The sequence below is a fragment of the Streptomyces sp. FXJ1.172 genome, assembly GCF_001636945.3.
Classification (GTDB): domain Bacteria; phylum Actinomycetota; class Actinomycetes; order Streptomycetales; family Streptomycetaceae; genus Streptomyces.
Map to the genome: position 1 here is coordinate 2,746,826 of NZ_CP119133.2, position 115,343 is coordinate 2,862,168.

A 115,343-nucleotide genomic window follows, 5' to 3' on the forward strand; every position below is an offset into this window, starting at 1 on the left:
CGCCCAGGCACCGGATGTGCCCGCGCTCACCCATCCGGGCCGCCATCCGCAGCAGCGCGAGGCGCTGGGCCGGGTCGAGCGAGCGGTCGAAGCCGTCGGCGAGGACGGTGAGGGTGCGCAGCGCGTCGGGCACCTCGCCGGGCGCGTCCACCGCCAGCACACCGGGTCCGGTCAGCAGCACCAACATCAGTGCCAGATAGCGCAGTTCGCCGTCGCCGAGCCGGGCCAGACCGGTGCGCAAGCCGTCACCGCGCTCCAGCAGCGCCCGTACCGTGCCGTCGGCCAGCGGTTCGGCGATCAGATCGGTCACCGGCCCGGCGCAGCCCTCGCGCAGCGCCTCGACCAGCAGGCCGTGCCGGCGGCCGCACTCGGCGCGGGTGCGCCACAGCACATCGGCGAGGTTGTCGCAGCCGGGCAGCAGCCGGCCGGAGCCCCTGGGGACGGGCGCGCGCATGCGCTCGGGGCGGGGATCGCAGGGGAAGGCGGAGCGCAGGGCGACCACCATCTGCTCGGCGGCGGCGAGCACTTGGCGCTGCCCGTCCGTCTTGCCGGCCACGCGCAGCGGCAGCAGGGCGGTGCCGAGGCGGTCGTCGGGCAGCGGGGCACGGGTCACCGGGGCGGCGCCCGCGGTGTGCCAGGCGGCCTGCACGGTCCGGCGGCCCGGGTCGCGCAGCGCGGTCTGCAGCAGGACGACCCCGCCCGCGGTCAGCCGCTCCCCCGCGATCCTGAGGGCCGGCTCGGTCTGTACGGCGACGTCGAGCCGGACCGGTCCCTCGGCGCCGTCCGCCGTACAGCCGATCCGGAAGCCCCGCCGGCCCCCGGCGTCCGGGCGCGCCCGCTCCGGCACACAGGCGAGCGGGTCGGGGAAGGCCTCGGCGAGTGGGGCTCCGCCACCGAGCCGGGCGAGCGCCTCGTACGCCATGAGGGCGGTCGTCTTGCCGGCTCCGCTGGGCCCGGCGAACAGCGTGACGGGCCCGAGCGGAAACGCGGCCCTCCGGTGTCCGGCGAAGGCCGACAGCCGCAACTCGGTGATCCGGCAACGCACATCGAGAGGGCCCCCGGGGTCATGGGACGCACGCGAGCGCCCGGGGACGGTCCGCACGTCGTGGGACTCACCCGTCGACCCGGGGACGGTCCGCACGTCGTGGGGCTCGCGGGGCTCGCCGGACTGCGCGGAGGCGGTCCGCACATCGCGGGACTCACGGGACTCGCCCGCCGGCCCGGGGGCGGTCCGCACGTCGCGGGACTCGCGGGGCTCGCCGGACTGTGCGGGGGTGGTCCCGCCGGGCGGGGCGGCCGCCGGGGGCTCGGCGGACACGGAAGACACGGCCATGCCCGGACGGTAGAACCCCTCCGCACCGGCGAACCGTTTTGCCCCGCGGACCTTCCTACGATCGGGGGACGGCCCGCAAGGACGCCGGCCGGGCGGACGACGCCGGGGACGCTCAGCCCCCGGAGACCCCCGCGCCCTCCATCAGCCCGCTGACCTCGGTCCCCGGCGGGGTGAGGAGGAACACATTGCGGTCGACGCGGTGCATTCCGCTGCCCAGGCCGAAGACGACCCCCGTACTGAAGTCGAGGACGCGCTTGGCGACCTCGGTCTCCGCGCCGGACAGGTCGAGCAGGACCGGCGCGCCGGCCATCACCGTCTCGGCGACTTCCCGGGCGTCCGCGAAGACGTTGACGCGCAGGACCACGAACCGGCGCCGGGTCTCGGTCTCCGCGTCCGGCAGCGCGCGGTGGTTCACCGCGGACGGCCAGGCGTCCCGGCCCCGCAGCGGCACGACCTGGGCGAGCCCCTCCCACTGTTCATCGGTGACGTCGTAACGGCTCACCGGCTCCCCCCGACCTGACTCGCACTCAATGCCTGCACCGGCCAATTCTTACGCCAAGTCACCCGTTCGGCCCAACAACGACACGGTGTGCGACCGATCCGGTGCCCCGCGGCCGCGACCAGCCCTGAGGGCACACGTACGATTACACCCGCCCCTTACATTCCCCTTACCAAAATCTTGACATGCGGCCATGTGGTGCTCATTTCCCGTCAGTAGCGTCCCGTGCCGTGCACTTGGCAGAAACAACGCAGGTGACACCCGGCCGGCGGATGCAGTCGGCGGTGTCCGCCGCTCCGGGACCACGCGCTGAGGCCGCCCCCGGGGCGCCCGCGCAGTGGCATCGCGTCCTGACCCTGCTCGCCGACGTCAGCCTGTTCATCGGCACCCGCTCGGTGTGGACGCAGGCGGCCACGCACCGCCTGGTCCTCGCGGCCGTCATCTCCGTCTGCTACGCCGCGATCCTGGTGACCGGCGTACTCGCGCTCACGGTGCGCCGGGCGCGCTCGCTGGCCCGGCTGGACCTCGTCGTGCTGGTGACCGCGATCGCGCTCACCCTGTGCACCTGGGCGCTGAACCACACGGGCGGCGACGAGGCGGTCCTGACCACGCAGGCCGCGCGGGAGATCATGGGCGGGCACCAGGTCTACGACCACCCGTGGCCGTGGCTGTTCCACCTCCCGGGCGTCGCCCTGACGGCGACGACGACCGGCGGTTACGACTTCACGTACGGCTACCCGCCGCTGGCGCCGCTGCTCACGGTGCCCTTCCTGTGGCTCGGGCACAACGGGGCACCGGCGACCCTGGCCGCGACGGTCGTGCTGATCGTGGGCGCGGTCGTGCTGTGGCGGCTGCTGCCGGCGCCGTGGCGCTCGGCGGCCACGATGGTCTGCCTGGGCTTCAGCTTCCTGCCGATGTACGCCCGCCAGGGCTATCCGGCGATCATCGGCCTGGTCCTGCTGATGCCGGTGGTGGTGAACTGGCCGCGGCTGGGTGCCGGGGGCCGGCTGGGCGCGGCCGGGATCGCGCGGGCCGCGTGCCTGGGCGCCGCGTGCGCGGCACAGCAGCTGCCGTGGTTCCTCACACCGTTCCTGCTGGCCGGGATCTACGCCGTGCGGCGCGGCGAGCTGGGCGGGCGTGCGGCGGGGCGCCTGGTGCTGCGGATCACGGGGATCGCGGTTCTCACCTGGCTGCTGGTCAACGCGTACTTCATCGTGTCCGAGGCCGGCCCGTGGATCCGGGGCATCGCGCTGCCGCTGACCCAGGGCGCGGTCCTGCACGGTCAGGGCCTGGTGGACATCTCGCTGTACTTCACCAACGGAAGCGACCGGCTCGACTGGTACGGCCACGCGAGCATGCTGCTCGCCGCGGCCCTGCTGGCACTGTTCGTGCTGTTCGTCCGGCGGCTCGGCCCGGCCGCGACCGTGCTGCCCTGGTGCGCCTTCTACCTGGCGACCCGCTCGCAGGACGGCTACTACCTGATGATGACGCCGCTGTGGCTCGCGGCGGCGATCACCACGCCCCTGTCGGACTTCTCGCGCGCGTGGCAGCCGCGGCCGCAGTGGCTCACGGCCCGGCGCCGCAAGCCCGTTCTGGCCGGGGCCGTCGTGCTGCTGGTGCTGCCCGCGCTGGTCAGCGCGACCCTGGCGGCGACGGGCAGGCCGCCGCTCAGGATGGACGTCAAGGCGGCCCGGCACGCCTCGGCGGACTCGTTGTCCGCGCTGACGCTGAAGGTCACCAACACCAGCGGCGCCGCGCTCACCCCGCACTACATGCTCACCACCGGCCAGGGCATGAGCAAGTACTGGTCGCTCGCGCACGGCCCGGCCACGATCCCCGCGCACAGCACGGCGACGGTCGTCCTGCGGGCGCCCGAGGGCCGCTACCCGCTGCCCACACAGAAGAGCACCCGCTTCCGGCTGCGCGCCTTCACGGCGACCCCGCAGACGCTCTCCACCTGGGATGTGCCGCGGGCGGAGCTGGGCCTGAAGGGCTGAGTCCGCGCGGGCGGTCCCTCAGGCCGCCGTACGCGTGAAGCGCAGCCTGGCCGTCACCGTGGTCAGGCCGCGCATCATGCCCAGCTGGTTCCAGCCCATGCCGAACTGGCCGCGGTCCACGGTGAACTCGGCCTCCAGGGTGAGCCCGCCCGCGTCCGCGGAGGCCAGGCGTGCCGTGAAGGTCTGCGGCCGGCTGACGCCCCGTACCGTGAGCCGGCCGGTGACCCGTACACCGTCCGCTTCGAGGCGGTCGGCCCCGCTGACGGCGAAGGTGATCTCCGGGTGCTGGTCGGTGTCGAAGAAGTCCGCCGAGCGCAGGTGCTTGTCCCGTTTGGCGTGCTTGGTGTCCAGGGAGGCGGCGTCCAGGGTGACGGTGCCGGTGGCCGAGCCGTCGGGCCGCACCTCGCCCCCGCCGCTGATCGCGGTGAACGCGCCCTTCACGGTGACCAGGCCCCACATGGTCCTGTGCCGCAACGCCACGGCGGACGCGCTGGGGTCGAGCTGCCAGGTACCTGTTTCCACGGCGACGGTCATGGTCGTACTCCCGACTGGTGATTCAAATTTGGATAACTGACGCCCACGCTAGCGGCTCATCCAATTTTGAACAACCCAGTCGTCCAAATTTGCACAACGGGTAGACTTCACGTATGCGCGCCGCCGACACGCCCCCCGCCGACCTGCCCGAATGCCCCGTGGCCGAGAGCGGCGACCGACTGCTGCCGGACGAGCTGCGTGCGTGGATGCTGCTGCTGGCCGCGACCGGGGCGGTGGAGCAGCGGCTGCGGTCGGCCGTGAAGGAGACCCTCGACGTCTCCCACGACGAGTTCCTGATCCTGTGCCTGCTGGCCGAACGGCCGCGCACCGGACTGCGCATGACCCAGGTCGCCGACCTCCTCGGCCGCCCCAAGACCCGCCTGACCTACCAGATCGCCTGCCTCCAGCGGGCCGGCCTGGTCAGCCGCAGGTCCGTGTGCGGCGACAAGCGGGGCGTGGAGGTCGCCCTCACCGACAAGGCCCGCGAGCAGCTGCGCGAAACCTCCGCCCTGCTCGCCGGCGCGGTCCGCGAGGCCCTCACCGACTCCATGGGGGCGGAGCAGCGCGCGGCCCTGTGCGCCCTCGTTCCGGATCTCCCGGACCGGCACGAGGAGCCTTCCGCGGGGTGAGCGGTGCAGGTCACACGTGCAAGGGGAGAAACCTCACAGCCGCTGCTCTGCACTCGCTTGAGCACACTGCCCTAGCATCCGAGCATGACGGTCCTGCCTGACGACGGGCTCTCACTGGCCGCCGAGTTCCCTGACGCGACGCATGAGCAGTGGCAACGCCTGGTCGAGGGTGTACTGCGCAAGTCGGGCAAGGAAGTCTCGGGCACGGCAGCTGAGGACGCCCTGTCCACGACGCTGGAGGACGGGCTGCGCACCCGGCCCCTCTACACCGCGCGCGATGCCGCGCCCGACGCCGGCCTGCCCGGCTTCGCCCCGTATCTGCGCGGCGGCCGCCCCGAGGGCAACATCGCCGGCGGCTGGGACGTGCGGCAGCGGCACACCGCCCTCGCGGACGACGCCGTCCTGGCCGACCTGGAGAACGGCGGCACCTCCCTGTGGCTGGTGCTGGGCGAGGGCGGCCTCCCGGTCGCCGGGCTGCCCCGCGCCCTCGACGGCGTCTACCTCGACCTGGCACCGGTCGTCCTCGACGCGGGCCGCGACACCGAGGCCGCCGCCGGGGCACTGCTGCGGCTCTACGCCGAGAGGGGCGTGGCCGCCGAGGCGGTACGCGGCAATCTGGGCGGCGACCCGCTCGGGTACGAGGCCCGGACCGGCACCGCCCTGGACACCGCGCCGTACGCCGCCCTGGCCGCGCGGTGCGCCGAGACGTACCCGGGCCTGCGTGCCCTCACCGTCGACGCGCTGCCGTACCACGAGGCGGGCGGCTCGGCCGCGCAGGAGCTGGGCGCCTCCCTCGCCACCGGCGTCGCGTACCTGCGCGAGCTGACCGGGGCGGGACTGAGCGTGGAACAGGCCGCCGGACAGCTGGAGTTCCGCTACGCGGCCACCGCCGACCAGTTCCTGACCATCGCCAAGCTGCGCGCCGCGCGCCGGCTGTGGGCGCGGGTCGCCGAGGTCTGCGCGGCCCCGGGCGCGCAGGTGCAGCACGTGGTGACCTCGCCGGTGATGATGAGCCGCCGCGACCCGTGGGTGAACATGCTCCGTACGACGGTCGCGACGCTCGCGGCCGGCGTGGGCGGCGCCGACGCCGTCACCGTGCTGCCGTTCGACCACGCGCTCGGCCTGCCCGACGCGTTCGCCCGCCGCATCGCCCGCAACACCTCCACGATCCTCATCGAGGAGTCCCACCTGGCCCGGGTCATCGACCCGGCGGGCGGCTCCTGGTACGTCGAGCACCTCACCGACGAACTCGCCCGGGCCGCCTGGGAGTTCTTCCGGTCCATCGAGCGCGACGGCGGCCAGGCGGCCGTCCTGCGCTCCGGCCGGCTGCGCACCGACCTGGCGACGACCTGGGCCGAGCGGAGCAAGAAGCTCGCCAAGCGGCGCGAACCCGTCACCGGTGTCAGCGAGTTCCCACTGCTCGCCGAGAAGCCGGTGGAGCGCGAGCCCGCGCCCGAGCCGCCGTCCGGCGGGCTGCCCCGCGTGCGCCGCGACGAGGCGTACGAGGAACTGCGCGCCCGCTCCGACGCCCACCTCGCGGCGACCGGCGCCCGCCCCCGGGTCTTCCTCGCCACACTGGGCCCGGCCGCCGCGTACACCGCGCGCGCCACCTTCGCCGCCAACCTCTTCCAGGCGGGCGGCATCGAGCCGGTGACCGAGGGGGGCTTCGAGGACAGCGGCGCCACCGAGGCCGTGCTGTGCTCCAGCGACGCCCTGTACGCCGAACAGGCCGAGCAGGCAGCCGAGTCGCTGCGTGCGGCGGGCGCCCGTCATGTGTTCCTCGCGGGCCGGGGCGAGTACGCCGGCATCGACTCGTACGTCTTCGCGGGCTGCGACGCCATCGACGTCCTGTCCGCGACCCTCGACCGCATGGGAGTGTCCTGATGGGAATCCCCGACTTCTCCGGCATCGAGCTGGGGACGCCGGCCGTCGACGGCAGTGCCGATCAGTGGCGTGCGGCCGTGGCGCGGGCGACCGGGAGCGAAGAGCCGCTGTGGGAGACCCCGGAGGGCATCGGGGTCAAGCCGCTGTACACCGGCCGTGACCTGGAGGGCCTGGACTTCCTGGGCACCTACCCGGGCATGGCCCCGTACCTGCGCGGCCCGTACCCGACGATGTACGTCAACCAGCCCTGGACCATCCGCCAGTACGCGGGCTTCTCCACCGCCGAGGAGTCCAACGCGTTCTACCGGCGCAACCTGGCGGCCGGCCAGAAGGGCCTGTCGGTCGCCTTCGACCTGCCCACGCACCGGGGTTACGACAGTGACCACCCGCGCGTGACCGGCGACGTCGGCATGGCGGGCGTGGCCATCGACTCGATCTACGACATGCGGCAGCTGTTCGACGGGATCCCGCTGGACAGGATGACCGTGTCGATGACGATGAACGGCGCCGTGCTGCCCGTGCTCGCGCTGTACATCGTGGCGGCGGAGGAACAGGGCGTACCGCCCGAGAAGCTGGCCGGAACCATTCAGAACGACATTCTGAAGGAGTTCATGGTCCGCAACACCTACATCTACCCGCCGAAGCCGTCGATGCGGATCATCTCCGACATCTTCGCCTACACCTCGCAGCGGATGCCCCGTTACAACTCGATCTCCATCTCCGGCTACCACATCCAGGAGGCCGGCGCGACGGCCGACCTGGAGCTGGCGTACACGCTCGCGGACGGCGTCGAGTACATCCGCGCGGGGCGTGAAGCGGGTCTGGACGTGGACGCGTTCGCCCCGCGTCTGTCGTTCTTCTGGGCGATCGGCATGAACTTCTTCATGGAGGTCGCGAAGCTCAGGGCGGCCCGGCTGCTGTGGGCCAAGCTGGTCTCCCAGTTCGAGCCGCAGAACACCAAGTCCCTTTCCCTGCGCACCCATTCGCAGACCTCGGGCTGGTCGCTGACCGCGCAGGACGTGTTCAACAACGTCACGCGTACGGCCGTGGAGGCGATGGCGGCGACCCAGGGCCACACCCAGTCGCTGCACACCAACGCCCTCGACGAGGCCCTCGCCCTGCCCACCGACTTCTCCGCGCGCATCGCCCGCAACACCCAGCTGCTCATCCAGCAGGAGTCGGGCACGACGCGGGTCATCGACCCGTGGGGCGGCAGCGCGTACGTGGAGAAGCTGACCTACGACCTCGCGCGCAAGGCCTGGCAGCACATCCAGGAGGTCGAGCAGGCGGGCGGCATGGCGCAGGCCATCGACGCGGGCATCCCGAAGCTGCGCGTGGAGGAGGCCGCGGCCCGCACCCAGGCCCGTATCGACTCCGGCCGGCAGCCGGTGATCGGCGTCAACAAGTACCGGGTGGAGAACGACGAGGCGATCGACGTCCTCAAGGTCGACAACTCCTCCGTGCGCGCCCAGCAGATCGAGAAGCTGCGCCGGCTGCGGGCGGAACGGGACGAGCGCGAGTGCCGGGACGCCCTCGACGCGCTCACCCGGGCCGCCGACGGCAAGGAGAACCTGCTGGAGCTGGCCGTGCGCGCGGCCCGCGCCAAGGCGACCGTCGGCGAGATCTCGGACGCCCTGGAGAAGGTGTACGGCCGGCACGCGAGCCAGATCCGTACGATCTCCGGCGTGTACCGCAACGAAGCAGGCGAGTCCCCGAACGTGGACCGCACCCGCGCCCTGGTGGACGCCTTCGAGGAGGCCGAGGGGCGCCGGCCGCGCATCCTGGTCGCCAAGATGGGCCAGGACGGCCACGACCGCGGCCAGAAGGTGATCGCGACCGCCTTCGCCGACCTCGGCTTCGACGTCGACGTCGGCCCGCTGTTCCAGACGCCGGAGGAGGTCGCCCGGCAGGCGGTCGAGGCGGACGTCCACGTGGTCGGGGTGTCCTCGCTGGCCGCCGGTCACCTCACGCTCGTACCGGCGCTGCGCGAGAAGCTCGCCGAGGAGGGCCGCGAGGACATCATGATCACGGTCGGCGGGGTGATCCCGCCGCAGGACGTGCCGACGCTGCTCGAGATGGGCGCCGCGGCCGTGTTCGGGCCGGGAACGGTGATCCCGGACGCGGCGTACGACCTGGTGCAGCGGCTGTCGGCCGACCTCGGCCACGAGCTGTAGAGCCGCGATGGCTGCGCTCGATCTCGACACCTATGTGAAGGGTGTGCTCGACGGGAGGCGGGCCCTGGTGGCCCGCGCCATCACCCTCGTCGAGTCCACCCGGCCCCAGCACCGGTCGCTGGCACAGGAGTTGCTCACCGAGCTGCTTCCGCACAGCGGCCGGGCGCGGCGGATCGGTGTGAGCGGGGTGCCGGGGGTCGGCAAGTCGACGTTCATCGACGCGTTCGGCACCCTGCTGACCTCGCTGGGCCACCGGGTCGCGGTCCTGGCCGTGGACCCCTCCTCCACCCGCACCGGCGGGTCGATCCTCGGCGACAAGACACGGATGGAACGCCTGGCGGCCGACCCGAACGCCTTCGTACGGCCCTCCCCCAGCGCGGGCACCCTGGGCGGGGTCGCGAAGGCCACCCGGGAGTCGATGGTGGTGATGGAGGCGGCGGGCTACGACGTGATCCTCGTGGAGACCGTCGGCGTGGGCCAGTCGGAGACGGCCGTCGCGGGCATGGTCGACACGTTCCTCCTGCTGACCCTGGCCCGCACCGGCGACCAGTTGCAGGGCATCAAGAAGGGCGTCCTGGAGCTGGCCGACGTCATCGCCGTCAACAAGGCGGACGGTCCGCACGAACGCGACGCGCGCGCGGCGGCCCGTGAACTGGCGGGCGCCCTGCGCCTGATGCACGGCAGGGACGCCGTGTGGACTCCGCCGGTACTGCACTGCAGCGCCCGCGAGCCGAGCGGCCTGGACACCGTGTGGGAACGCCTGGAACAGCACCGGACGCTGCTCGACTCCACCGGCCGTCTCACCGCCAAGCGCCGCGAGCAGCAGGTCGAGTGGACCTGGTCGATGGTCCGCGACGAGCTGCTGGGCCGCCTGCACGCGGCCCCGGCGGTCCGCCAGGTGGCGCCGGGCCTCGAACAGCGGGTCAGGGACGGCGAGTTGACGGCGACGCGGGCCGCGGAACACATTCTGGCGGCGTTCGAGGGACACCCGGCTGCGCGGACGGATTCTTCGGCGGACGACTGAGCCGATCATGCGCGGCTCGTCGGCACCCGGTGCCGGCGCACGACCGCTAAGGGACAGCGTGCAGGAGAGCGGGACCGCACCGGCGGTCCCGCTCTCGTATGCATGTCAGGAACCTGTCACCGGGCAGGCCGACAGATCACTCGGTACCCCACAATCGGCGGACGTCTCGCCACAGCACAGCCAACTGCCTCCCTGCCTTCGCCGAGGCACGGGCCTTCCCGAGGCGGTCACCACAACGGTGGGCCTCGCCGCGTCACCGCGAGGAGCACGCCGCGGCTGAATGGGCGTGCTGTCATCACCGTACCGAAGGAGCGTTATGTTCGGACGCATAGGACGGTTCTCCGTGAACCGTCCAGTGCTGGTCCTCGCAGCGTGGATCGTCGGGGCGATCGCCCTGATCGCGCTGGCACCCTCGATGGGCAGCAGCAGGGACCAGGAGGACTTCCTGCCCTCCCACTACGAGTCGGTGCGCGCCGACCGGATCCAGCAGAATTCCTTCCCGCAGCACGAGAGCGCGGCCGCGATCCTGGTCTTCCAGCGGTCGGACGGCGGCGCGCTGACGAGCGGTGACAAGGCCGCCGTGGCCCGGGTGACCAAGGCCCTGGACGGCAAGCACTACAACACCTTCAAGAACGTCGTCACCGCGCCCGGCGCGGTGTCGAGGAACGGCAGGGTCGCGCTCGCCAGCGCCTACTCCACCGAGAAGGACCTCGGCGCCGATCCCGTGCTGGACTCGGTGAAGAAGCTGCGCAAGGACGCCGGACCGCTGCTCGGGGGCACCGGTCTCAAGCTGGGCGTCACGGGGACGGCGGCCCAGAACGTGGACGCCAACCAGGCCACCGGCGACACGGACGCCATGATCATGATGGCCACGCTGCTGCTGATCGTCGTCCTGCTCGGCATCATCTTCCGCAGCCCGCTGATCGCGATCCTGCCGGTGGTGCTGATCTTCCTGGTGTTCATGATGGCGCAGGGGCTGATCGCCACGGCGAGCCATCTGTTCGGCCTGAAGGCCGACAGCGGCAACGGGGCGATCCTCATCGTGGTGCTGTTCGGTGTCGGCACCGACTACATCCTCTTCCTGCTCTTCCGTTACCGGGAGCACCTGCGGTCCGGCCAGGCCCCCAAGGAGGCGCTGACCCAGGGGGTGTCGCGGGTCGGCGAGACCATCGCCTCGGCGGCCGGAGCGGTGATCGTGGCCTTCCTCGCCCTGCTGCTGTCGACCATGAGCAGCATGCGCGCCCTCGGCCCCTCCCTCGCCATCTGCGTCGCGCTGGCGCTCGCCGCCGCCCTCACGCTGGTGCCCGCCGCCTTCTCGCTGCTGGGCACCAAGGCCTTCTGGCCGTCCAAGGCGTGGCAGCGCAGCCCGAAGAACCGGCTGGGCCGCAAGCTCGGCGCGGCCACCTCGCGGCGCCCGAAGCTCGTCGCGGCGATCTCGGGCGCGGCGCTGGTGGTGCTCGCCCTGTGCTCCCTCGGCTTCCGGGCGAACTACGACGCCGGCAGCTCGCTGCCGGGCAACCTGGAATCCGTCCGGGCCATGAAGGACATGGAGAAGGCGTTCGCCGCCGGCGAGTCCGACCCCAGCCAGGTGTACGTCAAGGCCGAGGGCGCGGGCGCTCTGGACCCGTCCGCGCTGGCGGAGTTCCGCAGGGACATGGCCGCCGTGCACGGCGTCGACCAGGTCTCCCAGGCGGTGCTGAACCCGGCCGGGAACGTGGCCAGGTACGACGTGGTGCTCTCCTACCGGCCCGCGTCGAGCCAGGCCATCGACCTGGTCTCCGGCACCCTGCGCGACACCGTGCACACCAAGGCGCCGAAGGGCACCGAGGCGGTGCTCGGCGGCACCACGGCGGTGTTCGCCGACATCAAGAACGCGGTCAACCGGGACTACCAGGTCGTCTTCCCCGCGGCGGGCGTGGCCATCGCCCTCATCCTGGGGCTGCTGCTGCGCGGCGCCGTGGCACCGCTCTACCTGATCGTCTCGGTCGGCCTGGGCTTCGGTGCGACCCTCGGCTCCACCGTCCTGGTCTTCCAGCAACTGCGGGACTCCAGCGGGCTGTTGTTCATGCTGCCGATCATCGTCTACCTCTTCGTGGTGGCGATCGGGACCGACTACAACATCCTCCTGGTGGCCCGCCTGCGCGAGGAGATACGCAGAGGCCGGACCCCCGCGGAGGCCACGCGGCTCGCGGTGTCGCAGTCCGCGCCGACGATCAGCGCCGCCGCCGTGATCCTCGCCGGCACGTTCGGCGTGCTGATGCTGGCCGACAACTCGATGCTGCAGCAGATGGGTTTCGCCGTGGCGTTCGGCATCCTGCTGACCGCGTTCGTCATGGCCCTGCTGCTGGTGCCGACGATCACCACCCTGCTGGGCGCCCGTGCCTGGTGGCCGAGCGGGAAGGCCGGTGCGCGGCCCCGCCTCCCGGTGGCGGACACGGACGAGGACCCCGACCCCACGGCGGAGCCGGTGCGCGTCTGACGCCCCGTCCGCACCAGATCACGGGACGGTCCCCCGCGGTGGTTCGCGGGGGACCGTCCCGTTCGCCGTTGCGGGCCGGGGGCCCGATCAGGCCCCGCCCGGCTCCACCGGCCAGAACACCTCGGCTCTGCCATCGGCGCCGTGGGCGCCCGCCCGGCCGGCGGCGTGGGTGTCGAACAGCTCCCGGACGTCGGTGCCGGGGGGCCAGAGCATGCTGTGCTGGGAGCGGTAGCACCCGATGGCGGCGTACTTGGCCGACCAGGCCCGCTCGCTCGCCGTCTCGGCCACGGGCGGCCCGAATCCCGCGCCGGCCGGCAGCGGGGGCGGGTCCGGCTCGCGCATGCCGTAGGGCAGGTCCTCCCAGCAGTACAGCGGCACCTTCCCGGCGGCGGCCGCCGCCACCGCGTCCCGGGCGCGGCGGTGGTCGAGGTGGTTGCCCACGGCGGCGCAGGTGAGGACCAGGTCCGGCTGGAGCGTGCCCAGCAGCGAGGCGACGGCGGTCTCCAGCTCCGGCCCCAGGGCGGGTTCGGGCACGTCATGGCCCTGGACCGCCGGCTGGTCCATGTCGACCAGCCAACTGCCGTCGGGGCGGCGCCGGTAGACGGCGTCGAGGAAGGAGCCGTACGAGGGCGTGGCACCCAGCAGCGCCACAGCGGCCTGGTCCTCCCGGCGCCGGTGCTCGACCGGGTCGGTGTCGAGGCCCCAGACGTAGTGGAAGTACTCGGCGATCGGCGAGTACGGCGGCTCGGGGATGCCGGCGAACACGGTGAACACGGTGACGTGGGCGCCCTCGGAGACGAGCCGGTGGATCCGGCCGCCCGCGGAGAGCACGGCGTCGTCCAGGTGCGGTGAGACGACGAGGACGGTGCTTGCCATCTGCCCCTATCCCTCGCGCTCGGTGGCGTCCGCGCCGGCCTGCGCCGCCGCCTCGCCGTCGTCCGGTGCCTCGGGGATGCCGCCCTGCGCGAGCGCGGCGGCGAGCGCGGAGGCGGAACCCGGGCGGTTGCGCTGGACCCAGCCGGGGATGTTCCGCTGCTTGATGGAGCCCTCGGCTATCACCAGGGCGCCGGGCGGAACGTCCTGGGAGATGAGCGCGCGGGCCCCGGAGTAGGCGCCGTCGCCGACGGTCACCGGCGCGATCAGACCGTTCTGGCCGCCGATGCGGACGTCACGGCCCACCACGGTCCGGTACTTCTTGCGGCCGTCGTAGTTGGCGAACCCGGACAGACCGCCGATGTTGCTGCCGTCGCCGATGTCCGCATCCCCCACGTAGGACAGATGGGGCACCTTGGCGCCGACACCGAGCGTGGAGTTCTTGATCTCCACGAAGGTGCCGACCTTGGACCGGTCGGCCAGGCGGGTGTCGGGCCGTACCAGGGCGTAGGGGCCGACCTCGGCCTGGTCGCCCACTTCGGCCTCGCGGACCACGGAGCACGACACCAGCGAGCCGGCGCCGACGGTGCTGCCCTCGACCGAGGTGTAGGGGCCCACCACGGCGCCCTCCCCGACGGTGGTGGCGACGGCGCTGGAGCGGACCACCACGGCCCCGGCCCGTACGACGCAGTCCCGCAGCTCGGTGTCGGGCCCCACCGTCGCGCCCTCGTGCACGGTGGTGCCGCCGTACAGCCGGGTGTTGGCCTCGACGACGACATCCCGCTCCAGGGCGACGCGTACGTCGATCCAGGTGCTGTCGGGGTCGACGATGTCCACGCCGGCGGCCATCCACCAGGAGTTGATGCGGTCCCTCAGCGCCCTGCGGGCGATCGAGAGCTGCCGCTGGTCGTTGACGCCGAGGACGTCCCGGCTGTCCTCGGCGACGGTGATGCCGATGCGGTGCGAGCGCTGCGTCAGCCAGTCGACGACGGTGGCGAGGTACTCGCCCGCGGTGTCACCGCTCTCCAGCAGATGACGGAAGGCGGCCCGCAGGATCTGCGCGTCGAAGGCGTACACGCCGGCGCCCACCTCGCGGAGCCTGCCGTCGTCCTCCAGCCGGTGGCCGCGGTCGGGCGGCAACAGGGAGGCGTACTCGCCCACTTCCGAGCGCAGGACCAGGCTGTACCCGGCGGTGTCCGGCAGCCGGCCGGACAGCAGGGTCATGGCGTTGCCCGACTTCTCGTGATCGGCGATCAGCCGGCGGATCGTGGGCGCCGTGAGCAGCGGCGCGTCGCCGGCGGTCACCACGACAGTGCCGGTGAAGCCCTTGAGCGCCTCGAAGCCGGCGAGGAGGGCGTGGCCGTAGCCGCGCTGCTCCTGCTGCACAGCCGTGCGCCAGGCGGCGGCACGGTCGCCGAACTCCTTGGCCAGGTAGGCGCTCACCTGCTCGCGGTACCGGCCGGTGACGACCACCGTGTGCCGCGGGCGCACCTCCTCCACCGCGTCCAGCACATGCCCGAGCAGGGCTCGCCCGCCCATCTCCCGCAGTACCTTCTGGGTGCCGCCCCCCATCCGCTCGCCGTTGCCGGCCGCGAGGACCACGACGGCCAGTTCGCGCGCGTCGGGGTCGTCGGGCGGCCGCGTTCCGGCTGCCGAAGGGTCAAGTTTTCTCTGGGAAATCATCTCGATCAGCTCCCCCGCAGGAGAAAGCCCCCCGTTCAAGGGCGGGCGGACTGTTTTTCCACAGAGAATGCGATGTGACCGAGGGCACGCAAGGGATCACGCCATTCTGACAGCAAGCTGACTCGCCTCTCGCCCCCCACTGCGCGACTCTCTAGGGTCGGCACGGGAAATGGCCCGAACCGGCCACTCGGCTCATCAGTTCAGCGAATGTGGAGGCACCCATGAACACCCTTCGACGCCCCGCACACATCGCCTTCTTCAACATTCCTGCCGACGGGCACCTGAATCCGAACCTGGCCTTCGCGGCCGAACTGGTCAGGCGCGGCCACCGGGTCAGCTTCTCCATCGACGAGGGGCACGCGCCACAGGTGCGCGCGACCGGCGCGACCCCCGTGGTCTACGACACCACCTTCCCGCGCCCCGAGCGTGGCGAGCGCTATCCGATCCGCGACGTCGTCGCGATGTCGTCGCTCTTCCTGGAGGAGGCGATCGCCGTCCTGCCCCAGCAGCGCGCGGCTTTCGGCGCCGACCGGCCGGACCTCGTCCTGCACGACTACGCCGCGCTCTCCGCCCAGGTGCTGGCCCACGAGTGGGGCGTGCCCGCCGTCCGGCTGTCGCCGACCCGCGTGTCGAGCCGGACCTACGAGCGGGACCTCGCCCCCTTCTACGCCTCGGTGGCCGGGGACGAGCGGTGGCTGGCGTACCGGCGCCGGTTCCGCCGGTGGCTCGACGACGCCGGGATCGGGATGTCCGTCGACGAGTTCCTCTACGTCGGGCTCGCCGCCCACTGTGTGGTCACCATCCCGCAGCAGTTCCAGGCCGACGCCGCCGAGTTGAGGGCCGATCACACCTTCGTCGGGCCGGTGCTGCGCGAGCAGGACCACCAGGGCGCCTGGACCCCGCCGGCCGACGGCCGGCCCGTACTGCTCATCGCCTTCGGCACCATCGCGCCGGAGGTGCCGGCGGTGCAGCAGGTCTACTTCGAGTGCCTGGAGGCGTTCGCCGGCTCGCCCTGGCACGTGGTGATGGGCGTCGGCCGCGGGCTCGGCCCGGAGGTCTTCGGCGAGGTGCCCGGGAACGTCGAACTGCTCGCGGAAGTACCGCAGTTGCAGGTGCTGGCCCGCGCCGACGCGTTCGTCACGCACGCCGGCATGGGCTCGGTGATGGAGGCGATCCACCACGCCGTGCCGATGGTCGCCGTGCCCATGGGGTTCGACCAGATGGAGAACGCCCGGGTGATCGAGCGGCTCGGCATCGGCTCCCGGGTGCCCTTCGAGGGGGTCACGGGCGAGGAGATCCGCGAAGCGGCGGACCGGGTGGGCAAGGACCCGGAGATCCGGCGGAGCCTGCTGGCGCTGCGCGAGGACGTACGGCGGGCGGGCGGGGCGCGCACCGCGGCGGACACGGTGGAGCGCCTGCTGGCGGGCACTGCCGCCGGGCGGCCTCAGCCGGCCGGTGGAGCCGAGGATCATCCCACGGCCTGACGCCGGGCGTCCGAACCCACGGAGAGAATAACGGCCATGACCAATGCACCCGGGCAACGGGCAACGGGGGCCGGCATCCGCGCGGATGAAAGGGAAATCTTCTTCCGGCGGGCTGCCATGGCCACGTTCTTATGGGCCGTCGTGTTCACGGCATTTCATTTCTACTGGTTCGCCGGCGGGCGGTTCGGCCTCGGCGACGGCTCGCAGATGATTCCGCGGACGAGAACCACGGCGGACTGGATATGGGCCATCGGGATCGGCGTGATGTTCGCGGTGGGAATTTCCCTCCCGGTGGCGCTGACCCGTCCCTGGGGGCACCGCATTCCGCGCTGGACGGTGCTGAGCTGCCTGTGGATCGGGGCCGTCCTGCTGATGGTGCGGGGAGGCGCGGGACTGCTCGACACCTCGCTGCGGGAAACGGGTCTCGCACACCGGGGGCTGACGGGCCTGACGTACCAGCAGATCACCGGAGACGCGCACCCCTCACTGAACACCAAGGTCTCGGGCAGCTGCATCGACGGCTACTTCGTCCTGGGCGGCCTGCTCTACGGCCGGCTGCTGCTGCGGCACCGGCGCCTGTTCCGCGGCGCCGGTGCGGCCTGATCCGGCCCGGCTACTCGGAACTCCCGCGCGTGATGAGGAAGAGCACCCGCAGTCCGATGACCCCGGACACCACCAGCAGGTGGTAGCCGAGCAGTTCGAAGAAGCGGATGCCCGGTACGACGACGGGGCCGCCGCGGATGCTGAGCAGGACCGCGGACATCACACCGCAGGTCGCCGCGATGAAGGTGAGCAGCACCTCGTGCACCAGGGACCGGATGTAGCGCCGGTCCCGGGCGTCGGCGAAGAGCCTGACCCCGACGCCCAGCCGGCCCTGCTCCAGAGCGCTCGTGACGCGTTCCAGGCGGCGCGGCAGCCGCCTGACCAGTTCCCATACGGAGGCCAGCTCGGCCAGGCTGACCGGGTGGCCGCCGGCCGGCACGGCCGAGGCCGTGCCGACGCCGCCGAGGCGGACGTCGACGAGGCGCCTGGCCTCCTCGACCAGTGAGAAGCCGGGGACGACGGTCATCAGCGTGCCCTCCAGCGTGCCCAGGGCCCGGAAGACCGCGGCGACCTCGGGCGGCACCGCGAGACCGTGCTGGGAAACCAGGCGGAACAGGTCACCGAACACCTCGACGTTGGGTGTGCCGCCGCCGGCGAAGTGCCGGGACAGGAAGCGGCCGAGGGCCCGCTCGAGCCGGGGCTCGTCCACCTCGTCGGGACGGGTGACGATGATGAGCAGCGCGTCGCACAGCGCGGCCGCGTCCCCGGCGTGCAGGGCCAGCAGGAAGGCCCGCAGACCGGAGCGGACCGTGGTGTCGATGCGGCCCACGGAGCCGAAGTCCACCAGGCCCAGCCCGCCGTCGTCCAGCAGCAGGACGTTGCCCGGATGAGGGTCGGCGTGGAACAGGCCGTCGGTCATGACCTGCTCGAACAGCTCGGCCAGCAGATCGCGGGCCAGCGCCAGCCGTTGTTCGTGGCCCAGTTGGCGCAGGGGCGCGGTGCCGGCGGGCTTGCCGTGCAGCCGCTCCAGCACCAGCACCTCTTCGCCGGACAGCTCCGGGTGGACGGCGGGCACCCGGATGGCGGGGGGCCGGCCACGCCGGTCACGGGCGGCGGCCGTGGCGGCGAGGTTCGCGGCCTCCACGCGGAAGTCGAGTTCCTCCCGGACCGACTGCGCGAACCCTTCGGCCAGCTCCCGCGCACCGAGGGAACGGGCCCAACGGGTGCGCCGTTCCAGCGACTTCGCCAGGCCCTGGACGATGTCCAGATCACGGCGGACCAGTTCCTCGATGCCGGGCCTGCGGACCTTCACCACCACCTCGTCCCCGCAGTGCATGCGCGCCGTGTGCACCTGGGCGATGGAGGCGGCCGCCACGGGCACCGGGTCGAACCGGGCGAAGGCCTGCTCCACGGGGACGCCGAGGGCCCGCCCGAGTGCCTCGCGCACCGGGGGCCAGGGCTCGGCGGGCACCTGGTGGTGCAGGCGGGCCAGTTCACGCACGAACTCGGGCGGCAGCAGGTCCTGGCGGGTGGCGAGCACCTGACCGAGCTTGATGAAGGTGGCTCCGCCCTGCTCCAGGGCGAGGCGCAGCGAGTGCGCCAGTGCGGCCCCTCCTTCCCGCACCGGCCCGCCGCCGAGGTAGGGGCGCAGCCCGTGCCGGACCGCGATGGACGCGATCTGCGCGGATCTGCGGGCACAGGCGAGCCGTGAGCGCACCGCCCGCGCCCAGTCCGTCGGCCAGCCCACCGTGCCGCTGGGGGCGATCACTTCGAGCAGGGCGAGGAAGCCGGTGGTGACCACCAGCGTGGAGCCGAACTGCACTCCCGTGAGCACGCCGTGCTGCTCGGGCCGCTGCATCAGCAGACTGAACACGGCGAGCCCGGCGAAGCTGACGAGCCCCGCCAGCAGCGACCGTACGGTGCCGATCCGCAGGCCGAGCAGTCTGCGGGCGCTGAGCACGAAGGCCGCGATGAAAGCGGTCATCACCAGCAGGGCGAGGAGGAACTGGGCCACCTTCATCACCGCGAAAGCCCTCCTGCCCTCAGCGCGCGGCTGCCCGGTTGTAGGCGCGTGAGGCCAGCGGCGCCACGACCGCGAGCAGGATCCCGCAGGTCAGCACCGCGGCGATAACCGGATGCTGGGCGGGCAGCGCGTCGCTGACCCGGGTGGAGGGGTTGCCCCACAGCTCCCGGCAGCCGCTGACCACGGCACTGATCGGGTTCCACTCCGCGAGGACCTGCATCCAGCGCGGCAGCCCGTCCAGCGGTACGAAGGAGTTGGACAGGAACGCGAACGGCATCACGACCAGCTGGGCGATGGTGTTGACCGCTTCCGGGCTGCGCACGACGAGTCCGATCAGCGCCCCGAGCCAGCACATCGTGAACCCGAGCAGCAGCAACAGGCCGAAGCCGGCGAGGGTCCTGGGCACACCGTGGTGGGCCCGCCAGCCGATGAGCAGGCCGACGACGGCCATGACCAGGCAGCTGAGGGCGGTCATGGCCAGGTCCGAGAAGGTACGGCCGAGCAGCACGGCGTACCGGGACATCGGCAGCGACCGGAAGCGGTCGACCAGGCCGTTGTTGAGGTCGTCGGCCACACCGGCGGCGCTGGTGCCCACGGCGGAGAACATCACCATCGTGAAGATGCCGGCCATGATGTACTCGCGGTAGTTGCCGTGGCCCGGCACGGTCATCGCGCTGCCGAAGAGGTAACCGAAGATCAGCACCATGACGACCGGCGCGACCGTCACCCCGAGCAGTTTCTCCGGCACCCTGATGATGTGCCGCATGTGCCGGCCCGTCAGGGCCATCACGTCGCTCGCCAGTTCCCCCATCACGCCTTCACTTCCTGCTCGTCGGCCGCCTCGGCGCTTTTGGTCTGTCCGGTGAGCGAGAGGAAGACGTCGTCCATGGACGGTCTGCGCATGGCGAAGTCCGTGACCTCCACGCCCCGCTCCCGCAGGGCCGTGGCGGCCTCGGCGATCGCTTCGATGCCCGAGGCCACCGGCACCGTCAGGGTGCGCCCGTCGTCCGCGACGACCGGGGCGCCCACCGATATCCGCTCCAGCAGCCGCTGCGCCTGGGCCGTGCCGGAGGCGTCGGCCAGGGCGATCTCCAGGCGTTCGCCGCCGACCTTCCGCTTGAGTTCGTCGGGGGTGCCGTCCGCGATCACCTGCCCCTTGTCGATGACCGCGATCCGGTCGGCGAGGTGGTCGGCCTCTTCCAGGTACTGCGTGGTGAGCAGGACGGTGACCCCCGCGTCGACCTGCTCGCGCACCATGCTCCACAGCGTCATCCGGCTGGTCAGGTCCAGCCCTGTGGTGGGCTCGTCCAGGAAGAGCACGGTCGGTTCGGCGAGCAGGCTGGCGGCCAGGTCGAGCCGGCGGCGCATACCGCCGGAGTACGTCTTGGTCTCCCGGTCGGCGGCCTGGGTGAGGTCGAACCGCTCGAGCAGTTCGTCGGCGCGGCGCCGGGCACCGGCCCGCCCCAGCCGGTACAGCCGCCCGATCAGGGTGAGGTTCTCCCTGCCGGTGAGCCGCTCGTCGACCGCCGCGTACTGTCCGGCGAGCCCGATGCGTCTGCGGACCTCCATGGGCTCGCGGGCGACGTCGTGGCCGGCCACCGTGGCGCGGCCGCCGTCGGGCGGGAGCAGGGTGGCCAGAATGCGCACCGATGTCGTCTTTCCCGCCCCGTTGGGCCCCAGGAGGCCGAGCACCGTGCCCTCGGGGACGCTGAGGTCCACCCCTTTGAGGACCTCGGTGTCCCCGTACCGTTTGCGGATCCCCTCCGCCTCGATCGCCACTTCGTGATCCCTCCTCGGAAAGTCGCCGATACCGTGCTGTCGGGCCGGCTCAGGGCCGGCCGATGCGGGCCAGTCCCCTGGCGCCGCGTCGTCCGGCGCCCCGCGAGACGGCAAGGGGGTCCCAGCCCGGCCCGCGCTCGGGCAGCAGCTGCGGATCGCCGAGCACCGTGCCGGAGTGGACCTCGTGCATCAGCCGGCGCCCGGTCAGCTGGGCCGCGCAGGCGATGCCGCCGACGGCGACGCCCGTGATGCCGCTGCCGTACCGGGTGCTGGCGCCGACCACGTACAGTCCGGCCACCGGGGTCCTGGTGTCCGGACGTCCTCCGGGGCCGCCCCATTCGGCGAGGCCGAAGGGTGTTCCGCCGGTGGACAGGGTGTAGCGCTCGTGGGTGAGCGGTGTCGCCGCCTCCAGGTGCACCACATGGTCGCGGAACGGGCCGAGCACCTTCTCGGCGGCGGTCAGCATCGCCTCGGTGAACCGCTCCTTGTGCTGACGGTAGTGCGGGTCACGGCGGTAGCGGGTGCCGTCGGCCGGGCCCGAGGTCACACCCCAGCGGTCGTACTGCGGCGGACACAGCGTCATGAGCTGGAAGTTGGTGTGTCCGGGCGGGCAGACCTGGGGCGAGCCGGGGTCCTTGCGGGAGGCGAACGACGCGAACAGGAACGGCACCGGGTCGATGTCGCCGGCGGCGAGCCGCTCGTAGTAGGTGTCGATGTCGTCGGCGTACCACCACAGGTTGGCGTTGGGCTGCCGCGGCAGCTCGGTGTCGGTGGCGACGTACACGGTGGCGAACGGCAGGCCCATGGTCGCCTCGCGGGTCTTGGTGACCAGCCGGCGCGGGAAGTGCTCGGGGCCGACGAGGTCGAGCACGGTCCTTCGGTAGTCGGCGTTGGAGACCACGCAGGGGGCCGTGAAGTGCCGTCCGTCGCGGAGTCCGACGCCGGTGACCCGGCCGTCGTCGACCAGGATGCGTTCGACCGGGGCGCGGGTGAGCAGCCGGCCGCCGTGCGCCTCGAGCACCTCCACGAGGCCGGCCGCCAGCATCTGTCCGCCGCCCTCGGGGTAGTAGGCGCCGCGCACGTAGTGGTCGGTGACGGTGGCGTGCAGGGAGACCGTCGCCTGGGCGGGGCCCATGCCGTAGTTGGGTGACTGGGCGGCGAGCACCGTGCGGGCCCTGGCCGACAGCCCGCACTCGTCGAACAGCTCGTTCAGGGTGCGCCGCCCCCACCGGACGGTCAGGGGTGCGCGGGCGACCAGCTCGGTGACCGACAGGTCGCGGTCGGACAGCATCGCCTGGCGGGTCTCCTCGCCCAGGCCCTGGCACACGTCGGCGAAGGCGTCGATGCCGGCGGCGTCGGCCGGCAGGACCTCCTTCAGCCGCCTGCGGTACTCCGGCCAGCCGGCCGGCATGAACATGGACGCGCCCGGCGTGACGATCTCGTCGAAGCCGTCCTGGTCCATCGGCAGGTACGTGATCCGGTCCCGCAGCCCGAGGCCGCCGAACACGGCCGGAAGCACTCCGTCGGGCCCGCAGTCGCCGAGGTAGTGCACGCCCACGTCGAACTCGTAGGCCCTGCGGCGGCGGAAGACATGGCTGTTTCCGCCGGCGACGTCGTGTTGCTCCAGCACCAGCACCCGCCGGCCGGAGACCGCCAGATAGGCGGCGCACACCAGGCCGCCGATGCCGGAACCGACCACGATCACGTCCCACGCATCGGTCTTCGTCATGCTGGGCCACCCCATCCCGTTCTCATGGATCCACACCGTCACACCAACCGGCGCCCCGCCACAGCCGGGCTGACCAGAACCTGCCACCGGTTCTTCAGCGCAGCCGGAGCAGCACGACCGCGACCGCTCCGTCGCGGTCCACCGACGTGATCGCGGCCACCCGCCCGGACGCCGCCGGGCTGTCCTGGGCAAGGGCGAGCACCGAGACGATCTGGAACGCGGCGGACGCCGCCGAGGTGTCGCCGATCAGCTCGCCCTGCGACAGCCACCGCGGGTCGTCGGGGAACAGCCGCGCGAGGGCCTCCCGTTCGGCCGGTCCGGCCGGGCCGACGGGCTCGGAGGGAGCCACGGCCCAGACCTCGGCCGGGTCCACCCGGGTGCGTTCCAGTGCCCGCCGTACACACCGGGTGAGCGTGCCGGTCACGTCCTGGGCGCCGGTCACGGCACTCTCGACGCAGAGCAGGTCGGCCAGTGCCTCGCCGTCGGCCACCGCGTCGCCGGGCTGCAGCCGCACCATCGCGCAGCCCTCGCCGAGCACCGCCGCGGGTTCGTCCGCACGGCGGGTGCGGTGCTCCAGCCAGGACCTGGCCTCGGAGTACTCCTCGACGGCGCCGCACAGCACGCTGCGGGCGCGGGCCGACATGAGCAGCCGGCGTCCGTAGCCGAGTGCCTTCAGGCCGGACGCACGGCCCGCGGCGACGGTGGCGTTGGGGCCCTTCAGCCCGTACCGGATCGCGCACTGGCCCGCCGCGCAGTTCATCACCGTGTTCGGGAACCGGGACGGGTCGACGTGGTAGGGCTTCTCCTCGGTGAAGGTGTCCCGGGTGAAGTCCATCATGCTCTGCGCACTGCCGGTGTTGGTGCCCAGCACCAGCCCGACGTGCGACCCGTCCGGCACGGGCCCGGCGCCTGGCCCGGCCCCTTCGCCGAGGAGCCGTCCCACCGCGGTCACCGCGAGGCCCGTCACCCGGTCCATGGAGCGGGTGCCCTTGCGGCCGAGCGCGTCGCGGACGGTGAAACCGGGGACCAGGCAGGCCCGTTCGTCGGGCCCGTTCCACTCCGTGTCCGTCAGGGCCGTCGCCGTGGGCCGGCCGGCGCGGACACCCTCGGTGAACGCGTCCCGGCCGATGCCGTACGGCGACACGGCCGACCAGCCCGAGATGACAGGGCGGGACCCTTCTACAGCCAGCGCCGTCACAGCCGATCCACTCCTTCGTCGCTTGTCCCGGGCCCGTCGGCAGCCGCCGGGGCCTGTGGGAAGGGTTCACAGATAGAAGACCGACCGGTAGGCGGGCCAGCGGGCGGCCATCGCGCCGCCGGGCACCGTCCGCACGTTCGGCAGCAGCGCGCCGGGGCCCAGCCCGTGCGCGAGCAGGTCCGGTTCCTCGGCCCAGACGCCCACCTCGCTCTCCAGCAGGACGGCGAGGTTCTCGCGCGGGTCGTTGACCGTGTCCAGGGGCTGTCCGCCGAGCCGCGGTGCGGGCGTCGCGCCTGCGCGCACCGCATAGGTGACGGCGGGGCCGCGCAGCAGCACGTCGAGGCCGCCGAGGTGGCGGTGGAAGAGGTAGGCGCAGTAGAGGGCGTCGGAGAACTGGGTCTCCACGGCTCCCCGGTAGGCCCGCTCCACGATCGCCAGCGCGCGGCCGCCCTCGGACACGACGGTGTTCTGGGACATCGTCACATCACTCCCGCGTGGAGCGTCTTGGCGGCGGCCGCGACGTGTTCGGCGTACCGCGCCGGCGCCCGCACCGGCACCTCGGGGATGTGCGCGAACGCACCGCGGTCGTCGCTGCAGAAGCGGCAGGCGTACCAGTACAGGGCGCCGGGATGGGCCGCGAGCATCCGCCGCACGACACGGCCGGCGGAGGGGTAGTCGGTGGACCACGCGGCGAGGTTGCGGGGCTTGCTGTCGCCCAGGGCCCGCTGGGTGAGCAGGGTCGCGTAGCCGCAGGCCCAGATCTGCACCGAGGCTCCGCGGTCGAGTACGGCCTGGGTCAGCCGGAGGGTGCTGGTGAGCAGGTCGCTCTCGTGCGGTGCGCCCATCAACGTGATGAGCACGTCGGTGCGCGGAACGGTGCGGGCCATGTCAGTGCCACACCACCCGGACGTCGGGCTCCAGCAGCCGGGCCGCCGTGTGCGCCATGTCCACCACGCGGGCGCCGGGCTCCAGGGCGACGCCGGTCATGCCGCGCTGGGCGAGCGAGAAGTCGTCCACCCACAGCTCTCCGCCCGCCTCGAGCAGGGCCCTGGTGTGCGGTGAGGCGTCCCGCACCGCCGCCGCGACCGCGTCCTGCAGGCACAGCAGCTGCACGTGGTGTCCGCCCCGCGCGAGGGTGCACGCGTCCTCGAGGAAGGCACCACGCGGATCCGCCCAGGGCCCCTTGCTCTCCACGAGCAAGTGGGGTGCCGGTCGGGTGGCGATGTTCGGGTCCATGACTGTTCCTGCCCTCAGTCGGCGCTCGTGCCGTGTACGGCGCGCTCAGCTTCACGGTGGTCCCCGGCGAACTCCAGGCGTCTGGCAAGCTCCTGCCACCGGCCCGCGCCGCCGGGGAGCTGCGACTCGATCAGGCCGGCCGCGGCGGCCGCGCCGCCCAGCCGGCGCATCCGCGCCCGGATCCCGGCCGTGCGCCGGGCGACGTGGGGATCGGCGGCGAGCGAGAAGACCGCGTCCCGCAGCGCGTGCACGGTCGCCTCTTCCTGGGCGAGGTAAATGCCGAGCCCCAGCTCGGCGATCCTGGCCGCGTTGACCGGCTGGTCGTTCACCTGCGGTACGGCGACCATGGGGACGCCGTGGTGCATCGCCTCCAGTACGGATCCCATGCCGGCGTGGGTGATGAAGGCGTCCGCCCGTGCCAGTACCCGCAGTTGGGGGACGCTGGCGTGGGTCTCCACGTTGTCCGGGAGCGGGCCGATGTGTGCCGGGTCGAGCCGGCCGGTGGCCATGACGACGTGCCAGGGCGTCCCGGTGAACGCGCGCACGCACCGCCGGTAGAACTCCGGCCGGTCGCTGCCCGCGGTGCCGAGCGCGACCAGCAGCACCGGGGTGCCCTCGGCGGGCTCCCGCCAGTGCCCCTGGTGGGACCGCCCGCCCAGGCAGGGCCCGACGAACGCGTACCGTTCGTCGACCCGTTCCCCGTCCTGCTGGAAGAACCGGGGAATCGGCACCAGGCAGCGCTCGGGCTGTCCGGTGTAGTCGTCGACGGACATCCCGATGCCGGCGTCGTCGAGGAGCTTGCGGAATCCCCGCTGGTACTCATGCCAGCGGGGGTCGTCGTGGAACAGCTCCTCGAACAGCTCTCGGCGCGCCTGCCGTTCCGCGGGGTCCGCGGCCGAGACGTGGGTCGAGGACACGCACACGGCCCGCACGCCGTGGCGGTGGGCGAGCAGGCGGCCGGTGAGCGCGCCGAAGTCGTGCAGGACCAGGTCCGGTGGGTCGGCGGCGAAGGCGCGCAGCTGCCCCGGCAGGACGGAGACGGCCTCGTGCAGGGCGAGCCCGAGCATGGCGACCGGATCGTCCGACGGCCAGTCCTCGACCCGGTCCGAGGCCGGGAGCGTGGTCTCGTACGGTACGAGGCCGGCGCCGGCCGCCCGCACCTGCGGACCGAACTCCTCGGGCACCGCGTAGCTGACGCGGTGCCCCCGCCGGACCAGTTCGGCGACGATGCCCAGGGTCGGGTTCACATGTCCGTGGGCGGGGATGTTGAGGACGGCGATGTGCGCGGGGCGCGCCGAAGCGGTGTCGGTCATCGCGCGGCTCATGCCCGCTTGACGATGACGGGCAGCCGGGAGGCACCGATCATGTCCGAGGTGTCGAGGAACTCGATGTCTCCCGCGGGGTCCACGGCGATGCGCGCGTACCGGTCGAGCAGCAGGTTGAAGGCGATCCTGCTCTCCAGCCTGGCCAGCGGTGCGCCGATGCAGTAGTGGATGCCCTGGCCGAAGCCGACGTGCCGGTTGGGGTCGCGGTGGATGTCGAAGCGGTCCGGGTCGGGGAAGGCGTTCGCGTCGCGGTTCGCCGACGAGATCCAGACGTGCACCAGCTCGCCGGCGGGGATCAGCTCCCCGCCGATCTCGACGTCCTCGCTGGTCATCCGCACGAAGTTGCTGAAGGACGGCCGGATGCGCACGACCTCCTCGATCGTCTGCGGGACGAGTGCGCGATCGGCGCGGACCTCGTCGTACACATGAGGGAAGCGGTCGAGGGTGAGGACGATGTTGCTGATCAGTGCCGCGGTGGTGGTGATGCCGCCCATGAGCAGCACTCCGGCGAACCCGACGATCTCCTCGTCCTCGAGCCTGCGCCCGTCCAGTTCGGCCTGTACCAGGGCGGTGATGAGGTCGTCGCGGGGCGCGGCCCGGCGCTTGCGGATCTGCTCGAACATGTAGCTGTTGAGGGACTTCAGCCGCATCGCGGTGGCACGGTGTCCCTCCACGCCGGTGTTGCTGGCGTGCAGCAGGTTCGCCCACTCGGCGAACAGGGGGGCGTCCTCGCGGGGAGCGCCGAGGATGGTGGCGATCACCGCGACCGGGAACGGGAAGGCGAAGTCCTCCGCGATGTCGAACCGTTCCCTGTCGGCGATCCTGTCGAGCAGGTCCCGCGCCAGTTCGGTGATCCAGGGCTCCTGGGCGCCTATGTACTTGGCGCTGAACGCCTTGCTGACGAGCATCTTGAACTTGCGGTGCCTGGGCTCGTCCATCGCGGCGATGTTCCCGCGGAAGAAGACGTCGTAGTCCTCCTGGGGAGGCGTGATGTCGGCCATGTCGTTGACGAAGGTCCCGGCTTCGGCCATGACCCGGGTCACGTCGGCGTGCCGGAAGACCGACCACTGGAACGTCTGCGGGTTGTAGCTGACCGGCTCGTCCTTGCGCATCTTCTCCAGCCAGCGGAAGAAGTGGGCGTTCGCCTCGGTCCGGCCCGGTTCGGGGGCGGGGGCGCTGGTGGTCATGGGTCAGTTCTCCTTCGGGGTCGTGTGCGCCTGCTCGCCGTCGCCGGTGCCGTCGACCCGGCGGAGTTCGGCGGCCAGGATCCGGCCGATCTCGGCGAGCGGCCCCGGCTTCATCAGGTCGGTGTGCTGCCGGTCGATCTCCACGGTCTTGATCGCGCCGCCGACGTAGGGCTGCCAGGTGTCGGGCTTCGGGGATATGTCGATCTTGTCCAGGGTGGCGACCACGAGGAGGAGGTCACCGCTGAACTTGCCGGCGTCATGCGTGTTGAACAGCTCGCTGTTGTTGGCGTAGATCCGCGTGATGGCGGCGATGTGGCGCTGCCCCAGGGAGGCCATCGCGCTGCCGAGCCGCTGCAGCACCTCGGTCACCCGCTCGTGGGTGAGCGGTCCGGGGCCCAGGTACCTGCGGTCGTAGCCGACCCAGCGCAGCAGGTCGGCCAGTACGCCCTGCTCGTCGATCGGTGGCATCCGCTGGCCGGGGTAGGTGTCGAGCACGCCCAGCAGATCGACGGTTTCCCCGAGTTCCTCCAGCCGGACGGCCATGGCGTGGGCGATCACACCACCCGCCGAGTAGCCCACCAGGCGGTAGGGACCGGCTGGTTGCACGGTGCGGATCTGCCGTACGTAGTCGTCGGCCATCTCGCCCAGGGACGAGGGCATCGGCTCGTCCTTGTCCAGCCCGCGGGCCTGCAGACCGTACACCGGGTAGTCGTGGTCGATGTGCTTGATCAGCCCGGAGTAGCACCAGCTCAGGCCGCCCGCCGGATGGACGCAGAAGACCGGGGGCCGGGTGCCGAACGGCCGCAGCGGAAGCAGCACGTCGAGGGCGCCGCCCTCCGCGCCGCCCTCGTCGAGCCGGGCGCCGAGCGCGGCGGGGGTGGGGGCCTCGAACAGGGTGCGGATCGACAGGTCGACGCCGAACTCCGCGTTCACCCGGGCCGTCAGCCGGGTGGCCAGCACGGAGTGGCCGCCCAGGTCGAAGAAGCTGTCGTCCGCGCCGACCCGCCGCGCCCCGAGCACCTCGGCGAACAGGCCGCACAGGATCTCCTCGCGCGGAGTACGCGGGGCGCGCGCACCTTCCGTGCCGGCCGCCTCGGGGGCCGGCAGCGCCCTGCGGTCCAGCTTGCCGTTGGCGGTCAGCGGGAAGGCGTCGAGGACGACCACGGCGGACGGGATCATGTGCTGCGGGAGACTGCGCGCCAGGTGATCGCGCAGCCCCGGCACCTCCACGTCCGCACCCGGCGCCGCGACCACGTACGCCACCAGCCGCTGGTCCCCCGGCCGGTCCTCCCGCACCACCACCAAGGCCTGCGCGACATCCGCACACACAGCCACGGCCGCCTCCACCTCACCCAACTCGATACGGAAACCACGCAGCTTCACCTGGTCGTCCGCACGCCCCTCGAACACCAGCCGGCCCTGGGAGTCCCAACGGGCCACATCCCCCGTCCGGTACAACCTGCCGCCCGCCGCACCGAACGGATCCGCCACAAAACGCTCCGCCGTCAGACCAGGCCGCCCCAGATAACCCCGGGCAACCCCCCCACCCCCCACATACAACTCACCCGCCACACCCACCGGAACCGGCCGCAACGCCTCGTCCAGCACAAACACCCGAAGATCAGGAATCGCCTCACCGATCACACTGCCCGCACCCGAACCCGCCAGCACCCCCGACAAACGCATAAAACTCACATGCACCGTCGTCTCAGTGATCCCATACATATTCACCAACACCGGCGCCACATCACCATGCCGCGCAAACCACGGCCCCAGACGCCGCAGATCCAACGCCTCACCACCGAACACCACCCACCTCAACACCAGACCGCCGCCCACCCCACCACCAGCCGCTTCAGCCGCTTCAGCCGCCTCAACCACCGGCATCAACTGATAAAACGCCGACGGCGTCTGATTCAGCACCGTCACCCCCTCATCCACCAACAACCGCCGGAAATCAACAGGCGAACGACTCACCGAGAACGGCACCACCACCAACCGCCCCCCATGCAACAACGCCCCCCACAACTCCCACACCGAAAAATCGAACGCAAAAGAATGGAACAACGTCCACACATCATCCGGACCGAACGAGAACCACCCCCGCGTCGCCGAGAACAACCGCACCACATTCCCGTGCGACACCACCACACCCTTCGGCCGCCCCGTCGAACCCGACGTATAAATCACATACGCAGCCGACCCCCCACCCACCACACCCCGCCGCTCCCCCGCCACCACATCCCCCGCCGGCAACCCCTCCGCAGCCACCAGCACCCCCGCATCCACCACACACACCGGCGCCGCATCCGCCAGCAGAAACTCCCGCCGCTCCACCGGATAATCCGGATCCACCGGCACATACGCCGCCCCCGCCTTCAACACACCCAACAACCCCACCACCAGATCCACCGACCGCGGCAACGACACCGCCACCAGATCCTCGACACCCACCCCACGACCCAACAACCACCGCGCCACCCGATTCGCCCGCGCATTCAACTCCGCATACGAAACCGACTCCCCACCACAGGACACCGCCACCCGGTCCCCACCCCGCACCACCTGCTCCTCGAACAACTCCACCAGCGTGCGGTCGTCCTGCGGGACGGGGCTGTCTGCGGCGCCGCGCTCCAGCAGCCGGGCACGCTCGCCGGGGAGCATCGCGTCGAGGGCACCGAGCGGCAGCTCGCCGCCGCCCGCGGTCAGCCGGTCGACGAAGGCGAGGAACCGCCGCTGGTGGAGGGCGAGTTCGTCCTCGGAGTACAGGTCGGGGTTGGCCTCGAAGTCGATGCGCACGGGCGCGTTCTCGCCCTGGTCCTGGAAGACCGCCGACAGGTCCTGGACCGGGCCCAGGCTGAGGGTGTGGGCGGTGGCAGGGAGCCCGCCGAAGGTGGGCCTGTCACCGAACAGCATGATGTTGACCTGCGGTCCGACGAGTTGCTCCTCCTCGCCCACCAGGCCGAGGTCGCGCCGCATGTCCTCGTAGCGGTACCGCTGGTGCTTCAGCGCCGCCCGCATCCGCGCGGACACCTGGGTGAGCAGTTCGGTGAAGGTGGTGCCCGCGTCCACGTGCAGACGCACCGGGAGCACGTTGGAGAGCATGCCGGGCACGGCCCGGGCGGCCTGTCCGACCCGGGCGGTGACGGGCAGGCCCACGACGACGTCCTCGCCGCCGGTGAGGTTCTGCAGGTAGGCGGCGAAGACCGCGGTGAGCACGGGCGGCCACGGCACCGCGGCACGGCCGGCCATCTCCCGCAGCCGGGCGGCGATCTCGGGCGCCAGATGTCCGGTGGCGCGCACGAGACGGCGCGGCATCGCGGTGGTGCGCCCGGCCAGTGGGCGCACCGTGGGGCGGTCGTCGAGCTGCGCCCGCCAGTACTCACGGTCCTGCGCGTGGCGTGCGGAGGCACGGTACTCCTCGTCGCCCCGCACCAGTTCGTGCAGCGGACGCCAGTCGTTCGGGGCGGCCTCGGTGCCGCCGGCCAGGGCCGTGTAGACCTCGGCGACCCGGCGGCTGACGAGCGCGCTGCCGTACCCGTCGAGCACGATGTGGTGGCAGCGGTGGTACCAGAGGAAGTGGTCGGGCCGGGTCTCGATCAGGGCGAAGGCGGACAGGTCGGCGGGGGCGGCCGTGGCCAGGTCGACCGGCCGGGCGAGGTCGGCCCGCATCCACTCCTCGGCGGCGGCCCGCGGATCGCCCTCGCGGCTGACGTCGAGGTAGTGCACCACCCGGGGCGGGTCCGCCTCGACGATCTGTCCGACGCCGTCCTGGTCCTCCACGAAGCGCGTGCGCAGGGCGTCGGTCTCGTGTATCACCTGGCGCAGGGCCTGTTCGAAGAGGTCGGGGTCCAGCTGGCCCTCGATCTCCCAGTACTGGCCGCCGTTGTAGATCGGGTTGTCCGGGTCGAGCCGCTGGGCGTACCACATGCCCGACTGGGCAGCGGTCAGCGGCAGCCGAGTGGCGCGGGAGTCAGGCATGGCTGTCCGTCCTCGGGTGGTGAAGTGACGACTGTCGTGGCACGGGGAACGGGGCCGGGCCGCCCGGTCGGCGGCCCGGCCCCGGCGGGGCGCGGCGCGGGGGAAGATCCGGCCCCGGGGAGCGCGGCACGGTGCCGCGCGCTCAGGACGCCGGGTTCAGGAGGCCGCGGCGTCCATCGCCTGGACCAGGCTCTTGGGCCGCATGTCGGTCCAGTGCGCCTCGACGTAGTCCAGGCAGGCCTGGCGGGTGTCCTCACCGTGGGCGACGGTCCATCCGGCCGGCACCTCGGCGAAGGAAGGCCACAGGGAGTACTGGGCTTCGTCGTTGACGAGCACCAGGAAGCGGCCGTCCTCGTTCTCGAAGGGGTTGCTCATGGCGGATCTCTCTCCTTGGTTCGTCCGTGCGTGGGATCGCACGCACGGTGGTTCGGACGGGTCGTGCTCAGGAGGGGTCGTTCAGCCGCGCCCGGAGCACCGGGGCGATGACGGCCATGGCCTCGGGCCGGGTGATGGAGCCGTGGTCGCAGTCGACGTCGTGGACCTCGACGGTGCCGTCCACGTACGGCTCCCAGGAGCGCGGGGACAGGCCGAGTTCGTCCGCGGTCCTGGTGGCGCGGAAGAGGAGGATGTCGCCGGTGAACCGGTCCGGGGTGAATCCGTCGCCGATGCCGGCGAAGTTCCTGACGACCCGGAACATGCTTTCCACCCGCTCCAGCGGCAGGGCGCCGACGGGCGAGCCGGCGGCACGCAGCCGCGCCATCACGTCCTCGCCGTCCAGCGGGCCGTCGTGCGGCGCCTCGAGGCCCGCCGTCTGGAGCAGTTCGGCCAGGAAGCGCTGCCTGCTGTGCGGCTCGGTGTTCACCGGGACCGCGTCCACCGGGTAGCCGTCGAGGCTGCACAGCAGTGCCACGTGCTCGCCCTGCCGCTCCAGCCGCGCGGCCATCGCCTGGGCGAGGGCCCCGCCGAGCGACCAGCCGAGGAGGTGGTACGGGCCGTGCGGCTGGATCTCGCGCACGCGGCGCAGGTAGTCGTCGACGACCTCGTCGATGCTCCCGGGCAGTGCGTCGCCGTCGCGCAGACCGGCCGCCTGGAAGGCGTAGATGGGCCGGTCGCGGTCGACGACGGGGATGAGCGCGGAGTACGGCCAGCTCAGGCCGGTTCCGGGGTGGACGCAGAACAGCGGCGGCCGGGCACCGTGGGGCCACACGGGCAGCAGCACGTCCAGGTCGTCGCCCTCGTCCAGCTCGAAGAGCCGCTCGGCGAGCGCCGCGGCGGTGGGGGCGCGCAGCACCGTACGGAACCCGATGTCCGCGCCGAACTCCCGCCGGACCCGCTCGGCGACCTGCGCGATCAGCAGCGAGTGACCGCCGAGGTCGAAGAAGTTGTCGTCCGCCGCCACCGAGGACAGTCCCAGGACGTCCGCGAAGATGCCGCACAGGATCTCCTCGCGGGGCGTCTGGGCGGGCCGGCCGCGGCCGGGTGCGGCCGGGTGCTCCGGGGCGGGCAGGGCCCTGCGATCGAGTTTGCCGTTCGGGGTGAGCGGCAGCGCCGGAAGGATCACGAAGGCCGACGGGATCATGTGGTCCGGGACGGACTCGGCGAGCCGGGCACGCAGCCCGGCGGCCTCCGGCCGGGCGCCGGGCGCGGGTACCACGTAGGCGACGAGCCAGGGGTCGCCCGGCCGGTCCTCGCGAAGCACCACGGCGCACCGCGCCACGTGTTCGTCCCGGTCGAGCACGGTCTCGATCTCGCCGGGTTCGATGCGCAGGCCGCGCAGCTTGACCTGGTCGTCGGACCGGCCCAGGTACTCGAGCACCCCGTCCCGGCGCCGGCGTGCGACGTCACCGGTGCGGTACATACGGGTGCCGTCGGCGGCGAAGGGGTCCGCGACGAAGGAGCCCGCGGTCAGTCCCGGCCGGCCGAGGTATCCCCGGGCGAGCTGGACGCCGGCGAGGTACAGGTCGCCCGGGACGCCCGGCGGCACCGGCTGCAGGGTGTCGTCCAGCACATACAGGCGGGTGTTCCACACCGGCCGCCCGATGGGCACCGGCCGGTCCGTACCGTCGTCGGCGCAACTCCAGTGGGTGACGTCCACCGACGCCTCGGTCGGGCCGTAGAGGTTGTGCAGTTCGGCGTCGCACAGGCGCAGGAAGCGGTCCTGCAGTTCGCGCGGCAGCGCCTCGCCGCTGCACATCACATGGCGCAGCGGGGTGCCGAGCAGGTTCGTCTCGTCGCGCAGGAAGACGCGCAGCATCGAGGGGACGAAGTGGGCGGTGGTGATGCGCTCGGCACGGATCAGTGCGGCCAGGTAAGCGGGGTCCTTGTGCCCGTCCGGCCGGGCGACGACCAGGGTCGCGCCCTCGGTCAGCGGCCAGAAGAACTCCCACACGGACACGTCGAATCCCGCCGGGGTCTTCTGCAGGACGCGGTCCTCTGCCGTGAGGCGGTACCGGTCCTGCATCCACAGCAGGCGGTTGACGATGCCCGCGTGCTCCACCACCACGCCCTTGGGGCGGCCGGTGGATCCGGAGGTGTAGATGACGTACGCGGGCGAGGCCGGGGTGAGCACCGCACCCCGCTCGGCCGCCGTGACGTCACCGTCCGGCAGGGCCGCCAGCGCCTCCCGCACGGCGGGGTCGTCCAGCGCCACGACCGGGCATGCCCCGGGGCGCGGGAGGTTGCCGGCGGCGTCCGCGCCGGTCAGCACCAGGACGGGCCGGGCGTCGTCCATCATGTGGGCCAGCCGGTCGGCCGGGTGGCCGGTGTCCAGCGGCACATAGGCGGAACCCGCCTTCAGCACGGCCAGCAGGGCGACGACCAGTTCGAACGACCGGGGCAGCGCCACGGCCACGAGCCGCTCCGGTGCCGCGCCGTGCGCGATGAGCAGCCGGGCCAGCCGGTTGGCCCGCGCGTTCAGCTCCGCATACGTGAGGCTCTCGCCCTCGAAGACCAGCGCGGTCCGCCCGGGGTCGAGTGCCGCCCGCCGCTCGAAGAGGCCGACGAGGGTGGTTTCCGGTACGTCATGGGCGGTGTCGTTCCACTCGGTCAGGATCCGGTGCCGTTCGGCCGGGTCCAGCACCGGCAACGCGCTCAGGCACCGGTCGGGCTCGGCGACGGTGCCGTGCAGGACGCGGACCAGGCGGTCCACCAGCGACTGTGCCGTGTCCGCGTCGAACAGGTCGGCGTTGTAGCGCAGCACGCCGTCGATGCCGTCCGGGCCGCCGTCCGCCGTGAGTTCCTCGCTCAGCTCGAAGCCCAGGTCGAACTTGCTGACGTCCAGCGCCACCGGCTGCGGGGAGACGGTCAGGCCCGGCAGCCGCAGTTCGGTGTCGCCGGTGTTCTGCAGGGTGAGCATCACCTGGAAGAGCGGGTGCCGGGACAGCGACCGCTCCGGGTTCAGCACCTCCACCAGGCGTTCGAAGGGCACGTTCTGGTGTGCGTACGCCTCCAGGTCCTGTTCGCGCACGCGGCCGAGCAGTTCCCGGAAGGAGGGGTCGCCGGAGAGGTCGGTGCGCAGCACCAGCGTGTTCACGAACAGGCCGATCAGCTCGTCGAGCAGGTCGTCGGTGCGGCCGGCGATCGGTGTGCCGACCGGGATGTCCGGGCCGGAGCCGAGCCGGTGCAGCAGCGTCGCGACCGCGGCCTGGAGGACCATGAACAGCGTGGTGCGGGTCTCCCGGGCGAGCGCGGCCAGGCTCCGGTGGGTGGCGGCGTCCAGGGTGAAGACGACGGTGCCGCCACGGCCGGAGAGTTCCGCGGGCCTCGGCCGGTCCGACGGCAGCGGGATCTCCTCCGGCAGGCCGGCCAGTGCGCCGCGCCAGTAGTCCAGCTGGCGGGCGGCCACGCTGTCCGGGTCGCTCTCCTCGCCCAGCATCTCGCGCTGCCACAGGGCGAAGTCGGCGTACTGCAGCGGCAGTTCGGGCCAGTCGGGGGCCGTTCCCGCACAGCGGGCGGTGTAGGCCAGGGAGAAGTCCCGGGCGAGGGGGCCGAGCGACCAGCCGTCCGCGGCCAGGTGGTGCGCGGTCAGGACGAGCACGTGCTCGGCGGCGCCGAGCGAGAACAGATGGGCGCGCACGGGGACGTCGTGCACCAGGTCGAACGGGCGCATCACCTCCCGCGCCAGCCGCTCCTGCAGCTCCGGCGGCGTCGTCTCGGTGTGCGCCAGCGGCATCGGGGCGTCGGGCAGGATCACCTGGCGTGGCCGGCCGGCCGACTCCGGGAAGACGGTGCGCAGGCTCTCGTGCCGGGCCACCAGGTCGTCCAGCGCCGCCTGGAGCGCCGCCCGGTCCACCGTCCCGTCGATCTTCATGGCCGTGGGGATGTGGTAGGCGCCGTGGTCACCCATCCGGTAGAGGAACCACAGGCGCAACTGGGCGAAGGAGAGCGGCAGTTCGGCGGGGCGCTTCCGCGCCTGCGGGCGCTCGCGGACGGCACCCGCGGCGGACAGCAGGCCGGCGAGGGCGGCGGGGGTCGGCCGTTCGAACAGGGCGCGGATGGCCAGTTCCACGCCGAGTGCGGCACGCACCCGGGACACCAGCCGGGTGGCGAGCAGGGAGTGGCCGCCGAGGTCGAAGAAACTGTCGTCCGGACCGACCCGGTCGACCCCCAGCACGTCGGCGAACAGTCCGCAGAGGATCTCCTCGTGGGGCGTGCGCGGGGCGCGGGCGGGACCGGTCGCGGTGTCGGGGGCGGGCAGGGCCTTGCGATCGAGCTTGCCGTTGGCGGTCATCGGCAGCGCGTCCAGCACGACGAGGAGCGAGGGCACCATGTGCTCGGGCAGCCGGCCGGCCGCGTGCGCCCGGATCCGTGCGGGGTCAAGTCCCTTGCCGGGCGCGGCGACCACGTACCCCACCAGGCGCCGGTCGCCGTCCTGGTACTCGCGTACGGCGGCTGCGGCCTGGGCCACGGCCGGGCTGTCGGCCAGGGCGGCCTCCACCTCGCCCAGCTCGATGCGGAAGCCGCGCAGCTTCACCTGGTCGTCGGTGCGGCCCACGTAGTCGAGGTCGCCCTCCTCGCGCCGACGGACCAGGTCGCCCGTGCGGTACATCCTGCTGCCGGGCGGGCCGTAGGGGTCGGCGAGGAAGCGCTCGGCGGTGAGTCCCGGGCGTCCCAGGTAGCCGCGGGCCACGCCCGCCCCGGCCAGGTACAGCTCGCCCTCCTCGCCGTTCGCCACCGGCCGCAGAAGGCGGTCGAGCACCAGGGCACGGTAGTTGGTCAGCGGGCGGCCGATCGGCGGGGCCGTGCCGTCGACCGGCTCCCCGGTGGACCACTTGGTGGCGTAGACGGTCGCCTCGGTCGGGCCGTAGACGTTCGCCAGGAGTGCGGGGGCCAGCGCCCGCTGGATGTCGGCCGCGGCCTGGGCGCCCAGTCGCTCGCCGCACAGCACGACCGTGTCGGGCCTGACGTGCACATCGCCCTGGGTGACGAGCTGGGCGAGCGCCGAGGGGACGGCGCTCACCAGCGTTCCGGGCGGGTCGTCGGCCGCGCGGGAGGACAGGGCGAGCAGGTCCTCCAGTACCTCCAGGGTGCCGCCGGACAGCAGGGGGCCGAACAGCTCGAACACCGACACGTCGAAGTTGAGCGATGTCGTCAGCAGCACGCGGCGCATCCGGTCGGCGCCGATCTCGTCCCGGGCCCAGGCCGCCAGGTTCGTCACGTTCCCGTGCGTGACCATCACGCCCTTGGGACGGCCGGTGGAGCCGGAGGTGTAGATGACGTACGCCAGATGGGCGGGCAGGAGCGCGGTGGTGCGGTCGGTGTCACGGACGTCCCGGCCGGGGCCGGCGGCGCAGGCCTCGACGGTGGCCGGGTCGTCCAGCCGGATCAGTTCTCCGGCGCCGTCCGGCAGCCTCCCGGCCACGGACGACTCGGTGAGCACCAGCGCCGGTGCGGCGTCCTCGAGGATGTAACGGAGCCGGTCCGCTGGGTACTTGGGGTCGATGGGGAGATAGCCCGCGCCGGCCTTGAGCACGGCGAGCACGGCGACGATCATCCGCTCGGAGCGGGGCAGGGCCAGAGCCACGAGCCGGCCGGGGCCGGCGCCGCGCCGCAGCAGCAGGTGCGCGAGCCCGTTCGCGCGCGCGTCGAGTTCCCCGTACGTCAGCCGGCGTTCGCCGTGGATCACGGCGACGTCCTGCGGGGTACGGGCCGCCTGCTCCTCGAACATCGCGGGCACGGTGGTGGCGGGCAGCTCGCGCTCGGTGGCGTCCGGCTGTGCGGCCCTGTGCCGCCGGACGTCGGCAGGCAGGTCGTCGACGCGGCCCACCAGCTGCCCGGGGTCGGCGGCGACCGACTCGAAGAGCCGGGTGAGCCGCGCGGTGATGTCCCGTACTGCGGCCTCGTCGAACAGGTCGGGGCGGTAGCCGAGTTTGAGCATCATCCGGGGGCCGGGGGCCAGGGTCAAGGTGAGCGGGTAGTGCGTGGCGTCGCGCCCGGAGCCCGCCGTCACGCTGGCGCCGGCGAGGGCGGACTCGACCCCGGCGGTGTCCACCGCGTAGTTCTCGAACAGCAGGAGCGTGTCGAACAGCGGTCCGTGGCCGGCCTGGGCCTGAATGTCCGTCAGCCCCAGGTGCTGGTGGTCCATCAGCCGGATCTGCTGCTCGTGCAGCCGGTCGAACAGGCCGGTGAGCGGCTCGGCCGGGTCGAGGGCGACCCGCACGGGCAGGGTGTTGATGAAGAGCCCGACCATCTGCTCGACCCCCGGTATCTCGGGGGGCCGGCCGGAGACGGTGGTGCCGAAGACCACGTCGTCCCGGCCGGTCAGGGACGAGAGCAGCAGTCCCCACACGCCCTGCACCAGGGTGTTGAGGGTCCAGCCGTGTCCGCGTGCCAGGGCGGTCAGCGCGGTGGTCAGTTCCTCGGAGAACGTCGCCTCGAAGCTCTCCGGGACACCGGTGAGGGCACCGGGGTCGCGCGGCGCCAGCAGCGTCGGCCCGGCCAGGCCCGCCAGTTCCTCGCGCCAGGCCGCCTCGGCGGCGGGGCGGTCCTGCTTGCCCAGCCAGGCGAGGTAGTCCCGGTAGGGGGTGGCGGGCGGCAGGCCGGAGGCGTCGCCCTTACGGTGATACAGCTCGAACAGGTCACGGATCACGATGGGCGACGACCAGCCGTCCATCAGGATGTGGTGCTTGGTGACCAGCAGCCGGTACTCCCCGGCGCCGCAGGTGACGAACGTGAAGCGCATCAGGGGCGGGCGGGCCATGTCGAACCGCCTGACCCGGTCCTCGTCGACCAGGCGCCGCAGCTCCGCCTCGCGCTCGGCGGCACCGAGCGCGCTCAGGTCGTGCTCCGTCCAGCGCAGGGGCACCTCGCGCCGGACGATCTGCACGGGGCGCTCGCCGCCCCGGTCCCGGAACCCGGCGCGCAGCACCCCGTGCCGGCGCAGCAGCGCCCGGGCGGCGTCGCGCAGCGCGCCGGCGTCGATGTCGCCGCGCAGGTGGAAGAGGCTCTGCACGGTGTACGGGTCCACACCGTCCTCGTCGTACAGCGCGTGGAAGAACAGCCCTTCCTGGAGCGGCCCCAGAGGCAGTACGTCCTCGATCGCGGACTTCTTCACCGGCTCATTCCCCACTCGTCGTCGAACTCGTCGAACTCGTCGTCCATCTCGTGCTCGAGTTCGTCGATCTCCTGCTGGCTGAGCGCCACCAGCGGCAGGTCGGACGGTGTGTGCCCGCCGACCGCGCCGCCGCCCTGCACATGGGCGACCATGGCCGTGAGCGCCCGCTCCCAGCACTCGGACAGCTGCCTGACCTCGTCCTGCCTGAACAGCGCCCCCGGCCAGGCCCAGGCGATGCGCAGACGGGGGCCGTCCGCGTGGTCCTCGGTGATCGCGTTGAGCGACAGCGCGTACAGCATGGGGGCGTCCGGGTCCATGAAGCCCGGCGCCTTCTCCGGCGCGGGCCCCCAGTCCGCGGCCCGGACCGCGTCGGCCATGTCGAAGCGGCCCAGGTAGTTGAATCCGATCTGCCGGGACGGATGGGCGGCCAGGGCCTCCCTGGTGTCCAGGTTGAGGTAGCGCAGCATGCCGAAGCCCAGCCCGTTGTCGGGGATGCCGCGCAGCTGCTCCTTGACCCGCTTGATCGCTTCGCCGACCGCGGCTCCGCCGTGCTCCAGCTGGTGCCGGTCCAGACGTCCGGGGTCGAGCCGGACCGGGTGGATGCTGGAGAACCAGCCCACGGTCCGGGACAGGTCCACGCCGTCGGTGAACTCCTCGCGCCCGTGGCCCTCGAGGTCCACCAGTACGGCCGTGTCCTCGCCCGCGCCACGCTGCCGGCGCCAGTCGGCGACGGCCAGGGCGAGCGCGGTCAGCAGGACGTCGTTGACGCCCGCGTTGAACGCGCCGGGCACGGTGGTGAGCAGCGGCTCGGTGGTCTCCTTGGGCACCACCTGCCACAGGCCGCCCATCGTGCGGCTGGTGTCCTGCGTCGGGTCCAGGGGGCGGTCGCTCAGCAGCGGTTCCGGGGAGCTGAGGATGCCCGACCACAGCTCGGCCTCCCCGGTCCGCTTCGCCTCGTGCGCCGAGGCGGACAGGTGGTCGGCCCAGCGGCGGAAGGAGGTCCCGACGGGTTCGAGTCCGGCGTCGCGTCCGTCGCGGGCCGCCTCCCAGGCCGCGGCGAGGTCCGCCTCGAGGATGCGCCAGGACACGCCGTCGACCACGAGGTGGTGGATGACGAGCAGAAGTCGTCCGGAGACGTCCGGTCCGGCGTCGAACCACACGGCCTGCACCATCCGGCCGTCCTCGGGGGAGACCCGGCCCCACGCGGACTCGCCCTCCGCCTCGATGGCGGCCTGCAGCGCCTGGTCCTCCAGGCCGCGGACATCGACCCGGGTCACGCAGTCGGCGGCCCGTACCGTGCCGCGCGGCGGCACGTCGAGCGACCAGTCCCCGCCCCCTTCGGGACGTGTCAGCCGCATCCGCAGGGCGTCGTGGTGGTCGAGCAGGCTCTGCAGCGCTCGCTCCAGCGGCTCCGCGCCCAGGTCCGCGGGCACCTGGAGCAGGACGGACTGCGAGAACTTCCCGATCGGGCCGCCGCGTTCGCGCAGCCGGTGGATGATCGGCGTGAGCGGCACCGAGCCGACGCCGGTGTCCGTACCGGTGCTGACCCGCCTGCCGACGGTGCTCGCGTGGGCGGCCAGCGCTTCGACGGTCTTGTGCTGGAAGACCGCCCTCGGGGTGATGACGAGACCGGCCTTGCGGGCCCGGCTGACGAGCTGGATGGAGATGATGCTGTCGCCGCCGAGGTCGAAGAAGCTGTCGTGGATGCCGACTTCGGGCAGGTCGAGCAGGTCGGCGAACAGGTCGCAGAGCACCTTCTCGCGCGGGGTGCGCGGGCCCTGCCGGGTCACCACGGCCGCGAAGTCGGGGGCGGGCAGGGCGGCACGGTCGAGCTTGCCGTGGGCGTTGAGCGGCAGCGCGTCCAGCAGTACGACCGCGGCCGGGACCATGTAGTCGGGCACCTGCTCGGCGAGGTGGGCCCGCAGGGCGGCCGGGTCCGGGCGGCGGCCGGCGGCCGGTACCGCGTAGCCGGCCAGGCGGCGCTCGCCGGGCTGGTCCTCGCGTACGACGACGGCGGCGCCGCAGACGTCCGGGTGACGCGTCAGGGCGGCCTCGATCTCACCCGGCTCGATCCGGAAACCACGCAGCTTCACCTGGTCGTCGGCCCGGCCCGCGTACTCCAGCGTGCCCTGCGCACGCCACCTGGCCAGGTCACCCGTGCGGTACATCCGCTCCCCCGGCCTGCCGTGGACGGCGGCCACGAAACGGTCCGCGGTCAGCCCCGGACGGCCCAGGTACCCCCGCGCCAGACCCGGACCCGCGATGTACAACTCGCCCACCACACCCGGCGGCACCGGCCGCAACGCCTCGTCCAGGACGTAGAGGCGGACGTTGCCCTGCGGCCGGCCGATCGGCACCGGTCCCGGGGGCAGCTCCGTGCCCGGTTCGATGCGGTACTCGGCGCAGTTGACGGTCGCTTCGGTGGGGCCGTAGACGTTGAGCACCGCCACGTCGGGGTGCTCGGCGCGCCACTGTCCGAGCATCTCGCCGGACAGGGCCTCTCCGCCGAGCAGCAGCTCCGAGCCGGGCGAGTACGCGGCGGGCAGGGCGTTGAGCAGCGGCAGGTGGCTGGGCGTCGCCTTGAGGAAGGTGACCGGCCGCTCGGCGAGCCGCGCCGTGACGGCGGGCTCCTCCTCGAGGGCGGCCAGGTGGACGCAGCCGCCGCTCACGAGCGTGGTGTACAGCGTGGTGACCGTGAGGTCGAAGGAGACCGGGGAGTGCACCAGGGCGGCTCCGCGCGCGCTGGGGTACGCCTCGGCGCTCCAGGCCAGGTAGTCCACCACCGAGCGGTGCTCCACCACGACGCCCTTGGGCCGGCCGGTGGAGCCGGAGGTGTAGATGACGTAGGCCGGGTGCGAGGGACGCAGCGCGGCGGTGCGCTCGGCGTCGGTCAGGTCGCCGTCGGCCCGGTCGCGGGTGTCCGCCTCGGCCCCGTCGAGGACGAGCGTGGGGATGTCCACGTCCCGCGGCAGCCCCGGCGCGGTCGCGGCGGTGGTCAGCAGGAGTGCGGGGGCCGCGTCGCGGAGCATGTACGCGATGCGCTCGGCCGGATAGTCCGGGTCGACGGGCAGGTACGCCGCGCCCGCCTTGAGGACCGCCAGCAGCGCCACGACCTGCTCGGCACACCGGGGCATCACCAGCGCCACGACCCGCTCCGGCCCGATCCCCCGCCCGGCGAGCAGCCGGGCCAGCCGGTTGGCCCGGCCGTGCAGCTCCCGGTAGGAGACGACGCCCCCGTCACAGACCAGCGCGTCAGCGCCCGGCGTACGGGCCGCCTGGGCCTGCAACAACTCCGGCAGGGTTACCTCGGCGACCTCCTGGGCGGTGTCGTTCCACTCGCCCAGCACCCGCGCGCGCTCGTCCTGCGACAACAGCTCCACGGAGCCGATCCGCCGGCCCGGGTCGGCGGCCACCGCCTCCAGCAGCCGTACGAAACGCTCACCGATCGACTCCGCCGTCGCCCGGTCGAACAGGTCGCTGTTGTAACGGAGTTCGCCATGGATGCCGTCGGCGGTCCGGCCGGTGGTGAGGCGCTCGGCGAGGTCGAAGCTGAGGTCGAACTTGCTGACCGCCACCTCGACGGGCTGTGGTGCGACCGTCGCGCCGTCGATGCACAGTTCGGGCTCGGGGTTGTTCTGGAGGGCGAGCATGACCTGGAACAACGGATGCCGCGCCGCGGTCCGCTCGGGCCGCAGCACCTCCACCAGACGCTGGAACGGCACATCCTGGTTCTCGAACGCCGCCAGGTCACCCTCACGCACCCGCGCCACCAGATCACGAAACTCCGGATCCCCCGACACATCGGTCCGCAACACCAACGTGTTCACGAAATACCCGACCAGATCGTCCAACGCCTCATCCGTACGACCCGCCACCGGCGTACCCACCACAATGTCCGTCCCCGCACCCAGACGCGACAACAACGCCACCAACCCCGCCTGCAACACCATGAACACACTCGCCCCCGCCGCCCGCGCCACACCCACCAAAGCCCGGTGCACCCCAGCAGGAACACTCACCCGCACCACCCCACCGCCACCACCCAGCACCGCCGGACGCACACGATCCACCGGCAGCACCAACTCCTGCGGCAACCCCTCCAACACCCCACGCCAGAACTCCAGCTGACGCCCCAGCACACTCCCCGCAACACCCTCCTCGCCCAGCACCTCCGCCTGCCACAGCGCGTAATCCGCATACTGCACCGGCAACTGAGGCCACACCGGAACACGACCCTCCAGCCGCGCCCCATAAGCAGCCGACACATCCCGCGCCAACGGCACCAACGACCACCCGTCCGCCGCAATGTGATGCACCACCAACAGCAACACGAACTCATCCACCGCACCCGCAACCGCGAACAACCCAGCCCGCAACGGCAGATCCGACGACAGATCGAACGGACGCGCCACCTCCGCCGACAACACCCCCGCCAGATCCGCCTCCGCCACCTCGCGGAACGGCAACTCCACCACCGCCGACGGCAACACCACCTGCCGCGGCACACCCCCCACCTCCGCGAACACCGTCCGCAAGGACTCGTGCCGCGCCACCACATCACCCAACGCCGCCCGCAGCACCCCACGATCCACCCCACCGGAAATCCGGACCGCGTAGGGCACGTTGTAGGCGGCGCCGCCCTCGATGCGGTTGAGGGTCCACTGGCCGTGCTGGCCGTGCGACAGCGGAAGCCGCTCCGGGCGCGGATAGGGGCGGACGCCCGGCCGGGCGCCGTCCGCGCGGGTCAGCTCGGCGGCCAGCCGGGCCGCGGTGGGGGCTTCGAACAGGGCGCCGACGGACAGCTCGGCACCGGTGACCGTGCGCACCCGGCTCACCAGACGGGTCGCAAGCAGGGAATGCCCGCCCAGGTCGAAGAAGTCGTCGTCCGGGCCGACCCGGTCGACCCCGAGCACCTCGGCGAACAGCCCGCACAGGATCTCCTCCTGAGCCGACCGCGGCACACGCCCCGCACCCCCGGCCGCCACCTCCGGCGCCGGCAACGCCCTGCGGTCCAGCTTCCCGTTGACCGTCAACGGGAACGCGCCCAGCACCACGAACGCCGACGGCACCATGTACTCCGGCAGCTTCGCGGCCACCTCGGCACGCAGCCCCGGCACCTCCACGTCCGCACCCGGCGCCGCGACCACGTACGCCACCAGCCGCTGGTCCCCCGGCCGGTCCTCCCGCAGCACCACCACCGCATCCGCCACCCGGGCGTTCCCCAGCAACACCGTCTCGATCTCGCCGAGTTCGATACGGAAACCACGCAGCTTCACCTGGTCGTCCGCACGCCCGAGGAAGACCAGCCGGCCCTGGGCGTCCCAGCGGGCCACGTCTCCGGTCCGGTACAGCCTGCTGCCCGCCGGGCCGAAGGGGTCCGCCACGAAGCGTTCCGCGGTCAGCCCCGGCCGCCCCAGATAGCCGCGGGCCAGCTGGACGCCCGCGAGGTACAGCTCGCCCGCGGTGCCCGGCGGGACCGGGCGCAGCGCGTCGTCCAGCACATGGGCCCGGGTGTTCCAGACGGGGCGGCCGATGGGCACGGGGCCGGCCGGGTCGTCCGTCCGGCAGGCCCAGGCGGTGACGTCCACCGAGGCCTCGGTGGGGCCGTAGAGGTTGTGCAACTCGGCGCCGAGGAGCGACTGGAAGCGGTCCCGGGTGTCGCCGGCCAGGGCCTCGCCACTGCAGATGACCCTGCGCAGGCCGGTGCACCGGGCGGCGGCCGGGTCGCGCAGGAACTCCTGGAGCATCGACGGCACGAAGTGCACGGTGGTCACCGCGTGTTCGGCGATCACCTCGGCGAGATAGGCCGGGTCGCGGTGCCCCTCGGGCCGGGCGACCACGAGCGTGGCGCCCTCGGTCAGCGGCCAGAACACCTCCCACACCGACACGTCGAAGCCGAGGGGGGTCTTCTGCAGCACGCGGTCGGCCGCCGTCAGACCGTACTCGCCCTGCATCCACGCCAGGCGGTTGACGATGCCGCGGTGCGGTACGACCACGCCCTTGGGCCGGCCGGTGGAGCCGGAGGTGTAGATGACGTAGGCCGGGTGCGAGGCGCGCAGCGGCGTGGTGCGCTCGTCGTCGCGGACGTCGTCGGTGCGGTGCGCGGCCAGGGCCCGGACCGTCTCGGGGGCGTCGAGGACGAGCGTGGGCACCCTGTCCGCGTGCGGTACGACGGCGTCGGCGGCCCGGCCCGTCGTGACCAGCAGGCCGGGCGCCGCGTCGCCGAGGACGTGGGCGATACGGTCCGCCGGGTAGTCCGGGTCGACGGGCAGGTAGGCGGCGCCCGCCTTGATCACGGCGAGGACGGCGACGACCATCTCGGCGGAGCGCGGTACGGCGAGTGCGACGGCCGATTCCGGGCCGACGCCCTTCTCGGTCATCAGCCGGGCCAGCCGGTTGGCGCGGGCGTTGAGTTCGCCGTAGGAGAGCGACTCGTCCTCGAAGAGGAGGGCGGTGCGGTCGGGGGTGCGGGCGGCCCGCTGCTCGAACAGCTCGGGCAGCGTCCCCCCGGGGACGGGGTGCGCCGTGTCGTTGAAGTCGGTGAGGACCTGCTGTCGTTCCCGCGGTGTGAGGGTGTCCACCGATCCCGTGCGCCGGTCGGGGTCGGCCGCCACGGCGGCGAGGATCCGCTGGAACCGGCCGGTGAGCGTCGCGACGGTGTCCGGCTCCAGCACGTCGGGGCGGTAGCCCACCCGCAGCCGGATCCGGGTGCCCGGATAGGCGATCAGGCTCAGCGGGTAGTGGGTGGCGTCCTGGCCGGTGAAGCCGGACACGCGTACTCCGTCCATCTCCCGGTCCAGGGCGGCGGGGTCCAGCGGGTAGTTCTCGAAGACGGCGAGGGTGTCGAACAGCGGGCCACCGCCGGCCTGGCGCTGGATCTGGGCGAGCCCGAGGTGCTGGTGCTCCATCAGGTCGGCCTGGGTGTCCTGCAGCCGGGTGAGCAGCGCGGCGAGCGGTTCGGACCAGTCGAGCCGTACCCGCACGGGCAGCGTGTTGATGAACAGGCCCACCATGGACTGCACGTCCGGCACCTGCGGGGGGCGGCCGGAGACGGTCGCGCCGAACAGGACGTCGTCGCGGCCGGTGACCGCGGCGAGCAGCAGGGCCCAGGCGCCCTGCACCACCGTGTTGAGGGTCCAGCCGCGGGCCCGCGCGAGCTGGGTGAGCGAGGCGGAGAGGTCCTCGGGCAGTTCGACCAGCTGCTCCTCGGGCACCACCGTCAGCCGCTGGGGCGCTCCGGGCGCCACCAGGGTCGGCTCCTCGAGCCCGTCGAGCGCGGCCCGCCAGGCCTTGGCCGCCGCGTCCTTGTCCTGCCGGGCGAGCCAGGTGAGGTACTCCTTGTACGGGGTGACCCTGGGCATGCCGGTGGCGTCGGCGTGTCGCTCGTACAGCTCGAAGAGGTCGCCGACCAGCAGCGGGAAGGACCAGCCGTCGAGCAGGATGTGGTGCAGGCGGATGATCAGGCGGTAGGTGTCCTCGGCCAGCCGCACCAGGGTGAAGCGCACCAGCGGCGGGCGGGTGAGGTCGAAGCGCCGGGCGTCCTCCTGCGCGACCAGGTGCTCGAGCGCCGCCTCGCGGTCAGCGGCGGGCAGGGCCGAGAGGTCCTCCTGCCGCCAGGGCAGCTCCACGGATGCGGGTATCAGCTGGACGGGGGTGCTCAGCTTCTCGTGCCGGAACGCGGCCCGCAGGTTGGCGTGACGGTCCAGCAGCGCTTCGGCGGCGGCCTTCAGCCGCGGCGTGTCCAGGGGGCCGCGCAGGTCGAAGGAGAGCCGGACGGTGTAGGCGTCCACCGCCGTCTCGTCGTACAGCGCGAGGAAGAGCATGCCCTCCTGCAAGGGAGACAGCGGCAGAACGTCGGTGAGACCCTGCATGGTCATGAGTTCCTCCAGTCGGATTCCAGAAGGTCGATCTCCGCCTGCGACAGCGACACCAAGGAAAGATCCGATGGAGTCCAGCCTCCGGTGTCGGTCCGGCGGACCAGGGCCGACAGGGTGTCCAGGGCGGTGAACCAGGTTTCGGCGAGATCGCGGACCCGCGACTCGGGCAGCACGCCGGCCGCCCAGGACCAGGTGGCGACGAGCCGGGGCCCCTGCGGGCCGTCCTGTGTCAGCACATTGAGTTCCAGGGAGTGGGCCAGCGGCAGGGCCTCGTCCGCCCCGGCGGTGAGCACCTCCGCCAGCGGATCGGCCGTCCACGCGGCGGCGGCTTCCTCGGTGTCCTGTCCCGGGGCGGCGAAACGGCCGAGGTAGTTGTAGGAGATCTGGGGCGTGCGGCCGGCCGCGAGTTGCGGACCGGTGTCCGGGTTGAGCCAGCGCAGCAGGCCGTAGCCGAGGCCGTGGTCCGGCAGCCGCCTCAGCTGCTCCTTGACGCGTTTGAGTGCCTCGCCCGCCACGTCCCCGAGCCGCCACAGTCCGCCGGCGCCCCGTCCCGCGTCCAGCCGGACGGGGTAGACGGTGGTGAACCAGCCCAGGGTGCGGGACAGGTCGATGTCCGGGGCGAACTCCTCGCGCCCGTGGCCCTCGAGGTCCAGCAGGACCGCCGTGTCCTCGCCGCCGCCGAGGCGCCGTCGCCAGTCGGACACGGCGAGCGTCAGCGCGGTCAGCAGGACGTCGTCGACCGTGGCGTGGAACGCCGCGGGCACCGTGGTCAGCAGCGGCTCGGTCTGCTCCGGCGCGAGCGTCCGGGTGAGCGAGCGGGCCGTGGCGGTGGTGTCGCGGGCCGGGTCGAGCGGGCGGGTGCCGATGGGCCGGTCGGGCGCCTGGGTCATCTCCTGCCACAGCGGCAGCTCGGCCAGCCGTTCGGCCGAACGCGCCGCCGTGTGCAGGCGTTCGCTCCAGGTGCGCAGCGAGGTGCCGACGGGCTCCAGTCGTGCGGGGCCGTCCGAGCCTGCCTGCCAGGCGGCCTTGAGGTCGGGCAGCAGGATCCGCCAGGACACACCGTCCACCACGAAGTGGTGCAGGACCAGCAGCAGCCGGCCCGGCCGGTCGTCTCCCGAATCCAGCCAGACGGCCCGCACCATACGGCCCTCGGCCGGCGAGAGTCCGGCCAGGGCCTGCTCCCGCTGTTCCTCGTACACCCGGCGCAGTGCGTCGTCGTCGCCCGGCGTCAGGTGGCCGATGTCCACCCGGGTGACGGCCCGCGCGGCGTCCACGGCGCCCGGCTCCGCGATGTCGAGGGACCAGCCGCCGCCCCCGGCGCCGGGCGTCCACCGCATGCGCAGGGCGTCGTGGTGGTCCAGCACCTGTTGCAGGGCACCGGTGAGCCGGTCGAGGCCGAGCCGGGGCGGCACCCGGACAAGCATGACCTGGCTGAACCGCTCCACCGGGCCGCCGCGGGCCCGCTGCCATTCCATGACGGGCGTCGTCGGCAGGGGACCCGCACCGTCGCCGGGGGCCGGGGCAGGCTCGCCGGTGGTGTCGTCCGGGACGGTGGCGACGGCGGCCAGCGCCTCGACCGTGCGGTGCCGGAAGACGTCCCGGGGAGTGAGGACCAGCCCGGCCCGGCGGGCGGCGCCGACCAGCTGGATGGAGACGATGCTGTCGCCGCCCAGTTCGAAGAACCCCTCGTCCAGGCCGACTTCGTCCAGGCCCAGGACGTCCGCGAACAGGTCGCGCAGGATCTCCTCGCGGGCGTTGGCCGGTGCGCGGCCCGGTCCGCCGGTGCGCCGCGGCGCGGGCAGGGCCTTGGTGTCCAGCTTGCCGTTGGGGGACAGCGGGAGCCGCTCGAGCCGTACGTACACGGACGGGACCATGTAGTCGGGCAGGGATGCCGCGACATGCGTGCGCAGCACCGCGAGGTCGGGCAGGGCCGTGTCCTTGCACACCACGTATCCGACGAGCTGCCGGCGCCCGGGCTGGTCCTCGCGTACGACGACGGCGGCGCCGCAGACGTCCGGGTGACGGGTCAGGGCGGCCTCGATCTCACCCGGCTCGATCCGGAAACCACGCAGCTTCACCTGGTCGTCGGCCCGGCCCGCGTACTCCAGCGTGCCCTGCGCACGCCACCTGGCCAGGTCACCCGTGCGGTACATCCGCTCCCCCGGCCTGCCGTGGACGGCGGCCACGAAACGGTCCGCGGTCAGCCCCGGACGGCCCAGGTACCCCCGCGCCAGACCCGGACCCGCGATGTACAACTCGCCCACCACACCCGGCGGCACCGGCCGCAACGCCTCGTCCAGGACGTACACCGCGGTGTTGGTGACGGGGTGTCCGATCGGCGGGGCGCCGGTGCCCGGGGCGAGCGGGGCGCTGGTGGTCGCCATCACCGTGGACTCCGTCGGCCCGTAGGCGTTGACCATCCGGCGGCCGGGGGCCCACTGGGCGACCAGCTCGGCGGAGCAGGCCTCGCCTCCCACCACCAGGGTGCGCAGGTCCGGCAGCCGCGCGGCAGGGACTCCGGCCAGGGCCGCGGGCGGGATGAGGGCGTGGCTGACCTGGTACGCGCGCAGCACGTCCACCAAGTCCTCGCCGGCCAGCGGGCCGCGCGGCGGGACGACGAGCGCACCGCCGTGCGCCAGCGCCATGCAGACCTCCAGTACGGCGGCGTCGAAGCTCGGCGAGGCGAACTGCAGGACGCGGCTGCCGGGACCGGCGAAGAACCGGGACCGCTCGGCCGCGGCGAAGCTCGGCAGTCCCCGGTGCGTGGTGACCACACCCTTGGGCCGGCCGGTGGAGCCGGAGGTGTAGATGACGTAGGCCGGGTGGTCGACCCGCAGCGGAGCGGTGCGCTCGGCGTCGGTCAGGTCCGCGGTCCCGTACGCCTCGAGGGCACGTGTGGTCGGTGGCGCGTCCACGACCAGGCGCGGGACGTTCTCCGCCGCGGGCAGCCCCGGGGCGGTGGCAGCGGTGGTCAGCAGGAGTGCGGGGGCCGCGTCGCGGAGCATGTACGCGATGCGCTCGGCCGGATAGTCCGGGTCGACGGGCAGGTACGCCGCGCCCGCCTTGAGGACCGCCAGCAGCGCCACGACCTGCTCGGCGCACCGGGGCATCACCAGCGCCACGACCCGCTCCGGCCCGATCCCCCGCCCGGCGAGCAGCCGGGCCAGCCGGTTGGCCCGGCCGTGCAGCTCCCGGTAGGAGACGACGCCCCCGTCACAGACCAGCGCGTCAGCGCCCGGCGTACGGGCCGCCTGGGCCTGCAACAACTCCGGCAGGGTTACCTCGGCGACCTCCTGGGCGGTGTCGTTCCACTCGCCCAGCACCCGCGCGCGCTCGTCCTGCGACAACAGCTCCACGGAGCCGATCCGCCGGCCCGGGTCGGCGGCCACCGCCTCCAGCAGCCGTACGAAACGCTCACCGATCGACTCCGCCGTCGCCCGGTCGAACAGGTCGGCGCTGAACTCGAGAACGCCGTCGATGCCCCGTGCGTCGTCCGGGCCCCCGCGGTGCTCGGTGAGGTCGAAGGTGAGGTCGAACTTGGCGGTGCCGGTGCGCAGTTGGCTCAGCTCGGCGGTGATGCCCGGCAGGTCGAACTCGGCTTCGGGGTTGTTCTGGAGGGCGAGCATGACCTGGAACAACGGATGCCGCGCCGCGGTCCGCTCGGGCCGCAGCACCTCCACCAGACGCTGGAACGGCACATCCTGGTTCTCGAACGCCGCCAGGTCACCCTCACGCACCCGCGCCACCAGATCACGAAACTCCGGATCCCCCGACACATCGGTCCGCAACACCAACGTGTTCACGAAATACCCGACCAGATCGTCCAACGCCTCATCCGTACGACCCGCCACCGGCGTACCCACCACAATGTCCGTCCCCGCACCCAGACGCGACAACAACGCCACCAACCCCGCCTGCAACACCATGAACACACTCGCCCCCGCCGCCCGCGCCACACCCACCAAAGCCCGGTGCACCCCAGCAGGAACACTCACCCGCACCACCCCACCGCCACCACCCAGCACCGCCGGACGCACACGATCCACCGGCAGCACCACCTCCTGCGGCAACCCCTCCAACACCCCACACCAGAACTCCAGCTGACGCCCCAGAACACTCCCCGCAACACCCTCCTCGCCCAACACCTCCGCCTGCCACAGCGCGTAATCCGCATACTGCACCGGCAACTGAGGCCACACCGGAACACGACCCTCCAACCGCGCCCCATAAGCAGCCGACACATCCCGCGCCAACGGCACCAACGACCACCCGTCCGCCGCAATGTGATGCACCACCAACAGCAACACGAACTCATCCACCGCACCCGCAACCGCGAACAACCCAGCCCGCAACGGCAGATCCGACGACAGATCGAACGGACGCGCCACCTCCGCCGACAACACCCCCGCCAGATCCGCCTCCGCCACCTCGCGGAACGGCAACTCCACCACCGCCGACGGCAACACCACCTGCCGCGGCACACCCCCCACCTCCGCGAACACCGTCCGCAAGGACTCGTGCCGCGCCACCACATCACCCAACGCCGCCCGCAGCACCCCACGATCCACCCCACCGGAAAGCCGGATCTGGAACGCGAGGTGGTAACTGGCTCCGCCGCCCAGGCGGTCGAGGGTCCACAGGCTGCGCTGGGCGCGGGAGAGCGGGACCGCCTCGGGACGCGGCCGGCGGGTCACGCCCGCTCGGGCGGCGTCCGCTCCGGGCAGAAGCCGGGCGACACCGGCGGGCGTCGCAGCCTGGAACAGGGCGCTGACGGACAGCTCGGCACCGGTGACCGTGCGCACCCGGCTCACCAGACGGGTCGCAAGCAGGGAATGCCCGCCCAGGTCGAAGAAGCTGTCGTCCGGGCCGACCCGGTCGACCCCGAGCACCTCGGCGAACAGCCCGCACAGGATCTCCTCCTGAGCCGACCGCGGCACACGCCCCGCGCCCCCGGCCGCCACCTCCGGCGCCGGCAACGCCCTGCGGTCCAGCTTCCCGTTGACCGTCAACGGGAACGCGTCCAGCACCACGAACGCCGACGGCACCATGTACTCCGGCAGCTTCGCGGCCACCTCGGCACGCAGCCCCGGCACCTCCACGTCCGCACCCGGCGCCGCGACCACGTACGCCACCAGCCGCTGGTCCCCCGGCCGGTCCTCCCGCACCACCACCAAGGCCTGCGCGACATCCGCACACGCAGCCACGGCCGCCTCCACCTCACCCAACTCGATACGGAAACCACGCAGCTTCACCTGGTCGTCCGCACGCCCCTCGAACACCAGCCGGCCCTGGGCGTCCCAACGGGCCACATCCCCCGTCCGGTACAGCCTGCCGCCCGCCGCACCGAACGGATCCGCCACAAAACGCTCCGCCGTCAGACCAGGCCGCCCCAGATAACCCCGGGCAACCCCCCCACCCCCCACATACAACTCACCCGCCACACCCACCGGAACCGGCCGCAACGCCTCGTCCAGCACAAACACCCGAAGATCAGGAATCGCCTCACCGATCACACTGCCCGCACCCGAACCCGCCAGCACCCCCGACAAACGCATAAAACTCACATGCACCGTCGTCTCAGTGATCCCATACATATTCACCAACACCGGCGCCACATCACCATGCCGCGCAAACCACGGCCCCAGACGCCGCAGATCCAACGCCTCACCACCGAACACCACCCACCTCAACACCAGACCACCAGCCGCTTCAGCCGCCTCAACCACCGGCATCAACTGATAAAACGCCGACGGCGTCTGATTCAGCACCGTCACCCCCTCATCCACCAACAACCGCCGGAAATCAACAGGCGAACGACTCACCGAGAACGGCACCACCACCAACCGCCCCCCATGCAACAACGCCCCCCACAACTCCCACACCGAAAAATCGAACGCAAAAGAATGGAACAACGTCCACACATCATCCGGACCGAACGAGAACCACCCCCGCGTCGCCGAGAACAACCGCACCACATTCCCGTGCGACACCACCACACCCTTCGGCCGCCCCGTCGAACCCGACGTATAAATCACATACGCAGCCGACCCCCCACCCACCACACCCCGCCGCTCCCCCGCCACCACATCCCCGCTAAGCAACCCTCCGCAGCCACCAGCACCCCCGCATCCACCACACACACCGGCGCCGCATCCGCCAGCAGAAACTCCCGCCGCTCCACCGGATAATCCGGATCCACCGGCACATACGCCGCCCCCGCCTTCAACACACCCAACAACCCCACCACCAGATCCACCGACCGCGGCAACGACACCGCCACCAGATCCTCGACACCCACCCCACGACCCAACAACCACCGCGCCACCCGATTCGCCCGCGCATTCAACTCCGCATACGAAACCGACTCCCCACCACAGGACACCGCCACACGGTCCCCACCCCGCACCACCTGCTCCTCGAACAACTCCACCAGCGTGGCTTCCGGGAACTGGTCAGTCATGTCTCGACACCTCGAATGAGCACGATGAACGATCGAGCGGATGGACAGGAAAACGGATCGCACGGAAAGAGCGGGAAAGAAAGGGCGACCGGGGCGAAGTCCGACCCCGATCGCCCCGAATGAATACGGAGTGTTTCCGGAAGGTCAGCCGCAGCCGCCCGCGTGTCCAGCATCTCCGGCCGGAGGGGCGAAGAGCGGCAGCTCGTCATGATCCTGCCAGTTTTCTTCGACGTCCTCACCGGGACGGCCCTGAAATGCCGCTATGAACGGCCGCAGCCGGTCGACGCCGAAGAACTTGTCCCGTCCGTGAATGAAAAAGGGGACACCGAACAGCCCGTCCTCGTAAGAGGAGACCAGGCAGTCGAACCCCTGCTTCCGCAGCTGCGGATCGTCGGCCGCGGTCGCCAGCAGCTCGGCCGGCAGCCCGAGTTCCCCCGCGATCTCCGCCATCGTCGTGGGGGCGGTGATGTCCCGGCCCTCCTGCCAGCGGGCGCGGTACACGGCGTCCACGAACTCCTTTCCCCGGCCCTGTTCCTTGGCGGCCAGATAGGCGAGGTGGGACACCTCCCAGTTCGGGTCCTTGTCGATGGGTACCGTCATGGTCAGGCCCCGGGCCTTGGAGATACGGGCGAGGTCCTGGAGGATGTAGAAGTTCTTGGCCCGAGACATCGCCACGATGGGCAGTTCGACCCGGGCCTCGTCCAGCATCTTCTGCGTCGTGGCGTCGGGCTCCCAGAACGGGATCCACTCCAGCGCGTCCGCGACGTCCGGGAACCGCTGGGTGAGGTCGAGGTAGGCGAACCAGGAGTACGGGCTGCGGAGTGAGAAGTACCAGCGCGGCGGCTTCTTGGGTCTGGGCATGGCGGAACTACCCCCTGTTGCTCTGTAGGTCGGAGTGGAGCGGGTCAGATGGTGATGCCGCCGTCGATCTGGAAGACGGCGCCGGTCACGTACGAGGAGCGGGCGGAGACCAGGTAGGAGACGAGGTCGGCGACCTCCTCGGCCCGGCCGAGGCGACGCAGCGCAATGGCGTCGAGGGCGCGCTTCCTGACCTGCTCCCCGAGCGCCGCGGTCATGTCCGTCTCGATGAAGCCCGGGGCGACCACGTTGGCGCGGATGCCGTAGCGCCCGGTCTCCTTGGCCAGGGAACGGGAGAAGCCGATGATCCCCGCCTTGGAGGCGGCGTAGTTGCTCTGCGTGGGGTTGCCGTATACCCCGGCCACCGAGGAGATGTTCACGATGCTTCCCGACTTGCGTTTCATCATCCCGAAGACGACCGAGCGGCACAGGTTGTAGGCGCCGTCGAGGTTGGTCCGCAGGACGGCGTCCCAGTCCTCGTCCGGCATCAGCAGCAGCGGGTTGTCCCGGGTGATGCCGGCGGAGGTGACCGCGGCCTCGATGGGGCCGAGGGCGTTCTCGACCTCCTCGACGAAGGAGCGCACGGACGCGCCGTCGGCGACATCGGCCCGGACCCCGCGCGCCTTGCCGCCCTGCTCCTGGACCTCCTTCTCCAGTCGCCGGGCGGCCTCCTCGTCGGACCGGTAGCAGAAGCCGACGTCGAAGCCGTCCTGTGCCAGGCGCAGCACCACCTCGCGCCCGATGCCCCGTGATCCGCCGCTGACCACGGCGACCCTGGGTTCGTTGTTCTCCATGACCGACTCTCCTCGGTGCGCTACGAAACGGGTGTGGCCCCGGCCGGCGGCCGCAACCGGTCGGCGGGCCGGAACGCCATGACCATGCGGGTGAAGGTGACGGCCGGTTCGCCGTCGATCGTCGTGTGACCGTCGAAGATCACCGTGTCGCTCAGCGCCCGGTAGAGCTGCACACGGTGTTCCAGGACGTCACCCGGGAACGCGGCGCGGTGGAAGGTGACGCCCGACATCGCGCCCGCGAGCATGACCTGGCCGCCGGCGAGCGCCTCCCCGGCGCCGTGCACGGCCAGGAGACCCGCGGCCTGACCCCACGACTCCACCAGCAGGGACTGGGGGTAGGCGAACTCCTGCGGTGCGGCGTCCTCGCCGAGTTCCCGGTACCAGGGCTCGTTGCAGGTGACCGCCTTCACCGCGACCAGCCGCTCGCCCGGCACGAGTTCGAGCACGCGGTCGACCAGGAGCATCGGGAAGCGGTGCGGCAGGCTGCGCCGCACCTCGTGGGCCTCCATCACGGGGTGCTCCCCTCCCGGTAGCGCAGCTTGACCGTCGCGGCCTCGCCCCGCTCGGTCGACGCGGTCGCCGCGTACTTCCAGCCGCCGGACACGGCCGTCCACTCGGCGGTGACGGTCAGGACGTCCCCGGGGAAGACGGGGCCGGTGAACCGTGCCGATTCCAGGGCCGCCAGGCTCAGTCCGGCTGCGGCGGCGGGTGCCGCGGCCAGGGCGGCCCGGTGCGCGCACTCCACGACGCACACGCCGGGGAAGATGGGAAAGTCCGGGTAGTGACCGGCGAACACCGGCTCGGATGGGTCGATGCCGAAGCGCACCTCGGACCGCGGGCCGGCGCTCGTACCGTCCTCGATCGCCGCGGTGACGACCTGCGGGGCGGCCCGCACCGGGCTGACGCCCAGGCCGCCGCTCACAGGGGCGGCATCTTCCGGGTGAGCAGCTGGTGCGCCTGCCGCAGCGAGGTCACCTGGCGCAGCTCGGTCTCGGTGAACTTCACCTCGAACCGCTTCTCCAGCACGACGACGACCTCCAGGGCCATCAGGGAGTCGACCTCCAGGTCCGCCACGAAGTCGGCGTCGTCGGTGACGTCCTCCGGGTCGGCGTCGAGGACTTCCGAGACGATGCCGCGCAGTTCGTCCAGACTCGGCACCGCGGTCGCGGCGGCTTCGTGCGGGGTTACGGACATGGAAATCCCCATTCGTCGTTCGTAGTTCATCGTTCGTCGATAGCGGTTGCGGCCGGGCTGTCGGCCCGCCCGGTCCTCGGCCACATGAGGCGGAGTACCGGCCTCGGTCACATGAGGCGGAGTACCGCGCAGGCCAGGGCGCCGTCGCGGTCGGCCGACGTGACCACGGCGACGCGGCCACGGGCCTGCGGGTCCTCCTCGGCCGCGGCGAGCACCGACGCCAGTTGCAGCGCTCCGGTCGCCGCGGCCGTGTCCCCGAGGGACTGGGTCAGCCGGCGCACGGGCAGCGTGCCGAGGACGGCGTCGAGCCCGGCCTGTTCCTGCTGCCCGAGCAGCCCGGCGGGCGCCGAGGCCGACACGGCCCACACCTCGTGCGTGCTCGCGGCGGCCCGGCCGAGCGCGCGCCGCACCGTGGCGGCCAGCGCGTCGGCGGTCCCCTCGGGGCCGGCCACACCCGACTCGACAGCGAGCACCTCGGCCAGGCCCTCGCCCTCGGACACGGTGCCGGCGGGGCGCAGGCGCAGCACGGCACAGCCCTCGCCGAGCACCGTGTCGCCCTCGTCCGGCCGCCGGGTGTGCCATTCGAGCCAGGAGCGTGCCGACGAATACTCCTCGGCGGCCCCGCACAGCACGGTGCGGGCGCGGCCGGAGGCGAGCAGCCGGCGGGCGTAGTTGAGCGCCGCCAGCCCTGACGAACGGCCCGCCGCGACCGTGGTGTTCGGCCCCTTCAGCCCGTACCAGATGGCGCACTGCCCGGCCGGGCAGTTCATGATCGCGTTCGGGATGTGGGAGGGGTCGATGTAGAACGGCTTCTCGTGGACCAGGGTGTCGCGCGTGATGTCCATCATGCTCTGGGCGCTGCCGGTGGTCGTGCCGAGCACCAGAGCGACGTTGTCGCCGGATTCCGGTCGGCCGCCGCCCTCGCCGAGCAGTTCCCGTACGGCCGTGACGGCCAGGCCGGTCACGCGGTCCATCGACCGGGTTCCCTTGCGGCCCAGGACGTCCTTGATCACGAAGTTTGGGACCAGGTGGGCCCGGGTGTCCGGGCCGTCCCACTCCTCGCGGGTCAGTGCCGTCGCGGTGGGCCGCCCCTCACGGGTGCCCGTCACGAAGGCGTCGCGCCCGATGCCGTAGGGCGAGACGGCCGACCAGCCCGTGATGACCGGCCCCCGCCGTGCCGTGGATGTCCCGCTCACCGTCGCATCACCCCTTCGTCTCGTACGGCGTTCGTCAGGCCGCCGGCGCGGTCTTGCCGGCCAGGGCGGCCAGGACGCGGTCGTCGAACGTGACCAGGCGTCCCTCGCTGCCGTTCTCCACCACGCCGTAGGCGTGGGTGATGGTCCCGGTCGAGGTCTGCACCAGGTGGCCGTCGCGCACGACGTAGGTGTCGAGGCGGGAGGTGTAGAGGAGGTTCTTGAAGACGTCCTCGACCGTGTAGACCACGTAGAGGTCCTCCTCCAGGAGGGCCTCGTCCAGCAGCGTCACCCGCGAGTGGGTGACGGCCGGGATCCAGTTCCGCTCCGCGAGCAGCTCGCGGATGGAGATGCCCCGGGCGTCCACGAAGCGGTGCTTGGCCTCCTCCATCAGCCGCAGATAGCCGGACATCTGCAGCCGGTCGAAGAAGTGGACGTACGGGTAGGGGATGCGGAACTTCCAGCCGTAGGCGTTGCGCCCGGCGAGCAGCTGCTCGAGGACCGCGTCGGTCTCGGCGCTGCCGCCGGAGAGCAGGGTGTCGCCGTCGGCCTCGGGTACGGCGGGGCCGGGTGAGGCGCCGCCGATCCGGTCGGTGACGAAGGCCTCCAGGCCTTCCGGCACGGGCAGCCGGCGCAGCATGCGCACGTCGTTGTCGTCCCTGCGCAGCCGTGCCAAGACCTTGGAGACGACCGCCTTCTTGACGGCGCCGTCCCGCTCGACGGTGATGGTGACCTTGAAGGACAGGGTGTCGGCGCCCTCCGCGGTGGTGGGGACCACCTCGAGGGAGGCCTGGTCGTCCACCACGAGGGCCGTCTGCAGCCGGGAGTCGATGCCGGTGATGTCGAAGCCGAGCCCGTGCTGCTCGTACAGCCGCCCGACCGGCAGCCCGCTGCGCCGGAAGTGCTCGATCACGGCCTTCTCGACCAGGTAGTTGACGTGCTTGAACCCGATGATGGTGCCGATGTTGGCACCCTCGTAGCCGGGGCTCAGCACGACCGTGGTCGGCTCGTTGAGCAGCGACTTCACGGAGTTGTCGGGCATGGAACGCTCCTTTGCTCATCAGCGGCGGGTCCCGGGGGCACCGGCCCGTCCGGCAGGTCGTCGAGGAAGGTGCCGACCAGGTCGGCGAACTGCTGGGCCCGCTCGGCCATGGGGTAGTGGCCGCACCCCTCGAAGAGGTGCAGCCGTGCGCCCGGCAGGTCGGCTGCGAGCAGCTCGCTCTCCCGGACCGCGAAGTCCTCGCTGCCGCAGGTGACCAGGCTGGGGAGCGTGATCAGGTCGGTGTGCAGCCAGGGGGTGCGCAGATAGGAGTCGCAGAACCGCAGCCAGCCGTAGGCACCGACGCGCTCGCAGACCCGTTCGGTCATGTTGCGGCGCAGGTCGGGGCGGATCCGCTTGCCCGAGCGGGTGCGGATGCCCTCCCCCATGACGTGGAGGAACTGGTCCTGCATCGCCGCCATGGCGTCCCAGGGGAAGTCGTCGGGACTGCGCCGGTAGAAAGGGGCGACGAACACCGCACCGCGCAGGCCGTACCGGCGCACGAGGTCGTCCCCCGCGGCGGCCCGTGCGCTGAGCGAGGCCAGCAGGAGGGTGGCGGAGAAGGAGTGTGCGACCACCACGTCGGGGCCGCCCGGCACCAGGTCCAGGGCCGCCTCGATCCAGTCCGGCTGCTGCGTGTCGTGGCTCCAGGGCCGCACGTGGTCGCCGCGCCAGGGCAGTTCGGCGGTCCAGATCTCCAGACCGGCCGGCGGCCGGCGCCATGTCTCGTCCCACACGGCCGCGCTGCTGGCCAGGCCGTGGAGCAGCAGCAGGCGGGTGTGGACCGGATCGGCACCGGAGCGCCGTTCGACGTGCAGGGGGACGGGGGGCGGCGGCGCGGGCCGCGGGCTCTGCCCGGGGCGGGCGTTCACGGGCATCATCCGGTGCCTGCCGGGGGCAGCAGGGTGAGGCCGGCGGTGGCGTCGTCGCCGTCCTGGCCGGCGAGCGCGTAGACGGGCCCGGTGCCGCCGCGGGCGAACCAGCCGACAGCGCCGACGCACTGCAGCACACCGAGCACGGCGGACAACTCTCCCCAGGAATCCGTGAGTTCGTAGCGAGCGGTGTCCGTGCCGAGCACGGGCGAACTCTCCACGGCGCCCTTGCCGGGGCCGAAGAAGGCGCCGGGAGTGGTCGCTTGCGTCTCGGCGAGCCGGCGCAGGCACTCCTGTACGCCCTGGACGCGGAGTCCGGGGCCTACGACGGCGCGGCGGGTTGCGCCGCGCACGGCGGCCGCGGCCTGGTTCTCCACCACGAGGGCGGCGGCGCCGTCCACGATGCGTTCGGCACCGGTCAGCCGGCGCACCACGGGGTTGTCGGGCTCGGTGGCGAGGACGAGGGCGCGGTCGGCCCGCCGGGCGCCGATGACGGTGACGGCCCAGCGCACGGCGTCGATGCCGGATGTCGGACCGTTGCAGATCATCAGGTTCGGGCCGCGCAGCCCGTACTTGATCGCCAGGGTGGAGGCGACGATGTTGCTGGACGCGTTCGGTGTGTCCATCGGACTGATCCCGGCGGTGGTGCCCTCCGTCGCGATCGTCTGCGCCACCGAGCAGACGGTGTCCGCGTTGCCGTGGTTGGAGGCGACCAGGACGGCGACGGTCTCGCCGGGGACGTTCAGCCCGTCGGGGCCGAGCAGCCCGGCGTCCCTCAGGGCCTCGTCCGCGCAGGCCAGGGCGAGCTGGGTCGCCCGGTCCTTGTAGCGCAGCCCCTTCTTGCCGATGCGGGCGGCCGGCGAGACAGGCTCCGCGTCGGACGGGACGGGAGCGAGCAGGTCCTCGGGGGACGCGGCGCCCGGAACAGCGAGTCCCACCCCGGTGACCGCGGTGCGCACGGGAAGGCTCATCGCGCCGCCTCCACGACCGCGACGGCGTTGATCCCGCCGAATCCGAAGGCGTCGATCTGGGCGAGGCTCACCTCGGCCGCGACCGTGTCCCGGACCAGCTGGAAGCCCTCGGTCTCCGGGGCGGCTTCGGACAGCCCGGCGATCGGCGGTACCCGGCCCTCGCGCATGGCGTGCAGCGCCACGATCAGGCTGAGCAGGCCCGAGGCGCCGGAGGTGTGCCCGGTCATCGACTTGACTCCGGTCATCAGGGGCGAGCCGACGTGGTCGCCGAACACCTCGGCGAGCGCGGTGGCTTCGGCCGCGTCGTTCAGGGGGGTGCCGGTGCCGTGCACCATGACCAGGTCCACGTCCTGCGGCTTGACCCCGGCCCGGTGGTGGGCGTCCGTGATGGCGCGGGCGATGCCCTGCGGATCGGGCGCGGTGGGGTGGTGGGCGTCGCAGTTGACGGCGACGCCTCGGACGAAGCCGTACGGGCCGCGGCCGGCCGCCTCCCGCTGGAGTACGACGGCGGCGGCGCCTTCTCCCATGACGGTGCCCTTGCGGTCCCGGTCGAAGGGGCGCAGCCGGTCGGGCGGGTCGAGCTGCAGCCGGTCCGACAGGCCGAACATGCTCTCGGTGATGACATCCACGCCGGCCACGACCACGGTGTCGGCGTCCTGGAACTCCAGCAGGTCACAGCCGAGGGCGAGCGCGTACAGGGACGCCGAGCAGGCGTTGGAGATCGTGTGGGTGTCGTCCGCGCCGAAGCGCCGGCGCAGCGCCGTCCCGAAGTGCATGCCCGCGGCGTCGAAGGACTGTCCGTCGCGCCACCACAGTTCCAGTGAGCGCAGTTCGCGCAGCCCGGTGCCGATCAGGACAGGTACGGAGCCGAGGTCCGCCTCCCGTCCCGCGTCGCTCAGCGCCTGGCCGACGGCCTCGGTGAGCAGCGCGGTGGCACGGCCGGTGACGTCCACGCCGGGCGCGGGCCGGTTGTCGACCTCGTAGAGCCGATCGGCGTTGTACCAGGCGCGGTTGAAGCCGCGGAGTGTGCCGAGCCCGCTGCGGCCGGCGCACAGGGCGGCGAACACCTCGTCCGGGTCGGCTCCGATGCTGGCGACCGCACCGACCCCGGTCACCGGCCAGCGGCTCACCGCTGCTCCTCGTACTTGCCCAGCATGACGACGGCGTTGTTCCCGCCGAAGGCGAGGCCGTTGTTCTGCACGACGCGCAGATCGGCCTCGACCGCCTCGTTCGGCACGCAGTCCACCTCGCACTCGGGATCGGTGGTGAAGTGATTGATGGTCGGGGGGATGAAGCGGTGCACGATCGCGAGCGAGCAGGCGATGGCGGCCAGGGCGCTGGCGGCGCCCATGGTGTGACCGAGCATCGACTTGATGGAGACCGTGCGCGGGGGCATGTCGCCGTAGACGCTGCGGATGGCGCGGGCCTCGGTGACGTCGTTGGCCTTGGTGCCGGTGCCGTGCGCCGAGATGAGGTCCACCTGGTCCGGTTCGATGCCGGCGTTCTCGAGGGCCAGTTCCATGCAGCGGGCGACGCTCTGCTGGTTGGGCGCGACCTGGTGGTACGCGTCGCAGTTGAGGCCGTAGCCGAGGACCTCGGCGTAGATGCGGGCGCCTCGGGCCAGGGCGGACTCCAGGCTCTCCAGTACGAGGATGCCGGCGCCCTCCCCGGTGAGGATGCCCTTGCGGTCGGCGTCGAAGGGCTGGCACAGCTCGGGGGCGATGGTGCCGAGCCGGTAGAAGCCGGCGAAGGTCTTGCGGCACATCGCGTCGGCTCCGCCGCACAGGGCGAAGTCGACCTCGCCGGTGCGCACGGCGTCGTAGCCGTACCCGATGGCGTAGTTGCCGGCGGCGCAGGCCGTCGGGATGGTGAGGGCCTCCACGTCCGTCAGCCCCAGTTCGTGGGCGACGGCCGCGGACAGGCGCCCGGCGCGGATGCGCCGGGCGATGGTGGAGTCCATGTGCTCGGGGCCGTGCGCGAGGCGGCTCTCCACCAGGTGGTCCAGGTCGAAGGACTCCCCGTCGGTGGTGCCGACCGAGATGAGGCCGCGCTGTTCGCGCAGTTCCCCGGCGTCCAGGCCCGCGTCGTCGATGGCCATCCGTGCCGCCGCGACGGAGAACTGGCTGGCCCTGCCGAGTTCGGCCGCGTCGAGCGTGGTGATCCACTTCTCCGGATGGAAGTCCACGATCTCGCAGCCGTTGGCGTGCGCGAATCCCTCGGTGTCGAATGCGGTGATCGGTTTGGCACCGCTGCGTCCCACGCGCAGTCCTTCGGCGAATTCCGCGGCGCCCACTCCGATGCTGGAGAAGACGCCGAATCCCGTGAGGACTACGCGGTGGCCCACGGCGGTCGTTCCGCTGTTCGCAAGGGTTGTCATCAAATCTCCAGCCGGTCTCGGCGCGGATGGAACGGACGTGGTCAGGCAGCGGCCTTCTGGGCCTCGGCGACGACGTCGTAGACGCCCTGCAGATTGACCATGCGGGCCAGCTCGGACTGCTCGATGACGATCTTGAACTCCTTCTCCAGGGAGGCCAGGATCTCGATGGCGCGCAGCGAGTCGGCGTCGTGGTCCTCGCGGAAGAGGCTGGTGCCGGTGACCTCGTCCTCCTCCAGCTCGAGGATCTCGCAGACGATTTCCTTCACCTTGGCGGCGTCCTCGGAAGTGATGGCAGTCATGAAGAGCACAACCTCTCGTTCACGTGCGGGATCTGTACGGAAAAACGCGTGCACCCCATACGGTGACAGCGCGGAAGAGAACCGGCCGAGCCGGATTACTCGGTATGTCCGCAGAGCATTCTGGTAAGCGTGGAATTGACTTCCCAGTGATTTTCAGGAAGCTGCCACGACAAGTCGGCCAAGACGCCGGGAGATGTCACTCAGGAGGGCATCGCGCTCGGCCATCAGGTAGAAATGGCCACCCGGCATGACGGTGAGGTCGAAGGCGCCGGCGCTCACCTCGGACCAGTGGCGCATGGACTCGGGGGTGGCCCCGGTGTCCTCCTGCCCGGCGTAGGCGGCGACCGGGCAGCGCACGGGCACCGGTGCCGCCGCGCGGTAGGTGCCGGCGATCTGGAAGTCGGCCCGCAGCGGCGGCAGCAGGATCTCCCGCAGGGAGGGGTCCTCCAGCAGGGCGGCGTCGGAGCCGCCGAGCCGGCGCACCTCCGCGAGGACGCCCTCGGCGTCCAGCAGGTGCACGGTGCGCGGGGTGACCAGGTGCGGCGCCTCGCGCGCGGAGACGAACAGCCCGGCGACCGCGGCCGGTCGCGAGGCTTCCAGGCGCAGGGCGACCTCGTAGGCGAGCGAGGCCCCCATGCTGTGGCCGAACAGGGCCACCGGCACGTCCAGGAAGGCCGTCAGTTCCTCGGCGACGGCGTCGGCCAGTGGCTCCAGGCTGGTGGGACACGCTTCGGCGATCCGCTCCTGCCGTCCCGGGTAGCGGGTGGCCAGCACCTCGACACCGGGGCCGAACGCGCCCTGCCAGGACCGGAAGAACGTGGCCGTGCCGCCCGCGTGGGGCAGGCAGACCAGACGCAGCCGCACGGGCCCGGTGGCCGGGTGCCGGCGGAACCATCTGGACGGACTCGGGGCGGGCAGTGCCATCGATCTCTCCTTCGCCTTCCCGGGGGTAACTCCGCGCCCGGTCGCTGCGGCCCGCCCGGTGCCGGACACGTGGTGCGGTGAGGGCGGGAAGGCTTCCGGTGGCGGGGCGGGGGCGTCCCGCCACCGGGCCACACCGCGAAGCGTCACTGCTCGGCCGGGCGGCCGTCATGCACGCCCGGGGGAGCGCTCATCCGGCCCAGGCTGAGCCGACGACGTCCCGCGGTGCTGGAGAACTTTCTATGCGCGCAGGTCAAAGGGGTACAACGGGCGGTGCAGGAAAGTGTCAGAGGCGGCTTCCGGGATCGCTGGAGCGCTCATCCGCCCGCGTGGCGCAGCGCACGGGCCTGCCATCCGCCCGGTGCCGCCGCCCCCAACTCGGCCGCCGCGTCGATCACATGGGACCGGATCAGCCGGCCGGGCACATCGGACAGCCGGGCACGCGTCCCCACGAGCGCCAGCGCGGCCACCACCCGGCCGCGGCCGTTCCACACCGGTACGGCGAACACCGTGTGTCCCGCCCGGGCGTCGTCGAAGCCGAAGGCCCAGCCCGTCCTGCGCACCAGCGCCAGCTGCTGGGCCGTGAAGCGTGCCCCGCACAGCCCCTCGTAGAGTTCCTCGGCGTTCTGCCAGGCGAGCAGCACCTGGCAGATGGGTCCGGCCTTGGCCGGCCGGGCGGTGCCGACGGCGAGCGTCTCGTCGCCGGTGACCGGGTCCCGGGAGGAGGCCACGCACACATGGACGTCCTTGTGCAGCCGGTGCAGCCGGGCGTCGAACGAGGTGCGCTCGCTCAGGTCCACCAGGATCCCGTCGGCGGCCCGGGCCATCCGGTCGTGGTGGGCCTCCACCGACATGCGCTCGATGCGGGGACCGGGCGCGAACCAGCCGCGGCCGTCCCGGGTGAGCAGGTCGAGCCGCTCCAGCGCGACGGCCAGGCGGTACACGGTCGGCCGGGCCAGGCCACTGCGCCTGACCAGCTCCGGCAGCCCGACGGGCCGCTGCTCGATCAGGTCCAGAATGATCGAGGCCTTGTCCAGGACGCCGACCCCACTGGCCGGAGCCGGCCGGGCGGCGGCGCTCACGGCCGCGCACCCGGCAGGGCGTCCAGGGCCGCCGGGCCGTCCACCGCCCACACCTCGACGTCCGGCGCGATACGGCGGATCAGGCCGGCCAGGGTCTTGCCGGGGCCGATCTCGACGAGCCGGCGACAGCCGAGCGGGCCAGTCAGGGTGGCGACACAGCGCTGCCACAGCACCGGTGACGTCAGCTGTCTGACGGCGAGTTCCGGCCAGTCGGCGTCCCCGGCGTAGGCCGTGGCGTCGACACCCGCGACGACCGGCAGCCGGCCGTCGGTGAACTCGGCGTTCTTCAGCGCGATGCGCAACTCCTCGGCGGCGCGCGCCATGTACGGGCTGTGGAAGGCGCCCCCGGTCTGCAGGGCGATCGCCTTGGCTCCGATGGACCGGGAACGTTCGGCGATCGCCGCCATCGCCTGCGGTGAGCCGGACACCACGGTCTGGCCGGGGGCGTTGACGTTGGCGATCCAGGCGTCCCCGACGGACTCCCGTACCTGCCGGGTCAGTTCGGCGACCTCGTCGAGCGGCGCGCCCACCAGCGCGTACATCGTGCCCGGCAGCGCCTCGGCCGCGGTCCGCATGGCCCGGCCGCGAGCGGCGACGAGCGCGGCGGCGTCCAGCGGGGTCAGCACTCCGGCGCAGGCGAGCGCCGTGTACTCGCCCAGGCTGTGCCCGGCGCAGGCGACGGGTCCCGGGTCGAGGACTCCCCGCCGTACGGCCTCGGCGTGGGCGACCGACGACACCGTGAACACGGCGAGCTGGGCGAGATCGGTACGCCGCAGCCGTTCGGCTGAGGTCCACAGCAGCAGCTCCTCGAGATCCTCACCGACGGCCTCCGACATCCGGGCCACCAGCGCCCAGGACGGAGTGTCCCGCCAGGGCTCACCCATTCCTTGTCTCTGCGTCCCCTGGCCCGGGAACACGAGGCCGATCGGTACATCGTTCATGGGGAACTCGCCTTCCGAACCGCCGCGTCGGGGAGTGTGCGGATTCTGTCCTCATCGAACGAGGCGCGTACCGGGGTGACAACGTCCGGTGCAGGAAAGTGTCAACCCCCTGACCGCGGCAGGAGGGCCGGCCCGGCACGCGCGGGTTGCCTCTGTGTCAGCAAGCTGCCAGGCGCCCTTGCCGGCCGGCCGGTGTCTCCCGCCCCGCCGCCACGTAACGCGACCGGACCACCGTGCACCGTGACCGGTGTGTCCGCTCGCTGCCGCCGCCCGCACTGCGGAGCGCTCCCTGTCTACGGTGGCCGCGTGCCAGCAGGTACCACGGAATCCGCATGGACCGAACACACCACCTCCCTCGACGAGGCGACGGACACCGACGGGACGGCCGGTACCACGGCGCTGTGGTACTGGCGCATCACGGCGGACCGCCCCGATCCCGGCGACTGGGCGCTGCTCGCAGAGACCGAACGCGCCCGCGCGGCGCGGATGCGCGGCGCACGGGCCGCCGCCGAGTACGTCAGCTGCCGGGCGGCCGTCCGCCGGCTGCTGGCCGGGATCCTGGGCGGTGAACCCGCCGACGTGCCCCTCGGGCGACGCCCCTGCCCCGGGTGCGGCAGCCCCGAGCACGGTCCGCCCGCCGTACTGCGGCCGGACGGACCGCGGTTGAGCATCTCCCACTCCGGGGGCCTCGGCATGCTGGCGGTCTCCCCCACTGCCGTCGGGGTGGACGTCGAGGCGCTGCGTGACGTGCATGTGGCGGAACTGGCCGATGCCGCCCTCACCCCGGCCGAGCGGCAGACGGTGCTGGCCGCGCCCGAACCCGGCCGCACCCGTTCCTTCCTGCGCTGCTGGACCCGGAAGGAGGCCGTGCTCAAGGCGGTCGGCATCGGCATCACCGCCTCGCTCACGGCGCTGGAGACCGCACCGGAGCGGCCGGGCCCGGTCGAGGTGACCACCGACCTCACCGACCAGGGCCGGGTGACCTGGCGGGTCACCGACGTGCCGGTCCCCCACGGCTGGGTCGCGTCCCTGGCGGTGCCCGCGACGGCCGGCGAGGGCGTCACCGTCCGGGCCGCGCGGTGAGGGGGTTTCCCCCGCACCCGGGATTGCCCCGCACCGGGGCCACAGCGATCCGGGCCACAGCGATCCGGACCGCAGCGATCCGGACCGCAGCGATCCGGGCCACGGCGGCCGGGCCGGCCGCGTACCGGTCCGAGACCTGCGGAGTATGGCCGGAATCACCCCAACAGGGCCTTTCTGCACCGGAGTTGTACCGGAAGATGTCTTCGGGAAATCTACGAGAGGGGCTTTCCGGTGGATCGGTTCGACCGCGTCGGCCGTGGGGCGGCGTACGGCGCCGCGATGGCGTTGACACCGTACTTACTGATCAAGGTGTCCTGGGTGGCCGGAGCCCTTCTCGGGCTGATCCCCCTGGGCGGCACGATGGGACTGCCCCAGTGGGTGCTGCTCAACACGGTCACCATCGGAATGGCGCTGATCGGTATCGCCCTGGCGCTGGCCCTGGTGCGCCCCTGGGGCATGCGTCTGCCGGCCGCCCCGCTGCTGTTCTGCGGCTGGCTGGGCACGGGTTTCCTGGTCTCCATGCTGCCGTACGCGGCGCTCACCACGTTGGTGAGCCAGAGCCGCTCCGGCACCGCGCACCACGACCAGGGCGCGTCCGCCCCCGCCTGGGAGGCGGCGCTGATCCAGATCAGCTTCGTGGGAATGGGGCTGGGGCTCGCCGTGGCACTGCCGGCGTATCTGCGCCGCCGGTGGCCGCAGACCCTCAGCGGCAGGATCGGCGACGGCGCGGACGCGAAACCGGACCGCTCCCCCCGGGCGAGCGGCCGGCTCTTCGCCGCGGGAGCCGTGCTCAGTGCCTGCTGGCTGTACTGGGCGGCCGGCGGCACCGCGGGGCTCGCGGAACCGTCGGAGCGCAACGCCGACTGGCGGCTGCTCGTGGCGGTGTTCGCCATGTGGGCGCTCGTCGGCTCCTCGGCGGCCTGGGCGACGGTCCACAGGCGCCCGGCGCGGCTGCCGCGCTGGCTGCCGACGGTGACGCTCTGGCTGGGCTCCGGCTCCATGTTCGCCTGGAGCGCCTGGAAACTGCCGATCACCGCGTACACGGCTGTCGCCGGCCGCGCCGCCGACTCCGTGATGCCGGAGAACCTGGCGGTCGCCGCGGCGATCCATGTGACGGCCCTGATCACCGGCGCCGCCATGCTCCGCGCCCTCGTGCGCACCTACGCGAGCCCGGCCGCCTCCGGGTGACCCGTCCGCCCGCCCGCCGGCCTTGATGCGCGGTCCGCGGTCGACGGCCGTTTCAGCAAGCTGCCATGCCGCATTCCAGTGACCCCTCGTCAGCGATCGGCGATCCCCCTGCCGCTCCGCCCGGTCACACCATTCAGCAATTGCCGGGGAACACCCCCTACGCCGCCAATACATCTACGGAATTACGAACATTCTCCCCGGCGAGATTCCATGGCAGCTTGCTGACATAGGGCCCCGAGCCGTATCGAGCGAACGCCCGGTTTTATATACCGTTCAACCACCCAGCGAATCCGCGACCAGCACCTCGGGCCGCCGCGGGTGCATTGTCGGACATAATTAATAGGCAGGCGACTACTCGCCCGCAGGTGTTAGTTTGAGGACCTGGCGAGCGCTTGACCGGGCAGTCTCGGCCAGGTTAGCGTCAATTCGTTCTGGTCTCTCCCGCGGAATTGCTCGCCTGAGCAATAAAAAGGCACCGCGCAGTCGCCGTGCACCGCCGGATTGACTCGTTCCATGAAAACGGGGGAAAGATGATCGACCTACTAGCTGTACCTGGAGAGTCACATAGAGTAGACGGAACCCTTTCTGGGTTACCCGCCACACGGCAGGTCAGAACGGGCATTCCGGCGGACAACGTAGAAAAGGCACTGCTCGAAGCTTATGCCCTGGTGGACTCCACCGTGCTCACCCATCGTTCCGCGGAGCGCCAACGGCCCCTGGTGATCCTCGGCGAGGACGGCGGCTCGTTCATGGAGACCGCGGCGCGCCTGATCGGCAGCGCCCGGTACGGGATCAGCATCGCCCTGCTGCACGGCGGTCCGAAAACCGACGCGGTCCTGTCGGCGGTGGCCGAATGGGACAGAAGGGGCGAGCGAGGGCAGGCCGGCGTGGTCGTACGGTTCCTCTGCGCCCCGGACGTGCTCGACACAACGGCGGTGAAGGACCTGGCACAGCGGATCGGCAGGGCCGAGGTACGGATCTCGGGCGGCGATCTGCACGAGGCGCTGATCGTCGACGGCAGCACCGCCGTCACCTGGTCCAGCCAGTCCTCCAACAGCGAGTCGGCCACACTCGTCACGGACCTGGCCGCGGCCAAGGCACTCGATCTGCTCTACGCCAACATATGGAACACCGGGTGCCCCACCCCGGAACACCTGCACATACGAGAACGGCTCAGCACGGATGTAATGCGGCGGGTCCTGACGTACCTCAGGGACGGCCACACCGATGCCGTGGCGGCGAGCGACATGGCGGTCTCACTGCGGACCTACAGACGGCACGTCGCAAAGCTCATGCGCAACATCGGCGCGGAATCCAGGTTTCAGGCCGGAGTCCGCAGCGTCGAACTGGGGCTGCTGCCACGGGAGCGCTGAAGCGCACAGCATGGGACTTACGGGGAGAAAGTACTGTGCAGGGACCAAAAAGCTCCGGTCAGGAAACGGGCCGTCCTTCAGCCACCGGAGGAATCCATCACGGACGCACTCATGACGAAGTCGAGCAGGAACTGCTGGAACTGCGCGCACTCATCGAGTCCACGGTGGTCAAGCACCGCCGGCGCCTTTCCCGCGACGCACTGGTACGAGAACTGGGACGGGAGGAGGTGGTGCCGGCGATCGAGTCTCTGGTCGAATCGGCCGCGTGCGCGCTCGATGTGGCACTGAGCACCGACGCGGAGGTCTCACGGGGCACCTACGCCGCGTTGCGCACCACGCTCGAGACGCGCGGCGGATCGCTGCGGGCCCGGCTCCTGTGCGATCCGGCCGCGGTGGACCGGAAGTTCGCGCGCCAGGTCACGCTCGCCGGCCACCACTGGGAGGTACGGATGACCCCCATGCCGCCCCTGTGCGCCCTCATCGTCGACGGCTCGGCGACCGTCGTGAGCGTGGGTCCCCCGGGGGCGTCCCGGGCCTCCCTCATCCGGGCCGCGACCGTGCTGCAGGCCGTCCGCAACCTCTACTCCAACGTCTGGAGCAACGCCACCGTCCTGACCGAGCGCATCCACTTCGGCGACCGGGACAGGACCGACACCGTACGCCTCGTCCTGCAACGGCTGCGCGACGGCGTCACCGACGAGGTCGCGGCCCGGGAACTGGGCTTCTCCGTGCGCACCTACCGGCGGTACGTCGCCGAGATCATGACGCTGCTGGGCGCCGAATCCCGATTCCAGGCCGGTGTGTACGCGGCGGCGCTGGGCCTGCTGCCGCCGTCGGGCGACTGACCGGCGGCCGGCCCGGGTCCGCGGGCCGAGGAGGGGCCGGGTGTTGTCGCACCCGGCCCCTCCGGCACGTCCGTGTGCGGCGGCTGACAGCAACCGGACACCGGGGTTGTCCGGTGCCCCGCGGTTGCCGAGCCTCGAAGAGCGGAGGTCCGGTCGGCGCCGGAGCCGGTCCGGAACCGGGCCGTCAGGACCGCGAAGCTGCCAAGTCGTCCATCCTGTGGGGAGTTCATCCATGGCCGTGCGCGTGAGGGCCGGTGCGGGCCAGTGACGTCCGACACGATCTCCCCCCTCGGCCGGCGGGCCGACGCCGAGGCGGTTGTGCACAGGCTCCGTGGCGGCCGTGGCCTGCGCTTCCGTCTGGCCGACCGGAGCGCCGAAAAGCGCGTCAGCGCCGGACTCGCGGCGGTGGAACAGGAGCTGCGGCACACCGTCACACAAGTCGCCGACCCCCGGATCACCGAACTGGCCGGTCATGTCGCGGCCGCCGGCGGAAAGCGGCTCCGTCCCGTCCTGGTACTGCTGGCAGCCGAGTTCGGCCGGCCGCAGCGCGAGGGGGTCACCCGGGCCGCGGTCGTCATGGAACTCATCCACATCGCGTCGCTCTACCACGACGACGTCATGGACGCCGCGGCGAGCAGGCGCGGTGTGCCCAGCGCCAACGCCCGTTGGGGCAACCGGCAGGCCGTGCGCGGCGGCGACCTGCTGCTCGCGCGCGCCGCCCGGCTCGCCGCCGGCCTCGGTTCGCAGGCGGTGCACCACCACTCCCGCGTCGCCGTCCGGCTGGTCGAGGGGCAGCTGCGCGAACTCATGGGCCCGGCACCCGGCGAGGATCCGGTGGAGCACTACTTCGAGGTCATCGCCGGCAAAACCGTGGCGCTGCTGACCACTTCGCTGAGCATCGGCGCGTTGCAGGCGGGTGCCTCCGAAGCCGACACCGAGGCGCTGATCGCGTACGGAACCGGTCTCGGTGCCGCCTTCCAGATCGCCGACGACCTGATCGACCTGCTGTCGCCTGCCGAGGACAGCGGCAAGGAGCAGGGCGCGGACCTGCGGGCCGGCGTACCGAGCCTCCCGGTGCTGTTCGCCCGCGGCGATCACTCGGCCCAAGGGGCCGAACTGCGCGCCCTGGTGGAGGCCGGGCCGGTCACCGACCCCCGGGCCCACCGGCGCGCGCTGGACCTCTTCCGCGGCTCCGCCGCCGTCGCCCGGTCCCGGGCCCTCATGCGGGACCGGGTCGCCGCCGCGCGCACCGCGCTGGAGTCGCTCCCTGCGATACCCGCGCGCACCGCGCTGGACGCACTGTGCGACGTCGTGCTCGACCAGACCGCCTGACCCCGCCGTCCACGGGCAGCACCGGCGCGCAGCGCGCGACGAAGGTGACGCGAACCCGCTCGCGGCGCGCCGGACGCCGGACGGCCGGTGCGCCCCGCGAGGGGGCCCGCACCGGCCATCGTCGTACGACGGGGGCGTACGAGCGTTGATCGGTCCTCAGTCCTCAGTCCTTACGGCCCTTGAGGCGCCGTACGTCGAAGGACCGGATGCCGCGGCCATGGGTGGCGGCGTACAGCTTGCCGTCGGGGCCGAGGCGCAGCTGCATCACGGCGGTGGTGGGCAGGTCGTGCCCCAGAACCAGCCACTTCGTGGCGCCAGCCGGCCGGTAGAAGGCTGCCAGGTCGGTGCCGAGGGCGAGGCCGCCGTCCGGGAGGAGCTTGACCGTGTCGGCGGGCACGTCGGGCAGGTTGGCGGAGATGTCCGTCCAGCTCGCGCCGCCGTCCTTGGACTCGAAGACGTGGCCGACGCCCGCACCGGGGCCCTCGGTGAAGCGGCGGGAGAAACCGTTGATGGCCACGTAGACGTGCTGGGCGTCGGCCGGGTCGACCTCGAAGCCGGAGACGTAGCGGTTCGGAATGGTGCCGTCGACGGGGAGGTTGAGCTGGTGCCAGCCGGTGCCGTCGGCGTTGCCGACGGCAATGCCCCGGGTGAAGCCCTGGTTGTTGCAGGGCCCGCACCAGCCGACGTACACCGTGCCGCCGGAGGATGCCACGGCCGTGGCCACGTGGCCGTCACCGAGGTCGTAGGCGTCTGTCCACTCCTTGCCGGAGCGGATGGCGTAGCCCTTGGTGTTCACCCATACGTGCCGGCCACCGGCGATCCAGGTGTTGGCGTCCTTGGCGTCAGCGGTGATCGGCGCGATGAAGCGGGCGCCCGCGCCGCCCAGGTCCTTGTCCGGCGGGGCGACCTCGTACTCGGTGGCCTTCGTCGGGTCCGTCGACCAGGCGCCGTTGTTCACACCGCAGTTCTGCGTCACCCACATGTCCAGGTAGACGTACTCCTGGGCGATGTTGCAGCCGTTGGCGGGGTCGGTGATGGTGTCGCCGCCGTCGCCGCCGAAGTTCGAGCCCATGACCTTGTCACGGCCGCGCAGGATCGACTGGCCGTTGTCCTGCAGGCCACCGGTCACCGAGACGCCGCCGTTGGTCAGGTCCTTGCCGACGCCCACCGAGTAGTACTGCAGGGTGTCGATGGTGCCGTCGCTCAGGGACTGCCAGTCCTTGGCGTGACCGCCGGAGTCGACGGCGCCGTTCAGCGGGCGGCGGTAGATGCCGCCGTCGTTGCCGACGTACGCCCAGGTCTTGCCCCGGTAGCTGCCGATCGCGACCGCGTGCTGGTCGGAATGGGTCGTGGGCGAGCAGTCACCAGTCTGCTTGGCCGGGTCGATGCTCCAGCACGGGAAGGGGAAGTTCCAGTACGGGCCCGGAACGGTCCAGCTCTGACCGCCGTTCTTGGTCTCGAAGACCTCTTCCAGGCCGAGGTAGAGGTGGTCGGCGTTGGCCGGGTCGACCTGGAGGAACTGGTTGTACCAGGACTGGATACCGGGCATGTAGCCCGCGGTCTGCAGGGCGGAGCCGGACGCCTTCAGCTTGGTGTAGTCCGCGATCAGCGTCCACGGGCCGAACGGTGAGCCGTTCTTCGAGACGTACACGCCCTTGAGCCCGCTGTCCGGGTTCGCGGCCATCTGCGCCGGGGACTGGTCGATGGCGTACAGGCGCGAGCCGTCGGCAGCGGCGGCGAAGGTCATGTTGCCGACGTCGGCGCTGCTGGTGGGCAGGTCGCCGAGCCCGCCGGCCGGCTTCCAGCTGCCGTCGTCCGCCTTCGCGTACAGGCCGTTGTAGGTGTCACCGCCGCGCCAGCCCACCGCGAGGAGGACCTTGTTGGGGTCCTTGGGGTCCACGGCGATGTCGTTGGCGATGTTCTTGTACGGCGCGCTCGGGTCGTCCGCCTTCGAACCGCCGGGCAGATAGTCCGGGTTGGGGGCGAACTCGTGCTTCCACGGACCGGACAGGGTGGTCGTGGAGTGCGACCACACGCCGGTGCTGGTGGCGGCCCACACCTTGGTGCCGGCGAAGCGCAGGGCGTGGATGACGGTGGACTCCAGTTCGGCGCCGCCGACGCGGTCGCCGGGCTGGAACTGCCCGTGACGCGGGTCCTTCAGGACGTACACGCCCGTACCGACGAAGGACGTCGCCCCGGTGTTGGACTCGCCCGTGGCGTACCAGAGGCGGTTCTGCCCGTCGAGGGAAAGGGTGCCCGTCGACAGGGACGGCAGCTTGTCCGAGATCGGCTTCCAGTGTCCGCCGCCGGTCGTGGACCGGAAGACACCGCCGTTGGCGCCGCCCGCGTACACATACCCCTGGTCGTCGGCGGCGATCCCGGTGATCCGGCCGGTCACGTCGCCCGCGCCACCGCTGGAGTTGGAGTTCACATCGCGGTAGCGGGGGTCGTCCGAGTTGTACGCCTTCTTGGTGACGTGGTCCCAGCCGCCGGACGTGTGCCGCATCGACTGCAGCTGCTGCCAGGCCGCGCCGTAGGCGCCGGGCGCGACCACACCGGGCGCGGTGCGGGCCTCGGTGAACTGGGCCGTCGACTCGGCCGAGTTCTCCGCCTCGTCGGCGCCGCCGTCGTCGCCCTCGGTCGCGGCGAGGGCGGACATGCCGTGGCCGGCGTGCACCGCCTTGATGTGCTCACGGCCCATGGCGGCCTGGTGGCGCGCCTGCCAGGGCCGGGGTCTCGTGTCATGCGACGCCGCGAGCGCCTGGGTGCTTACCAGTCCGAACGCGGCAGCTACGACGGTGCAGGTCATGAACCGTCGCTGATGCTTCGGGGGCAACATGCCCTCTCCTCCCTGCGCCAGGCATATGGGGGTGCCCCGACGCAGAGGGGATCTTGGCGTGACCACAACAGCCACACAAAGGGCTCACAGGAAAAATGGCACGCTGTTTACCTTGCGGCTCGCTTGAATCCGGAGTTGCTTTCGCGACAGCGCCCTTGGGACTGGACGTCGATCAGCGGACGAGCCGGTGCGGCCGGGCTGCTGCCGGGGATCCCGTCGCGCGCCCTGTGCCCGTGGCCGTGGCAGAGGGTCCGTAGCCCCTTCCGGCGGGGAACAGCCCGCTGTAGGCGTCCGTGGAGTCCTGCGGCGCGCCGGCATTGGTCTCGACGAACAGCGGCCGTACGGCGAAGCGGCCGTCCGTGGTGAGGCCCTCGTAGTCGCCGAGGAAGTGGCCTCCGGCGTAAGGCGCTTGGAGCCAGTCGAAGAGGCGGGAGATGCGGCGCTCGGCGGGACGGCCCTGCGCACCGCGTGGGAAGGTGAGGAGCCAGGCGGCAGTGGGCAGGGTCGTGGTGTTTCCCACGGTGAGGTAGCGCAGGTCGTAGTAGGTGATCGCGACCGTGCCACGTGCGTCCACGCTGATCGAGGGCGTGAAGGCGGGGGCGGAGGCGACGGAGTTGACCCGCTGCGGGGCGGACCAGGTCCGGCCGCCGTCGGTGGAGTGGGTCAGTTCCACGGAATCGTAGGCGCCACCGCTGAAGTCCGAACCCTCGTAGGCGACATACAGCTCACCGGTGCGCGGATCGATCGCGACACTGGGCAGATCGCCCCCCGCCCTCAGGGACTTGGACGCGTCGGCGGGGGCGTTGGGGTCGACTTCGGGTGCGGCGGTGTCCTTGGCGATGGTGACCGGCTTGCTCCAGGTACGGCCCTGGTCGGTCGACTCGACCATGGCGAAGTGCAGGTCGGTGGGCGTGAAGGTGCCGGTCGTGTAGTCGATGTCGTACGTCTGCCAGTCGAAGACGTCGTAGAGGGTGTCGGTGCGCGGGTCGACGACGATGACGTTGCCGATGGTCTGCGAGTGCGGGACGACGGAGGTGTCCACGAACGGGCGGGCCGTGGACCAGTGCCGTCCGCCGTCACGGGTGACGGAGAGGTAGGCGGGGCCGTCGTAGACCTTGGCGGAGTCGTCCTCGTCGATGCGGTCCCAGACCTGGTAGGCGACACCGGGATGGACGGGATCGGCGGTGACGGAGTTCTTGTCGTCGGTGAACTGGATCTGCGTGTCGTCGATCAGAGGAGTGGTGTGCTTCCAGGTGCGCCCGCCGTCGTACGACGTCGAGGCGGCCACGCCGTTGCGCGCGTCGGTGGCGTCGAACACCAGCCCGCTGGCGTACACGGTGCCGTCGGGGCCGGCGCTCACCCAACCGTCCGACGCACGCTGGTAGTTCAGCCCGCCCGGCGCGCAGTGCGAGAACGGCAGCGGAGTCTCGGCGAAGTGCTGCCCGTCGTGGGTGTACGTGGCGGTCAGCCCGCGGGCGCCGCCGTTGGACCAGCGGTCCTGCTGGAAGATGCCGACAGCGTTGTGCGGATCGCGCGGGTCGGCGGTGACGTACGGTTCGTCCTCTGCGGACGGGTAGTTGGTGCCGCTCCCGTCGGCGCTGATGTCGCAGGCGGCGTACGGGTCACCGGGTGAGACCAGGCGGACGGGCTGTCCGTCACCCGCGGCAGCGGAGCTGCCCACAGCGGCGGCGAGCAGGAACGCGGCCGCGGTGGCCACGAGAGACGCTCTTGTACGTGTGCGCATGGCGATTCCCCCAACTCCGCGAAGTGCGGTTCGTCTTGGGCTGTGCTGGCGCAGGTACGGCCCCGGTATCGCCGGGACGTGAGTCGCCCGGCGAGCCTAGACCCGCGTGGCGAGAGCGGAGTTGAAGGAAGCGGTCAAGGACACGTCAACAATCGCCCGCCGGAGGCAGTCGTGATGCCTGCCGCTGTCCGGACCTCGGCGATCAGGGTGTCCCAGGCGCGGCTGCCGTGGATGACGCCGTAGGCCCGTTGACGGCAGGCGCGCTGGAGCGCGGAGCGGGTGCCGGTCCAGCCGGCGGTGTCCTCGACGAGGAAGCGGGTGATGCCCCGGTAGAGGGCCAGGGCCTGGTCGTCGGCGCGGGTCTCGGCGCGGAGGGCCTCCAGGGTGGGGGCGTAGCGCTCGTGGATGTGGGTGCGTTTCGTGTCGTGCGGGAGATCGCCGAGGACGTCGCGGGGTGGAGACGGAGCACGGCGGCGGGTGGCATGCTCAACACCAGCCCGGCCCGGCGGCTGGAGTCGACGCATAGAGCCTCCAGCAGAGCACCGTGTCCGGCTCGGCGCTCGTCAGCGGTTCATCGGCTTCCCCGGCCCTGCTTCATGGTGGCGTAGGCGACGGCCGGCCCGATCTGGGTGAGGCCGGCCGTCGGCGAGGTACACAGGCCGGTTCAGCGTTGCAGGGTGAGGACAGCCGGCCGCCAGGGCAGTTGGTCGTAGGGGCCGCTCGCGGAGGGGGACTTGCCCTGGTAGAGGAACTGCAGGTGGCAGGGGTCGATGGTCATGGTCTGGTCGGGGTTGTTGCGGACCAGGTCACCGTGGCTGATGTCGTTGGTCCAGGTGGCGCCGCTGTTGGCCTTGCCCGCGAAGGGGTTGCTCTCGCCGGCGGCCTGCGGGGTCCACGAGCCGTTCAGGCTGGAGGCCGTGAACGAGCGGAAGTAGCGCTGCTCGTTCGCCCCCCGCGCCTCGACGATCATGAGGTACTGGTTCTGGCCCTGGACCTTGTAGACCTGCGGCGCCTCGAACAGGTTCTTCACCGTGTCGCTCATGACCGTCGTGTACGACGAGCCGAAGTTGCCCGGGAAGTTACCGATCGGCATGCTCGCCCGGTAGATGCTGCCGTTGTCGCCGGCGAAGAACAGGTAGATGTTCTGGTCGTCGGCGATCAGGGTCTGGTCGATCGGGGCGGCGCCGCCGGGGAGGCTGCCGGTGAACAGCGCCTGCGGCGCGGACCAGCCGCCCGGGTTGGTGGGGTCACTGGAGGTGCGGTAGAAGAAGGGCCACTGACCCCACTGGGACGCCAGTACCCAGATGTTCTTGGGCGCGAAGTAGAACAGGGTGGGCGCGACCGTGGCCTGGTTCATCCCGGTCTGGCCGGCCGACGCCATGTCGGACCAGTTCGTGAAGGGCTGGAACATCATCGAGCCGTACGACGATCCCGACACGTTCGACGCGTAGACCAGGTGCTTGCCGTTGTACGTCACGTCGGTGAAGTCCTTCAGCGACACCCACCCGTTCGCCGGCTGCGCCAGCGGACCGGTCGAGGACCACCGGTAGGTCGACGGCAGCGAACACGTGCCGCCACCCGGCGAGGTCGTCCCGGACAGGCCGGTCCACTTCTGGTTGTCCGTGCCGGTGCAGTTCCAGAGCTGCACCGCCGTGCCGTTAGCCGTGGCTCCGCCCGACACGTCCAGGCACAGTCCGGACTCCACGGCGACGACCGTGCCGTCGGAGTTCACCCGCCATTGCTGGTTCGTGCCGCCGTTGCAGGACCAGATCTCCACCTTGGTCCCGGCCGTGGTGGCGTGGCCCGGAACATCCAGGCACTTGTTGCCGTACACGGTGAGCTGGTTGCTGTCCGTCAGCGTCCACTGCTGGTTGGTCCCGCCCCAGCAGTCATAGATCTGGAGAGACGTGCCGTCGGTCTGGCTCGCGCCCGGCACATCGAGGCACCGGCCGGAACCGACACCGCGCAAGGCGCCGCTGGAAGCCGCCTGAGCCGGGGCGGCGACGAGCATCGCCGCCAACGCGGCCAGGGCCGCAACCACGGCGGCGAGCACCACTGACGGATGCCTGCGGCTGAAACTTCCTGGGTGCATGGATACGTCCTCAACCTTCAGTTGGCGGGGCCATGACATGCCCATTCCTGACATGCAGCGATGGCCGGAATGTTCGCTATTCCGAACAAGGATCGAAGTGTCGAGCAACCCGAATGATAGAGAACCGGCGAACGGCGTCAATACCTCTCGCATGTATCGCCACAATTGCCGAAACATTCGCTCCACCGAGTGCCGACCAGTGCCCGTCACACCGTCAACTGACTGACTCGTAAGCGACTTGACCCCGGAGCGGAGCGATGTGCGGACCGTTCAGCCACTCGGTGGATCCCGCCTCAAAGGTCCGTGATATGCCGCAATTTCTCCGCGCCGTCGACGTCGGGCAGCGGAGGCCATCGTCCGCTTACCGGATTATCGAAAGTTTCGGAGATCAATCGGAAATTTCTGCGGCGAACAGTATTGACGATCCACGGTCACGCCTCAATCATCTCTGGCCGGACGGCGCAATTCCCCGCGCATCAGTCGATCAGCGATTTCTACCTCGGAGGCACAGTCATGGGCTCGTATGCCCTTCCCAGATCCGATAGCCGCCACAAGAGCCGCAACCTGCTGCTGGCACTGGTCGTCGGCGTCCTCGGTACGGTCACCGCACTGGCCGCACCGCCGCCCGCACACGCCGCCGAGAACACGCTCGGCGCCGCGGCGGCACAGAGCGGCCGCTACTTCGGCACCGCCATCGCCGCCGGCCGGCTGGGCGACTCGGCGTACACGACGATCGCGAGCCGTGAGTTCAACATGGTGACGGCCGAGAACGAGATGAAGATCGACGCCACCGAACCACAGCGGGGCCAGTTCGACTTCAGCGCCGGCGACCGCGTCTACAACTGGGCGGTGCAGAACGGCAAGCGGGTGCGTGGCCACACACTGGCCTGGTACGCCCAGCAGCCCGCCTGGATGCAGAGCCTCAGCGGCAGCTCACTGCGCCAGGCGGTGATCGACCACATCAACGGCGTCGTGGGTCACTACAAGGGCAAGATCGCCCAGTGGGACGTCGTGAACGAGGCCTTCGCCGACGGCAATTCGGGAGCTCGGCGGGACTCCAACCTGCAACGCACGGGCAACGACTGGATCGAGGTCGCCTTCCGCACCGCGCGCGCCGCCGACCCGGCGGCCAAGCTCTGCTACAACGACTACAACATCGAGAACTGGAACTGGGCCAAGACCCAGGCCGTGTACGCCATGGTCCGGGACTTCAAGCAGCGCGGCGTGCCGATCGACTGCGTCGGGTTCCAGTCGCACTTCAACAGCGGCAGCCCCTACGACAGCAACTTCCGCACCACCCTGCAGAATTTCGCCGCCCTCGGTGTCGACGTGGCCATCACCGAACTCGACATCCAGGGCGCCCCTGCCTCGACCTACGCCAACGTGACCAACGACTGCCTGGCCGTCCCGCGCTGCCTCGGCATCACCGTCTGGGGTGTGCGCGACACCGACTCCTGGCGATCGGGGGACACGCCGCTGCTGTTCAACGGCGACGGCAGCAAGAAGCCTGCCTACACCGCCGTCCTCAACGCACTCAACGGCGGCGGCTCCACGACGCCCCCTCCTGCGACCGGTGGAGAGATCAAGGGCGTCGGTTCGGGCCGTTGCCTGGACGTGCCCGGATCCAGCACCACCGACGGCACCCAGGTCCAGCTGTGGGACTGCCACAGCGGCACCAACCAGCAGTGGACGTACACCGACGCCGGCGAGCTGAGGGTCTACGGCAACAAGTGCCTTGACGCCGCCGGCACAGGTAACGGCGCCAAAGTCCAGATCTACAGCTGCTGGGGCGGCGACAACCAGAAATGGCGCCTCAACTCCGACGGATCCATCGTCGGCGTCCAGTCCGGCCTCTGCCTCGACGCCGTCTCAGGCGGCACCGCCAACGGCACCCAGATCCAGCTCTACTCCTGCTCGAACGGCAACAACCAACGCTGGACCCGTACCTGAGGGGGCTCGCAACACACGAAGGGGTGAAGGTGAAGCCGTGCCAGCCTACGGTGCGGCTTCTCCCGCCCCTCCGCAGGGACATCGCTGACGGTCCCGGGACGCCGCCGTGGTGGCGGCGACCTCGCGAGCGGGATGCTCGCCGCGGTGCATCCGGCGCCCGCCGTGGCGGCGAGGGCGAACACCGTGGCCGAGAGCCCGTCCTGCTCAGGGCTGAGCAGACTGCGGCAACCAGCTCACCCGGGGATCCGCCCTCGCTCGCTTCGGACACCGGCTCGCACTCGGCTGCCGCCATCCAAGACTGCGGGTGCGCGTCGCCTTCGCCCGACAGGACGTGCCAGTTGGCGATTGACCCGCGCTACCTGTCCGGGACAACCGCGTCAGAGCGAACATGTCGGCACGACCCGCACGCAACCTGGGAAACCAGAAGAACAGCAGGTCAGACGCCCTTTGCTGCAGGCTCCAGAATCGCCACGCACTCCACGTGATGCGTCATCGGAAAGATGCCGGCCTGAGCAGGTCTCGGAAAAGACCAGGTCAGGCCCACGTTTCGGCGGTTGTCCTGCGTTCGGTGTCAGGAGCGTCAACCGAGCGTCAGGACGACATCTCTCCCTCACCCTCGGCTGGAACTGTCCGGACCGGCTGGGTGCGCAGATCCTCAACCGGACGCTGAGGCCGTCCTCATACGCCTGAGGGGCGCGAACCGCGGGCGGGCGGTTCAAAAGGCCGTGAGGAGGTCATCGCTCAGGCCCGGACACGGACCAAGGGCGTATCGACCAGGTGTTCGGCGAGGAACCACGCCTGGAGTTCGCCGGTCCGGATCACCTGGGAGACGAGCAGGTCGTTGGTGCCGTCGTCGCCCAGCTCGGCGGTGCGGGCGGCCGCCTCGTGGGCCTCCGTCAGGATGACCTCGTGGGCCTCCAGCAGCCGCGAGAGCATCGCCGGGACCTCCTCGACACCGTCCGGAGGGCGCGGGATCGACGTGATCTCGGCGAGGTGCCGGGGATCGCCCACGGCGACACCGCCCAGGGTCTGGACCCGCTCGGCGAGGGCATCGACGAGTTCCAGCTGTTCCCCCGCGTGCTTGTCCAGGACCAGGTGGAGTTGGTAGAAGGTCGCCCCGCGCATCAGCCAGTGGTGCTTCTTGTAGAGGCCGTAAAGGATCTGGGTGTCCGCGAGGACCTTGTTGAGGCGCTGGCAGGAGTACATGCGCGTCTCGTAGGACAGGCCGAGGGGGAACTGCTTCACGGTCCCGAACTCCTGGATGATCTCGCCCTTCTGGTGCAGCCACGGCTGGCTGCCGACGTGTTGGGATTCGATGGTCATGTTCCGCCTCCTGCTGACTGGCCGTGGACACGGGTGACGCTAGGTGCCGGCACGGCGGGTGGGTTGCCCTGAAGCGCACATGCACGTGCTCGGGAGCGCACGGAACGATCCGTGCGTGCCCTTGTTCGCTCTCGGGCAAGCCCCCGTGCGCCGGCGGGCACGGCTCAGCACCTCGTCCCGCCTAACGTCGCTGACGACGTGGGCCCGGAAAACGACGAGGAGAGGCATGATGCCGATCGAGCAGCGGAGGGTGGACTGCGCCCCGGGAGCCCCGCGTTGAGCCTGCGGGGGCGGGACCCGAGGGAAGCGCACAGAACCGCCACGACGCTGGAGTGCTTTTTCGACCTGTGCTTCGTCATCGCGGTCGCGCAGGCATCCGCGTGTCTGAACACGGCGGTGACGAGCGGGCACTGGCTCGCCGGCGCCCTGCGCTTCGCGCTGGTCTTCTTCACGATCTGGTGGGCCTGGATGAACTCCACCTGGTTCGCATCCGCCTATGACCCTGACGACGTCCCCTACCGGTTGACGGTGCTGGTCCAGATCGCGGGCTCCCTCATTCTCGCCGCCGGTGTCCCGAGCGCGTTCGAGGAAGGCGATCTGCGCGTCGTCACGCTCGGATACGTCGTCCTGCGTACGACGCTGACCACGCTGTGGCTGCGTGTCGCACGATCGGATCCCGCTCGGCGGCGGACCGCGCTCCGCTTCGCCACGGGAGTGACGGTTTGTCAGGTCGGCTGGTCCGGGGTGCTTTTTCTCCCGGCCCCGGCGCGCCTGCCGGCCATCATCGCGTTGATCGTTGCCGAGGTCTGCGTTCCGGTGTGGGCGCAGTCCGCCGGAATGACGCCGTGGCATCCGCAGCACATCGCCGAGCGGTACGGGCTGTTCGTCCTCATCGTGCTGGGTGAGTCCGTCGCGGCCGCCGCGGCGGCGGTCCGCGGTGCCCTGAACCGGGACCATGGCACCGCGGCCCTGTACCTGCTGGCGGCAGGTGGCCTGCTTCTGGTCTTCGCCCTGTGGTGGCTGTACTTCGCCCGGCCGGCCCATACCCTGCTCGCCACCTCGCACCAGGCCCATCGCAGGAGGTTCACCTGGGCGTACGGCCACTACCTGATCTTCGCCTCGGCAGCCGCCGAGGGAGCCGGCCTGGCGGCGTACGCCCAGCTGATCACCAGGCGCACCGGTGCCCCGCCGTTGTCGGCGGGTGGCGCGGTCACGGTGCCGGCGGCGGTCTTCCTCATCACCGTGTGGGCTGTGCATGTCCGGCCGCACCGGCGGAGCCGGGGCGAACAGCTTGCGTTTCCCGCGGTGGCGGTGGCAGTCCTGATGGCTGCCCGCTCGCCGGCGCCGGCCCTCCTCGCCGCTCTGGCGGCGGCGGCCCTGGTCGTCGTGGTCACGCTGGTCGACCGGGCCGAGCGGGTACGGCGAGAGGACCCGTGACACGGAAATGGGGTGCCGCCCGGAGTCCTTCTCCGTGCAGCACCCCTTTCCCCTGGTCAGGTCGTGGCGCGCACCGCCTCGCGGATCAGCTCGGCGACCTGCTTCGGCTGGGAGACGGCGACCGCGTGCGAGGCGCCCTCGATCTCGACGACGGTCGCCCCCGCGCGCTTCGCGCCGAAGCGCTCCACCTCCGGGTTGATCGCGCTGTCGGCGCCCGCGACCAGCGCCCAGGACGGCTTGGTCTTCCAGGCGGCGGCGGAGGCCGTCTCCTCGAAGGCGGCGGCGGCCAGCGGGCGCTGCGCCACGGCCAGCACCTTCGTGACGTCTGCGGGCACGTCGGCGGCGAAGACCGAGGGGAAAGCGTCCGCGGCGATGGTCACCTCGACGGCCGGGTCGCCGTCCCCGACGGGGTACGTCCACTGCTTGAGGTTGCTCACCAGCGGGGAGAGCGGGAAGCGGCCCTGCAGCTCGCCGAGGCTCTCGCCCTCTTCGAGGACGTAGGCGGCCACGTAGACCAGCCCGACGACGTTCTCCGTGGTGCCGGCGACGGTGATCAGCGCACCGCCGTAGGAGTGGCCGACCAGCACGACGGGGCCGTCGATCTGGGCGGCCACGGAGGCGACGTACGCGGCGTCCGAGGCCAGGCCGCGCAGCGGGTTGGGCGGGGCGATGACCGGGATGTCATGGCGCTGGAGCTCCTCGATGACGCCGGACCAGCTGGCCGCGTCGGCGAAGGCGCCGTGGACGAGGACGACGGTGGGAGTGGTGGTGCTCATGTCTGCCGGATCTCCTTGCGGTCAGGCGGTGTGCAGGGCGGCGCGCAGGGTGCCGGCGGCCATCGTGATGGCGGCCTCGGCGGCGTGGGTCCCGCGCAGGGCGTTGAGCATCACGAAGTCGTGGATGATGCCCTGGAAGCGCACGGCGGTGACGGGGACGCCGGCCTCGCGAAGCTTGTTGGCGTACGCCTCGCCCTCGTCGCGCAGGACGTCGGCCTCGCCGGTGATGACCAGGGCCGGGGGCAGGCCGGTGAGCTGCTCGGTGGTGGCGCGCAGCGGGGAGGCGGTGATCTGGGCGCGCTCGGCCTCGTCGGTCGTGTACTGGTCCCAGAACCACTGCATGCCGTCGCGGCGCAGGAAGTAACCGGTGGCGAACTGATGGTAGGACGGCGTGTCGAAGTCCGCGTCCGTCACCGGGTAGAACAGCACCTGCTGCACCAGGGAGACATCGCCGCGCTCCTTGGCCATCAGGGTGAGGGCGGCGCTCATGTTGCCGCCGACGGAGTCCCCGGCCACGGCCAGCCGTGTGCCGTCCAGGCCCTTGGCGGCGCCCTCCTGCACGACCCACCGCGCGACCGCGTAGTTCTGCTCGATGGCGACCGGGTAGCGGTGCTCGGGCGAGAGGTCGTACTCGGGGTAGACCACCGCGGCCTCCGCGCCGACGGCGAGTTCGCGCACCAGGCGGTCGTGGGTGTGGGCGTTGCCGAACACCCAGCCGGCGCCGTGGATGTAGAGGATCACCGGGAGGAGGGTGCCGGTGGCCCCGGCGGGCTTGACGATGCGGGCCCGGACACTGCCCGTGGGGCCGCCGGAGACGGTGATCCACTCCTCGTCGGTCGCCGGCTTGTCGATGTCGCCGGACTGCACCTCGTCGACGGCCTTGCGCCCGTCCGCCGGAGGCAGGTCGAAGAGGTAGGGCGGGTTGGCGGTCGCCTCCGCGAAGGCGGCCGCCGCGGGTTCCAGTACCGGCTGAACCGGCTCGACGGTATGGGACATGTGCCTCTCCCGATGTTCCAAGGGACTGTTTCGTGTGGTGCGCCGGTCACGCTAGTGAGCGTCGCCGGGTCGGGGTTCTCCGTGAGCGCACCACCGCTGTTCCCCCAGCGCACTGCGGGCTTCCGGCCGTCTGGCGAGCGTGCGGAGTACTGAGCGACGCAGTGCACTGTGGGACCAAGTCCGGTGCACTGCGGAGACATTGCAGCAGGTCGGCCGTGCCTATCGTGAGGGCCCGAGCGAGACCGCGGCCCCTTGCCGCGTCTGCCTTCCATCCCACCGGCGCGGCGCGTATCCCGGACTTCGCCTTGGCGCGCCGCGAGTGGACGGAACCGAACTCCCCTGTCCCGGAAAGGATCTCAAGCGATGTCGACAATGCCGGTCGGCGGGCTCGTTCCGCATGCCTCCGACGACGCCGCACACCTCGTCGTCCGCAACGCGAAGATCCACACAGCCGATCCGAGGCGCCCGCACGCCGAGGCCATCGCGGTCCGGGACGGCGTCATCACCGTCGTCGGCGACGACAACGACGTGGCCCCGCACATCGGTACGGCCACCAAGGTGGTCGACGCATGCGGCCGCCGGGTCGTCCCCGGCCTCAACGACGCCCACCTGCACGTGATCCGCGGGGGCCTGAACTACGTACTGGAGCTGCGCTGGGACGGGGTGCGCAGCCTGCGACAGGGGCTGGCGATGCTGCGTGAACAGGCCGCGCGTACCCCGAAGGGCCAGTGGGTGCGGGTGGTGGGCGGCTGGTCCGTCGAGCAGTTCGCCGAGCGCCGGCTGCCAACCGTCGCCGAACTGAACGCGGCCGCTCCGGACACCCCGGTGTTCGTGCTGCACCTGTACCACTCGGCCGTGCTGAACCGTGCGGCGCTCAAGGCCGCCGGCTTCACCAAGGACACGCCCGACCCCAAGGGCGGCCAGATCATGCGCGGCCGGGACGGGGAACCGACCGGCATGCTGCTGGCCGCGCCCAGCGCCCTCATCCTCTACTCGACCCTCGCCAAGGCGCCGGTCCTGGAGAGCGAGGAGGACAAGAAAACCTCCACCCGTCATTTCCTGCGCGAGCTGAACAGGTTCGGACTGACCTCGGCGATCGACGCCGCCGGCGGATTCCAGAACTTCCCCGACAACTACGCCACCGTCATCGAACTGGCCAAGGCCGGCCAGCTCTCGATGCGCATCGCCTATCATCTCTTCCCGCAGACTCCGGGCCAGGAGGTCGACGATCTCGCCCGCTGGATCGAGATGGCCCGCCCCGAGGACGGGGACGAATGGCTGCGCCTGAACGGCGCGGGCGAGAATCTCACCTGGGCCGCCGCGGACTTCGAGAACTTCGCCGAGCCGCGTCCAGAACTCACGTCGGACTACGAGGTCGAGTTCGAGAAGGCCGTCCGTCTCCTCATGGAGAACGGGTGGGGCTTCCGGCTGCACGCCACCTACGACGAGACCATCCGCCGGGACCTCGCGGTCTTCGAGAAACTCGCCGCGGACGGGCTTTTCCCGGCCGGGAACCGGTGGCTGTTCGACCACGCGGAAACCGTCTCCACGGACAGCCTCGACCGCATCACCGCGCTCGGCGGCGCGATGTCCGTGCAGAATCGTTTGTCTTTCCAGGGTGAGGCGTTCCTGCGCCGCTACGGTCCCGGCGCCGCCGCGGACGCCCCGCCGATCCGGGCCATGCTGGACCGCGGGCTGACCGTGGCCGCCGGCACCGACGCCACCCGGGTGTCCTCCTACAACCCGTGGGTGGCCCTGCACTGGCTGGTCAGCGGCCGCACCGTCGGCGATCTGACGCTGCGCCCGCCGGCCAACCGCGTCGACCGGCAGGCCGCGCTGACGATGTTCACCCGCGCCGGCGCCGTACTGACCGGCGAGGACGAGGTCAAGGGCGTCCTGCGGCCGGGCTGCTACGCGGACCTGGCGATGCTGTCCGAGGACTACTTCACCGTGCCCGAGCCTGAGATCGCGCACATCGAGTCGCTGCTGACGGTGACCGGCGGGCGGATCGTCTACGCCGCCGGCACCTACGAGGGGCTGGACGAGGAACTGCCGCCCGTCAGCCCCGCCTGGAGCCCGGTGGCGCATTTCGGCGGCTACCAGGCGTCTCCCTCAGCGGCCGGCGCCCGCCAGGCGGAGTCCCTCGGCCAGGCCGTCGCCGAATCGGAGCAGCACCGCCAGTGGCGCATCGCCCGTGGCCTCACCCCGGAGACCGCGAGCACGCCCTTCGATCCCTGCTTCGACCTCTAGAACACCCGGCAGGGGCCGGGCCGTTGAGCGCCTATGCCGGGACACCCACCGACTCCGTCCGCACACGGACGGTCCTACCTAGACAGGAAAGGTTCATCCTCGTGGTCAACATCTCCGACGTCACCGCCGCCCCCAGCCCCGACCTGCTCACCCCCGACAACTGCGCCGTGCTCTTCGTGGACCACCAGCCACAGATGTTCTTCGCCGCCGCCAGCGGTGACCGCACCTCAATCATGAACGCCACCGTGGGCCTGGCGAAGGCCGCCAAGGTCTTCGACGTGCCGACCGTGCTGAGCACCGTGGCCGCCGAGTCCTTCTCCGGCCCGATCATGCCGCAGCTGGCCGCGGTCTTCCCCGACCAGAAGATCATCGACCGCACCTCGATGAACGCCTGGGAGGACGTGCCCTTCGTCGAGGCCGTCAAGGCGACCGGCCGCAAGAAGCTGGTCATCGCCGGCCTGTGGACTGAGGTCTGTGTCGTCCTGCCGACGCTGTCGGCCCTCGCCCAGGGCTATGAGGTCTACGTCGTCACCGACGCGTCCGGCGGCGTCAGCCCGCACGCACATGAGCACGCCGTCCAGCGCATGATCCAGGCCGGCGCGGTTCCGGTGACGTGGGTGCAGGTGCTCCTGGAGCTCCAGCGGGACTGGGCGCGCACGGAGACGTACGTCCCGGTCACCGAGGTCGTCAAGGAGCACGCCGGCGCCTACGGCCTCGGGGTCGTATACGCGCAGGCCGTCATCGGCGCCCACGCCGCCGGCTGAACGCACCGATTCCGATTCAGGAACAGGCAGGAACACGATGGACGCTGGACTACTGGTCCTCCGGCTGGTGGCGGGCTTGCTCATCGCCGGTCACGGGGTGCAGAAGGTGAGCTTCCGGCTCGGGGGCAACGGCTTGGCGGGCGGAACCGAGGAATTCCGCCGTGACGGATTCCGCGGCGGAGTGCTGACCGCACTCGTCGCGGGAGCCAGTCAGATCGGTGCCGGCCTGTTCCTGGCCCTCGGGCTGCTCACGCCGCTGGCCGCGATGGCCGCGACGGGCGTGATGACGGTCGCGGGCTCGGTCAAGTGGCACAAGGGGCTGTGGGTACAGAACGACGGCTACGAATACCCCCTGGTCCTCGTCACCGTCTCCGCCGCACTGGCCCTCGCCGGACCCGGACGGTGGTCCGTGGACCACGCTCTGGGCATCGCCTCCTGGCCGGTGTGGGTCGCCGTCGCCGCGATCGTGCTGGGTCCGGCGAGCGGACTGCTCACCCGCGTGGTGCTGCACCGGTCGGGCGCCGGGCCGGAAGGGGTGCGGCATGCGCACGTTGCTGACTGACGCGGTCCGCACCCTCCTTCCCCGCGGCGAGGAACGTCATGGTCCGCTCCCCCCGCTGCTGCTGACCATGACGGTGGTCACCGGCCTGGTGGACTCGGTGAGCTATCTGGCCCTCGGACACGTCTTCGTCGCCAACATGACCGGCAACGTGGTCTTCCTGGGGTTCGCCCTGGGAGGCGCCGGCAGCCTGTCCGCGCTCGCGTCCGTCGTCTCGGTGACCGCGTTCCTCCTCGGCGCGCTCGCGGGTGGCAGGCTCGGCACCCGGTTCGCCACGCACCGCGGGCACCTGCTGAGGGCGGCGACGGCGGTGCAGACGGTGCTGGTCACCGTGACCGTGGTGGTCGCCGCGGTCGCCGACGGCCGGGTCACCACCTCCGTCCAGTACACGCTGATCGTATTCCTGGGGCTCGCCATGGGGCTGCAGAACGCGGTCGCCCGGCGCCTCGGCGTCCCGGACCTCACCACCACCGTGCTGACCCTGACGCTGACGGGCCTGGCCGCCGACTCCACGGCGGCCGGCGGCGAGGCGCCGCGCCCCGGCCGCCGGATCCTGTCCGTGCTCGCCATGTTCCTCGGCGCCCTGGTCGGAGCCGCGCTCCTGCTGCACGGCCACCTGGTCCTCGTCCTGAGCCTCACCCTGGTCCTGCTCGCGGTCACCTCCGTGACCGCCCATCGCCTCTCCGCCGCCGACGCCCCCTGGCTGCGGCCACGGCCATGAACACGGCGGTGACCACCCCCGGCGCGAACGCCGGAGCCGGACCTTCGGCGCCTCCTCGGGACCCCTCGTCCATGGAGGCCCGGCGCAGCACCGACCCGCACCCACCGAAAGGAACCCGATGAACCGGCCCTCCCCGGCCCCGGCCGTCGAACGGGCGCACGACAGGCACCGTTACGAGATTCCGGTCGGCGGCCGGCTCGCCGGTCTGACCGCCTATCGCGACCATGCCGAGCAGCGGGTCTTCTACCACACGGAGGTCGACGACGCCTTCGCCGGACAGGGGCTGGCCGCGCGCCTGGTCCAGGAGGCACTCACCGACGTACGCCGCTCAGGCATGCGCATCGTGCCGGTCTGTCCCTATGTGGCCAAGTACCTGGAGAGGCATGAGGAGTTCGCGGACATCACCGACCCGGTGACCCCGGAGATCCTGCACTGGCTCAAGACGGAGCTGCGGGCCCTCACCTGACCGCGCCGTTGGTGGCGTCGACGGTGAGGAAGCGCTGGGCGACGACCAGCAGCACCGCCGCCGGCACCGACGCCAGGACCGCGGTGGCCATCACCGCGTTCCACTGGGTCGTGTGAGCACCGATGTACTCGTAGATGCCCAGGGTGACCGGCCGGACCGTCTCGGTGGTGGTCAGTGTGAGGCCGAAGAGGAAGTCGCTCCAGGCGAAGAGGAAGGTGAAGAGCGCGGCGGTGACCAGGGCGTTCCGGCTCAGCGGCAGCACCACGGCGCAGAAGGTGCGCAGCCTCCCGGCACCGTCCACGCGCGCGGCTTCGATGATCTCCCTGGGAATGCCCCGCATGAACGAGTGCAGGATGATGACGGCGAACGGGACCCCGGAGGTGGAGTCCGCGAGGACGAGTCCCAGGCGGGAGTTCAGCAGTCCCAGGTCGTTGTAGGCGCCGTAGAGCGCGTTCGCCACGACGATGCCCGGCACCATCTGCGTGAACAGGATTCCGAAGAGTACGAGGCGGGTTCCCCGCAGGGAGAACCGGGCCAGGGCGTAGGCGGCCGGGGCCGCCAGCCCGAGGCTGAGCGCGACGCTGCCGAGGGCCACGACGAGGCTGGTGACCAGGTTGGGGCCCTGATCGCGCAGCGCCGTGGCGTAGCCGCTGAGGTGCGGGCGGGAAGGGAACCAGCCCGCCCCCAGTGTGGTGCCCGTCGGCTGCAGAGAGGCGTTCACCATCCAGTAGACGGGAAACAGCATCACCGCGAGCAGGACTGTCCCGACGACGGTGGAGAGCAGGCCACGGCGGCGTCCGCGCCGCGCCGGCCCGCCCCTCATGGGTGCGCGGCGCGCCGGTCGGCGCGCAGGAAGACGAGGGCGAGGACGAGCGAGAGGATGATGAGTACGTTGCCCATGGCGGCGCCGCGCCCGAACTCGAACTGCTGGAAGGACAGTTCGTAGGACTGGGTGGCGAGGGTCTGCGTGGCGTCGGCCGGTCCTCCGCCCGTCACGACGAGGATGATGTCCAGCACCTTGAGGGTGTAGACCACGCCCAACACCAGCACGACGCTCACGGCGGGCCGCAGCAGCGGCCACGTGATGTGGCGGAACGACGCCACCGGACCGGCGCCGTCCAGCTCTGCCGCCTCGTACAGCTGGGCCGGGATGTTCCGCAGGCCGCTGTACAGGATCGCGGTGTTGAAGGGGATTCCCACCCAGATGTTGACGAGGGTCACCGACACGAGTGCCTGTGAGGTGCCGGTGAGCCAGGGGATGCCGGACGACACGAGGTGGAGGGCGCGCAGTGCGTTGTTGACGACTCCGTCGTCGGTGTCGAGCATCCACTTCCACGTCGTGGCCGAGACGACCAGCGGCAGCAGCCACGGCAGCAGCAGGAGCGAGCGCAACAGACCGCCGAGCGGGAAGCTGCGGCGGAAGAACAGGGCCAGGGCGAGACCGAGCAGGAACTGCCCGGCGACCGAACCCGCGGTGAACAGGACCGTGGTCAGCAGTGTCTGGGAGAACAGGCCCGACGACAGGATCTCCGCGTAGTTCCGCAGCCCGACGAACGGCGCGGCCCCGGTGTAGAAGGTGGCGGGCGTGTACTGCTGGAAGCTCAACACCAGGTTCTTGACCACCGGGTAGCCGAAGAACAGCAGCAGGTAGACCGCGGCGGGCACGACGAACAGCCATGGGGCGAGCAGTTCCCGCAAGCGGGTCCGGGTCGCGGCCGGCGGACAGGTCATGAACCGGTCGCGGTCCGCTGCGCGCGCCGGAGCGCCTCCTGCGGCGTCTGCTCGCCCGTCAGCGCGGACTGGATCGCCGTGGATATCGCGGTCGCCGTTCCGGGCCACCTGACTCCGAGTTCGGCGGTACGGGACCGGGCCCGCTCCACGCTGGTGACGAAGCCGGACATCGACGGGACCTGCTCGGCGTACCGGGCCGCCACCGCGGTGCGGGAGGGCACGGTGAAGTGCTCCTTCGCCAAGGCGAGCATGGTCGTGGGGCCGTTCAGGCAGGCCAGGACCTGGGCGGCCTTCTCCTGCCGGGACGGGGAGGAGTTCTGCGGCACCGTCCACACCTCGCCGCCGAGGGGCGGGACGAGCGTCTGCCCCTTCTGACGGACGGGGAGGGGGGCCACTCCCCAGTGCAGGTCACGGTCCTTGTTCAGCGCGGGGATCCGCCAGGGGCCGTTGACCATCATGGCGGCCTTTCCAGCGGCGAACTGGTCGTGGAGGTCGGCCTGGGTCCAGTTCAGTGCCGACCTCGACATGGATCCGCTCTTCACCAGGTCGGTCCACAGCCGGAGGGCCTGCGCGGCCTGCGGCGTGTCCAGGTGCTTCTCGTCCCCGCCGTTGGACCACAGGAAGGGCAGGAACTGCCAGGTGCTTTCGGGGGTTGCGTCGGCCGAGACGGCGATGCCGTAGCGCCCCGGGCGGGTCAGGCGGGCGGCCGCCGTCTGCAGCTCGTCCCAGGTCCGTGGCACGGCGACACCGGCCTGGGCGAGCATGTCCTTGTTGTAGATGAGGGCGACCGTGTTGACGGTGGGCGCCAGCCCGTACACCTTCCCGCGGTAGGTGCCCGCCGACAGGATGCCCTCGGCGAAGCCGGTGGTGTCGATGCGGTAGCGGTCCAGCGGCGTCAGTGCGCCGGTGCTCGCGATCTGCTGGAGGTCGGGGTTGTCCAGCATCAGCAGGTCGGGCAGGGTGCGTGACGACGCCTGTCGCAGGACCGTGGGGATGAGCGACGGCAACGGGACACTGGTGTGCTCGACCTTGACGCCGGCGGTCCTGCCGCAGTCGGTGAGCCGCTTGCTCCACTGGGCGTGCTCGGTCGCGTCGGTGTAGTAGTCGAGCGCGGTGATGGAGGTCACCTTGCCCGGGGCCGACGCGGCGCCGGTTCCCCCGCCGCAACCGGCGGCAGCCAGTGCGAGGGCAACGGTCCCGAGGAGGGTGGTGATCCGTCGCGCCGACGGTCTGGGGGCCGGTGAGTTCAAGGTGGTGCCTTCCCGAGCGAGCCTGTGGTCGAGGCCAGGCGTCCCGCGTCGCCGAGGAGAGGCTTTGACACCGGCGTCTTACCCATCGAACAGGGATGCTAGCCGATTGACCTGCGCATCAGCCGCGCGGGAGCCCGTAGCCGTCGCCGCGGTCCATGCCCTGTTCGGCGGCTTCCCGGATCATCGCCGCCACGGCGCCGGGCTGTGACAGGACGACGCCGTGCGAACCGGCCACCGCGTACTCGGTGGCCGCCATGCGCTGGGCCATGAAGCGCTGGGCCGTGGGGACGATGATCCGGTCGGCGGCAGCGATGGCGTACCACGACGGCTTGCAGGCCCAGGCCGGCGGCCCTGACGTACCGGTCAACGCGCGTCTCGCGATGGGGCGTTGGGTCACGGCGAGGACATCGGTGACGTGCGGTGGCAGGTCGGCGGCGAACGTCGGCCCGAACTGTTCCTCGATGAGGTACAGCTCGTCCCCCGGGCCGTCGGAGAACCGCGCGGGCAGCGCGGCCGTGATGGTGGTGTCGGTCACCGGTGCGGGGGCGAAGCGGCTCAGGATGTCCAGGACGGACTCTCCGGCGTCCAGGCCGAACGCCGCGACGTAGCACATGGCCACGATCTGGTCGCAGTCACCGGCGGCATGGGTGATGACCGCGCCGCCGTAGCCGTGTCCGACCAGCACGACCGGGGCGTCGATCTGACGCACCACGCTCCTGATGTAGGCGGCGTCCTGCGCCAGTCCGCGCAGCGGGTTCGCCGGGGCGAGCACGGTCAGGCCGGCGGCCTGCAGGAGGGTGATGACCCCGGCCCAGGAGGAGGCGTCGGTGAACGCCTCGTGCACGAGCACGACGGTTGGTGGGTGGGGGGCGGGTCCGTTCACGTTCCGATGACCTCCGGATGAGTCCTGGCGTTCAGCCAAGCGCATCCGGTTACCGCGGGCATCGCGTGAACGTACCAAGACGTGACGGACGTACCGGCGGATCCGGTCAGTCCTCGGGCAGGGCCATGACCACATGGGCCAGCTGGACCCTCGAGTTGACCGACAGCTTGCGGAAGGCGGAGGTCAGGTGGGTGTTGACCGTGTGCGGGGAGACGACGAGCAGATCGGCGGCCGACCGGTTGGTGTGGCCCGCGGCGACCAGGCGCGCGATCTTCTTCTCCGAGGCCGTGAGCGCCTCCCAGCCCTGGACCGGGCGCGGTGTGGTCGCCCCGCGGCTGCCGGCCCCGGCACGGTCCAGATCGCGCTGTACGCGTGCCGCCGCGGCGTGGGCACCCGACTCGGCGAACAGGCCGTGGGCGCGGGTCAGGGCGGCCTTGGCCTCGGTTCCCCGGCCTGCCGTCAGCAGTGCCCGGCCGAGATCGGCATGGGCGCCGGCCCGGACCAGCGGGCGCGGGCTTTCCCCGAGGAGTGCCACCGCGCGTTCCAGCAGAGCGAGGTCGCCCCGCACCAGGCCCGCGGCCTGGGCGGCGATGCCCGTGGCGGTGGGCACGGCCGGGTTGCGGGCGCCGTGGGCCTCGGCCTGTGCGGCCAGATCCTCCGCCAGCGCGTGGTCCGCGCCGCCGAGGGCCATGCGTATCGCGGAGTCGACCCAGGTGCGCAGCAGCCGCCAGCGCATGAAGGGACCTTCCTGCTGCACCCGCCGGATCCCGTCGAGGGCGAGCGCGGTGTTCCCCTCGTCGTCGGCGATGAGCGCCTCCAGGAAGCGCACCGCTGCCGTGTTGCCCGGGTTCGGTTTGGTCGCGCGTCGTTCCCGCGCGGCGGTCAGCTGGTGCCGCGCTGCTTCCCGGTCGCCGCGCAGCAGGGCGATCCAGGAGCGGATCACCCGGGCGTTCACCTGCTGGACGCAGATGTGTACGTCGTTCTCCAGGCGCTCCATGGTGACCAGGTCGGCCTCCGCGTCGTCGAGATCACCCAGCCCCAGATGCTGCGAGGCCTGTGCCCACAGCAGCATGGTCTGCGACACCGAGCCGCCGTCGTCCGCCGTCCGCAGCAGCAGCCGCCGGCCGGCCTCGAAGTCGTCCATGTGCTGGTGCGCGACGATCTCCTCGGGAAGGAAGGCGGGGTCGACGGCGCTGAGCGCGGTGAAGCGTTCCAGCGCGACGGCGTTCGCACCCGCGTTCAGAGCGCTCTCCCCCAGACCGAACAGGGCCAGCACGTGTGCCTCCCGGTCACCGGTCGCGATGGCCGCACGCAGGGCGTTCTCGCCGGCCTCCCGTGCCGCGCCGAGATCCTCGCCCCGGGAGAGGGCCAGCGCGCGCAGGGCGATGAGCCGCGCCTCGACCTCCGGGGCGGCACCGCCGAGCGCGAGGGCTGTCTCGGCGCGGCGGCGCAACTCCTCGGCGACGTCCAGGTTCCACAGCGTCCCGCCGAGGGCGGCCTGGATCCGGCCGAACGTCTCCAGCGGCGGCCGGGCGGCCAGCAGCCGGTCGCCGGTCTCCAGCGCCTCGCGGTTCCGGCCGGCCCGGGTCAGACAGACGATCGCCTGCACACCGACGTCGTACCACAACGGCCGTCCGGGAGGCACCAGTTCCAGGGCGCGCGTCATCAGGTCGGCCGCGAGGCCCGGCGTGACCGACAGGACGTCGTCGGCGGCCTGCCGCAGCAGCGTCACCGCTTCGTCGTCTCCGGGCTGGGCGCTCCGGAGAATGTGCGACACCGCGTCGATCGGCCGGTGCCCGGCCGCGACCAGGTGTCCCGCGGCCTCCCGGTGCAGGGCCTTGCGGGCCGACGGCGGGATGTCCACGTAGACGGCCTGGCGCAGCAGGTCGTGCCGGAAGACCAGCTGGTCGCCGTCGTCGTCCAGGAGCCCGGCGCGCACCGCCTCCTCCAGCTCCGCGAGCAGGCCGGCGGACGGTCGGCCGTAGAGCGCGGCGGCCTCGAGGAGGCCGAATCTGCGTCCCAGCACCGCTCCCATCTGCAGGAAGCGCAGGGTGCTGGGGTCAAGTGACCTGAGCCTGCCGCGCACGCCCACCACGAGCCCCTCGGGCACGGGCTCCCCCGACGGGCCGGTGGTCCGCAGTCCCGTGAGCATCTCGACCGCCAGGAACGGGTTCCCGCCGGCTCCGTCGAGCAACTGCCGCACCCGCTCGTCGACGGCCGCGCCCAGGGTGTCGTCGGCCAGCTGGTCGATCGCCGTGCCGGAGAGCGGTCCCAGGGGCACGGTGACCGACAGGAGCCCGCTCTCGGCCGCCTCGACGATCTCCGGCGCCGGGCCGGCGGGATCCTGCCGCCCGGTGAGCACCCACAGAACCGGCGATGTCCGCAGGCGTGCCGGGAGCTGTTTCAGGGCGAACCGGCTCAGTGAATCGGCCCACTGCACGTCGTCCAGGGCGATCAGCACGGGCATCTCGGCGGCCCTGGCCTCGATCGCTTCCGCCACGCGCTCGACCAGCCAGATCCGCTGGTCGTGATGGCGGGTGAGGTCGGCGAACGCGTCACTGGACAGCAGCGGCCGGTCACCATACAGGAGGCAGGCGGCCATCGACGAGAGCGGGACGATGTGGTGCAGCTCGTCGGCCTTGCCCAGACCGACCGCGAAGCCCGCCGCACCGGCCGTGGTGACGACCTCGCCGAGCAGCGCGGTCTTGCCGATGCCCGGCTCCCCTCGGAGCAGGACCAAGGCGCCGCTTCCGGTGCCGACCACCGATGCGAGGACGGCCCGCAGCTGTTCGAGTTCGGTCTCTCGGCCACGCAGACCGCGCCGGGACAGCGACCCGTCCGACCGCTCCACTCACGCCCCTCTGTCCGCACTCGCCGACCGCCTCCGGTCCAGGCAGCCATGCGGAGCGGCGATGTCGCCCTATGCCGTCGCCCGCCTGTCCGGGTGGGGGGCCGGCCGGGGCGCGGACGGCGCTCCGCGTGTCCACTATCGCAAGAACCGCAGCTCAGTGCATACCCCGGGGGGCGACCAGGGCCGTGCGGCGGCTCTGAGCGGGTTGGGCGAAGTCGGCTACGGTTCGGCAGCGCCGCCAAGGGGCGCGGCGAAGTGCGCGACCAGCCACGACGACGGCCGTGGACGAGCGACGGCATGGCGCGGCACTTCGAGCGGAGGGTTCAGGCGCCCGGTGGCGACGTGTGCGTACGACGCTCGAGTGCCGCGTGGTCCCGCCACTCGACGGGGGACATCCCGTAGGCGCCCCGGAACGCCCGGCTGAAGTGGGCGGCGCTGACGAAGCCCCACCGTCGGCCCACCGCGGCGATGGTCCGGCTCGCCGCGTCCCGGCGGGCCAGCTCACGTCGGCACTGCTCCAGCCGGCGGCCCTGGATCCACCGGCGGACGGTGGTGCCCTCGTTCTGGAAGAGGCTGTACAGGTAGCGCAGGGAGATCTGATTGGCCCGGGCGATGGCCTCCGGGGCCAGGTCGGGGTCCGCCAGGTGACGGTCGATGTACGCCTGGACCCGCATCAGCAGCACGCGGGTGGCGCTCGGTGTGCCCGCGCTGTCACCGCCGCGTCGCTCGTCGGCCAGCACCGTGAGCAGGTCCAGGACGTTGCGGGTGATCAGGTCGCCGACGTGCTGCGGATACGCGCCCGCGGTGTCCACGAGGCGGGACAGGAAGGGGGACAGCAGGTGGCCGAGGGGCGTCGTGGAGTCGAGGGGAGAGGCCGTGATCCGGCACAGGTCCGACTCCCTCAGGCTCAGCAGGTGCCGGGGCAGGACGAGGGCCTTCGTCCGGAAGGTGTCGGGGAAGGTCAGCCGCATGGGACGCGCCCGGTCGTAGACGAAGAGCTGCCCGGGCTCGACATACGCGTCGCGCGCGTCCTGCTCGACCCGGGCGAGCCCGCTGCTCAGCAGCATCACGACCACGTGGTCGTCGCCGGTGGACCCCGCGATGAGCCGCGGTGTGCGCACGGTCTGCAGGGCTTCGCTGTCCACCGTGACGCCCCGTGTCCGGCCCGCCGGTGACGCATGGATCGTGCCGGAGAACACCTCCTCGGCGAGCTTGACGTCCACGGCTCCGAAGGTGTGGGCCACGGCGTCGCGCCAGTAGGTCCGTCTTCGCTCCCTGGGCACCCCGTCCGTGGTGTAGAAGATGCCCGCGGGCTGCTTCCCCGTCCCCTTCACCGATACGTCCGACATGATCTCCGCCCTTCAGCCGCCGTGCGCTGCGGACACCGTGCCAGCGGGGCACGGGGTGGCGCATCGAGTGAACGCACTAGATCCGGGATACGGGGCGGAGATACGGGGGACCGCGGGACCTCAGTCGAAGCGCAGGTCGGAGAGCTGCCGTTCGAGGGCGGTGACCTCGTCGTCGGGCGTCGTCTCCGACGCCGGGCGGGCGGCCATGGCGACGGTCAGTTCACCGGCCGCCCGCTGGATGCGGGCGGGCAGGCCCTCGGTGTAGTCGTCGCCGCCGGACCCCCAGTCCTCGGACGCCGCGTACACCGCGGTGGGGACGACACCGGCTCGCAGGTAGGCGAAGAGCGGGCGCAACGCGTGCTCCAGAACCAGGGAGTGGCGGGCCGTCCCTCCCGTCGCCGCGATCAGGACCGGCGTGCCGGTGAGGGCGTCCGGGTCGATGAGGTCGAAGAAGGACTTGAACAGCCCGCTGTAGGAGGCGGTGAACACGGGCGTCACGGCGATCAGGCCGTCCGCGCCCGTCACCGCGTCGATCGCGGACGCCAGCTGGGGCGGCGGGAAACCGGTCACGAGGTGGTTGGCGACGGCGACGGCCAGTTCGCGCAGCTCGATGACCTCGGTCTGTACGTCGTGGCCCTCGGCGGCCAGGTCGGTGCGGGCCGACTCGGCGAGCCGGTCGGCGAGCAGGCGGGTGGACGACGGGGTGCTCAGCCCCGCCGAGACGGCGACGAGCTTCACGCGGCGGCCACCTCCCGCGCGGTCCGCAGGGACTCGTGGGTGGGCGCGTCCGGCACGTCGGCCGGGCGGCCGATCGCGAACTCCTTGCGCAGCACCGGTACGACCTCCTCGCCGAGGATGTCGAGCTGCTCCAGCACGGTCTTCAGTGGCAGGCCCGCGTGGTCCATCAGGAACAGCTGCCGCTGGTAGTCGCCGACGGTCTCGCGGAAGGACAGCGTCCGCTCGATGACCTGCTGCGGGGAGCCCACCGTAAGCGGGGTCTGCTCGGTGAAGTCCTCCAGGGACGGCCCGTGGCCGTAGACCGGCGCGTTGTCGAAGTACGGGCGGAACTCCCGTACGGCGTCCTGGGAGTTCTTCCGCATGAACACCTGCCCGCCCAGGCCGACGATGGCCTCCTCGGGCCGGCCGTGACCGTGGTGGGCGTACCTGCGCCGGTACAGCTGGACCATCCGTCGCGTGTGGTCGGCGGGCCAGAAGATGTTGTTGTGGAAGAAGCCGTCGCCGTAGAAGGCGGCCTGTTCGGCGATCTCGGGCGAGCGGATCGAGCCGTGCCACACGAACGGCGGTACGCCGTCCAGCGGGCGGGGCGTGGACGTGAAGCCCTGCAGGGGAGTGCGGAACGTCCCCTCCCAGTCCACGACGTCCTCGCGCCACAGCCGACGCAGCAGGGCGTAGTTCTCCTTGGCGAGGTCGATGCCCTGCCGGATGTCCTTGCCGAACCAGGGGTAGACCGGCCCGGTGTTGCCGCGGCCCATCATCAGGTCCACCCGGCCGCCGGCCAGGTGCTGGAGCATCGCGTAGTCCTCGGCGATCTTCACCGGGTCGTTGGTGGTGATCAGTGTCGTGGCCGTGGAGAGGATCAACTTCTCGGTGCGGGCCGCGATGTAGCCGAGCATCGTGGTCGGCGACGACGGCACGAACGGCGGGTTGTGGTGCTCACCGGTCGCGAAGACGTCGAGGCCGACCTCCTCCGCCTTGAGCGCGATGGCGACCATCGCCTTGATGCGCTCGTGCTCCGAGGGGGTACGGTCGTTGGTCGGGTCGGGGGTGACGTCCCCCACCGAGAAGATTCCGAACTGCATGGGCGCCTCTTCGTTCCGGCGAGCTGTGTGGATGCCGGAAATGTAGGCACGGCTCGGGCGATGCCCCTTGTCCGTGCGCGCAGCGGTGCTGGTCCCTCGGTGCCCTCCTGCGGCCCGCGGGGTGGGCTGCCGCCTTTCCGTCCGTGACTGTGCAGCGTGGGGCCACTGCACGGGCGCTGAGAGGCAATCGCCGTACCCGGTCGGCTGCCTAGCGTGGCAGTCCCCTCTGCCTCCCCGGAGTACCCATGGCTTCCGCAACCGTCGTCGAACTGTCCCGATGGCAGTTCGCGATCACCGCGATCTTCCATATGACCTTCCCCGCGCTCACCGTCGGCCTGTCCGTGCTCCTCGCGGTCGTGTACACGGTCTACGTGCGCACGGGGAATCCCCTGTATCTGCAGATCTTCCGGTTCTGGAAGAAGATCTTCGCCGTCGGCTTCGGCCTGGGCGTCGTCGCCGGCACGGTGATGACGTTCGAGTTCGGCCTCAACTGGGGCGTCTACGCCCACGCCGTCGGTCCCGTCATCGGGGTCACGATCGGCATGGAGGTGATCACCGCCTTCTTCCTGGAGGCGGGGTTCATCGGCCTGATGCTGTACGGCGACGGGCGGATCCGCCCGCGCACCATTGCATTGGCGAGCTGGATGGTCGCCTTCGGCACGCTGCTGTCCACCACCTGGATCCTGTCGGCCAACAGCTGGATGCAGGACCCCGTCGGCTACGAGAAGGCCGACGGCCAGTTCCACGCCCGGGACTGGGCCGGCATCCTGCTCAATCCCGCCTTCGCCCACCGCTTCCCGCACATGCTGCTGGCCGTGCTGATCAGCGCCGCCTGGTTCGTCGGCGGGATCTCCGCCTGGTATCTGGTGAAGAACCGGGTGCACGCCCGGCCCATGGCCCGCCGCTGTCTGTCCATCGCGCTCGGTGTGCTGGGCGTGCTGATGCCGATCCAGCTGTACGTGGGAGACGGCACAGCGGTCTTCATGGGTCAGCACCAACTGCCCAAGCTGGAGGCGTTCGAGGGGAACTGGAAGAGCGACAACAACGGCTACAACCTGCTCGTCGTCCCCGACACCGACAAGGGCGAGAACAGGCTGCACGTCGAGATCCCCTACCTCGGCTCGGCCATTGCCCAGGACCTCAGCGGCCAGACGAACACGCCCGGCCTGCTGCTGACCCCGCCCGGTGAACGCCCCAACATGTGGACCACCTTCTACGGCTTCCGCGCGATGTACTTCACCGCGCTGCTCATGTTCGGCACGGCCTTCGCGGGCGTGGTCCTGCGCATGCGGCGCCGCCTGTTCGACTCGCGTCGCTTCCTCAAGTGGCTGGTGTGGATGACCCCGGCCGGGATCATCGCCATCACCGGCGGCTGGATCGTCGCCGAGACGGGCCGCCAGCCCTGGGTGGTCTACGGCCAACTGCGCACCGCCGACGCGGTCTCCCACCTCAGCGTCCTCGACGTCACGGTCAGTCTGGCGGGCTTCGTCCTGCTCTATCTCACCCTGCTGGCCATCTGGGCCCGCTACATCGTCCGCACGGTCAAGGCCGGCCCCGAGGCCCTGCCCACGGGCCCCGCCGCGCCCGACACATCGGAGGCCCTCGTTGCTTGAGTACGCCAGTTACGCGCTCGTCCTCTTCTCCCTCGCCATGTACGTCGTCCTCGACGGCTACGACCTCGGGGTGGGCATGCTCAGCCTGGCCGCGCGGCCGGAGCGCCGACGGGAGTACGGCGAGATCGTCGCCACCGCCTGGGACGCCAACGAGAGCTGGATCATCCTGGCCGGGGTCGTCCTGTGGGCCGGACTGCCCGGTGTCTACGCAGTGGTCCTGCCCGCCGTCTACCTGCCGTTGACCGGCATGCTGATCGCCGTCATCCTGCGCGGCCTCGGCCTGGAGATGCACAGCGCGGCCGGCGGCTACCGGCGGGGCTGGGCGTTGCTGTTCGGTGGGGCGTCGCTCGCCGCGGCCGTGTGCCAGGGGCTCGTCCTCGGGGCCGTGCTCACCGGCCCGCACCAGCGCGACGGCGTCTTCCAGGGCGGGGCGTTCGACTGGCTCAGCCGCTACGGCGTGCTGTGCGCGCTGGGCCTGGTCGCCGTGTACCTGCTGGCCGGTGCCGCCTGGCTGCAGGACAAGACCGCGGGATGGTCGCGGCCGGAAGTCCGGCGCACCGGACGGGCGTTGCTGGTGGCCACCGCTGTCATGGCGGTCGTACTGAGTCTGCTGCTGCCGGGCGCCGACCCGCAGCGGTTCGATGTCCACTCGTCGCGGGCCGTACTGTTCTGGCTCACGGTCGGTGCCGCCGCGGTGGCCGGTGGGGTCGCCTGGTACGGCTTCGGGCGGCGCCCCGACTGGCGGCCGTTCGCCGCGGTGGCCACGATGACGGTCTGCGGACTGCTCGGGCTGGTGGCGCTCACGGCGCCGGTCGTCGTGCCGCCCGCGCTGACCGTCCACCAGGCCGCGAGCCCGCACTCCTCGCAACTCTTCCTGGTCCTGGGCGTCGGGCTGTGCATGCCGTTGGTGCTGGCTTACAACCTGTACGCCTGGCGGAGTTTCCGCGGCAAGTACACCGATCCGGTGGAGCGTCCGCTCCCGCCGCTGCCCGTCCGCACCCACCCCTTGACGGCCCCCACCGTGTCCGAAGGCGGCGCGCGGACGGTCGCACGACGGATCATGCTGGTGGTGCTCGGCATCCTGGCCACCGCCCTGTCTCAGGACGTCTTCGGCGGTGTGGCGGACTGGATCGGTCCTGTCGGCATCACCGTCCTGGGCGGTACGGCCATGGCGGCGTGGATCGCGGGTGACCGCCGGGACCGGCGTGCCGGATACTTCGACGCGGACGCCGAGGCGGAGAGCACCTCATGACCACCTCGGACGTGCTCCTGGACGAACTGGCCGGGGACGCGGCGCCCGCCGCCCGGCTGAAGGAGTGGGCGGACGCCGGCCGGGCGGAGCTGCGCCGGGCGGGGCTGCTGCGCGGCGCGGCCCAGCTCGGGACGGTCCTGTGGGCGGGCGGGCTGTCCTGGGGCGCCGAGCGCGGCCTGTCCGCACTCCATGGCAACCCCGCGTCCGCCGTGCTGCCGCCCGCGCTGCTGATCGCGGGTGGCGTCGCCCTACGCGCCGTCCTGCTGGCCGCGGGCGACGCGGCGGCCGCGCGCGGCGCGCGTACCGTACGGGAGACCCTGCGCGGGCGGCTCGTCGAGACGGCGCTGCCCGCGTACGGCCCGGCCTCTGCCGAGGCCGACGACGCGGCCGTGATCCAGGCCGTCGACGGCGAGGTGGACGAGCTGACCGACTGGCTCACCGACTACCTGCCCGCGCGGACCAGCATGCTGCTCGGCAGCGGCCTCGTCCTGGCGGCGATCGCCGCCCGCAGCTGGTTCGTCGCCCTGCTCGTGCTGGCCGCCACTCCCCTGCTGCCCGCCAACCTCAAGGTCATCGGCCTCGGCACCCAGACCGCCGTACGCGCCCAGCTGACCGCGATCCGCGGCCACCGGGCCCGGCTCCTCGACCACCTGCGCGGCCTGCCCACCCTGGTCGGGCTCGGGGCGCACGACCGGGCGGCCGACGAGCTGGCCCTGAACGACCGGGAGGTCGCCGGGCGCACGGAGAAGGTACTGCGCATCGCCTTCCTGTCGACCGCGTGGGTGGAACTGCTCATCACCGGAACCCTCGCCGTGGTGGCGACCTACTGCGGACTGGTGCTGCTCGACTATCTGGCCCTGCCCGTCGTACCGGCCCACATGAGCCTGTCCGCCGCCCTGTTCGTGCTGGTCCTGGTGCCCGCCTACTTCGCGCCGGCCCGGGAACTGGCCGCCGGGTACCACGCCCGCGCGCGGGCGAGTGCCGCGGCGGGCCTGCTGGGCCAGGTGCTGGACGCGGGGCGTGAGGTCACCGCGGTGCCACCGGCCCCACGACGTGCCACAGCGCCGCCCGGACTGCACCTGGTCATGGTGACGGATCACCACCAGGCGCGGAGAACAGCGGCGTTGGCGGGGCTCGAGCTGCGCCTTGCGCCGGGACGGTGCCTCGCGGTGACGGGTCCCAGCGGGGCCGGGAAGTCCACGCTGCTCGCCGTCGCGGCCGGGCTGTACACGCCGCGCGGCGGACGCGCGTTCCATGTGCTGGACGGCCGGCCCGTCCCCGCCGACCCCAGCCGGGTCGCCTGGGTGGGCCAGCCCGCGCACCTGCTGCCGGGCACCCTGCGAGAGAACCTGCTGCTGGCGAGGCCCACCGCGAACGACGACGACCTGCTGGACGCCATCGCCGCCCTCGGCTTCGAGGACCTCCTCGCCGCGCTGCCGCGGGGACTGGACACCCCGCTCGGCGAACGCGGCTCCGGCCTGTCCTCCGGCCAGTCCCAACGGCTCGCCCTGGTACGGGCGTTGCTGCAAGACGCGCCGCTGCTGTGCCTGGACGAACCCACCGCGCACCTGGACCCGGAGGCGGAGCGGCGCGTGCTGTCCGCGCTGCGCACGCTGGCCCGCGACCGTACGGTCCTGCTCGCCACCCACAGCCCCGCGCTGCTGACGCTTGCGGACCAGGTCGTCAGGCTGGACCACGGGAGGAGCCGATGAAGCCGGTGAACGGGATCAGCGCCTGGCGGCTGCTGCGTACGGTGGCTTCCCGCCGCGCCCTGCTGACCGGCGTGCTGTGCGCGGCCGCGGCGGAGGTCAGCGGGGCCGCGCTGCTGGGGGTGTCCGGCTGGTTCCTGACGACGTGTGCCGTGGTCACCCTCCAGGCCAACACCACGTGGTCCTGGATGTATCCCTCGGGTGCGGTCCGGGCCCTGGCCCTCACCCGAACCGGTCTGCGCTACCTGGAACGCCTGGTCAACCACCGGACCCTGCTGGACACCCAGGTGGCCCTGCGGGCCCTGCTGGCACGCGGCGCCGCCGGTCTGACGCCCCGTCAATTGCGCGCCGAGCGCGACGGAACGCTGCTCACCCGGCTCACAGCCGATGTGGAGACCGTCGCGGGCCTGCCGGCGAACGCCCTCGCCCCGCTGACGGCCGCGCTCGCGACCGCGGGCCTGGTCGATGTCCTGCTGCTGTGGGCGATGCCGATCCTGGGCCTGACCGAACTGGCCGTCTGGGCGGTCGGCCTCGCCTGCGTCCGCCGCTTCCACTTCCGCGCGCGCACCCACCTCGCCGACGCCGCCGCAGCCAGGGCCGCGCTGCGTACCGTGTTGCTGGGCAGCCGGACGGCCTTCAACGAGCTGCGGTGCCTGGACGCGGTGCCGTTGGCACGGCGAACGGCCACGAGCGCCATGGCGGCGGTCGAGTCCGCCGAGTGGGCCGCGGCCCGGGCCGAGCGGCAGGGCCGCCTGGCACTGCGTCTCCTCGCCGCACTCGGCCAGGCGGCGGTCCTGGTCATCGCCCTGCGCGCAGCCCCGGCCCAGCCGATCGCGGTGGCAGTCGGCGAGGTGTTGCTCATAGCCGCCGGATGGGAGCTGCTGGAACGGTTTCCGCGACTGGCGCAGCACCTGACTCAGGCCAAGGACGCGGCCGGGCGGCTGGGCCCCCTCGCCACCGGGGCGCACCCGGCGGGCCGGCAGCAGGCGACCGAGGGCATCCTCGACGTGGTCGGCCTTCCGCTCGTCGGCTCCCTCACGGCACTCACCCTGACCGCCGCGGGTCCCGCCCTCGTCCTGATCACCGGTCCCAATGGCAGCGGGAAGTCGACCCTGCTCGGCCAACTCGCCGGGCGCGAACCGGCGCCCGCAGGCACCGTCCTCCTCGACGGCACTCCCCTGCACGACCTGTCCGCCGAGGCCGCCGCCGAGACGCTCACCCTCGTCGAGGCAGACGACTGGCTGGCCGACGACACGATCGCGGCCAACCTCCGCCAGGCGGCACCGTCGGCCGACGCCGCCGCACTGCGGGCCGCTTTGGAAGTGGTCGGCCTGTCGGCGCTTCCGTTGCAGACGCCGGTGGGTCCTGGCGGCCGTCTGCTGTCCCAAGGGCAGCGAAGGCGCCTCGCCACGGCCCGCGCCGTACTGAGGCGTCCTCGGATCCTGCTGCTCGACGAGCCGGTGGCGGGCCTGGACCGCGCCACCGCCGAGGCGCTCCTGGCCGCGCTGCCCCGGGCGTTGCCGCAGACCGCGCTGGTGATCGCCCTCCAGGAACAGGACCTCGGCCTGCTGGAGGGCGCTGCGGATGCCGTCGTACGACTCGGACGGGCCGTGGAGCGGGCGTGCGCGTAGTCCCCGTACGGGGCTGTACCGGCGGCGCGCGGAAGGGGCCGAGGCCGCCTTCGGCCCTGGCCCCTTACTGTCGTTGCGTCAGTCGGTCTCGGAGTCCGGGATCAGATGCGTCGCCGCCTCCTCGGGCGATACCCCGGCGCCGTCCGTCCCCGGTCGAAGGCGAACCGGTCGGGTTCGAGGCTCACCCCTCGCCACCGCTCCGACGCGTGACGCCGGTGGTTCCCCCCGCCCAGGGCCTCTCCGGGGGCGAACAGCCCTCGTCCAGAGCCTGGTCATCCGCGGGTGGTCCAGGGTGCAGCGTCGTCTTGAATGTCCGGACACCGGCTCTTCACCCCCGCGTTGGTGATCCCCCGCCGTAGGAGTGGCCGACGAGGGCCACTGGACCGGAGATGGTCGCCAGGAAGTCGGACACCGTCTCGGCGTCCTGGGCGACACCGCGCAGCGGGTTCGGCGGGGCGTAGACGTTGTCACCCGCGTGAAGCGGAAAGGGCGAGGGGCGAGCTGAATCCGTGCAATCCGGGAAGACGCGTGCCGCACAAGCGCCTTTTCGGACAACCCCCGGTGCACTTGTCGGCAAGGCAACGGAGCAGCCGCGGCTTACGGTCGTCCACAACCGTACGAACAGTCAGATACAGGGGGCGGAGTGAGAATCCCTCTTTCCGATTCCGCGGATGCGTGCTCGATCGTCTTTCCCACGGAAGTCCATATCAGCGTGGCCGGCGAAGCGTGGGTACCGCTCCCCGCCGCGCTCCGTTACGACGTGGCCGACCCGTATGCCGTGCGCCTGTCCATGGGCGCCCCTGCGGCCCCTTCCGTCGACTGGGTCTTCGCCCGGTCGCTGCTCGCGGAGGGAATCCACCGGCCCACGGGAATCGGAGACGTGGTGGTCATCCCGCGGCACCGCCGCCGCCCGGAGTCGGTCCGCATCCTCTTCAGGACCCGCGCCGGGGCGGCGCTTCTCGCGGTCCACGCCCTCGTGGTCACGGACTTCCTGCGCCGGTCCGAGGCGCTGGTGCCGCCGGGCACCGAGCACCACCACATCGATGTGGACCGCGTCATCGACCGGCTCACGGCCGGCCATGAGTGAGACGCCGCCCGGCGCGATGCGGGTGACGGCCTGCAGGCACAGCCGGGGTCCGGCCGCGTGCAGGACGGTGTACAAGGTGTCCGTCACCTGTACCCGGGCCGCCTGGGAGCCGTGCGTGCCACGGAGCTGGTCGAACAGCACGATCTCCGAGAGTCCCTGGAGACGGTCGCTCGACAGATTCCCCGCGTGGTCTCGGGTACGTCTCAGCGTGTGCCGTACTTGACCGTCCAGTCGCGCGAACCGGCTGCCGAGTCGCTCGACCGCCGCCTCAGTCGCCGCCTCACCCTCCTCTGCAGCTGTTCGACGCACCGCACCCCCCGTGGTCATCCCTGTCCTCCGCATACCTCGGCACTCCCCGCGACACAGGGTAACGAGGCCAGCGCAATCAGCACACGTCAACCCGAGACCTGTCGCCGTATAGCCCGAGCCCAAGAACAGCCCCAACGCGCTGCTCAACGGGTTGAGCCCGACAAGTCGATTGACCCGCGCTACCTGATCCAGGACGACCACTTCACGCTCCGTCAGAAAAAGCGTCGACCGAGCGTCAAGACATTTCCCGAACCCGTCTCTTACGGAGCTGAGACAGAGCGTTCTGGACCAACGCCCACGCTGCGAAACCGCAGGTGAGACACATGGCGGGAACCTACAACATGCTCCACGCGGTGAACTTCGGGAAACAGGTCGAGCACAACCGGCCGCGCCTGAGAAACCAAGAAAACCGCGGGTCAGACGCCCTTTGCTGCGGGCTCCAGAATCGCCACGCACTCCACGTGATGCGTCATCGAAATCACGTCACAGGAACCCGGAGCCGAAACAACCGCAGGTCAGATCGGGTTTTGCGGCTGCACTGACCACCTTGCGGACGTCTGGAGCGTCAAACGAGCGTCATGACGACACGACGGTGATCGCTCGAGTGACGTCCACAGCAAAGACTGTGCGGCTGCGCCGTCACTTTGGCCGACCGCGCCCGCGCGGGGGTGCGCGTGCGACTGCTGCTCGACGGCTTCGGCGCCAAGGAGATCGAGCGGCGGCTGCTGGACCTCATGAGCGCCGCGGGCGTGCAGGTGGCCTGGTTCCGCAAACCCGTGTGGCTGTCACCGTTCAAACAGAACCACCGTTGCCATCGCAAGGCCCTCATCGTCGACGAACACACCGCCTTCACCGGCGGCGTCGGCATCGCGGAGGAATGGAGCGGCAATGCCCGCAACCCTGCCGAGTGGCACGACACCCACGTCCAGGTGCGCGGCCCGGCCGTGGACGGCATCGCCGCCGCGTTCGCGCAGAACTGGGCCGAGTGTCATGACGAACTCTTCGACGACCGCGACCGTTTCACGGAACACCCGCAGGCCGGCTCGTCGGTGGTGCAGGTCGTGCGCGGCTCCGCAAGCATCGGCTGGCAGGACATGCAAACCCTCATCCGGGTCATGCTCACCTCCGCCGAGGAACGCTTCCGGCTGGCCACCGCCTACTTCGCCCCTGGCGCCTACTTCATCGACCTGCTGTGCCAGACCGCACGTCGCGGCGTGCATGTCGAGATCCTGCTGCCCGGCCCCCACACCGACCAGCGCGCCTGCCAGCTCGCCGGTCAACATCACTACACGCGTCTGCTGCAGGCCGGCGTGCACATCCGCCAGTACCAGCCGACCATGACGCACGCCAAGATCATCACCGTGGACTCGGTCGCCTCTCTCATCGGATCCACGCCTACCCCGCGCCGTTTAGGACACCTATAGGCTGTATGGCCTCTTACGTACCAGGTCGCCTTACATCCGGCATGCGCACGGGGTCCGGCCGTCATAACGGCCGGACCCCGTGCGGAAGGCGCGCTGCGGGTCAGATCACCATCGGTACCAACGACCTCGGCCGCCACCGGCGGTGGTGGAGCGCATGACGAAGCCGAGAAGCCACACCACCAGGACGGCTACGGCGACCCACCAGAGGATCTTGATGGCGAAGCCGGCACCGAAGAGGAGCAGCGCAAGAAGCAGAACAAGCAGCAGGGGAACCATGTTCATCAACCTCCTGCACTCTCGTCTGCCCTGCAATTCCGTCGCCATTCACCGGCTACGCTTTGTTTGTGCAAGGAACGCCGGGGCACAAGCGCGTTACCGCGACAGCGGCACACGAGCTATCAGGAGGTACTTTTCCATGACCGCCGGCGAGAAGGCCAAGGCAAAGAGCGAGCAGGCCGAGGGCAAGGCCAAGGAAGCCGTGGGAAGCGCCATCGGAAACGACCGTATGGCTGCTGAGGGGCAGGCTGAGAAGAGCACGGGTGATGCCCGTGAGGCCAAGGAAAAGGCGAAGGACGCGTTCAAGCACTAAACCTGCATTCTCCCACGAGAATTCGAAAGGGGCTGCCCGGCGTGACTCCGGGAAGCCCCTTTCGACGGATCGCCGAGGGCCGAAAGCGCAGGCACTGAGTCTCGCCTCGACTGCTCATCGGCCTTCTCGCCCGCCACCATGCCGACGATGTCCCGTCCATGGCCGTCGCCCAGGTCGCCACCAGGCCCGCACCCGCAGGTTCCCGGCGGACACGGAACGTGCCGACAGCTCTGATCACCACACGGTGGCTGGGAGAGGCAAGGGACCGTGGCTTGCTGTGACCGTCCGCCGACCAGAGCGGCTGCTCGAAAAGCGTGCCGGGCATGCGTACAGTGAGGGCGAGTGTGGAGGCGGACCGCACCACACAGCCGCGGGGCCCCGCCCGGTCGGCAGGGCCTCGCAAAAGCGAGGCACTACACCCGACATCTCCCCCGCTCCGCAGGACGCCCGGCCGCCGTCCGGCTGCCGGGCCCCCGACCGTCAGACGGTGCTGAGCATGCCTTCGCGCATCAGGCGGTGCTGAGCATACCTTCACGCAGGCGGGCCAGGAGACGGGAGATCAGCCGGGAGACGTGCATCTGGGAGACACCGAGACGTTCACCGATCTGGGCCTGGGTGAGTTCCTCCACGAACCGCCAGTGGATGATCTTGCGGTCGCGTTCGTCGAGTTCGGCGATCATCGGGGCGAGGGCGTGGAAGTCCTCGATCAGGCCGAGGGCGGCGTCCTCGTCGCCGATGAAGTCCGCCAGCGCGGCCTCGCCGTCCTCGCTGCCGTTGATCGCCGCGTCCAGGGAGCCGGACTTGTAGCCGTTGGAGGCCAGTTGGGCCTCGACGACCTCGTCCTCCGGAAGGCTCATCAGCTCGGAAAGCTCTTTGGTGGTCGGTGTCCGGCCCAGTCGGCTGCGCAGTTCCTCGTTGGCGCGGGCGAGTTGGACGCGGGCTTCCTGGAGCCGGCGCGGGACATGTACGGCCCAGGAGGTATCGCGGAAGAACCGCTTGATCTCGCCGACGATGTACGGCACGGCGAAGGAGGTGAACTCGACCTCGCGGGTCAGCTCGAAGCGGTCGATCGCCTTGATGAGTCCGATCATGCCGACCTGGACGATGTCCTCCATCTCCTCCGGCCCGCGGCTGCGGAACCGGCCGGCCGCGTAGCGGACCAGGGACATGTTCATCTCGATCAGCGTGTTGCGCGTGTACTGATACTCGGGCGTTCCCTCCTCCAGGACGGCCAGCCGGTCGAAGAACGGCTTCGACAGCTCCCGCGCGTCCTTCGGCGCGACCTTGGAAGGGTCCGTGATCTCCGGCACATCCACCGTCTCGGCGGTCAGCACGGTCGTCGTCGGCATCATGGCGCCCTCCCAGTCGATCAGCCTCGTCCTCGCCGGTCCATCGTCCGGTAGGCACGCGCCTGCCCCGTCCGCCGATCGGCATTCCTCGAACCGCTGTCAGTTTTCGCCGGACTCTCCATGGCTGCGTACGATTTCCTTCACCTTGGCGACCGCGAAACCCCAGCCCTGCTCGACGGTCGGCTTGGCCGGGACGGCGATCTCGTCGGGGTTGGTGAGGACGTCCAGCAGGACCGGGCCCGGACTGCCCAAGGCGCGTCGCACGGCGCCCTCCACGTCGGCCGGGTCGGTCACACGGATGCCGGTGATGCCCATGGCTTCGGCTACGGCGGCGAAGTCGGGATTGTCGAGCACGGTGCCGAACTCGGGCAGGCCGGCCTGCTCCTGTTCGAGTTTCACCATGCCCAGCCGACGGTTGTCGAAGACGACGAGCTTGACGGGAAGGCGGTACGTCTTCAGGGTCATGAGGTCGCCAAGGAGCATGCTCAGTCCGCCGTCGCCGCAGAAGGCCACGACCTGGCGCTCGCGGTCCAGGCACTGGGCGCCCAGGGCCTGGGGCATGGCGTTGGCCATCGAGCCGAGGTTGTAGGAGCCGATGAGGCGCCGCTCGCCGCGCATCTCGACGAAGCGCGAGAGCCACACGGTGGCCATGCCCGTGTCGGAGGTGAAGACGGCGTCATCGGCCGCGATCCGGTCGACGGCCGCGGCCAGCGCCTCGGGGCGGATGTCGTGCGCCCGGTTGTCCAGCGCGGAGCGGATACGGCCCACCACGCCCTTGTCGTGCGACGGATCGGCGAGCCGGGCCTGACCGGTGCGCCACTGGTCGAAGCGTTCACGCGCCTTCTCCAGGTGAGAGCGGTCACGTGCGCCTTCGAACCCGGCGGGCGCGGCGGCGAGGTCGTCCAGGAGGTCGCGTACGGTGGCGCCGGTGTCTCCCACGAGCCCGACGTCGACCGGTACCCGGCGTCCGATATGGGTGGCCTCGGTGTCCACCTGGATGACGGTCCGGCCCGCGGGATACCAGTCCCGGTAGGGGAAGTCCGTGCCGAGCAGCAGCAGGGTGTCCGCGTCCTGGAGGGCCGCAGCGGCGGCGGGGTTGCCGATCAGCCCCGTCTGGCCGACCTGGAAGGGGTTGTCGTCGCCTTCGAAGCCCGCCTTGGCCTTCAGGGTGAGCACCATCGGTGCGGCCAGGCGGTCGGCGAGGGTGAGGACCTCCTCGCGAGCGGCGCGGGCGCCCTCACCGACGAGCAGGGTGACCCTTTCGGAGCGGTCGAGGAGTTCCGCGGCGCGGTGGACGGCGGACCCGTCCGGCCGGCTCACCGGGGCGCTCAGGGCGAACCGGGCCGGCCGGTCGGCCAGTTCCCGCTCGCCCAGGTCACCCGGCACCGTGAGAACGGCGACGCCCCTGCGGCCCAGTGCGTGACGCACCGCCGTCTCCAGCATCTGCGGAAGCTGGTCGGGAGAGGTGATGGTCGCACGGAACACGGCCACGTCCCTGAAGAGGGCGTCGTTGTCCACCTCCTGGAAGGAGTCGCTGCCGAGTTCGGCGAGTGGTACCTGGCCGGCGATGGCCAGGACCGGCGCGTGGCTCTTGGCCGCGTCGTACAGCCCGTTGAGGAGGTGGACGGAACCGGGTCCGACCGTGCCCATGCACACGCCGAGGGTGCCGGTGAGCTGCGACTGGGCGCTCGCGGCGAAAGCCGCCGCCTCCTCGTGCCGGCAGCCAACCCATTCCAGGCCCTCAGTGGTGCGGATGGCGTCGGTCAGGGGATTGAGCGCGTCTCCCACGACGCCGAACACCTGGCGCACGCCGAGTTCGCTCAGTGCGTCCACGATGACGCGGGCAACAGTACGGGTCACGTAGTCCTCCAGGTCACACGGTGAAACGGTCGGGGTCGGCGGCCTGCCAGTCGGCCGCCCAGGAGGCGGGCGGCTCGGCGAGCAACTGCCCTGGCGCAAGCCACTCGTACAGCTCCTCGAAGGAGCGCTCGGTGCAGGGGTCGACGCGCCGGCGGAGCATGTGCGGACGCAGTTCCGCGGGATCGGTGACACCCATGGACGCCATGATCTGCAACGCGCTGGCCACGGTCGCTTGCTGGAAGCGCTGGACGCGCGTCGTCTTGTCGCCTACGTCGAGGGCGCGGGCACGCCGTGGGTCCTGGGTCGTGACACCCGTGGGGCAGGTGTTGGTATGGCACCTCTGCGCTTGGATGCACCCGACGGCGAACATCATCGCCCGCGCAGCGTTGCCGTAGTCGGCGCCCTGCACCATGCGTTTGACCAGGTCGGTGCCGGTGGCGATCTTGCCGCTCGCCCCGATCTTGATCTGATCGCGCAGGCCCACGCCCACGAGGGCGTTGTGAACGGTGTGCAAACCCTCGGTGAGCGGGGTGCCCACATGGTCCGCGAACTCCAGCGGCGCCGCACCGGTCCCACCCTCGGCGCCGTCCACCACGATGAAATCAGGCGCAGTGCCCTCCTCCAGCATGGCCTTGCACACGGCCAGGAACTGCCGGCGGGAGCCGACACACAGCTTGAACCCGGCAGGCTTGCCACCGGACAACTCGCGCATGCGAGCGATGAAGCGCACGAGTTCGCGCGGGGTGGAGAACACCCGGTGGTACGGCGGGGAGACGACCGTCCGCCCCTCGGGCACGTCGCGGACCCGGGCGATCTCGGCGTTCACCTTGGCGCCCGGCAGAACACCGCCGATGCCAGGCTTCGCGCCCTGCGACAGCTTCAGGGACACACATTTGACGTGATCGTGTGCGGCCTTGTCGGCGAACTCGGCCGCGTCGAAATCGCCTTCCTCGGTACGGCAGCCGAAGTACCCTGTGCCGATCTCCCAAACGAGGTCGCCTCCCGGACGGAGGTGATACTCGGACAGCCCGCCCTCACCGGTGTCCTGGGCGAAACCCCCGGCCGCGGCACCCCCGTTGAGCGCGAGGACCGCGTTGGCGGAGAGCGAGCCGAAGCTCATCGCCGAGATGTTCAGCAGTGCCATGTCGTACGGACGGCTGCAGTCCGGTCCGCCGATCCTCACGCGCGGCGGGTCCTTCGGCACCGGGCACGGCGCCATCGACGGGACCAGGAACTCGTAACCGGGCTGGTACACGTCCCGCTCGGTGCCGTACGGCTCCTCCGCGTCGGTGCCCTTGGCGCGCTCGTAGACGATGCTGCGCACATCCCGGTCGAAGGGGCGCCCGTCATAGTTCCGCTCGACGAAGTACTGCTGCAGCTCCGGGCGTACGCGCTCCAGGAGGTAGCGGGCGTGGCCGAGGACGGGATAGTTGCGCAGCACCGAGTGCCGCCACTGCACCAGGTCCCAGGCGCCCAGCACCCCCATCAACATGAGCGGAACGGCCGCGAACCACCAGTAGGGCGAGATCCCGAGCGCCGCGGCCAAAGCCCCGAGAGCGGCCACGAGAGTCAGGAGGACGATTCCTACGCGTGTCATACCTGGCGCATTGCCCGGTTATCGATCGCCATGCGCGACAGCCGGGCACTGGAAGCTCCCAGTCGCCGTGGCCGCCGGACGGGCCGCGAGCCCCCGGCCACGCTCGTCAGGGTGGTGGACCGCATGGGGCTTCTCCAACGCCCTCGCCCTCAGCGCCGCGTCCACACGGGACACGCCATCAGCCCCAGCCCGTACCGCATGGACAAGACCCGGGCGGCAACCTGACCTCCGAGTCGGCGCGGAGACGGGACCGAACCGAGGTTACGACGGTCATCGGGCCCGGCAACCCAGCTGGCCTACAGCAGGTCAGCTGCACTGAGACGTCCACCGCGAGGGAACCGCCCGCTCGACCCGGTGCAGGCAGGCAAACAGGTCGAGCGAACCACCCGGGCCGCAAACCCGCAAAGGCGCCCAGAGTGGACTCTGCATCCGTATCGAGGGGCTTCTCGCCCGCGGATGCCGAGGACCTCGCGCTGTATCGGGAGAAGTTCCGGCGGCGTCTGCCGGAGTCGCTGGACGAGTTGCACGGCCCGGCCCAGGGGGTCGTGGAGCTGCCGCTGCACCTGGCCTGGTCCGGGATGACCTCGTACGACATGAGCAAGTCTCGTCAGCGCATGGGCCTGTACCGCACCGTCCTGCACGAGGGCCTGCGTGATGACCTGCCCGGTATCTCGACCGGGACCTGCTCCTCCAGCTGTGGCCGGTACTGCGCACCCCCGTCGGCCGCACCGTGCGCGCCGTATTTGAAGACGCCTTCCCCCAGCTCGCCTCCCGCACCCGGACAACCGCGTGACGGATATGCCGGAGCTGCACACGCGGCTCATGACGGATGTGGTTGACGGCCGACCTGACCAGCACGCCCGACCAGACGCGTCAACTGCCTCACCGCCGGCGTCCATTCCGGCCACCCGGGGCAGCCTTCGCCGCCATCGGCCCGCCGGGAGCCGGGATGCATCCGGTCCGCCTGGTGATCACCCTGTCCGGGCCAGTCACCGAGGGACCTGCGAACGCCCCGGGCGCGGGCCACCACGCGCCACGCCTCGCCCGGCTCGTCGCCGACCGGCTGGCAGGGCCGCCGTGTCCCGATCAACGTGGACAACGACGCCATGATGGCCGCCCTGGCCGAGTACCACGCCCTCACCGCGCAGGACGGCGAACCCGTTGGCGCCGTCGCCTACGCCAAGTCGACGCCGGAGTCGCCGGTACCCTGATCGTGGGTGGCCGCATCTACCCCGGCAGTCACGGCCTGGCCGGCGAACTCGGCCACATCCCCGTCT

At 71.5% G+C, this 115,343-nt stretch carries 80 protein-coding genes and 4 pseudogenes (2 of these 84 running past the window's edge); 29 read left to right on the forward strand and 55 right to left on the reverse strand.

The annotated features are described in order from the left end of the window. Both A6P39_RS12195 and A6P39_RS12200 read right to left on the reverse strand, forming a co-directional pair. Positions 1 to 1,333 carry the 5' portion of an AAA family ATPase gene (locus A6P39_RS12195; protein ID WP_234378970.1) on the reverse strand. 65 nt of this gene lie to the left of the window's left edge, so 1,333 of the gene's 1,398 nt are visible here — the first part of the coding sequence; it begins with the start codon at positions 1,331 to 1,333; the stop codon falls past the left edge of the window. A 112-nt stretch (positions 1,334 to 1,445) separates the two neighbouring features. After that, entirely contained in the window at positions 1,446 to 1,835 is a 390-nt protein-coding gene (locus A6P39_RS12200; protein ID WP_067047915.1) for a cell division protein SepF, read from the reverse strand. Between the two features lie 269 nt (positions 1,836 to 2,104). Here A6P39_RS12200 and A6P39_RS12205 point away from each other — a divergent pair, with 269 nt between their 5' ends. Further along, positions 2,105 to 3,829, forward strand: a complete 1,725-nt coding sequence (locus tag A6P39_RS12205; protein WP_067047918.1) for a hypothetical protein — start codon at positions 2,105 to 2,107, stop codon at positions 3,827 to 3,829. 18 nt (positions 3,830 to 3,847) lie between these two features. On the opposite strand, the gene A6P39_RS12210 is transcribed toward A6P39_RS12205, so the two are convergent. Further along, a complete protein-coding gene (locus A6P39_RS12210) occupies positions 3,848 to 4,363 on the reverse strand; it encodes a YceI family protein (RefSeq protein ID WP_067047920.1) in 516 nt (171 codons plus the stop codon). 113 nt (positions 4,364 to 4,476) lie between these two features. Here A6P39_RS12210 and A6P39_RS12215 point away from each other — a divergent pair, with 113 nt between their 5' ends. From A6P39_RS12215 to A6P39_RS12235, 5 genes are all read left to right on the forward strand, one after another. Beyond that, positions 4,477 to 4,992, forward strand: coding sequence for a MarR family winged helix-turn-helix transcriptional regulator (locus tag A6P39_RS12215; RefSeq protein WP_067047926.1), 516 nt, complete (start codon positions 4,477 to 4,479; stop codon positions 4,990 to 4,992). 84 nt (positions 4,993 to 5,076) lie between these two features. Beyond that, positions 5,077 to 6,876, forward strand: a complete 1,800-nt coding sequence (locus A6P39_RS12220; protein WP_067047929.1) for a methylmalonyl-CoA mutase family protein — start codon at positions 5,077 to 5,079, stop codon at positions 6,874 to 6,876. Beyond that, positions 6,876 to 9,050, forward strand: coding sequence for a methylmalonyl-CoA mutase (gene scpA / locus A6P39_RS12225; protein WP_067047934.1), 2,175 nt, complete (start codon positions 6,876 to 6,878; stop codon positions 9,048 to 9,050). The genes A6P39_RS12220 and scpA overlap by 1 nt, the downstream gene beginning before the upstream one ends. Positions 9,051 to 9,057: 7 nt before the next feature. Further along, on the forward strand, positions 9,058 to 10,074 hold the full coding sequence (meaB, locus tag A6P39_RS12230; RefSeq protein WP_067047936.1) for a methylmalonyl Co-A mutase-associated GTPase MeaB: 1,017 nt from the start codon (positions 9,058 to 9,060) through the stop codon (positions 10,072 to 10,074). A gap of 343 nt (positions 10,075 to 10,417) precedes the next feature. Then, positions 10,418 to 12,553: an MMPL family transporter gene (locus tag A6P39_RS12235; protein WP_234378972.1), complete on the forward strand. Its 2,136-nt coding sequence runs from the start codon at positions 10,418 to 10,420 to the stop codon at positions 12,551 to 12,553. 87 nt (positions 12,554 to 12,640) lie between these two features. On the opposite strand, the gene A6P39_RS12240 is transcribed toward A6P39_RS12235, so the two are convergent. Continuing rightward, complete coding sequence (locus A6P39_RS12240) at positions 12,641 to 13,429, reverse strand: PIG-L deacetylase family protein (RefSeq protein WP_067047939.1); 789 nt, start codon at positions 13,427 to 13,429, stop codon at positions 12,641 to 12,643. Between the two features lie 6 nt (positions 13,430 to 13,435). Next, positions 13,436 to 15,109, reverse strand: a complete 1,674-nt coding sequence (locus A6P39_RS12245) for a bifunctional UDP-N-acetylglucosamine diphosphorylase/glucosamine-1-phosphate N-acetyltransferase GlmU (protein WP_079133491.1) — start codon at positions 15,107 to 15,109, stop codon at positions 13,436 to 13,438. A 221-nt stretch (positions 15,110 to 15,330) separates the two neighbouring features. Here A6P39_RS12245 and A6P39_RS12250 point away from each other — a divergent pair, with 221 nt between their 5' ends. Further along, positions 15,331 to 16,593 (forward strand): macrolide family glycosyltransferase, encoded by a 1,263-nt coding sequence (locus A6P39_RS12250; protein ID WP_067047941.1) that lies wholly within the window; start codon positions 15,331 to 15,333, stop codon positions 16,591 to 16,593. A 36-nt stretch (positions 16,594 to 16,629) separates the two neighbouring features. Further along, positions 16,630 to 17,196, forward strand: coding sequence for a DUF3995 domain-containing protein (locus A6P39_RS12255; RefSeq protein WP_079133492.1), 567 nt, complete (start codon positions 16,630 to 16,632; stop codon positions 17,194 to 17,196). A 10-nt stretch (positions 17,197 to 17,206) separates the two neighbouring features. Here the strand turns inward: A6P39_RS12255 and A6P39_RS12260 are convergent, their stop codons facing one another. From A6P39_RS12260 to A6P39_RS12410, 31 genes and pseudogenes are all read right to left on the reverse strand, one after another. Beyond that, a complete protein-coding gene (locus A6P39_RS12260) occupies positions 17,207 to 19,156 on the reverse strand; it encodes an ABC1 kinase family protein (protein ID WP_067047943.1) in 1,950 nt (649 codons plus the stop codon). Between the two features lie 22 nt (positions 19,157 to 19,178). After that, entirely contained in the window at positions 19,179 to 19,970 is a 792-nt protein-coding gene (locus A6P39_RS12265; protein WP_067047944.1) for an ABC transporter permease, read from the reverse strand. After that, entirely contained in the window at positions 19,970 to 20,938 is a 969-nt protein-coding gene (locus A6P39_RS12270; protein ID WP_079133493.1) for an ATP-binding cassette domain-containing protein, read from the reverse strand. The genes A6P39_RS12265 and A6P39_RS12270 overlap by 1 nt, the downstream gene beginning before the upstream one ends. A 49-nt stretch (positions 20,939 to 20,987) precedes the next feature. After that, on the reverse strand, positions 20,988 to 22,667 hold the full coding sequence (locus A6P39_RS12275; protein ID WP_107304383.1) for a phytoene desaturase family protein: 1,680 nt from the start codon (positions 22,665 to 22,667) through the stop codon (positions 20,988 to 20,990). Positions 22,668 to 22,761: 94 nt separating this feature from the next. After that, positions 22,762 to 23,865, reverse strand: a complete 1,104-nt coding sequence (locus A6P39_RS12280; protein WP_199840839.1) for a beta-ketoacyl synthase N-terminal-like domain-containing protein — start codon at positions 23,863 to 23,865, stop codon at positions 22,762 to 22,764. Between the two features lie 66 nt (positions 23,866 to 23,931). Further along, complete coding sequence (locus A6P39_RS12285; protein ID WP_067047949.1) at positions 23,932 to 24,342, reverse strand: hypothetical protein; 411 nt, start codon at positions 24,340 to 24,342, stop codon at positions 23,932 to 23,934. 2 nt (positions 24,343 to 24,344) lie between these two features. Further along, positions 24,345 to 24,752, reverse strand: a complete 408-nt coding sequence (locus tag A6P39_RS12290; protein ID WP_067047951.1) for a hypothetical protein — start codon at positions 24,750 to 24,752, stop codon at positions 24,345 to 24,347. Between the two features lies 1 nt (position 24,753). After that, complete coding sequence (locus A6P39_RS12295) at positions 24,754 to 25,101, reverse strand: hypothetical protein (RefSeq protein ID WP_067047953.1); 348 nt, start codon at positions 25,099 to 25,101, stop codon at positions 24,754 to 24,756. 14 nt (positions 25,102 to 25,115) lie between these two features. Next, positions 25,116 to 26,414: a macrolide family glycosyltransferase gene (locus A6P39_RS12300; protein WP_067047956.1), complete on the reverse strand. Its 1,299-nt coding sequence runs from the start codon at positions 26,412 to 26,414 to the stop codon at positions 25,116 to 25,118. A gap of 8 nt (positions 26,415 to 26,422) precedes the next feature. After that, positions 26,423 to 27,613 (reverse strand): cytochrome P450, encoded by a 1,191-nt coding sequence (locus A6P39_RS12305; RefSeq protein WP_067047958.1) that lies wholly within the window; start codon positions 27,611 to 27,613, stop codon positions 26,423 to 26,425. 3 nt (positions 27,614 to 27,616) lie between these two features. Further along, positions 27,617 to 31,594, reverse strand: coding sequence for an amino acid adenylation domain-containing protein (locus tag A6P39_RS12310; protein ID WP_275883846.1), 3,978 nt, complete (start codon positions 31,592 to 31,594; stop codon positions 27,617 to 27,619). Positions 31,595 to 31,750: 156 nt separating this feature from the next. Further along, entirely contained in the window at positions 31,751 to 31,969 is a 219-nt protein-coding gene (locus tag A6P39_RS12315; protein ID WP_067055781.1) for an MbtH family protein, read from the reverse strand. A 67-nt stretch (positions 31,970 to 32,036) separates the two neighbouring features. Then, positions 32,037 to 39,146, reverse strand: coding sequence for an amino acid adenylation domain-containing protein (locus tag A6P39_RS12320; RefSeq protein WP_275883847.1), 7,110 nt, complete (start codon positions 39,144 to 39,146; stop codon positions 32,037 to 32,039). Then, complete coding sequence (locus A6P39_RS12325) at positions 39,143 to 47,023, reverse strand: non-ribosomal peptide synthetase (protein ID WP_275883848.1); 7,881 nt, start codon at positions 47,021 to 47,023, stop codon at positions 39,143 to 39,145. Before A6P39_RS12325 ends, A6P39_RS12320 begins: the two co-directional genes overlap by 4 nt. After that, a complete protein-coding gene (locus A6P39_RS45495; protein ID WP_443053063.1) occupies positions 47,020 to 48,498 on the reverse strand; it encodes a condensation domain-containing protein in 1,479 nt (492 codons plus the stop codon). The genes A6P39_RS12325 and A6P39_RS45495 overlap by 4 nt, the downstream gene beginning before the upstream one ends. Positions 48,499 to 48,579: 81 nt before the next feature. After that, positions 48,580 to 53,420: pseudogene (locus A6P39_RS12330) on the reverse strand (amino acid adenylation domain-containing protein); the annotation flags it as partial. 207 nt (positions 53,421 to 53,627) lie between these two features. Beyond that, positions 53,628 to 54,344 (reverse strand): 2-hydroxychromene-2-carboxylate isomerase, encoded by a 717-nt coding sequence (locus tag A6P39_RS12340; RefSeq protein ID WP_067040640.1) that lies wholly within the window; start codon positions 54,342 to 54,344, stop codon positions 53,628 to 53,630. Positions 54,345 to 54,388: 44 nt separating this feature from the next. Then, complete coding sequence (fabG, locus tag A6P39_RS12345; protein WP_067040642.1) at positions 54,389 to 55,135, reverse strand: 3-oxoacyl-[acyl-carrier-protein] reductase; 747 nt, start codon at positions 55,133 to 55,135, stop codon at positions 54,389 to 54,391. Positions 55,136 to 55,155: 20 nt separating this feature from the next. Continuing rightward, positions 55,156 to 55,644, reverse strand: a complete 489-nt coding sequence (locus tag A6P39_RS12350) for a 3-hydroxyacyl-ACP dehydratase FabZ family protein (protein ID WP_067040644.1) — start codon at positions 55,642 to 55,644, stop codon at positions 55,156 to 55,158. Further along, complete coding sequence (locus tag A6P39_RS12355) at positions 55,644 to 56,057, reverse strand: 3-hydroxyacyl-ACP dehydratase FabZ family protein (protein ID WP_067040647.1); 414 nt, start codon at positions 56,055 to 56,057, stop codon at positions 55,644 to 55,646. Before A6P39_RS12355 ends, A6P39_RS12350 begins: the two co-directional genes overlap by 1 nt. Beyond that, positions 56,054 to 56,329 carry an acyl carrier protein gene (locus A6P39_RS12360; RefSeq protein ID WP_067040650.1) on the reverse strand — a complete coding sequence of 92 codons (276 nt, stop codon included), beginning with the start codon at positions 56,327 to 56,329 and terminating at the stop codon, positions 56,054 to 56,056. Before A6P39_RS12360 ends, A6P39_RS12355 begins: the two co-directional genes overlap by 4 nt. Positions 56,330 to 56,436: 107 nt before the next feature. Beyond that, positions 56,437 to 57,525 (reverse strand): beta-ketoacyl synthase N-terminal-like domain-containing protein, encoded by a 1,089-nt coding sequence (locus A6P39_RS12365; protein WP_067040654.1) that lies wholly within the window; start codon positions 57,523 to 57,525, stop codon positions 56,437 to 56,439. Positions 57,526 to 57,559: 34 nt separating this feature from the next. Beyond that, positions 57,560 to 58,564, reverse strand: coding sequence for a hypothetical protein (locus A6P39_RS12370; protein ID WP_067040656.1), 1,005 nt, complete (start codon positions 58,562 to 58,564; stop codon positions 57,560 to 57,562). Further along, a complete protein-coding gene (locus tag A6P39_RS12375; protein WP_159395968.1) occupies positions 58,546 to 59,433 on the reverse strand; it encodes an alpha/beta fold hydrolase in 888 nt (295 codons plus the stop codon). The genes A6P39_RS12370 and A6P39_RS12375 overlap by 19 nt, the downstream gene beginning before the upstream one ends. A gap of 5 nt (positions 59,434 to 59,438) precedes the next feature. Then, on the reverse strand, positions 59,439 to 60,404 hold the full coding sequence (locus A6P39_RS12380; protein WP_067040657.1) for a beta-ketoacyl synthase N-terminal-like domain-containing protein: 966 nt from the start codon (positions 60,402 to 60,404) through the stop codon (positions 59,439 to 59,441). Then, positions 60,401 to 61,534 (reverse strand): beta-ketoacyl synthase N-terminal-like domain-containing protein, encoded by a 1,134-nt coding sequence (locus A6P39_RS12385; RefSeq protein ID WP_067040660.1) that lies wholly within the window; start codon positions 61,532 to 61,534, stop codon positions 60,401 to 60,403. The genes A6P39_RS12380 and A6P39_RS12385 overlap by 4 nt, the downstream gene beginning before the upstream one ends. After that, the gene (locus tag A6P39_RS12390) at positions 61,531 to 62,781 is read right to left on the reverse strand and encodes a beta-ketoacyl-[acyl-carrier-protein] synthase family protein (RefSeq protein ID WP_067040663.1); all 1,251 of its coding nucleotides are present in this window, start codon (positions 62,779 to 62,781) and stop codon (positions 61,531 to 61,533) included. Before A6P39_RS12390 ends, A6P39_RS12385 begins: the two co-directional genes overlap by 4 nt. Positions 62,782 to 62,822: 41 nt before the next feature. Continuing rightward, on the reverse strand, positions 62,823 to 63,080 hold the full coding sequence (locus A6P39_RS12395; protein WP_067040689.1) for an acyl carrier protein: 258 nt from the start codon (positions 63,078 to 63,080) through the stop codon (positions 62,823 to 62,825). 153 nt (positions 63,081 to 63,233) lie between these two features. After that, positions 63,234 to 64,004 (reverse strand): thioesterase II family protein, encoded by a 771-nt coding sequence (locus A6P39_RS12400; protein ID WP_067040665.1) that lies wholly within the window; start codon positions 64,002 to 64,004, stop codon positions 63,234 to 63,236. A 314-nt stretch (positions 64,005 to 64,318) separates the two neighbouring features. Then, the gene (locus A6P39_RS12405; RefSeq protein WP_067040667.1) at positions 64,319 to 65,083 is read right to left on the reverse strand and encodes an IclR family transcriptional regulator; all 765 of its coding nucleotides are present in this window, start codon (positions 65,081 to 65,083) and stop codon (positions 64,319 to 64,321) included. Then, positions 65,080 to 66,024, reverse strand: a complete 945-nt coding sequence (locus A6P39_RS12410; RefSeq protein WP_067040669.1) for an ACP S-malonyltransferase — start codon at positions 66,022 to 66,024, stop codon at positions 65,080 to 65,082. The genes A6P39_RS12405 and A6P39_RS12410 overlap by 4 nt, the downstream gene beginning before the upstream one ends. Before the next feature lie 306 nt (positions 66,025 to 66,330). Here A6P39_RS12410 and A6P39_RS12415 point away from each other — a divergent pair, with 306 nt between their 5' ends. From A6P39_RS12415 to A6P39_RS12435, 5 genes are all read left to right on the forward strand, one after another. Continuing rightward, positions 66,331 to 67,107 carry a 4'-phosphopantetheinyl transferase family protein gene (locus A6P39_RS12415; RefSeq protein ID WP_234378755.1) on the forward strand — a complete coding sequence of 259 codons (777 nt, stop codon included), beginning with the start codon at positions 66,331 to 66,333 and terminating at the stop codon, positions 67,105 to 67,107. Positions 67,108 to 67,386: 279 nt separating this feature from the next. Beyond that, complete coding sequence (locus A6P39_RS12420) at positions 67,387 to 68,295, forward strand: hypothetical protein (RefSeq protein WP_234378756.1); 909 nt, start codon at positions 67,387 to 67,389, stop codon at positions 68,293 to 68,295. 668 nt (positions 68,296 to 68,963) lie between these two features. After that, positions 68,964 to 69,668: a hypothetical protein gene (locus A6P39_RS12425; protein WP_079133173.1), complete on the forward strand. Its 705-nt coding sequence runs from the start codon at positions 68,964 to 68,966 to the stop codon at positions 69,666 to 69,668. A gap of 35 nt (positions 69,669 to 69,703) precedes the next feature. Continuing rightward, a complete protein-coding gene (locus A6P39_RS12430; RefSeq protein WP_159395969.1) occupies positions 69,704 to 70,513 on the forward strand; it encodes a LuxR family transcriptional regulator in 810 nt (269 codons plus the stop codon). Positions 70,514 to 70,777: 264 nt separating this feature from the next. Continuing rightward, the gene (locus A6P39_RS12435) at positions 70,778 to 71,845 is read left to right on the forward strand and encodes a polyprenyl synthetase family protein (RefSeq protein ID WP_067040675.1); all 1,068 of its coding nucleotides are present in this window, start codon (positions 70,778 to 70,780) and stop codon (positions 71,843 to 71,845) included. A 163-nt stretch (positions 71,846 to 72,008) separates the two neighbouring features. On the opposite strand, the gene A6P39_RS12440 is transcribed toward A6P39_RS12435, so the two are convergent. The 4 genes and pseudogenes from A6P39_RS12440 to A6P39_RS12455 all read right to left on the reverse strand — a co-directional run bounded on the left by A6P39_RS12440 (position 72,009) and on the right by A6P39_RS12455 (position 78,520). Beyond that, positions 72,009 to 74,684: a WD40/YVTN/BNR-like repeat-containing protein gene (locus tag A6P39_RS12440; protein ID WP_067040678.1), complete on the reverse strand. Its 2,676-nt coding sequence runs from the start codon at positions 74,682 to 74,684 to the stop codon at positions 72,009 to 72,011. A gap of 172 nt (positions 74,685 to 74,856) precedes the next feature. Beyond that, complete coding sequence (locus A6P39_RS12445) at positions 74,857 to 76,428, reverse strand: sialidase family protein (RefSeq protein ID WP_079133175.1); 1,572 nt, start codon at positions 76,426 to 76,428, stop codon at positions 74,857 to 74,859. A gap of 194 nt (positions 76,429 to 76,622) precedes the next feature. Next, a pseudogene (locus tag A6P39_RS12450) lies at positions 76,623 to 76,880 on the reverse strand (L-tyrosine/L-tryptophan isonitrile synthase family protein); the annotation flags it as partial. Positions 76,881 to 77,092: 212 nt separating this feature from the next. Further along, complete coding sequence (locus tag A6P39_RS12455; protein ID WP_275883851.1) at positions 77,093 to 78,520, reverse strand: non-reducing end alpha-L-arabinofuranosidase family hydrolase; 1,428 nt, start codon at positions 78,518 to 78,520, stop codon at positions 77,093 to 77,095. A gap of 513 nt (positions 78,521 to 79,033) precedes the next feature. On the opposite strand from A6P39_RS12455, the gene A6P39_RS12460 reads away from it, so the two are divergent. After that, complete coding sequence (locus A6P39_RS12460; protein ID WP_067054595.1) at positions 79,034 to 80,470, forward strand: endo-1,4-beta-xylanase; 1,437 nt, start codon at positions 79,034 to 79,036, stop codon at positions 80,468 to 80,470. Positions 80,471 to 81,211: 741 nt separating this feature from the next. Here A6P39_RS12460 and A6P39_RS12465 read toward each other — a convergent pair. Next, the gene (locus A6P39_RS12465) at positions 81,212 to 81,793 is read right to left on the reverse strand and encodes a Dps family protein (RefSeq protein ID WP_067054597.1); all 582 of its coding nucleotides are present in this window, start codon (positions 81,791 to 81,793) and stop codon (positions 81,212 to 81,214) included. A gap of 276 nt (positions 81,794 to 82,069) precedes the next feature. Between A6P39_RS12465 and A6P39_RS12470 the strand changes: the two genes are divergently transcribed. Next, complete coding sequence (locus A6P39_RS12470) at positions 82,070 to 83,230, forward strand: low temperature requirement protein A (protein WP_067054599.1); 1,161 nt, start codon at positions 82,070 to 82,072, stop codon at positions 83,228 to 83,230. 56 nt (positions 83,231 to 83,286) lie between these two features. Here A6P39_RS12470 and A6P39_RS12475 read toward each other — a convergent pair whose 3' ends face one another. Next, positions 83,287 to 84,006 carry an alpha/beta fold hydrolase gene (locus tag A6P39_RS12475; protein WP_067054601.1) on the reverse strand — a complete coding sequence of 240 codons (720 nt, stop codon included), beginning with the start codon at positions 84,004 to 84,006 and terminating at the stop codon, positions 83,287 to 83,289. A gap of 21 nt (positions 84,007 to 84,027) precedes the next feature. Next, complete coding sequence (locus A6P39_RS12480) at positions 84,028 to 85,002, reverse strand: alpha/beta hydrolase (protein ID WP_067054603.1); 975 nt, start codon at positions 85,000 to 85,002, stop codon at positions 84,028 to 84,030. A gap of 363 nt (positions 85,003 to 85,365) precedes the next feature. On the opposite strand from A6P39_RS12480, the gene A6P39_RS12485 reads away from it, so the two are divergent. The 5 genes from A6P39_RS12485 to A6P39_RS12505 all read left to right on the forward strand — a co-directional run bounded on the left by A6P39_RS12485 (position 85,366) and on the right by A6P39_RS12505 (position 89,762). Further along, positions 85,366 to 87,252: an amidohydrolase gene (locus A6P39_RS12485; protein ID WP_067054604.1), complete on the forward strand. Its 1,887-nt coding sequence runs from the start codon at positions 85,366 to 85,368 to the stop codon at positions 87,250 to 87,252. A gap of 101 nt (positions 87,253 to 87,353) precedes the next feature. Continuing rightward, positions 87,354 to 88,016: a hydrolase gene (locus A6P39_RS12490; protein WP_067054606.1), complete on the forward strand. Its 663-nt coding sequence runs from the start codon at positions 87,354 to 87,356 to the stop codon at positions 88,014 to 88,016. Between the two features lie 37 nt (positions 88,017 to 88,053). Next, a complete protein-coding gene (locus A6P39_RS12495) occupies positions 88,054 to 88,578 on the forward strand; it encodes a DoxX family protein (RefSeq protein WP_067054915.1) in 525 nt (174 codons plus the stop codon). Then, positions 88,559 to 89,296, forward strand: a complete 738-nt coding sequence (locus A6P39_RS12500) for a YoaK family protein (protein WP_067054608.1) — start codon at positions 88,559 to 88,561, stop codon at positions 89,294 to 89,296. Before A6P39_RS12495 ends, A6P39_RS12500 begins: the two co-directional genes overlap by 20 nt. 118 nt (positions 89,297 to 89,414) lie before the next feature. Beyond that, positions 89,415 to 89,762, forward strand: a complete 348-nt coding sequence (locus tag A6P39_RS12505; protein ID WP_067054610.1) for a GNAT family N-acetyltransferase — start codon at positions 89,415 to 89,417, stop codon at positions 89,760 to 89,762. Here the strand turns inward: A6P39_RS12505 and A6P39_RS12510 are convergent. The 8 genes from A6P39_RS12510 to A6P39_RS12545 all read right to left on the reverse strand — a co-directional run bounded on the left by A6P39_RS12510 (position 89,755) and on the right by A6P39_RS12545 (position 99,646). Then, on the reverse strand, positions 89,755 to 90,585 hold the full coding sequence (locus A6P39_RS12510; protein ID WP_067054612.1) for a carbohydrate ABC transporter permease: 831 nt from the start codon (positions 90,583 to 90,585) through the stop codon (positions 89,755 to 89,757). The two genes, A6P39_RS12505 and A6P39_RS12510, sit on opposite strands and share 8 nt — an antisense overlap. Further along, positions 90,582 to 91,493 (reverse strand): carbohydrate ABC transporter permease, encoded by a 912-nt coding sequence (locus tag A6P39_RS12515; protein WP_067054613.1) that lies wholly within the window; start codon positions 91,491 to 91,493, stop codon positions 90,582 to 90,584. The genes A6P39_RS12510 and A6P39_RS12515 overlap by 4 nt, the downstream gene beginning before the upstream one ends. Next, positions 91,490 to 92,743 carry a sugar ABC transporter substrate-binding protein gene (locus A6P39_RS12520; RefSeq protein WP_275883852.1) on the reverse strand — a complete coding sequence of 418 codons (1,254 nt, stop codon included), beginning with the start codon at positions 92,741 to 92,743 and terminating at the stop codon, positions 91,490 to 91,492. Before A6P39_RS12520 ends, A6P39_RS12515 begins: the two co-directional genes overlap by 4 nt. Before the next feature lie 118 nt (positions 92,744 to 92,861). Next, a complete protein-coding gene (locus A6P39_RS12525) occupies positions 92,862 to 93,626 on the reverse strand; it encodes an alpha/beta fold hydrolase (protein WP_234379224.1) in 765 nt (254 codons plus the stop codon). A 106-nt stretch (positions 93,627 to 93,732) separates the two neighbouring features. Next, on the reverse strand, positions 93,733 to 96,477 hold the full coding sequence (locus A6P39_RS12530; RefSeq protein ID WP_067054618.1) for a helix-turn-helix transcriptional regulator: 2,745 nt from the start codon (positions 96,475 to 96,477) through the stop codon (positions 93,733 to 93,735). A gap of 323 nt (positions 96,478 to 96,800) precedes the next feature. Next, positions 96,801 to 97,826: a helix-turn-helix domain-containing protein gene (locus A6P39_RS12535; RefSeq protein WP_067054619.1), complete on the reverse strand. Its 1,026-nt coding sequence runs from the start codon at positions 97,824 to 97,826 to the stop codon at positions 96,801 to 96,803. A gap of 120 nt (positions 97,827 to 97,946) precedes the next feature. Further along, positions 97,947 to 98,564 (reverse strand): FMN reductase, encoded by a 618-nt coding sequence (locus tag A6P39_RS12540; RefSeq protein WP_067054622.1) that lies wholly within the window; start codon positions 98,562 to 98,564, stop codon positions 97,947 to 97,949. After that, on the reverse strand, positions 98,561 to 99,646 hold the full coding sequence (locus A6P39_RS12545) for an LLM class flavin-dependent oxidoreductase (protein WP_067054624.1): 1,086 nt from the start codon (positions 99,644 to 99,646) through the stop codon (positions 98,561 to 98,563). Before A6P39_RS12545 ends, A6P39_RS12540 begins: the two co-directional genes overlap by 4 nt. A 245-nt stretch (positions 99,647 to 99,891) precedes the next feature. Here A6P39_RS12545 and A6P39_RS12550 point away from each other — a divergent pair, with 245 nt between their 5' ends. The 6 genes and pseudogenes from A6P39_RS12550 to A6P39_RS12575 all read left to right on the forward strand — a co-directional run. Continuing rightward, positions 99,892 to 101,259: a cytochrome ubiquinol oxidase subunit I gene (locus A6P39_RS12550; protein WP_067054627.1), complete on the forward strand. Its 1,368-nt coding sequence runs from the start codon at positions 99,892 to 99,894 to the stop codon at positions 101,257 to 101,259. Then, positions 101,252 to 102,511 (forward strand): cytochrome d ubiquinol oxidase subunit II, encoded by a 1,260-nt coding sequence (locus tag A6P39_RS12555; RefSeq protein WP_067054631.1) that lies wholly within the window; start codon positions 101,252 to 101,254, stop codon positions 102,509 to 102,511. Before A6P39_RS12550 ends, A6P39_RS12555 begins: the two co-directional genes overlap by 8 nt. Beyond that, positions 102,508 to 104,223, forward strand: a complete 1,716-nt coding sequence (locus A6P39_RS12560) for an ABC transporter ATP-binding protein/permease (RefSeq protein ID WP_067054633.1) — start codon at positions 102,508 to 102,510, stop codon at positions 104,221 to 104,223. Before A6P39_RS12555 ends, A6P39_RS12560 begins: the two co-directional genes overlap by 4 nt. Next, positions 104,220 to 105,851, forward strand: coding sequence for an ATP-binding cassette domain-containing protein (locus A6P39_RS12565; protein WP_067054635.1), 1,632 nt, complete (start codon positions 104,220 to 104,222; stop codon positions 105,849 to 105,851). The genes A6P39_RS12560 and A6P39_RS12565 overlap by 4 nt, the downstream gene beginning before the upstream one ends. A 712-nt stretch (positions 105,852 to 106,563) precedes the next feature. Further along, on the forward strand, positions 106,564 to 106,938 hold the full coding sequence (locus A6P39_RS12570) for an SsgA family sporulation/cell division regulator (protein WP_079133778.1): 375 nt from the start codon (positions 106,564 to 106,566) through the stop codon (positions 106,936 to 106,938). A gap of 944 nt (positions 106,939 to 107,882) precedes the next feature. Then, positions 107,883 to 108,656 (forward strand): annotated as a pseudogene (locus tag A6P39_RS12575) (phospholipase D-like domain-containing protein); the annotation flags it as partial. 120 nt (positions 108,657 to 108,776) lie between these two features. Here the strand turns inward: A6P39_RS12575 and A6P39_RS12580 are convergent. Beyond that, a complete protein-coding gene (locus A6P39_RS12580) occupies positions 108,777 to 108,947 on the reverse strand; it encodes a hydrophobic protein (RefSeq protein ID WP_067054926.1) in 171 nt (56 codons plus the stop codon). Positions 108,948 to 109,086: 139 nt separating this feature from the next. Here A6P39_RS12580 and A6P39_RS12585 point away from each other — a divergent pair, with 139 nt between their 5' ends. Continuing rightward, the gene (locus A6P39_RS12585; RefSeq protein WP_079133780.1) at positions 109,087 to 109,260 is read left to right on the forward strand and encodes a CsbD family protein; all 174 of its coding nucleotides are present in this window, start codon (positions 109,087 to 109,089) and stop codon (positions 109,258 to 109,260) included. Positions 109,261 to 109,769: 509 nt separating this feature from the next. On the opposite strand, the gene A6P39_RS12590 is transcribed toward A6P39_RS12585, so the two are convergent. From A6P39_RS12590 to A6P39_RS12600, 3 genes are all read right to left on the reverse strand, one after another. Further along, positions 109,770 to 110,609 carry an RNA polymerase sigma factor SigF gene (locus A6P39_RS12590; protein WP_067054929.1) on the reverse strand — a complete coding sequence of 280 codons (840 nt, stop codon included), beginning with the start codon at positions 110,607 to 110,609 and terminating at the stop codon, positions 109,770 to 109,772. A 99-nt stretch (positions 110,610 to 110,708) separates the two neighbouring features. Continuing rightward, positions 110,709 to 112,469 carry a thiamine pyrophosphate-dependent enzyme gene (locus A6P39_RS12595; protein WP_067054638.1) on the reverse strand — a complete coding sequence of 587 codons (1,761 nt, stop codon included), beginning with the start codon at positions 112,467 to 112,469 and terminating at the stop codon, positions 110,709 to 110,711. Positions 112,470 to 112,482: 13 nt separating this feature from the next. Further along, positions 112,483 to 114,066 carry an FMN-binding glutamate synthase family protein gene (locus A6P39_RS12600; protein ID WP_067054641.1) on the reverse strand — a complete coding sequence of 528 codons (1,584 nt, stop codon included), beginning with the start codon at positions 114,064 to 114,066 and terminating at the stop codon, positions 112,483 to 112,485. 473 nt (positions 114,067 to 114,539) lie between these two features. On the opposite strand from A6P39_RS12600, the pseudogene A6P39_RS12605 reads away from it, so the two are divergent. Continuing rightward, a pseudogene (locus tag A6P39_RS12605) lies at positions 114,540 to 114,859 on the forward strand (hypothetical protein). A 420-nt stretch (positions 114,860 to 115,279) separates the two neighbouring features. Next, positions 115,280 to 115,343, forward strand: the 5' portion of a protein-coding gene (locus tag A6P39_RS12610) for an ROK family protein (protein WP_199841010.1). Its footprint extends 302 nt past the window's final position; the window shows 64 of its 366 coding nt (coding positions 1-64); the start codon lies at positions 115,280 to 115,282; the stop codon falls past the right edge of the window.

Bases quoted from the DNA above. Each gene is read 5' to 3' on its own strand.
- A6P39_RS12390 (WP_067040663.1), bottom strand. From the start codon at position 62,781: ATGACAACCCTTGCGAACAGCGGAACGACCGCCGTGGGCCACCGCGTA.
- A6P39_RS12440 (WP_067040678.1), bottom strand. From the start codon at position 74,684: ATGTTGCCCCCGAAGCATCAGCGACGGTTCATGACCTGCACCGTCGTA.
- A6P39_RS12325 (WP_275883848.1), bottom strand. From the start codon at position 47,023: ATGACCATGCAGGGTCTCACCGACGTTCTGCCGCTGTCTCCCTTGCAG.
- A6P39_RS12455 (WP_275883851.1), bottom strand. From the start codon at position 78,520: ATGCACCCAGGAAGTTTCAGCCGCAGGCATCCGTCAGTGGTGCTCGCC.
- A6P39_RS12240 (WP_067047939.1), bottom strand. From the start codon at position 13,429: ATGGCAAGCACCGTCCTCGTCGTCTCACCGCACCTGGACGACGCCGTG.
- fabG (WP_067040642.1), bottom strand. From the start codon at position 55,135: ATGGAGAACAACGAACCCAGGGTCGCCGTGGTCAGCGGCGGATCACGG.
- A6P39_RS12255 (WP_079133492.1), top strand. From the start codon at position 16,630: ATGACCAATGCACCCGGGCAACGGGCAACGGGGGCCGGCATCCGCGCG.
- A6P39_RS12560 (WP_067054633.1), top strand. From the start codon at position 102,508: ATGACCACCTCGGACGTGCTCCTGGACGAACTGGCCGGGGACGCGGCG.
- A6P39_RS12275 (WP_107304383.1), bottom strand. From the start codon at position 22,667: ATGACGAAGACCGATGCGTGGGACGTGATCGTGGTCGGTTCCGGCATC.
- A6P39_RS12285 (WP_067047949.1), bottom strand. From the start codon at position 24,342: ATGTCCCAGAACACCGTCGTGTCCGAGGGCGGCCGCGCGCTGGCGATC.
- A6P39_RS12580 (WP_067054926.1), bottom strand. From the start codon at position 108,947: ATGGTTCCCCTGCTGCTTGTTCTGCTTCTTGCGCTGCTCCTCTTCGGT.
- A6P39_RS12265 (WP_067047944.1), bottom strand. From the start codon at position 19,970: ATGGGGGAACTGGCGAGCGACGTGATGGCCCTGACGGGCCGGCACATG.
- A6P39_RS12495 (WP_067054915.1), top strand. From the start codon at position 88,054: ATGGACGCTGGACTACTGGTCCTCCGGCTGGTGGCGGGCTTGCTCATC.
- A6P39_RS12205 (WP_067047918.1), top strand. From the start codon at position 2,105: ATGCAGTCGGCGGTGTCCGCCGCTCCGGGACCACGCGCTGAGGCCGCC.
- A6P39_RS12585 (WP_079133780.1), top strand. From the start codon at position 109,087: ATGACCGCCGGCGAGAAGGCCAAGGCAAAGAGCGAGCAGGCCGAGGGC.
- A6P39_RS12395 (WP_067040689.1), bottom strand. From the start codon at position 63,080: ATGACTGCCATCACTTCCGAGGACGCCGCCAAGGTGAAGGAAATCGTC.
- A6P39_RS12260 (WP_067047943.1), bottom strand. From the start codon at position 19,156: ATGAAGGTGGCCCAGTTCCTCCTCGCCCTGCTGGTGATGACCGCTTTC.
- A6P39_RS12400 (WP_067040665.1), bottom strand. From the start codon at position 64,004: ATGGCACTGCCCGCCCCGAGTCCGTCCAGATGGTTCCGCCGGCACCCG.
- A6P39_RS12220 (WP_067047929.1), top strand. From the start codon at position 5,077: ATGACGGTCCTGCCTGACGACGGGCTCTCACTGGCCGCCGAGTTCCCT.
- A6P39_RS12360 (WP_067040650.1), bottom strand. From the start codon at position 56,329: ATGTCCGTAACCCCGCACGAAGCCGCCGCGACCGCGGTGCCGAGTCTG.
- A6P39_RS12300 (WP_067047956.1), bottom strand. From the start codon at position 26,414: ATGACCGACACCGCTTCGGCGCGCCCCGCGCACATCGCCGTCCTCAAC.
- A6P39_RS12215 (WP_067047926.1), top strand. From the start codon at position 4,477: ATGCGCGCCGCCGACACGCCCCCCGCCGACCTGCCCGAATGCCCCGTG.
- A6P39_RS12545 (WP_067054624.1), bottom strand. From the start codon at position 99,646: ATGCAGTTCGGAATCTTCTCGGTGGGGGACGTCACCCCCGACCCGACC.
- A6P39_RS12250 (WP_067047941.1), top strand. From the start codon at position 15,331: ATGAACACCCTTCGACGCCCCGCACACATCGCCTTCTTCAACATTCCT.
- A6P39_RS12485 (WP_067054604.1), top strand. From the start codon at position 85,366: ATGTCGACAATGCCGGTCGGCGGGCTCGTTCCGCATGCCTCCGACGAC.
- A6P39_RS12420 (WP_234378756.1), top strand. From the start codon at position 67,387: ATGGCGTTGACACCGTACTTACTGATCAAGGTGTCCTGGGTGGCCGGA.
- A6P39_RS12600 (WP_067054641.1), bottom strand. From the start codon at position 114,066: ATGACACGCGTAGGAATCGTCCTCCTGACTCTCGTGGCCGCTCTCGGG.
- A6P39_RS12505 (WP_067054610.1), top strand. From the start codon at position 89,415: ATGAACCGGCCCTCCCCGGCCCCGGCCGTCGAACGGGCGCACGACAGG.
- A6P39_RS12295 (WP_067047953.1), bottom strand. From the start codon at position 25,101: ATGGACCCGAACATCGCCACCCGACCGGCACCCCACTTGCTCGTGGAG.
- A6P39_RS12515 (WP_067054613.1), bottom strand. From the start codon at position 91,493: ATGACCTGTCCGCCGGCCGCGACCCGGACCCGCTTGCGGGAACTGCTC.
- A6P39_RS12310 (WP_275883846.1), bottom strand. From the start codon at position 31,594: ATGCCTGACTCCCGCGCCACTCGGCTGCCGCTGACCGCTGCCCAGTCG.
- A6P39_RS12500 (WP_067054608.1), top strand. From the start codon at position 88,559: ATGCGCACGTTGCTGACTGACGCGGTCCGCACCCTCCTTCCCCGCGGC.
- A6P39_RS12445 (WP_079133175.1), bottom strand. From the start codon at position 76,428: ATGCGCACACGTACAAGAGCGTCTCTCGTGGCCACCGCGGCCGCGTTC.
- A6P39_RS12210 (WP_067047920.1), bottom strand. From the start codon at position 4,363: ATGACCGTCGCCGTGGAAACAGGTACCTGGCAGCTCGACCCCAGCGCG.
- A6P39_RS12290 (WP_067047951.1), bottom strand. From the start codon at position 24,752: ATGGCCCGCACCGTTCCGCGCACCGACGTGCTCATCACGTTGATGGGC.
- meaB (WP_067047936.1), top strand. From the start codon at position 9,058: ATGGCTGCGCTCGATCTCGACACCTATGTGAAGGGTGTGCTCGACGGG.
- A6P39_RS12340 (WP_067040640.1), bottom strand. From the start codon at position 54,344: ATGCCCAGACCCAAGAAGCCGCCGCGCTGGTACTTCTCACTCCGCAGC.
- A6P39_RS12305 (WP_067047958.1), bottom strand. From the start codon at position 27,613: ATGACCACCAGCGCCCCCGCCCCCGAACCGGGCCGGACCGAGGCGAAC.
- A6P39_RS12350 (WP_067040644.1), bottom strand. From the start codon at position 55,644: ATGGAGGCCCACGAGGTGCGGCGCAGCCTGCCGCACCGCTTCCCGATG.
- A6P39_RS12465 (WP_067054597.1), bottom strand. From the start codon at position 81,793: ATGACCATCGAATCCCAACACGTCGGCAGCCAGCCGTGGCTGCACCAG.
- A6P39_RS12245 (WP_079133491.1), bottom strand. From the start codon at position 15,109: ATGATTTCCCAGAGAAAACTTGACCCTTCGGCAGCCGGAACGCGGCCG.
- scpA (WP_067047934.1), top strand. From the start codon at position 6,876: ATGGGAATCCCCGACTTCTCCGGCATCGAGCTGGGGACGCCGGCCGTC.
- A6P39_RS12380 (WP_067040657.1), bottom strand. From the start codon at position 60,404: ATGAGCCTTCCCGTGCGCACCGCGGTCACCGGGGTGGGACTCGCTGTT.
- A6P39_RS12315 (WP_067055781.1), bottom strand. From the start codon at position 31,969: ATGAGCAACCCCTTCGAGAACGAGGACGGCCGCTTCCTGGTGCTCGTC.
- A6P39_RS12565 (WP_067054635.1), top strand. From the start codon at position 104,220: ATGAAGCCGGTGAACGGGATCAGCGCCTGGCGGCTGCTGCGTACGGTG.
- A6P39_RS12370 (WP_067040656.1), bottom strand. From the start codon at position 58,564: ATGCCCGACAACTCCGTGAAGTCGCTGCTCAACGAGCCGACCACGGTC.
- A6P39_RS12460 (WP_067054595.1), top strand. From the start codon at position 79,034: ATGGGCTCGTATGCCCTTCCCAGATCCGATAGCCGCCACAAGAGCCGC.
- A6P39_RS12550 (WP_067054627.1), top strand. From the start codon at position 99,892: ATGGCTTCCGCAACCGTCGTCGAACTGTCCCGATGGCAGTTCGCGATC.
- A6P39_RS12590 (WP_067054929.1), bottom strand. From the start codon at position 110,609: ATGCCGACGACGACCGTGCTGACCGCCGAGACGGTGGATGTGCCGGAG.
- A6P39_RS12535 (WP_067054619.1), bottom strand. From the start codon at position 97,826: ATGTCGGACGTATCGGTGAAGGGGACGGGGAAGCAGCCCGCGGGCATC.
- A6P39_RS45495 (WP_443053063.1), bottom strand. From the start codon at position 48,498: ATGGAATGGCAGCGGGCCCGCGGCGGCCCGGTGGAGCGGTTCAGCCAG.
- A6P39_RS12410 (WP_067040669.1), bottom strand. From the start codon at position 66,024: ATGAACGATGTACCGATCGGCCTCGTGTTCCCGGGCCAGGGGACGCAG.
- A6P39_RS12480 (WP_067054603.1), bottom strand. From the start codon at position 85,002: ATGTCCCATACCGTCGAGCCGGTTCAGCCGGTACTGGAACCCGCGGCG.
- A6P39_RS12475 (WP_067054601.1), bottom strand. From the start codon at position 84,006: ATGAGCACCACCACTCCCACCGTCGTCCTCGTCCACGGCGCCTTCGCC.
- A6P39_RS12510 (WP_067054612.1), bottom strand. From the start codon at position 90,585: ATGAGGGGCGGGCCGGCGCGGCGCGGACGCCGCCGTGGCCTGCTCTCC.